The organism is Streptomyces sp. AK08-02, from assembly GCF_033795085.1.
In the GTDB taxonomy this organism is placed as follows: Bacteria; Actinomycetota; Actinomycetes; order Streptomycetales; family Streptomycetaceae; genus Streptomyces; species Streptomyces echiniscabiei.
Genome location: NZ_JARAZV010000004.1, coordinates 1 through 113556 on the forward strand (window position 1 = coordinate 1; position 113556 = coordinate 113556).

Sequence of the window (113556 nt, forward strand, 5' to 3'; positions counted from 1 at the left end):
CGGCCGCCGCGTGCAGGCGACCACCGAGGGCACGACCCGGCGCGGCGCCTTCTACCGGCAGGAACGAGCGCGCGCGGTCGCGGCCGGGCAGACGACGGCCGCGAACTTCCGGCTGCTGACGCCGCGCTTGATGCCCGAAGAGATCTACCGGCTCGCGGCGAGCCGGGACGAGGCGCTCGCCATGCTGCGGCGCTTCGGCTACCTGGCCTGACCGCCCCCTGATCGGCCCCGTGCGCGGGCGTCAAGACGACGAGTCGGCGTGATCCGGCAGCGCACACAGGCTCGGAGGGAGGCGTCTCTCCGGGCCCTCGCCCTGACCCCGGCGCAACGCCGACGGTCACCACCTCCTGCAACGGGAGCAGTAATGAGTACACCTCCGGACCCGACTGTCCCCCCGGCGGCGGGCAATCCGCCGCCGCCCGGGACCGGCCCGGGCGCACCCCCGTCTCCTGTCCCTCAGCCGCCGGCACCCGACCCGGTGCCGGCGGCGGGCGGTAAACCGGCCGACGATCCGGCCCTGGGCCCGGAGGGAGAGAAGGCACTCACCGAGTGGAAGAAGCGGGCCAAGGAAGCGGAGCAGCGGGAGAAGGACCAGGCGGCCCGCCTCAAAGAGTTCGAGGACCGCGACAAGACCGACGCGGAGAAGCAGGCGGAGGCACTGAAGGCGGCCACCGAGCGCGCCGACCAGGCCACCCGGCTCGCGGTCAGCTCTCAGGTCGAGGCCCTCGCCGCGGGCCGCTTCCAGGACCCGCAGGACGCGGTGACCGCCCTCCAGAGCGGCACCTTCGTCACGGCGGACGGCACGGTCGACCGGGCCGCCATCACGGCCGCGCTGGACAACCTCCTGACCCAGAAGCCGCATTGGGCGCCGTCCGGTCCGCTCACCCCGCGCCCGGACCCGTCGCAGGGACCGCGCCCGGGCGGCACCGCGGGCGGCGTCGAGGACCAGATCGCCGCGGCGAAAGCCAAGGGCGACTGGCGCACCGTGCTGTCCCTGGAAAACGCCAAGCTCGCCAACGTCAAGAACTGATCACCCGGGCAGGCAGTACGCCGCGCCCCGCACCCTAAGGAGCCCCCATGGCTGGGAGCATCACCGCCCTGGGCACGACGTACAACCTGCCCAACTACACCGGCGTCCTTCACCAGCTGACGCCGGACGACACGCCGTTCTTCTCCGCGATCGGCGGTCTGACCGGAGGCGGCCAGACCAACGCCAAGGAGTTCGAGTGGCAGACCTTCGACCTGCGTAACGCCGGGCAGAACACCGCCCTCGAGGGTGCGGACGCGCCCACGGACCAGGAGCGGGTACGCGGGTCGGTCGACAACATCACGCAGATCCACCACGAGACCGTCGGCGTCTCGTACACGAAGCTCGCCGCGGTCGGCGCGCACTCGGGTCTGAACATCGAGGCCACCAACCCGGTCCGCAACGAGCTGGACTGGCAGGTCGAACAGATGCTCAAGCAGATGGTGAGGGACGTCGAGTGGTCCTTCATCAACGGCGTCTACCAGAAGCCGTCCGACAACACGACGAACCGCAAGACCCGCGGCATGATCACGGCCATCAGCACCAATGTGCAGAGCTTCGGCTCGGCGCTCGGCTCCGCGGCGGGCGCGATCAGCACGGACGCGTTCACGCTCGCCGCTCACGGCCTGGTGGCTGGCGACCAGGTCACCCTGGACACCATCGTCACCCTGACCGGTGTCAGCGCGGACACCCCGTACTACGTGGTGACGGTGACCACGAACACCTTCAAGCTGGCGCTGACCAAGGGCGGCGCGGCCATCGACCTGGCGGGCGGCGACGGCACCGCCAACGTCACCAAGCTGGTCGCCGTCTCCAAGGCGGCCATCGACGGGATGCTCCAGCAGGTGTACGACAACGGCGGGATCATGGAGTCGGAGACCGCGACGCTGGTCGTGGGCTCGACCTCGAAGCGGGGCGTCACCGACGCCTACGCGAACGCCTACGGCAAGTACCAGGAGACCAGCCGTTCGGTCGGCGGCGTCAACCTCCAGACGATCCAGACCGACTTCGGCGTGCTGAACATCATGCTCGACCGGCACATGCCCAGGCACAAGATCATGGTCACGTCGCTGGAGGAGTGCGAGCCGGTCTACCTGGAGACCCCGGGCAAGGGCCACTTCTTCGCCGAGCCGCTCGCCAAGACCGGCGCCAAGGAGCGCACCCAGCTCTACGGCGAGGTCGGCCTGAAGTACGGCAACGAGCGCAAGCACGGCCTGGGCACCGGCTTCCTCGCCAGCCTGTAGAAGGGGAGACGGACGGTGGCACTGGCAACCCTCGCGGATCTGGTCGAGCGGCTCGGCCGTGACCTGACGGCAACGGAGGAGCGTCAGGCCACCGCCTGGCTGGCCGACGCCGAGGCGCTCATCCTGAAGCCGTTCCCGCAGTACGCGACCGCGCCCACGGCCATCTCCAAGAAGGTCTGCTGCGCCATGGTGCTGCGGAAGCTGGACAATCCGAACGGGAAGCGGCAGGAGTCGCTGGACGACTACTCGTACACGATCGACTCGTCCCGCTCGCGGGGCGAGGTGTACCTGTCCGACGACGAGAAGGAGGAGCTGAGACCGTCGAAGAAGGTGGCGTTCAGCATCGTCCCGGGCGCACCTGTCGAGGAGTCGTGAACGTCGACGGCGCCCTCGCCGCCGGCCGGGCGGCGGCCGAGTCCCGGATGCGGGACACCGTCCGCCTCTACACCCAGGCAGCCGACACCTTCAACCGGACCACCGGCACCACGGTGCCCGGGCCGAAGACGACGCTGTACTCGGGCAAGGCGCGGGTCAAGCCCATCGGGCAGAGCGGCGGCGAGGACACTTCCGCCGGCGAACGCGAGGTGCTGCTCCGTGAGTACGAGGTATCGCTGCCCTGGGCCACGGTCCTGCCCGGCGGCACCCGCGTACTGCCCGGTACGCGGATCGAGGTCCTGGCCTCGCCCGATGCCCGCATGACGGGTCTGGTTCTGTGGGTCGTCGCAGCCCAGTTCCATGACCAGGCGACGGCCTGGCGGATCAGTACGGAGGACAGGTCATGACGGCGGCACGCTTCGACATGCGCGACGTACGGCGCCTGGAACGCCACCTGGCCCGCAGCATCCCCCGCGTCCGCAAGGACGCCCGCGCGGTCACGATGCGCGGCGCCGTCAACGTCAAGAACAACTGGCGGGCCAACGCCCGGGCCACCAGCGGGAAGCACGCCAGGCACTACCCGCGCACGATCGGCTTCGACTTCGCTGCGTACGGTCGCGACCTGTTCATGGCCACGATCGGCCCGGACAAGGCGGGGGTGCAGGGCCCGCTGGGCGCGATCCTGGAGTACGGGTCGGTGCACAACCCGCCGCACAACGACGGCGGCCGGGCACTGGCCACCGAGATGCCCCAGTTCCTGGCTCAGATGGAACTGCTCGCCGCGCGCGGCCTGGCCTGGTGGTGAGCCGATGGTCACCGTCCCCGATGTTCTGCCGCACATGGACGCCGTCAAGGCCGCCCTGGAGACCGCCGAGCTGACGGTCTACGTGGGCGGCGCCCCCGCCAGCTCGGGCTGGACGCCGCCGGACAAGTTCTGCGTGCTGTACCCGGATGCGGGCATGGCGGTACGGGCGTCGCTCGCCGACGACCGCACGCACTTCGACTCGACGATGCAGGTCACCTGCGTGGGCAGCGACGTCGAACGCGCCCTGTGGGTCGCCTCCCGCGTCCGCCAGGCCCTCGCCGCGCCCCTCACGGTCGTCGGCCGGTCCTGCTGGCCGGCCGAGGACCTCGGCGGGCCGCCCGTCCAGCGGGATGACGACGTCACCCCGCCCGTTTTTTTCGTGCCGGTCCAGTACCGGATCTGCTCGACCCCCGCCTGATCCGACAGGAGAGTCCCTCATGGCGCTTCTCGCCCAGCAGGCCGTCGCACTGAGCGGCCTGACCCCGACCTACTCGGCTGCTGCCGCGTCCACCACGGTGACGTGCGGCGAACGCAGCTTCCTGCACGTCAAGAACACCAACGGTTCCAGCATGACCGTCACGCTCACCGCGACCGCGAAGGTCCGCGGCCAGGCCGCCGCCGACGTCGTCGTGACCGTTCCGGCGACGACCGGCGACAAGCTGATCGGCCCCATCACGGCGGACCTGTTCGCGTCGGCGGTCGACGGCGTGAGCGCGTCGGTCAGCTACTCGTCGACGACCAGCGTCACCGTCGCCAGCCTCGTCATCTGACCCCGCCCGGCCTGTCCCGTCCGCTTCGCCCGCCCCGCCTGCCCGGGGCTTTTTTCATGCCCTGAGGAGGGTCCATGTCCGACCTGATCAACGACGGAATGACCAAGGTGAGCTGGGTGGCCAGCATCGCCAACATCAACGCGCCGACCGCGGCCGAGCTGACGGCGGGCCAGGACTTCACGGCCCGCATCACCCCCGACGGCCTGAAGATCGACCCGTCCACGGCGGACGTCGACACGTCCAGCCTGGCGTCGACCTTCGACACCAAGACCGTGGGCCGCGTGGGCTTCGACACCGAGACGACGTTCAAGCGCGGCACCACCACGCCTGAGGACCTGCCCTACGCGACGCTCAAGTACGGCGTCAGCGGCTACCTCGCCATCCGCCGCGGCGTCGCCTACGCCACCGCCTGGACGGCCGGGCAGAAGGCCGAGATCTACCCGATCACCTGCGGCGAGCCGCAGAACAACGCCCCGGCCGCGAACGAGGTCATGAAGTTCACCTCGCCGATGAAGGTCACCAACCCGCCGGCGACCGCCGCGACGGTGGCCTGATGCCGAACATCGAGGACATCCTCAAGGCCGCCAAGCCCCGGGAGCGCACCGTCCGGGTGTGCGTCCGGGGGGACCTGGCCAGCGAGGCGGAACGGCTCGCGGCCGAGCTGGCGCAGGTGTCGCAGGAGTGGGAGCCCTCCAGCCTCGTGGACGAGCACCCGGGCCGCCGGATCGCCGCCGACCTGCGCACCGCGCAGACGGCGGCGAAGGCCGCCGAGGAGCCGTTCGTGCTGCGGTTCATCGGCGACCAGGCCTACAGCGATCTCCTGGCCGCGCACCCGTCGGACAACGAACGAGAGCTGTTCGACGACCGGACGTTCCCGACGGCGCTGATCGTCGCCTCGTGCGTCGACCCGAAGATGACCCCCGAGCAGGCCGCAGCCCTGTTCGAGATCGTCAACAAGGGCGAGCAGAAGCGCCTGTTCGACGCCGCGTGGGAGGTCAACAACGACGCGGCAGCCGACGCGTCCCCTTTCTCGCTGGCCGCCTCCGCACTCCTGGCGGGCCTTGGCGGCGAGAAGTAGAAGCCGCCCGCGCCTGGGGCGTGCCCCGCTCCGTGTTCATGGGGCGCGCCATCGGGCCGGGCGAGCCGTTGTGGCTGGCCGAGGACCGGGCATGGGCGTTCGCCCTGCTGGACGTCGAGGCGGACGCCTGCCCGGAGTGCAGACAGCCGTGGGGCGAGGCCACCGACGCGGCGAACGAGTTCAGCTACCGAGCTGAGCTGATCCGCTGCCACGCCTGCACGGCGTCAGCGACGGCCGTGAAGGCCTACCAGGACAAGGGCGGCAAGTCCGAGGGGCTGCACGTCCACATCGAACGGCGCCCGTAGCGCCCGATCCTGACGGGGGTGAGCTGTGACCACCCGTACCGTCAACGTCCGCCTGATCGCGGACATCAACCAGTACACCCGCAACATGCGCAACGCCGCCCGGCAGACGTCGCAGATGGCCAAAGCGGGCGCCATCGCCGGCACAGCGCTGGTCACGGCGTTCGCGGTCGCCGCCGCAGCAGCGGCCAAGTTCGACAAGGAGCTATCCAACGTCCGCGCGGTCACGGGCGCGTCGGCGAAGGAGATGGGCAAGCTCCGGGCCGCCGCACTGGAGGCCGGGAAGACCACCAGCTTCACGGCGACGGAGGCCGCCCGGGCCGAGGCCGAGCTCGCGCGCGCCGGCGTCACGACCGCCGACATCATCGGCGGCGCCCTGAAGGGGTCGCTGGCGCTGGCCGCCTCCGGGCAGGTCGACCTCACCGAGGCCGCCGTCGTCTCCGCGCAGGCGATGAACACCTTCGGCCTGGCGGGCAAGGACGTCACCCACATCGCGGACCTGCTCGCGGCCGGCGCCAACAAGTCGGCCGCGGACGTGCACGGCCTGGCCATGTCGCTCCGTATGGGCGGTCTGCTGGCCCACCAGACCGGCCTGTCCATCGAGGACACCGTCGGCACCCTGGCCGCGTTCGCTGACCACGCGCTGATCGGCTCGGACGCCGGTACCTCGCTCAAGGTCATGCTTCAGCGACTGGTGCCGCAGTCCAAAGAGGCCAAGGGCACGATGGACGCCATCGGCTTCAGCGCCTACGACGCGTCCGGCAAGTTCGTCGGCCTGTCCGAACTCGCGGGCCGCATGAAGACCAGCTTCAGCAAGCTGACGCCCGAGGCCCGCAACGCCGCCATGGCTACGATCTTCGGTGCGGACGCCGTCCGGTCAGCAACGATCTTGTATGAGCTCGGCTCGGAGGGCATCAACAAGTACGTCAAGTCCGTCAACGACCAGGGCGCCGCCGGTCGGATGGCCAGCATCCAGACCGACAACCTGATCGGTGACGTAGAGCGGCTGCGCGGCGCCATCGAGGTCGCGCTCATCGAGAGCGGCTCGGCGGCCAACGGCACGCTGCGCCAGATGACCAAGTGGATCACCAGCCTCATCAACGCCTACAACGGGCTGTCGCCAGAGCTTCAGCACGCCGTCACCCTGTTCACCGGGGTCGGCGGGGCCATGGCCCTGGCCGGTGCGGGCATCCTGCTGCTGCTGCCGCGGATCGCGGCGACGCGCGCCGCGATGACGGCCATGGGCATCACGGCCGCGCGCACCCGGATCGTGATGATGCGGCTGGGACAAGTCGGGGCTGTCGTCGCGGGCCTGGAGCTGATCTCGTTCGCCGCACAGAAGATCCACGACCAGTTCAAGGACGCGCCCGCGTCGGTGTCGAAGATGGCCAACAGCTTCGTTGACCTCGCCCAGAAGGGAAAGGCCGGCGGGGAAGCGGCACGCGTCTTCGGGGAGAACCTCGACGGGTTCGGCAAGGCCGTCCAGCGTGTGGCTCACCCGAGCGGGGAGAACCGTGCCACGGACATCGTCAACTCGCTGACTCTCGGGCTGACCGAGGGCCTCATGGAGTCGGACATCGCCCTCCAGGACGCCCGCGACCAGGTCAAGTCGGTCGACGAGGCCCTGAGCGGACTGGTGCAGGGCGGCGCAGCGGACACCGCTGCGGACGCGTTCACGAAGCTCGCCACCGAGGCCGCGGCGCAGGGAACGTCCACCGAGAAGCTGCTGACGCTGCTGCCCGGCTACTCGGACGCGCTGGCGTCCACGGACACCCAGTCCAAGCTCACCGCCGAGGCGCAGGCCAAGCTGGCGACGCAAGCCGGCATGACCGCCGACGAGCTGCAGGACCAGCGGACCGAAGCGGAGAAGCTCTCGGACGCGCTGAAAAACTTGAATGGCGGGGCCATCTCCGCGGCCGAGTCCGAGATCGCCTTCCGCCAGTCCCTGAAGTCGCTCTCGGACGCGGTGAAGGACAACGGCCACAGCCTCGACGTCACCACGGAGAAGGGGCAGGCCGTCAAGGGCGCGTTCCTGGACGCCGCGAAAGCGGCGATGGAGAACGCCAACGCGGTGGCCGAGCAGAAGGGCAGCCAGGAGGCTGGCCAGAAGGTCCTGACGAAGGACATCAGGCTGCTCAAGGAGCAGATGTCCGCGCTGGGGTTCTCGAAGGACGCGATCGACAGGCTGACGGGCGCTTACCTGCGGCTGCCGCCGGTGGTGCCCACGAAGGTCGAGGCGAAGACCGCGGCGGCCATGAGGGACCTGGAGGCGGTCAAGAGGAAGATCGCCTCGACCAAGGGCAGGTCCTTCACCATGTCCGCGCTGGACAAGGACGCACGGGCCACCCTCGAACGCCTCGGCTTCAAGATCAAGAACCTCAAGGGCAAGAAGGTCATGATCACCGTGCCCACCGGTGCCCAGAAGACAGCCGTCGATGCCCTGGCCGCCGCGATCCGTGCCCTGCAGGACAAGTCTGTGGCCGTGACCACGACGTTCTACACGAGGGGGACCAAGAGCAAGGTTGCTCCCGCGCACCGCGACTACGGGGCGCAGGCCGACGGCTCGATCCTGTCCTTCTACGCGGACGGCGGGGTGCGGGAGAACCACGTCGCGCAGATCGCACGCAAGGGCTCCTGGCGGGTGTGGGCGGAGGACGAGGCCGGGGATGAGGCCTACATTCCGCTCGCGGCCAACAAGCGCCCCCGGTCGAGGCAGATCGCCGCCGAGACGGTGAAGCGGCTCGGCGGCAGCGTGCAGTGGTTCGCCGGCGGCGGCATCCCCGGCTTCACGTACACGCCGACGGGCAGGCCAGTTCTCGGTGGTCCGTCGGACGCCAAGTCGCGCTACGACCAGGAGATCGAGGACCTCAAGAAGGCGTGGGCGGATCTCACCAAGGCGCTCGCCGACGCCCGGAAGAAGACCGACGCGCTCAAGGACGCCGAGCGCAACCTCGCGCGGGTGCGCCGGTCGAAGCCGACGAAGAAGCAGCTGGAGGCCGCGCAGGACCGGGTCGCGGACGCCCGCAAGGCGAAGGGCACGGCCGACGCCAGGGTCCGCCAGGAGCGGGCCGACGTCTACGCCGCCGATGCCGAACTCGGCCTGAAGAAGGGGGCGAAGGCACCGCGCGGGTTCAACCTGAAGGCCTACCAGACCCAGCTGAACGAGTCGGTGGCGGAGACCGAGAAGTGGCGCAAGAGCCTGTCGAGGATCGGGCAGCGGGGCGGCAAGGAGCTCCAGGCACTGCTGGAGGGCATGGGCGAGGACGGCTATGCCCTGGTCAACGCCCTCGCGGGGGCGAGCGACAAACAGTTCAAGGACATCGTCGCCAAGCTGGAGAAGACGGGCGACTTCGCCAAGGCGACGCTGAAGGACTTCACCAGCCAGCTCGGCTCCAGCACGAAGGAGTCGCAGAAGTTCGCGGCCGACCTGCAGAAGCTGGCGGCGGCCGGGTTCGGGGATCTCGCCCAGGCGCTCGCTGCCCAGGGCGACGCCTCCGCGATGACTCTCGCCTCCGAGGCGGTGGGCAACAGCAAGGCGGCTGCTGCGGCCAACGCGCAGGTCGGCAAGGCGCAGTCGACGCTCACCGGCGAGGACCTCGCCAACAGCCTGGTTCTGCTGTCGACTCTGCGGGGCGGACCGGGGCGCGGGTATGCCGACCTGATCGCGGCCGGGCTGGATACGGCGACGATCAAGGCCTTGGTCCCGAAGATGACCAAGCAGATCGGTTCGCTGCCCGCTCCGAACAAGGAGACGTTCGTGCGCCAGTGGGTCGCGCAGGGCGGCAAGGCGATGGCGGCCGGCGGCATCCTCAACCGGCCCGCCATGGTCCTGGGCGGCGAGGCCGGGGTGCGCGAGTCGTGGATCCCGTGGAACGGCAGCGCCCGGTCGCGGGCGCTGCTCGCCAAGACCGCCGCCGCCATGGGCTACCAGATGGTGCCCGCAGGCCGGTACGGAGGCGGTGGTGTCTCGACGGCGGCTGTCGCCCGGGAGGTGTCCCGGCAGATCACCGTGAACCTGTACGGCGCCCGGCAGTCGTCGGCGGAGCAGGCCCACGACATCGCCCGTGTCATCTCCTTCACCGGCTGAGAGAAAGGGGGTTCGGTATGCCGTACACGCCGGGCGCCGCCCTGGACGGCCTCAGGGCGAGCCTGGGCAGTGTGGACCTGGGTGCCGTCGACTCCGACGGCACCGCCTGGTTCCTCCAGAGCCTGGACGGCTGGGACAGCCCGGAGGTCCGCGCGGAGTACACCGACCGCGAGGCCGACCACGGCGCATGGGCGTCCCCCGTCTACCTCGGGTCACGGCCCGTCACCCTGGCCGGCACCATCGTCGCCGCGACGCAGGACCTCCTCGAAGCGTCGATGGAACGGCTCCGGGCGGCTGCCTCGCTCACCGACACCGTGCTGACGGTGTGGGAGACGGTGTCGAAGCAGGCCACGGTGCGACGCAGCGGGAAACCGCTCATGCAGTACGTCACGAACACCACGGCGACGTACTCGGTGATGGTGACCGCGCAGGACCCGCGCCGCTACAGCACCACCCTGGGTACCGGCACGACCGCGCTGCCGTCGACGACCGGTGGCCTGGCCTTCCCCTCATCGTTTCCCCTCACGTTCTCGGCGGCGACCGTCTCCGGGCAGATCACCGCGGCGAACGCGGGGACCGTCGACACCCGGCCGGTCCTCACCATCACCGGCCCGGTCGTCGCACCTGTCATCGCCGCTCTCTACCCGGACGGCACGGTGCGTCAGCTCATCTACTCCCTGGACCTGGTCACCGGGGACGTCCTGACCATCGACACCGACGCCCGGACCGTGCTGCTGAACGGCGGTGTGTCGAGGCGCCGGTTCATGACCGTTGCCGGGGGCTGGCCCGTCATCCCCGCCGGCTCGTCCGTCAGCTACCAGTTCCAGTCGGGCACCTACAACGCGACCGCGATGCTGACCGCCGCCTGGCGCTCGGCATGGATGTGAGGAGGCCGGTATGCCGGTAGACGTATGGGCCATCGACACCCTGACGTTCTCGGGCCTGGAGGCCCGCAACGCGGACGCCATGCTCGTCATGAACGACGGGACCGCCCTCGGCTCCCGGTCCGGTGTGCGCCCCGGCGACCCGGGCCTGACCGTCACCCTGGCCGGTACGACGATCAACTGCTCGGCCGGTGTCGCAGCGGTCGCCTACGCCGGGCAGGGCATCTACCGGGTGGCGTTCCCCTCGTCGGTGTCCCCGGGCGTCTACACCGCCGCGCATGCCACCCTCAACCGCATCGACCTCGTCTACCTGCGGGTGTGGGACAACTCGGTCGACGCGTCTGGCCTCAACAAAGGCGACGTCGTCTACCTGGCGGGGACCCCCGCCGGATCTCCCGTGGCACCGACGCCGGCGGGCACGCAGATCTACATGCCGCTCGCCACGATCACTGTGCTGTCCGTCTCGAACGGCGGCACCGCCTCGGTGTCCACCGCCGTGCGGCCGTACACCGTCGCCCCGGGCGGCATCCTGCCCGCCACCGCCGCACCCAGCAGCCCCTACACCGGCCAGTACTGGGACGACGGCAGCAACCTGCGCCGCTGGAACGGGAGTGCGTGGCGGACCGTGTCGCCGCTGGCCGTGTCGGCGTCCGACCAGATCAGCATGCCGGGCTCGTTCACGACCGGCAGTTTCGTCGACTTCACGGCCGGGCAGTGGCCGCCCGTGACGGTGACTGTGCCGCCCTCGGGGCAGGTGCGGGTGACGATCGGCGCGGCCGTCGCGAACACGGTCTCCGGCTCGGCGACGGCATGGGCGTCGTGGCGGGCCACCGGCGCATCCACCATGGGCGCCTCCGAGAAGAACAGCGTCACGACGATCGGGGCCCGCACCTACGCGAGCCGGGTGTACGTCCTGTCCGGCCTGACCGCTGGCGCGTCCCTCACGATCACGCCCGTCTACCAGGTGTCCGCGGCCGGCGCGATCGGCTCGGTAACCCGGGTGTCCGACGGACAGCTCATCGTCGAACCGCTGCCCGGATGAGCGCCGTCACCCTGGCCTGGTTCGGGTGCGACCTGCGCACCGGCGGCATCATCGAGGACCTGCCCGCGCTCACCCCGTCTGGGGCACTGTCCCGCCGCCTCGGCGACACCACCACCCTGCAGGCGACCCTCGCTCTGCCCGGCGCCCCGGCCGGTTGGGCGGAGGCCACCGCGCCGGGCGCCACGCTGCTGGTCGCCGTCGACACGGTCACCGACATCCCGCTGTGGGCGGGCGCCGTCGTCACGAGAGAGGGCGGTAGCGGGCAGAGTGTGCAGCTCGGCGCGGCCACCCTGGAAAGGTATTTGGACGGCCGCTACCCAGGCACCCAGACCCTCATCGCCACCGACCAGGCCGCGATCGTCACCGCCCTGGCCACACCAGCGCTCACCGACGGGCCGCCGCTCGTCATCGACGCCCCGGCCATCGGGACGAACCTCGACTACCTGACCCAGGACGGCGACGACAAAACGATCCTGTCCTGTCTCCAGGAACTGATGGGCATGGACGGCGGCCCCGAGTGGACCATCGACGTGACCTGGAACGGCGCCCATTCCGGGTTCCAGTTCCCGCTGCGGGTGCGCCCCTCGGTCGGCGTGCACACCGCGACCGCGGTCACGTTCGACTTCCCGGGCTGCGTCAACGCCTACACGCTCGGCGAGTCCTACGAGGCGGGCAAGGGTGCCACCGTCGTCACCGCACGCGGGGAGGGGGAGGGCATCTCGCGTCTCACCTCGGTGCCACATGTGGCGACCGTGCTGATCGCGAACGGCTGGCCGCGCTGGGAATACCGGTTCACGCCCGCGACCGGCGTGACGGACCCTGACCAGCTGGACGCGCACGCCGCCCGCTCGCTGTCGCTGATGGCGCAGGGAGCCCAGGTGTGGTCCGTGGAGGCGGTCGCCTCCCGGGCCCCGCGCCTGGGCCAGGACTGGGGGCTGGGCGACAGCATCCACCTCGCTGTCGAGACGTCGCCCCGGCACCCGGACGGCACGGACATGACGGCCCGCTGCTGGGCGTGGGAGCTGGACGCCGGCGCGGACCGGGTCCGGCCGGTACTCGTGGAGGAGGGCTGATGCCCCGACAGCTCGACCAGCTGCCCGCCGACGCCACCAGCCTCGCCCGCCGCCTCGTCGCGCTGGAGCGCCAGGTGACCGAGCTGCGGGCCGCCCGGCGGCTCGGTGCGGCGACCGCGAGCAACGTCCGCCTGTACTCGGCGGACGGAACGGTCCTGCTGGCCGAGCTGGCGCCCGACGGCAGCGGTGGCGGAGGCCTGTGGACGCGCGGCCTGCAGAGCCCCATCAATATCTCGTCCTACCTCGGCTCCGGTGAACTCGCGTTCCGGCCGGTCGAGGACGGCCTCGTTCAGGTACCGGGCCGCGCCTACTACGACAGCGACGCCTACCAGTACTCCGACCTCACCCTCTCCTCGGGCGCGGTCGGGGCAGCCGACCACCAGGCCTTGCTGATCCTGGAGTCCCTCTTCGCCGGCGCGACGCCGTACGTGTACGTGCAGGCCGAGGGTGGCGGCCAGTGCGGGTTCGACGTCTCCGGCGTCCTGACCGCGGGAAGTCTGGCCTGGGGACAGGTCTCCATCACGCCGTCCGCCGCGAACACCCCGACCTCGATCGCCGTGACCGGCTTGAGCGTCAAGGGCAGCACATTCCTCGGCTACGCCGTAGCCACCACGACCGCGCCCGGATCGCAGGTCACCGGCGCAAGCGCCACATCGGTGACCTCGTCGGGTCTGACCGTGTGGACCACCCGCACCAACACAACAGCGACCCTCGTGAACTGGATGGTGATCGGCCTGTGACCACGCCCGTCTTCGAGCCCGCGCTCTGGTACTCCGTCGTTGCCCGCGACGACAACGAGGCCTGCACCAACAGCGGCACGGAGTTCGAGGTGAACCCCTGCTACTCCAACGCCGGAACGGTCGTCGTCGAGTGCGGCCGGTGCCGGCAGCCCATGACGATCGTCTCCGCCGTACTCCTCGACCCACAGCCCGAAGTCTCCTGACCCGCCCACCCTCGACGCGAAGGAGCCTCGATGTCTGTCCCGTTCTCTGCGAGCTCTGGCGGCTACACCGCCTACCGCATCCCCGCCCTGACCGTGGCCCCCGACGGTTCACTGCTTGCTCTCGCGGAGGGCCGCAAGAACAGCGTCGGCGACTCCGGCGAGATCGACATCGTGCTGCGGCGGTCTGCCGACGCGGGCGCGACGTGGGGCCCGCAGGCGATCGTCACCAGCCACGGCGCCAACACCGCAGGCAACCCGTGCATCGTCACCGACCCTGCCTCCGGGGATCTCGTCCTCCTGTCCTGCGGCAACGCAGGCACGGCGATCGAGGCCGACATCCTGAAAGGCCTGGCCACCCGGCAGGTGTACGTCCAGCGCAGCACCAACTCCGGCGCCACATGGACGACCCCGGCAGACATCACCTCACAGGTCAAAGCGTCGTGGATGCGCTGGTACGGCACCGGCCCGGGCCGCGGAGTCGCCGTCACCCAGGGCCCGCACGCGGGCCGTCTCGTGATCCCCGCCAACCACTCCCGGGCGCCCGCGTTGGGCAGTAGCGACACCGGGGCGGAGCTGAGGTACCTCGGCGCGCACGCCATCGTCAGCGATGACGGCGGCCACACTTGGCAGATCTCGTTTACCTCCTCGAATCCCACGGGCTCCCTGAACGAGAACGAGACCGCAGTTGCCGAGCTCGGCGACGGCCGCTTGTACTTCAACTGCCGCGACCAGAACGGCACCACGCCCGGCACTCGGGCGGACGCCTGGTCGACGGATGGCGGCAGCACCTTGCAGACCGCGTACCGGGTTCAGGGCACGATCACCACGCCGGCGGTGCACGGCAGTCTCCTGCAAGTCCCCAACGGGCCGCTGCTGTATGCGGGGCCCGAGCACCCGGACGGCCGCATCGCGATGGCAGTCCGCCGGTCCGACGACGGCGGACGCACCTGGTGGACCTGCCGCAAAATCTCCGGATTGCATGCCGCGTACTCCTCGATGGCGCTGATCGACGACGCGACGCTCGGCCTGCTCTACGAGACCGGCGGCTGGACGCCCTACGACCAGATCGAGTTCACCACCGTGCCTGTGTCCGAACTCTGACCGGCGCGCCCTGCCCCGCCCAACTGCCCTGTGCCGTCTGGCCGGGGCCTTCGTCATTCCTGGAGGAACGCATGGCCCTACCGATGTCCGACACGGCGTTCCTCGCCGCACTGCGGGCCGAGGGCGCCGCAGTCGTCGAGGTCGGCGCCTGGCGCACCAACAACCGCAACCACAAGGGCCCCTGGGGACCCGTCCACGGCGTGATGATCCACCACACCGTGACCTCCGGCGCCGCCCGCACGGTCGCCATGTGCCGCGACGGGCACAGCGCGCTGCCCGGGCCGCTGTGCCACGGCGTCATCACCAAGGACGGCCGAGTGCACCTGGTCGGCTACGGGCGCGCCAACCACGCGGGCCTGGGTGACGAGGACGTCCTCCAGGCGGTCATCGCCGAGCGCGCCCTGCCCGTCGACGACGAGGCCACCGTCGACGGCAACCGGCACTTCTACGGCTTCGAGTGCGAGAACCTCGGCGACGGCGAAGACCCGTGGCCGCCCGCGCAGTTGCTCGCGATCGAGCAAGTCGCCGCGGCGATCTGCCGGCACCACGGATGGTCGGCGGCCTCGGTCATCCGGCACCTCGACTGGCAGCCCGGCAAAATCGACCCGCGCGGGCCCGGGCTGGACTGGCGGCTGATGCGGGCGCGGATCGCCGCCCGGCTGGACACCAAGGCGCCGACGCCGACTCCGGCCCCGGTGACGCCGACCGTCAGCCTCGCCCGGCTGGCCCGGGCGGCGCGTACGGACCCGACACGGCCGGGGACACCGGTGTCGTACGCCGGGGTGCGCACCGTCGAGACCGCGCTCATCGATGCCGGACTGCTCGCCAAGACCTACGGGGACAGCCATTTCGGCACGGCCACGGTCACCGCGTACGCCAAGTGGCAGCGCTCCGCGGCCGGGGGCAGTCACCGCGGCGACGCGGCCGACGGCATCCCCGGCCGTGACTCCCTGACCCGACTCGGCCTGACGGCCGGATTCAAGGTGGTGGACTGATGAGGGACAGCACGAAGAGGACCGCGCGCACCGTTCTCCAGACCGGGACCGGTATCGCCGTGGCACTGCCCGGCATCGTCGCCGCGTCCGGGATCCCCGAAACCCTCGGGTGGGTGGCCGCCGCCCTGGGCGTTGCGGGCGGATTCGCCCGGGTGATGGCCCTGCCCAGCGTGCAGCAGCTGCTGCCCAGCTGGCTCCGCACGGACGACGGGGGCCGTGAGTGACGCCCCCAGAGCCAGCGTCGGCCGCGCTCAACCTCGCCGAGAGCACCGGGGTGCCGCTGGTCGACGCCGCGGTGGTGTGGAGTGTCGCGGGCGCTGCGTTGGCCGGGATGATCATCCTGATCTGGCGTGGCGTGCGGGGGATACGCCGTGTGATCGAGCGGGTCGACACGTTCGCCGACGACTGGGCGGGCGTTCGCAGCCGCCCGGGCGTCCCTGAGCGGCCCGGCGTCATGGTCCGCCTGGACCGGATCGAGGAACAACTCCAGAGCGTGCAGCACGAGCTCCGGCCCAACTCCGGCCAGTCCCTCAGGGACGCGGTCGACCGAGTCGAGCGGACCCTCGCCGCCGACACCGACAGCCCATGACACTGCCCCCTGTACGGCCCACTACGGGCCGTACAGGGGGCGCTTCGACGTGCGTGAGCTCAGCCTCGGCGCATGGCCCCGTCTGGCCAGACGACGTCGACCGGCAGGCCTGCCTCCAGGGCCTCGATGACAGTGTCTGCAGTGCCACCGCCCTTTCCTGTCGGGGGTTCGCCATTCCATACGGCGATGAGCCTGTCGGCGCGATCCAGGAGCGTGCGGTTGGCGTCCTCGTAGGCCGCTCGATTGGCCGTCTCGTTGGGGAGCACGAGTACCTCATCTGCCCTCGCGCACAGCCGATCGAACGTCGCTTCGTGGTCCAACTTGACCTTGTTCTGGCGGTAGTCCTGAGAGGGGATGACCGCTACAAGACGCCCGCCGAGGTCCAATACGGCTTCAGCGAACAGAGAGTCTGCGCCCTTGGCGATGCACGACACCCCGATCAGGTCGGAGCCGACGTGCGGCTTCAGTGCCTCCCTCAAGGCATCGCGTACCAAGGGCACACTGGCGTCGGTGAGATCCATGTGCCCTGTCACAGCGATGGTGGTCACGTTGCTCCCTCAATTCGACAACAGGTCGCGGATCATAGTGCGTGCTTCACTCACAGGCCGCGATGATCCACGCCCCACGGTGTACGGGTAAAGCTGGCTCACCTGGGCGCGCACCCGGGCGGACTGTGTTTTCCCGGCGGCGTCGACGGCCAGGCGGGTGTGGTCCACGGCGCTGGTGACGTCGCCAAGCAAGAAGTGGCACTCGGCCAGACCGATCAGGTCGAGGGCGTGGCTTCGCCCGGCCTCGGGTCCTCGGGTGGCTAGTGCCCTCTGGATGGAACCAGCCGCGTCCTCTGCGTGCCTGTGCGGATCCTGACGTGCCAGGTCCAGCAGGCGTCCACCGGTGACACCGGCCAACTCGGCCTCGTCGAAGTACGCGATCCAATACGGTTCGTTGTCGTGACCTGCGTCAGCGAGGGCGTCCGCTGCTTCCCCTGTGGCCCGTCGGAAAGCTGAGCTGCGGCCCATGGCCGCGTACGCCCACGCCTCCCGGGTATGGAGTAGAGCGCGCACGCGTGGGTTAGCCGATTTTTGGGAGCCCTTTTGGGCCAGGTGCACGAGTTCCAGGGCGTCTTGGGGCCGGTTTCGGTAAAGCATCTGCCGGGCCATGCCAGCGATCACGTTGGCGCCGAAGGCGTCGTCCCCGCCTGCATGGGCTGCGCGCAGAGCGAGTTGGTAGTAGCTCTGTGCCTGTTTATGCATCCCGGAATCCCACGCCATGGTCGCGGCCGTGCCACCGAGGTAAGCCATGACCCGGAAGAGTCCCCGCTCGATGGCCGGAACTTGGTGCTCCTCCAGATGTGCGGCTACCTCGTTGAGTTGACCGACGACGGCCTTCCGACGCAGGCCTCCGCCGAACCTGTGGTCCCAGGCACGGAATGCGCGTGCCGTGAATTCGAGTTGTTCGACCTCGCGGTGGCCGAGACGGCCGCGACCACGTTTCTGCTCGGATGGCAGGGACATCTGCAGCCAGCCCTCCACGGAGTCGAGCAGGGCGGCTCCGGTGAGGGCGGCACCGGCTAGGGCCCGGGTTGCCGCACGACGGTCCATCACTAGGTCGCTCCTGGTCAGGTCTGTGGCCAGTTGCACGGTCGCAGTGGGGTGCCAGGGGGCGTCGTCAGATGACCGTGTGGCCGGGGATACGGGCGAGTCTGGGGCGGCGGGCTCTCTTTCCCAGGGACGGTCGGCCAAGCCGAGCATCCGGCCCGGGATACGCAGACCGTCGGAGATACGGCGGACGACGTCGAAGCTGGTGACCTGGTGCCGTCCACTGATGATCGTTGAGACCTTGCCGGGGGTTAGCTGGCAGGCCGAGGCGATCCGGTTCTGTGAGAGGCCGCCCCACTTCTTGAACAGGGCGAACGCCGCCGCGAAGTCGTGCTCTGCCAGGGCTCGTTTGACGTCCTCTCGGTCGAGGACATCGGAGGCGAGCGGGCCGGGGGTGGCGGCGTCCATGGGGCCAACTTCCGGAGTGATCGTATGCGCGGCGGGGCGCTGTTCCGAACAGACAACGAGTGTATTACCGCCTCGGTAACACCTGCTGGTCATCCCGGATTTGCACGGGGGTGACGAACCTCAATGTGTGAACGTCGCACCCCGGCAGACCTGAACGGCTTTGCTCGGGCAAGTTGAGGAAGCAGGTCGGCATGATGCAACAGACAACTCCGACGACATCCGAGACAGGAGGGCAGATCCAGCACGGCCGGTCTGGTGCACTCAAGCCTGTCGAGGCCGAGCCGGGCACCCTCGTGCACTCCAACGCCGATCGGCAGTTGGCCGTCGAACAATGGCTCTTGGCGACCCACCGGGCACCTGATCGGGCCCGCATGGAGTGGCAGGTGGCCAAGGTGGCGTTGCTGCCCCTGGGCACCCTCATGTCTGCCGTCCGGATCCCCGCGCACATGGTCGTGGCGGTCGCCGGCAGCGAGGAGCCCGAGGCCCTGGACGCGTTCCTCGACGAGGCACTCGACAGCGGCCCGGTCATCTGCGACCCGGGCGGGCGCCGGTACTACGCGCTGGTGCCCGGCACCATGCCCGAACGGTGGAGGGACGCGGCCGAGGAATGGCGGGCCCTCGGCGTGGACTGCCTGGGGCGGGACACGTACCTGGGAGTACCGACGGTCTGGGAAGTCGGGTTCGATCCCCAGACGATGGCCTCGTACTGGTCGGTCCCGATGCCCTCGGCCGGCGAACTGTGCGCGCCGCTCGCAGTGGCCAGGCTCATCGCCGCCGGGCAGGGTCGGCTCGCCGAGAGGGCGGAAGCGTGAGCAGCGTTCGCGGGGAGTATCAGGTCGAGGGCACCTTCGGGCACGTACAGCGCGTCGCCGCTGCCGGCGGGCATGCCGCGTATACGCGCTCACAGGCGGCGTACCGCACGTACATCAGCCACGGCACTGAATGCCTCGACTGCGGCGAGACCGCCCGGTGCACGGTGTCGGCCGAGCTGTGGCAGGCGTACAGCGAGGCGAAGAGAGAGGCCGACCAGGGATGAACGAGCGGCGCAAGATGATCCTGTACCTCGTCGCCCTGGCCGTGCTCGGCGTCGTCCTTATCGTGAGCATCGCCAACTGCGGTTGCCAGGGCAATCGCTGACGTGCACTCGAACTGAGCCCCGGTCACCCGTCCCACCTGGCGGGCTGCCGGGGCTCAGTTCGTCAATGGATGCCACTAGCAAGGTATCTGGTCGGAGATTCCGGAACTCTCGATGAGCAGGTAGTCGAAACGGCCCGCACGGGCCAGCTTCTCGACCTCCTCCAGGAGGTCGTCCCGGAGGGTGCAGCAGATGCAGCCGTTGGTCATCTCGACCAGCCGCTCCTCCGTACGAGAGAGGGCGCCGCCGTCCCGGACGAGGGACGCGTCGATGTTGATCTCGCTCATGTCGTTCACGATGACCGCGACCCGCAGGCCCTGACGGTTGCCGAGGACGTGGTTGAGCAGCGTCGTCTTTCCGGCGCCGAGGAAACCGGAGAGCACGGTCACGGGAAGACGGGAGTCACTGGAAGTGGTGGGCATGTCTGCGCACGCTAGCTTATTGGAAACCATTTTCACAAAATGTTTCCAGGGCTGCCTCCGAGGCGGCCGTCAGATCACCTTCAGCCGTACCAGCGCCCCCAGCGTCAGCGCCCCCGGCAGCAGCGGCACCCAGACGGTGATGATCCGGAACGCGAGCACCACGGCCGTGGCGACGGCCACCGGCCCGCCCACCGCGACCAGGGCCACGATCAGCGCCGCCTCGACCGAGCCGATACCGCCGGGCGTCGGGATCAGGGCGACGGCGACCGTCGCGGCGAGATACGCGAGCGCCATGTGCCAGGCCGGCACCGGCAGCCCCAGCGCCGTTCCCACCGCGGCCAGCCCGGCGGCCTGCAACGCCGGAAACGCCAGCGAGCCGCCCCACAGCGCCAGCGCCCTGGACGGCCGCATGTGCACCGAACGGGCCTCGCCGAGCGCCGTGCGCAGAAACGAGAGAACGGCGGTGCGCAGCCGCCGTACGGACACCAGCGCGCCGGCCGCCACCGACAGCACCACGCAGACGCCGATGAGCAGCGGGCCGAGCGCCGTGCCGGGAACGAGACTTCCGAGCCGCAGGGCGTGGGGGAACGCGATCAGCAGCGCGGCCAGCAGGCCCAGCCGGCCGACGATCTCCGCGAGCATGTACAGGGCGAGCGCCGCCGAGGACCGGGCCAGTGGCAGGCCGCACACCGTCATGAACCGCAGATTGACCGCCCCCGCGCCGAGCCCCGTCGGCAGCAGATGGTTGGCCGAGCCCGCCGCGAACTGGGTGGCGAGCAACCGCAGTCTGGGCAGCCGCTCCAGGACGGCTCCCTGCCGGCTGACGGCCGCGGCCACCCAGGTCAGACACGTCGCTCCGGCCGCCGCCAGCAGCCAGGGCCACTTGGCCGACGCCAGCTGGCCGAAGCCCTCCGCGAGCACCTGCCGGTGCCGCACCGCGACCACGGAGACGAGGAGGAGCGGGAGCAGGCAGAGAACCTGCCGTACCGGAAGGCGTCGGCGCCGGGCCGGGGGAGAGAAAACTGCTGTCACAACCGGAGAGGTTCTCCGTACCGCACCAACACCGGGTTGCGGACGCACGGCCACCGGCCGACGCGTCGGGCAACGGCGCGAGGACCTTCGCCCCAGGGTGCCGCGCTTGACCTCAAGGTTGCTTGAGGTCGTACGGTCACTGCATGAGTATGGAGACCACAGCCTGGATGCAGTTGCACAGCGTCATGAACGCCCAGCAGGACCGGCGCCCCTTCGCCCGCGCGACCCTGCGTCGCATCGCGGAGTTCGCCCGCCCGCACCGCCGCCGCATCATCCGCTTCGTCGTGCTGAGCGTTCTCACCGCGCTGCTCGCCGTGGCGACCCCCGTCCTCGCGGGCCGCGTCGTCGACACGATCGTGTCGGGCGGCGACGAGGGTACGGTCATCCGGCTCGCGCTGCTGATCGCGGTCATCGCGGTCGCCGAGGCGGTCCTCGGGATCCTCGGCCGCTGGCTCTCGTCCACGCTCGGGGAGGGACTCATCCTCGACCTGCGGACGGCCGTGTTCGATCATGTCCAGCGCATGCCGGTCGCGTTCTTCACCCGCACCCGCACCGGGGCACTGGTGTCCCGGCTCAACAACGACGTCATCGGCGCCCAGCGCGCGTTCAGCAACACCCTGTCCGGTGTGGTGAGCAACCTGGTCACCCTGGTGCTCACGCTCGCCGTGATGCTCACCCTGTCCTGGCAGATCACCCTGCTCGCCCTGGTGCTGCTGCCGGTGTTCGTCGTCCCCGCCCGGCGGATGGGCAGTCGGATGGCCAGGCTGCAGCGAGAGGCCGCCGACCTCAACGCGTCGATGGGGACCCGGATGACCGAGCGTTTCTCGGCCCCCGGCGCCACCCTCGTCAAGCTCTTCGGCCGGCCCGACGAGGAGTCCGCCCAGTTCGCGGCCCGCGCCCGCCGGGTACGCGACATCGGCGTACGGACGGCCCTGGCGCAGTCGGTCTTCATCACCGCCCTCACCCTGGTGTCGGCCCTCGCGCTCGCCCTGGTCTACGGGCTCGGCGGCTGGTTCGCACTGCGCGGCAGCCTGGAACCCGGCGCGGTCGTCTCGCTCGCCCTGCTCCTCACCCGTATGTACGCGCCGCTCACGTCGCTCGCAGGGGCGCGCGTCGAAGTGATGAGCGCCCTCGTGAGCTTCGAGCGCGTCTTCGAGGTGCTCGACCTGAAGCCCCTCATCGAGGAGAAGCCGGACGCCCGCGAGGCCCCCGAGGGTCCGGTCGCGGTGGAGTTCGACAACGTCCGCTTCGCCTACCCCGCCGCCGACCGCGTCTCCCTCGCCTCCCTGGAGGAGGTCGCCGCCCTGGACACCCGAGGCGGCACGGAGGTCCTGCACGGAGTCAGCTTCCGCGCCGAACCCGGCCAGACGATCGCCCTCGTGGGCACCTCCGGCGCCGGAAAGTCGACCATCGGACAACTCCTGCCCCGCCTGTACGACACCGACGAGGGTGCCGTACGCATCGGCGGCGTCGACGTCCGTGACCTGAGCGCCGCCTCCCTGCGCGCCACCCTCGGCATGGTCACCCAGGACGGCCACCTCTTCCACGACACCGTGCGCGCCAACCTGGTGCTGGCCCGCCCCACGGCGACGGACGACGAACTGTGGGAGGCGCTGACCCGCGCCCGCCTCGACGACCTGGTCCGTGCCCTGCCCGACGGCCTCGACACCGTGGTCGGTGAACGCGGCTACCGCCTCTCCGGCGGCGAACGCCAGCGCATGACCATCGCCCGGCTGCTGCTGGCCCGCCAGCGCGTCGTCATCCTCGACGAGGCGACGGCCCACCTCGACAACACCTCCGAGGCGGCGGTCCAGGAGGCCCTGACGGAGGCCCTGGCCGACCGCACGGCCGTGGTGATCGCCCACCGCCTCTCCACGATCCGCACGGCAGACCTGATCCTCGTGATCGAGTCCGGCCAGATCCTGGAACGCGGCACCCACGACGAACTGCTGGCCCTGGACGGACGGTACGCGGAGCTGTACCGGACACAGTTCACGCAGCGGCAAGGGGAGCCGGCGGAGGTGACGGGGGCCGTGTAGGGAGCGTTGTCAGTGGCGCATCAAGAAGGGTGTGCTTCCGGGCGCTTGCGTCGCGATCGCGATGGCGGTCCAATGCTGAAGGTGACGGCTTGTGGAGGGCGTGGTTCTGCTGGTGCCGGGTGCGGAGAGTCGATGAACCCTCTGGAGGAGCTCTCCCTCGAACAACTGCGTCGGCGCCGGAGCATGAAATGGCGTACGTATCCGGCCGACGTCCTGCCCCTGTGGGTGGCGGAGATGGACGTCCCGCTCGCGCCGGCCGTCGCGGACGCGCTGCACGAAGCTGTCGAGACCGGGGACACCGGGTACCCCGCCGGAACCGAGTTCGCCGAGTCGCTGGCCGAATTCGCCGCGCGGCGCTGGAAATGGCACGGGGTCGCCGTCGACCGGGTCGCCCTGATTCCGGACGTGATGATGGGCGCGGTCCAGGTACTGCGGCTGATCACCGAGCCCGGTGACCCGGTCGTCGTCAACTCCCCGGTGTACGCGCCCTTCTACGCCTTCGTCACCCACGACGACCGCCGGATCGTCGAAGCACCGCTCGGTCAGGACCGCCGGATCGACCTGGAAACGCTCGAAAGGACGTTCCGACATGCCCGGGAACAAGGGGGCAAAGGCGCGATCGCTTATCTCCTCAGCAATCCGCACAACCCGACCGGCACGGTCCACACCTATGAGGAACTCGCTGCCGTGGCCGCGCTGGCCCGCCGCTACGGAGTCCGTGTCGTCGCCGACGAGATCCACGCCCCGCTCGTACTGCCGGGCGCGGAGTTCACGCCCTACCTGAGCGTGCCCGGGGCCGAGGACGCCTTCTCGCTCATGTCGGCGACCAAGGGCTGGAACCTCGCCGGCATCAAGGCGGCGCTCGCCGTGGCCGGGACCGAGGCCGCCGCGGATCTGCGCCGGATGCCCGAGGAGGTGCACCACGGCGCCAGTTTCCTGGGCGTCATCGCCCACACGGCGGCCTTCCGGCACGGCGACGCGTGGCTCGACGCGCTGCTGGCCGGGCTCGACGCCAACCGCACCCTGCTGGGCCGGCTGATCGCCGAACACCTGCCCGGGGTCGGCTGCGCCGCACCGGAGGGAACCTATCTGGCGTGGCTCGACTGCCGGTCCCTCGCACTCACCCCGGACGAGGGAACCACGGACCTCGCGGTGGTCACCGACCTGACCGGGCCCGCGAGACTGTTCCTGGATCACGCCAGGGTGGCTCTCTCCTCCGGCCACATCTTCGGAACGGGAGGACCGGGGCACGTCCGCCTGAACTTCGCCACCTCCCGGTCCGTCCTCACCGAGGCGGTCACCCGCATGGGTCGCACCGCCGCTCTCCATTCGCGCCGACCGAATGGTCCCCGGTGAAGCTGCGACTACTCGGAGTACGAGGTCATCGGCACTTTCGGCCGGTGTTGACGCACTGGACCAGCTGGTTCATCAGGCTGTCGTCGAAGACGTTGATGAAGTCGCCGTGGTCCGTGATCGGCTTGTGCGTCTGCTCCGGGAAACCGTCCACCGCGTAGAACGGGCTTGTTTTTCCGTTGTCGCCCAGGCTGGGCGCCTTCACGTCGTAGACGAGGCGCTGGACCAGCTGTGGAATGGCCTTGAAACCGGTCGGACAGGCACCCGTCCGCCGGTCGGCGAACGCGACGTGCGTGCGGTGGTTGGCGCTGTCGATGTTCTGGCCGTCCCAGCAGCTCTGGAACGAGGACGTACGGACCAGGCTGCTGCCCCGGGGGCAGATCGGGTACCTGTCCGTCAGCTGCCGGTCCTCGAAGCCCGTACAGCTCCAGGCCGCGTTGGCGTTCGCGGTCCCGTTGGTGAACGCCTTGGCGTCACCGGTGATGATCCGCAGGAACTTGGGCATCGCCACCACCTTGCCGCGCGGGCTGCCGACGAAGTTCAGGGTGACCCGTGAGGCGGTCAGGATCCGGCCGGTGTTGCCCTCGGCGCCGCCGCCCAGCCGCTTGGCGTCGAACTCCCGGGTGCCGTCCTGCAGACGCAGCACGGGCCAGTAGTAGGTCGACTTGTCGCCCTGGTTGCGGCAACTCGTCGCGGCGGCGGCGAACTCCTCGTTGGTGGTGAACGCGTCGTTGTCCTGGTTGCCGACGTAGTCGTGCGTGTGGTGCGCGCCGTTTGTCACACCAGGGGCGACGATGATGTTGTCGGAGTTGTACAACTTGTTCGCGTTGACCCCGCACCGAGTGGTGAAGGTTCCCTTGGAAGCGCCGCGAGACGGGCGTGGGCTCCGTACGTTCGGCTGGACCTTGGTGATGTCCACGAAGTCGGCGGCCACCGGACCGTTGCCGGCATTTCCACCGTTGCCACCGTTTCCGTTCTGACCGGCGCCGTTGCCCTGCCCCTGTCCTTGCCCCTGGCCGGTGCCCTGCTGGTTGCCGGAGGTGCGCAGTGAACAGGCGGCGAGGGCTTCGAGGCCCTGCGGCCTTACGCCCGACCTGCCGATGGCGATCGCGATCCGGTCGATGGTCGCGGCCCGCTTGTTCCTGAGGGGTCCCATGATCGCGTTGTCGGCGAAGCCGCGGTCCTGCTGGATGGCACGGGCCGAGTTCCGCAGTCGTTGGTACGCCTCGGCCACCTGCTGGTCGAGGAGCGCGAGTTCCCTGTCGACCTGTTCTCGGGACCGGTCGGGGACCCCGGTCAGTTTCATGCGGACGTCCGGACAGCCGATGGTGGTGGCGCCGGCCGCCAGGACCTGGTTCGGCTGCCCCTGGGACGCGCGATACGACGAGCCCCCGTCGCCACCCTCGTGGGCGGACGCGTACACGTTGACCGCTATCAACCCTCCCGCCCCGAGAGCCAGTCCTGCCGCGGCGGCCACGGCCCGCCGCGTCGTCTTCGATCGCTTGCGCATATTGCGTCGCATGGAGTTCCTCTGCGGGTTTCGCATCAGGTGAGTGCGGGTGAATTCGGCTTGGTCCGTACGGACGCCGGACACGCCGTGGCAGGCAATTCGCTGTCAGGCATGAGGTGTTCGGCTGTGGCCATGGTTACGGGCGGGACGAGTGTGAGGGCGGGTCCGACGCGGCATGTCATGCCTCCGTAAGGACTTGGCGCTCCGCGGATCCGCTCAGGCGCCCGGCCGTTCCATTGCCCGAAGAGCCTGGTGCGCCGTCGAACGTCCCTGTTCCGTAAGGGTTCGATCGTTCCGAAACAGCCGTGCGCCGAGTGGGATGGAGGGCATGAAACCGAGTGTCTCTCCCCCTGAGTTCAGGGGCGGACTGCACGACGCCCGCACGGCGACCGTGATCGGTCGGTGGCTGGGGCCGGCATTCGTCCTGTGCTTCCTCACCGGCCTGGTCAGTCACCTCATGCAACACCCCCCTGGATGGCTGGCCGACAGCCTGCCGAGCCGCCCGTCGTGGGGCTATCGACTCACCCAGGGACTCCATGTCGCCTCGGGAACCGCGGCGGTGCCGCTGCTGCTGGCGAAGCTGTGGACGGTGTACCCGCGGTTGTTCGCCTGGCCGCCGTTGCGTTCGGCCCGGCATGCTCTGGAGCGGCTGTCGGTCGCCGTGCTCGTGGCAGGCGCCATATTCGAGCTGGCGACAGGGCTGCTCAACGCGGCCCAGTGGTATCCGTGGCCGTTCTCGTTCGTGCCCGTGCACTACGCGGTGGCATGGCTGGTCGTCGGGGCGCTGGTCCTGCACATCGCGGTCAAGGCGCCTGAGATCAAGGCGCATTGGAGCCGGCGGTCGCCCGGAACACTCGCACTGCCCACGCAGGACGGCCCGGACCGGCGTTCGCTGCTGGCCGCGGTGGGCGCGGCCGTCGGGGCCGTCACCCTCACCACCGTCGGACAGGCGTTCACCCCGTTGAAGGACTTCATCCTGTTCGCGCCCCGTGACCCGGACAAGGGGCCCCAGGGCCTGCCGGTAAACCGGACCGCCGCGGCGGCCGGGATCGGCCGCCTCTCCGACGAGGAGTACCGCCTGGTCGTGGCGGGTCCGCGCCCCTACACCCTCACCCTGGACGAGCTGCGTGCGCTGCCGCAGCACGAGGTGGAGTTGCCGATCGCCTGTGTGGAGGGCTGGAGCAAGTCGGCGCGCTGGACCGGCGTGCGTGTGGTGGACCTGCTGGAGCGCGCGGGGGCGCCGGAGCACGCGCGCGTGCGGGTGGTCTCGTTGCAGCTGCGCGGCGGCTACCGGGTGTCGGAGATGGGCCACGCGCACGCTCGTGACCCGCTCACCCTGCTCGCCCTGCGTCTGAACGGTGAGGAACTCGACCCCGACCACGGCTATCCGGTGCGGCTCATCGCCCCCAACCGGCCGGGTGTGCTGCAGACCAAGTGGGTCGGCCGACTGGAGGTGCCCGCATGAGGACGCTGCGGGTGGTGGCCGGAGCGGCGGGACTGGCGCTCATGGGGGTCGGCGTGTCCCTGCTGACGGACGTCCGCGACCTGCCCGGCGTACTGGTGTGGCTGGGCGGGGCGATCGTGCTGCACGACATGGTGATCGCCCCGGTGGTGCTGCTGATCGGGATGGCACTGGTGAGGGGCGGTGCACGCGGGCCCGTCCGCGCGGCGCTGCTGGTCGCGGGTGCGCTGACGGCGGTGGCGATGCCGGTACTGCTCAGGCCGGGCCGGAGGTCCAACTCGTCGGTGCTGCCGCTGGACTATCCGCGCAACTGGCTGGTCGCGCTGGTGGTCGTGGCGTCGGTGACGGCGGTGTGGCTGACCGTGCGGAAGGTCAGGGACAGTCGTGGCGGGCCCGTCGCATGAGCTTACGGGACATGAGCTTACGGAGTTCTTACGTGTGATGACCGGGGCCGTTCGAACAGCGGACGGCCGCCTAGCGTGACCCGATGCGATCCCTCCGTACCCTCCGTACCGTGCGCGTGACGGTTCTGGTCACCGCCGCTCCGCTCCTGCTGGCCGCCGCCGGTCTGATGCATCCCCGGCACCTGACGGCGGCGACGGCCGGCCACTGGGCCGGGCTGCACATCGTCCTGCTGCCCGTCTTCCCGCTCCTCGTCCTCGGACTGGTCGTCCCCCTGTGGGGCAGGCCGCGCCGAGACGCGGAGGGGGCCCTGACGGTTCTCTCGTGGGCCGGCTGCCTCTGGTTCGCCGCCTACTACTCCGGTCTTGACGCGGTGGCCGGCATCTCCGCCGGCACCGTGGTGGACCACGGCGTCCACGGCGCGGCCGGGCCCCTGTTCGCCGTCGGAGACGAACTGGGCAGGTCCGGTGTGTACGGGCTCGCCGTCGCCTCGTTCACCACCTGCGCGGTGCTGTGGCGACGGCACGGAGTGCGGGTGCTGCCGGGCGCCGCCGTGCTGTTCGCGGCCTGCTGGTCGTTCGTCGACAGCCACATCTTCTGGCCCAAGGGGGTGTTCACCATGCTCGGCTTCGCCGTGGCGTTCGCTCTCCTGACGCCGGCGGCGACCCGGCCCGCCGAGGACGCGCCGGTGCGGTGACCTCAGTTCTCCGGCGTTTGCTGGAGCGCGGCGAGGGTCAGCACGTTGCCGCCGAAGCCCCAGCCGCCGTCGGTGACCTCCTCGACCAGGACGAGGGTGGTGGCGCGGGCTCGTTCGCCGTAGACGTCGACGTAGAGCTCGGTCGCGCGGGTGATGATCTGCTCCTTCTGCTTCTCGGTGAGGGTGCCGGCGGGGACCTTGAAATTCGCGAACGGCATGACGGTTCTCTCTCTGCGTGGGGTTCTGTAAGGGAATTCGCGCGGGGCGTCGCGGGGGTGCTGCCGGCCGGTCGGCCGGGTCAGACGATGCCGCCGTTGGCACGGACGACCTGGCCGTTGATCCAGTGACCGGCGGGGGAGACCAGGAAGGCGACGGTCTCGGCGATGTCGGCCGGCGTCCCGAGCCGTTCCAACGGTGGCTGTGCGGCCAGCCGGGCCACCGCCTCCTCGTCCTTGCCGTCGAGGAACAGGTCGGTGGCGGTGGGGCCGGGCGCCACGGCGTTGACGGTCACGTCCCGGCCGCGCAGCTCGCGGGCCAGGATGAGCGTCGTCGCCTCCACCGCGCCCTTGCTCGCGCTGTAGGCGCCGTAACCGGGGAACGCCAGCCCCACCACGGACGTGGAGAACATGACGACCGCCCCTCCCCGGCGCACCGTGCGGGCGGCCTGCTGGGCGACGACGAAGGTGCCGCGGATGTTGGTGCGGTGCAGCGCGTCCAGTTCCGTCAGATCCAGGTCGGCGATGAGCGCCGTATGGGCTCGGCCGGCCGCGTGGACGACGACGTCGACACCGCCGTACTCCGACCTGGCGGTGGCGAACAGGGCGGCCACCGCCCGCTCGTCGGCGACGTCGGCGCGTACGGCGACGGCTCGGCCGCCCGCGGCGGTGACCTCTTCGACGGCGGCCTCGGCGAGGTCCTGGTTGCCCGCGTAGCCGACCACCACCGCGAATCCGTCGGCGGCCAGTCGGGCCACGGTTCGGCGCCCGATTCCCCGGGAGCCGCCGGTGACGACGGCGACGCGCGGACGATCGGGGTCGGGGGCGGAGTCGATCGAACCGGCGGCACCGACATCACCGGTGTCGCCGGCCGTGGGATGCGAACTGGGCATGAAAATCTCCGTTGTGCGCAGTGGATGTGGTGTGGGCTGCGGGCCCGAAGCCGTCGGCTCGGCCCGCCACGCACACCACAGTCGTCCGGGGCGGGCCGATCAGCCAGGGCTCTGTCCACCCTGGGGTCGGCGTCCCCTGGCTGCGCCCGGACCCGCGCGTGATGATGGGAAGGTGAACCTTCCAGAGCTCGCCGCGTTCCTGAGGTCCCGGCGCGACCGTGTACGGCCCTCCGACGTCGGACTGCCCACCGGGCCGCGCCGCCGGGTCCCCGGCCTGCGACGTGAGGAGGTCGCCCAGCTGGCCGGTCTGTCGGCGGACTACTACACCGAGCTCGAACGCGGAGGCGCCGTCCAGCCCTCGGCGCAGGTGCTGGCCGCGCTGGCACGGGCACTGCGGCTCGGCGGCGACGAACGCGACCACCTGTTCCACCTCGCCGACCGGCCCGTCCCCTCGACGGCCCACAGCCCGAACGCCCACGCCCAGCCGGCCCTCCTCGGTCTGCTCGACAGGCTCACCACGACGCCCGCTCAGATCATCACCGACCTGCACGAGACCCTCGTACAGAACGAGCTCGCCGCCGCACTGGTCGGCCGCGCTCCCGCGCGGCGCGGTGCGGCGGCGAGCTTCGTGCACCGGTGGTTCACCGACCCCGCGTCCCGCTCGGTCTACCCCGCCGAGGACCACCCGCAGCACTCCCGGGCCTTCGTCGCCGACCTCCAGGCCGTCGCGGCCCGGCGCGGCCGGGATCCGGAGGTCGCCGCAATGGTCGCCGAACTACGGCGCCGCAGCGAGGAGTTCGCCGCCCTGTGGGACACGCACGACGTGGCCCTGCGGCGGACCGACCACAAACGCATCGTCCACCCCACCCTGGGGGTCGTCGAACTCGACTGCCACACCCTGTTCAGCGAGGACGGACGCCAGCGCCTCCTGTGGTTCAGCTCCCCACCCGGCACGGAGGGCGCCGCCCAGCTGGAACTGCTCTCCGTCATCGGGACCCAGGACATGTCCAGCGACGAGAGCACCCTCCGGTAGGCGGAACCCGTCGGAAACTCCGTCGAGTTCCGTCCGGCCGGCGCCTACCCTGCTGCCATGTCCCGCGCGAAGACCTCGTACGTCTGCTTGCCCTGCCGGGCCTCGTACAAGCAGCCCTACGACCCGGACCGCCAGCGGAGCTGCCCCCGCTGCGCCCGGCCGCTGATCCACGTGGGCTCCGCCTTCGCCGCACCCCGCCGCCGGGACACCGCGGCCTGGCGGACGCTGTCCGTGCTGCTGCACGCGGGCGTCCGCTTCCACAAAAGCTGCTGTGGTGGGCCCGGTTACCGCCCCCGCACCCTCAGGGAGGTGCGCGAGCGGATGACGTACGCCCGACGCGTCGGCGAGCCCTTCGCGAGGTCGCTCGTACGGTACGCGCTGCCCTCTGCTCCGCGACGCGGCTGAGAGCTACGACCGCGTACGAGACCCCGGTCCCTGCGGAGGCGGACAGGCCTCAACTCCCTTAGTCACAGCCCGAGTCGACCGATCGACCGTCGGCTTCACCGGACGGTGTACCGCATCCCGCCGTCATGTTCCCTGCTGCGCGCCCAAGAAGGGCCGCCCCCAGTGTGGTGAGGGTGTGCAGGGCGCTGTTGGCGTTCCGGTGGGTGGTGATGAGGCCGGAGTCCCGCAAGGCCGTGGTGTGGTGGGTGGCGGTTCCGGTGGAGACGCCGGCCCGGCGTGCCGCCTCACCGGTGGTGACCCCGGTGGCGGCGGCTCGCAGGATGACGGCGCGGGTACGGCCGAGGAGGGCGTTCAGGGCGGCCTCGTTGTGGGGGCGGGCAGCCGTCAGCACATGGTGGACGGCGTAGACGAGCACCGGCGGAAGTCCCGGGTCCGCCAGGGCTATGGGTGACTTCCAGCAGAAGTAGGACGGGATGAGCAGCAGCCCGCGGCCGTTCAGATACACGTCGTTCTCGTCGGGGTAGTCCGGGACCTCCAGTACCGGGTGCCGCCAGCGGACCGCCGGTGAGAGGCCGGCCAGGAGTCCGTCCGTTCCCTCGGCCAGCAGGTTCCGGGCGTGACGGGCGCGCTCCGCCTGGAAGGTCTCCCGGATGTCCTCCTCCTGGGGAGCGATGACGGTCCGGTGATACGCGCGCAGCAGGTTCACCAGGTCGCCGCGCAGCGACTTCTCGGCGACGCGTGACGTCCAGGACGGCGCCCGGCTCGCCCGCGCGGCCATGGCCATCTCATGGTTCACCTGCCCCTCGGGCGTCGCGAGTATGGCCTCCAGCGCGGGCTCAAGACCGTCGACGCCTTCGAACGGCGTGAGAAAGTCGGCGAAATAGCGCGCGCGGGGGAAGAGCGGCAGCAACATCGTTCTCACCGGTTGCGCGAGACCGGTTTCCTCAAGATTCCCGCAGGCGCGTTCATACCAATCCGCGTAGTTCCATCTGCCACTTCGGGTCTGGAATCTGTGGAGGCTGCAGGCGATCTCCCACAACGGATGAGGCGAGGGTGCCACCCGTGTGCGCGCCAAGTCCTCGGCACTGAAATGGAAGCGGAGCATCCGCTGACTCCCCCCAGATGCACCTGCGAATCTTCACTGGAATCGAATGAGCATGACAGTTCGAGTCGGGCGTTGGGAACATGCCTTCAAGCCAGCCACAAAGGAAACACCGGGACGGTTCTGTAGCGACCGTAATTCGGCGACTGGAATTCGATCACCATTCTTCGAACGGAAAGGACAGATCATGGGTCGTATACGGGAGAGAGGGCTCCGTACACGTCGGCTGGGTATCCTGGCCGCGAGCACGCTGTTCCTCTCTTTTCTGGTGCCGGTCACCGCGTCGGCGAGCACCGCCGGGGCCGACCAGGCGGCGGTCACCTGTTACGGCGGATCGGTGGCGATCAATCTGCCGCCGAACGGCTACAGCGGCACCTACACGACGAGTTCGCGCTGCAACGACATCAACCTGCGGATCGACTCCGGCGGCAGCCAGTGGGTGGCCGTGTGCTGGGCCGCTCATGGCTACTGCCAGGACCACTGGACCCTGGTCACGGAGGACGCCGGCTACAAGGTGGTGGCCAGTGACGTGCTGAACAGCACCACGTTCTACTTCGTGACCACGAACGGCGGCGGCACCCGCAGCGGGCGTACGGCCTACTGAGGCCCGAAGCCCGCCGACCAGGAAGCCGCGACCCACACCGGACGGGCACGCATGCGGCGCACCACGTCGGACGTGGTGCGTCGCACGGGTCTGCGCCGTCCGCCGGACGTACGAACGGTCGGCATCGGGTCGGACGGATTCCGGCTTGCTGACCCGCACCGCGGCAGGATGCCTGCTGCCCCGCCCCGCGCCCTGCTCGGAAGGCTTGCTGCGTGGCTCGGCTCCCGCACGACATCTCCCGCACCCGGTCGCCGAGAACGCGCTCGCGCAGATCCGCCGGAGCATCCGCTCGACCGGGGCGAGCGAGTCGACCTCGGTCGGGCAGGCGTCCGCCCGTACCGGGTCGTCGACATCATCCGGCCCCTGGTGGCGGAGACCTGGCAGGTTGCCGGCCGTCCCACCCGGCGCACGGCACCGCCCGCCGCCGGGACCGGTTCGACGGCCGGCCCGGCGACGGGCAGTGCAGGAGGTGCGCCTCAGGTCAGTTGAGGGTCCACTGCTGGTTGGTCTGGCCGTTGCAGGTCCACAGGACCAGCTTGGTGCCGTTGGCGGTCGCGGCTGCCTCGGCGTCGAGGCACAGTCCCGACAGATTGTTGGTGATCGTGCCGTCGGAGTGGACGGTCCATTTCTGGTTGGTGCCGTCGTTGCAGTTCCAGATGATGACCTTGGTGCCGTTGGTGGTTCCGGCGGCGTTGGCGTCCAGGCACTTGTTGCCGTAGACGACGAGCTCGCCGCGCGAGGTCTGGGTGAAGGTCTCGTTCCGTCCGCCGAAGCAGTCCCACAGGAGGGCCTGGGAGCCGTCGGTGATGGTGTTCTTCTCCAGGCCGGCGCAGCGGTTCGAGGCGGCGCCGACGAGGGCGACGCCGTTGGTGCCGGGAATGTCCTGGACCCGGATCGCGTCGATGTCGGGCGCGGTGGCGCCGGAGACCGCGGCGAAGCGCACGGTGTTGGTGCCCTTGGCGAGGTGCGCCAGTACGGACACGGTCCGGTACGTGGAGGCAGAGCCTGTCGGTGGGAAGGAGACCACGGACGTGTACTGGCCGTTGACCTGGATGGTCGCCTTGCGGGCCGTGCTGCCGCTGTTGGCGTAGGTGATGTCCACCAGCTCGGTGCCGGCCGCGCCGGTCGTCACGGCACTGAAGGTGGGTGTGGTGGCCGTGCTGGTGTCCTCGTAGGTCGACCCGGACGCCTCGGTGCCGGTGACGGTGAGCAGGACGGCGTCGCCGGCCGGCACGGTCGCGGAGTAACTCGTGCCGTAGGAACCGGCGTTGGTACCGGTCCAGGCGTTGCGCACCGACGCCGAGGCGTTGGTCAGGCCGAGGTCGGCCCAGCGCACGGTCATGGACGCCGACGCGGACGTACGGTTGAGCAGCAGCACCGCGCGCTTGCCCGTGCCGGCGAGGACCTTGCCGTACACCTGCAGGTTGCGGCTGTCCTCGGCGACCTTGACGCCCTGCAGGCCGCGCGGGTCCTGGTCGACGGCGATGACCTCGGGGTTGGTGAGGATGTCGCGGGTGGCGGTGCTCATCGTGGCCAGGTTGTTGCCGGCCAGCAGCGGGGCGCCGGAGATCGCCCACAGGCCCATGTGCAGCCGGTTCTGGGCCGCGGTCAGGCCGTTCATGCCGACCATCAGCATGTCGGGGTCGTTGTAGTAGCCGGTGTGCTGGGCGGCCGGGTGCAGGCCCCGGTCGAAGTTGGTGAGCATCAGGGAGGTGGTCGGGGTCTGGCCCCACAGGATGACGTCGGTGCTGGTGCGCCACAGGTCGCCGTAGCCGGTGGCCCAGTTCCACGGCAGTCCGCTGCCCCACTCGCAGAAGGACAGCACGAGCCGGTGTCCGGTGACGGCGGTGGCGGCCTCGTTGGCGGCGGCGATCGCCTTGTACGTCGTCTCCGGGTCGAGGCCCTCCACCCGGCCGCCGCACCAGTCGATCTTGACGTAGTCGAAGCCCCAGCGCTGGAAGGTCTCCAGGTCCTGCTGGTAGTGGCCCTCCATGCCGGTGTTGGGCGCGGCGGGGCGGGTGGTGGGGTAGTAGTAGCCGCAGCCCTGCTTGCCGGCGTCCGTGTAGATGCCGGCCTTGAGCCCCTTGCTGTGGATGTAGTCGGCGACGGCCTGCATGCCGCTCGGCCACAGGTTCGCGTCGACGGCGATGGAGCCGTCGGCGTTGCGGGCGCCCTGCCACCAGCCGTCGTCGAGGTTGACGTACTGGTAGCCGGCCGTCGCCATGCCGGAGGAGACCAGGGCGTCCGTCTGCTGCTTGATGACGGTGGAGTCGATGCTGCTGGCGAAGCTGTTCCAGGACGCCCAGCCCATCGACGGCGGGGTGACGGCGGCCTGCGTGGTGCTGACCGCGGCCGGCTCGGCGGACAGCGGCGCCGACGGATCGTGGTGGGCCAGGACTGCCAGTCCGGCCAGGGTGAGAGCGAGAGCGAGGACGCGCGCCGTGATGCGCCTGGCCCAGCCCCGCGCGGGGGTGTGCGACATGAGGGTGCCTTCCATGGTCAGTAGCCGACGCGGAAGGTCGCGTCCTGCTTCTCGGTGGTGGTGGAGATCGGGTCGATGCGTAGGACGTAGTTGGAGTGCCGGATGTAGCGGGTGGGGTTGTTGTACGAGCGGAAGGAGGCCCAGCTCGCGTCCGCGAGACCCGCCGTGCGGTGGAAGGTCGCGTCGGCGGCGAAGGTCGAGGTGCCGTCGTCCGTGTCCAGTTGGAGGGCGTAGTCGTAGTGCCGCAGGTAGTGGTCGGGGTGGTTGACCGACCGGAAGGAGACTCCGGAGCTGTCGGCCAGGCCCGGGACGAGGGTCCACAGGGAGTCCTTGTACGGCTCGACGGGGTACTCGTCGATGCGGCCCGCGTAGTCGGAGTGGCGGACGTAACGCGCCGGGTAGTTGTAGGACTTGAGCCGGTTCCAGGCCGGTGCGCCCCACTTCGCGAGCAGGTTGTCGTACTCGGCCGTCGTGATCGTGGTGATGCCGCAGTGCTTGGAGTTGACCGGCTGGGTGTAGGTCTTCTGGTCCAGGGTGGTCCAGGCGCCGGAGGCCAGGCTGCTGGACCGCCAGGCGTAGAAGACGCCGATGACCGCGTACTGGCCCCGGCCCGCGTCCCAGAACGCCTCGGGCGCCCAGCTGTGGGTCGTCATGTCGTGCAGCTTCAGACGCCGGTAGCCGGTGAAGGTGCGCAGGTCGGCGGAGTCCCAGACATGGATGTACTGGCTGTTGTAGCTCCAGTCCGTGCCCTTGAGGTCGGTGGCGAGCACCACGAACGTGCCGTCCTGCCTGCGCGTCAGGAACGGGTCGCGCAGGCCGAGGGCGCCGGCGGTGGGGGTGACCAGCGGGTCGTTCTGGTTGAGCGGGGTCCAGTTGAGGCCGTCGGGGCTCACGGCCAGGTGGAGGCCGTAGTCGGTACCGTCGCCGAGGTTGGTCGACTCGGTGAAGTAGACCATCGCGTACGCCGAGTCGGCGGCCTGCGCGGTGCCCGCGCCGAGGGTCAGGGCGAGCGGCACGGCGGCCGTCATGCCCAGGAGGCCACGGCGGGACAGGTGGGGGTTTGAGCTCATCGTGCTCTCCAAGGTGGCGTGCGGGGGCACCTCGACTGACCGGGATTTCGAACGTGGTTCGGTAAATCGGTCAGAAGGTAGGGCCTGGCCATGGGCGCGTCAATCGTCCTGTCACTCTTGTGTGATTCCTTTGTGCTTGAGGTGCGGGGGAGTGCCCCGGGGTGGGCGGGGCGGCGCCGGGTGCAGCCGAAGTCGATCTTGAGAAGTGGTCACATGGTGGCACGTAGGTGACTGACCGTGACGAAATGGTAGCCGTCGGCGGTGAGGGTGCGCAGGATCCGCGGGACCGCCGCGACCGACGTCGGGTGGATGTCGTGCATGAGGACGACGTCGTTGCGCTTCACCTTGCCGATGACGCTCTGCGCGACCTTCGCGGCGTCGGGGTACTTCCAGTCCTCGGTGTCCAGGGTCCACAGCACCGGGGAGAGCGTGGTGGCGCCGCGGACGGTGCTGTTGACGGCGCCGTAGGGCGGGCGGAAGAGGACGGGCTCCTTGCCGGTCGCGGCCTTGATGGCTGCGCTGGTGCGGTTGAGCTGGTGGGCGACCTGTCCGGAGGTGAGTTTGGTGAGGTCGGGATGGCTCCAGGAGTGGTTGCCCGCCTCGTGGCCGGCGCGGGACTCCGCGCGGACCAGGTCGGGGTGGGCGGCGACGTTCTGGCCGACTGTGAAGAAGGTGGCCCGGGCCCGGTACCGTGCGAGATATGTCAGCAGGGTCGCGGTCTCCGGGGCTGCGGGGCCGTCGTCGAAGGTCAGGGCGACGCACACGACTTTCCCGCAGTCGGTGTCGTCGTCGCCGGAGGCCGTGTGGGTGGGGACGACGGGAGTGGGGGTGGCTGCCGCCCCGAGGTCGAGTGAGTCGGACGGCTGTTCGGTCTGCTGCTGGGCGCGCTTGCCGAAGGGGGACAGCCAGGGGGTGACCGTCGCCCTGGAGAGGGTCACCACGTAGGAGCCGGCAGGGGCGGCGCCGACCGAGCCCCGGGCGAAGGTCACCCGCAGTCCGCCGTCGGCGGTGAAGGTCATGTCGTTCAGGAGATCGACGAGGCCCGACCGGCCGGCGAACGCCCCGTCCACCGTGTCCGCGTCCGTGCCCTCCCGGCCCTTGAGCTGCTTCTTCAAAGCGGCGACGAGGGCGTCCTGCGAGCCGTCGGCGATGAGCGCGAGGGGCAGGCGGTATGCGCCCGCCTGTCCGTCGTACCAGTAGGTGCGTGTGTCCAGCCCGTTCCCTGCCGACGTGCCGTCCTGAGTGCTGAGCCGTACGCCGAGGACGTCCCCGGAGGCGACCAGGATGCCCAGCGCCGGCCGGGTTGTCGGCCCCGCCCTGTTTGTCAGCGTCACTCCGTCGGAGCGCAGGACGGTCATGACACTCTCTCCTCGTTCGTGCGTACTTCGTTTTCGTCGCTGAGCGCGGTGAAGACGACCTGGTCTTCCTCGGGCCCACGGCATGCCCTGCGGATCGAGAACTCCGAATGGATCTGCAAGAGAGTCGGACGCGCCCTGGCTAAGGCGTCGTTCGCGCCGCCGTCGGCCATCCGGCGTCGACGGCACCTGACCCGCTGTACCGGGACTGTCCGCGACCGCACAGTCCTGCCTCCGATCCGGCGCGTGTTCAACCAGGCGATCAAGGGCGCGGACCTCGGAGCGGACCACTTCCTCCAGCCAACCGGCCGGGCGCGCCGGAATCTGCGCCCGGTCGGCCCGCTCGACATGCCCAGCCATCACGTGGTCGTCGCCGCAGCGGAACGGGTTGAACTGCGGCTTCGGGGGATGGCCGAATCAGACTTCCTCGGCGGCGGAGGACTGACGAGGTGGGGGACGTGTTTCCATGTCCTCCACCCCGCCTTCAGTCCCGCGGGTCGTACTCGGCGCTCAGAAGCGGCCGAGGAAGTTGAACGACTGGTAGTGGTCGAACGTCGCGTAGACGTTGCCGGTGCTGGGGTTGCGTATGAGACGGCTCCCGCTGCGCGCCGCTCCCGGCCTCTGGTAGGCGTCCAAGTCGTACTCCACGTACGGCGCGGGGCTGCCGGGGTGGCTGGAGTGGGCACGCGATGACGATGCTCCCCGGTTCTGCTCCGCCCAGCTGAGGAGCCCGTCGCTGTCGTCGTAGCGCCCGCCGGTGTACACGAACTCGTTGGCGTGCTGACGGCTGTCCCAGTACCCGTACCACTGGTCACCCTGTGACGCGGGCGGCCAGCCGGAGCCGCCGTGGTAGATGAGGGTGGGGACGCTGCTGCTCGCGCCGGTCCGGATCATGTCGTGCCGGTCGGTCTGGTGGTTGGCCCAGAAGTCCGCGGCCCGGACGGCGTTGTCCCACTGATGCTCGGATACGCTGGGCGGCGGGGCCTGGTTGCAGACGGAGTTGCAGTTGCCCGGCGGCGTCTGCGCGGACGCGCTGCCGCCCCCGGCGACGAGGCCGCCGGTGAGGGCCACCAGCACGCTCGCAGCGATCATCACCCGGTGGCGCCCACGGGTACGGGGGCGTCTGCCGGGCGCCGCCTCCGGCGCGGGGGTTTGTGTGAGGGAGGAAGACAACTCGTGCTCCTTGGCTTGTCCGATGGTCCCGAATCTGTTCGCCCCGCTGTCGCGGGGGCGACCGGTCGGGAGGAACGCCGGTGCGTTCCGCGCTCCCCGCACCGCATGGCCGGGGGGGGGCTTGCACCAGCTTCGGCCGGGGGGCGCGCCGATTCATCGGTAGTCCTACGGAACAGCTACCTAGTAGGACTCCGTCAGGTCGTTCTGGATCTTGGATCCTGGCTGGTGGTGGATGTTCTGGGCAGGGGGCGGCGGTAGGTGGTGCGGGTGTCGGTCCAGCAGTTCAGCAGGTCCTGGAGGGCGTCGAGGGTCTGGTAGAGGGTGAGTCCGGCGTGGGCGGCGGTGACCAGGGTGACGCGGTGATGCCGGCCGTTCCAGGAGCGGCCCTCGAAGTGGTCCAGACCAAGGCCGTGGTTGAGTTCCCGGTAGTCGTGCTCGATGCGCCAGCGGATCTTGGCGTGAACACCTCGGGACGCTCCGCGGAACGGTCGGCCCGAAGCTGATCGGACGTATCCGGTCCCCAGCGGGTGTCCAGGGCCGGCACCGGAGCGGTCCTGCACGCCAAACCCGGTCCCAAATATCAGGTCTTTACAGCATTCATCTTTATATGTGGTACATAGATCAATGTGTCTATCCGTTCCTGTCATCTCGACGTCGGGGAACTCAACGCCGAGGTCCGGACGGACCACCGGTGTTCCGGTGACGATGGCGACGTCACGTTCTTGGCGCCGTCCTACGCCGACGCACCGCGTGGCGTGTGTCCGACCGCCGATGTTGATGCCGGCGACCGCTCCCTGGGTATTGACCACCAGCGACTGACGCAACCGCGGAAACGGCCAGGGCAGCCAGGACGACGACGCCGAACTGAAGCGGATGGTCGCGATCGGGGAGACGCTCGCCCGGGGGCCGTCGGGGTGGATTCCCACCGGGCCGGAGGCGAACGCCCGGGCGGTCGAGAGGGGCCGCCGGCGCTTGGAGGCAGGCGCCCGAGACGCCGGGGGCCGTCGCCCGCCACCGCCACGCATTCAGCGGAGGCGAGTCGTGCGTCAGTTCGGGGACTGCCAGGGATACGGGTCAAGCCTATGTCTCACGAGACGGTTCGGTCAGCACCGGTTCCCGGCTGTCGGTGTCCGAAGGTGGCCTGCGGAACATGACGGGCACGAGGAGAAGGGGGAACGGCCTGCCTGCTCCGCTCACGAGTTTCGTGGGACGAGGGCGGGAGGTTGCCGAGGTGCGGCGTCTGCTGGGGGCGGCGCGGCTGGTGACGCTGACCGGAGCGGGCGGGGTGGGCAAGACCCGGCTGGCCCGGGAGACGGCCGCAGCGTCGTCGAAGGCGTTCCCGGACGGGGTGTGGCTGGTCGGCCTGGCCTCTGTGCACGAACCGGCTGCCGTGCCGGGAGTGGCCGGAGCCGCGCTGGGTCTGTCCGACCAAGGTGTCCGGCCGGTCCGTGAGCAGCTCGCCGCCCATCTGTCCGGGCGCCGGGTGCTGCTGGTGCTGGACAACTGCGAGCATCTGCTCGACGCGTGCGCGGAACTGGCACAGGAACTGCTGGAGGCGGCGCCCGGGTTGCGGGTCCTGGCCACCAGCCGGGAGCCCTTGGCGCTGACGGGTGAGCACGTCTTTCCGGTTCCGGCGCTCGACGGGCCGGAAGCGGCAGAGCTGTTGCGGGACCGGACCTCGGCAGTGCGACCGGGCTTCCAGGTCACCGACGAGAACAGGAAAACAGTCAGTCGCTTGTGCGCGGATCTGGACGGGTTGCCGCTTGCGATCGAGCTGGCCGCCTCCCGGCTGCGCACCCTGTCGGTGGAACAGGTGGCGGAACGGCTGGAGGACCGGTTCGCACTGCTCACGGCCGGCAGTCGAACGGCGCGACCCCATCAGCGAACGCTGCGCGCGGCCATCGACTGGAGCTGGGATCTGTGCACCCCCGCGGAACAGGTGCTGTGGGCCCGGTTGTCGGTGTTCGCCGGGAGTTTCACGCTGGACGCCGTCGAGGACGTGTGCACGGGCGGGGCAGTCGAGCGGAGTGATGTCGTGGACCTGCTGGACAGGCTGGTCAATCAGTCGCTGGTGGAGTGCGCCCATCACGGAGGAGCGCCCCGTTACCGGCTGCTGGAGACCATTCGCCAGTACGGGTGCGAGCGTTTGACCGACGACGCCCGCGAGGACCAGCGGGTGCGGCGATGGCACCGTGACTTCTATCTCGCCCTGGCCAAGAGCCTCCACGAGAACTGGTGCAACCCGCGGCCGCGTCAGCCGGAGATCCTGGCACGGCTACGGGCCGAGCACGGCAATCTGCTGACAGCCTTGGCGTACCGGAACGTGCCGTCGACGCTGAACTCGGCGATGCCGCGCGACGCGTCCTGTTGCGATGACCCGCAGGCCACGCTGGCATTGGCCGACGCCCTCCTCTATTACTGGGTCGCGGGTGGATTCCGCAGCGAGGGACGGCGGCAGCTGGAGAGAGCTCTCACGGAGGCGCCAGACCCCACTCCGGCGCGGGCTCACGCATTGGTGGCGGCCGCGCACATGGCGCTGTTGCAGTCCGACCTGTCGGCAGCGGACGGGTGGCTGACGGAGGCCGGCGCACTTGCCGAGCGGCTGGGCGAACCAGCCCTCTCCGCCCGTGTGCGCGGCTACTGGGGCGTGTCGACGCTGTTCCAGGGCCGGGTAGCGGAAGCGTTCTCCCATGTGGAGCAGGCAGTGGCTGACCACACCGCACTCGGTGACCGGTTCGGCACGGTGACCTGGCTGTGCACACTGGCCATCGTCAGCAACGCGGCCGAGAACCCGCGCGCGCCCCAGATCGCGCGGGAAGCCCTCGCGGCCGCTGAGACCCACGGTGAGCAATGGGCCCGTGCTCATCTGCTCATGGCCATGGGCCGTCGTGCCTGGACACTGGGCGAACTGTCGGAGGCCGACACCTTGGCGCGGTCCGCACTGGAGGCGTTGCGGGGCTTCGACGACACCTTCGGCATCGCCAAGATGGTGGAGCAGCTGGCCTGGATCACCGCTTCAGGCGGTGACCATCGGCGGGCCGGCCGCCTCCTGGGTCTGGCGCGGTCGCTACGCCACGACATCGACGTCACCATCGCCATGGGCGAGCCGCAGGACACGGAGTTCCATGACCGCTGCTCGACCGAGGTGCGCCAGGCTCTGGGCCATGACGGGTACGAACAGGCGCTGCAGGACGGCGCCGCGCTCGACGGCGCTGCCGCAGCCATCGACTACGCCCTGGAGAGCCAGACCGAGACCGGTGCCCGTACGACCCGTCCGGACGCGGCTACGGCATCCGAGAGCCCACTGACCCGCAGGGAGGAGCAGGTAGCCGCACTGGTGGCCCTGGGCATGACCAACCGGCGGATCGCCGCCGAACTCGTGCTGTCGCCACGCACCATCGACAGTCACGTCGACCGAATCCTGACCAAACTCAGTTTCTCCTCCCGGGCCCAGATCGCCGCGTGGTGGGCGGCACAATCGGTAGCCGGTCCGTAGAACCGTCAGGACCCGGACTTCTCGACCCCCTACAACCGGACTCTCCCCAAAGCCTCGTTCAGCAACGTGACCAACTCGTTGATGATGGGGAGGCGGGTGCCTGGTCTGCTCACGGCGAGGATCTCGCGGTGGAGGGTCGTGGCTCCGGGTGGAAGGACAACCCGTTCGACTCCGGACCTGTCCTTCTCTCCGCTGATGAGAGTCGCTGGGATCAGTCCCACCGCCAAACCGGATCTGATCATGGCAAGCATGCTGTGCAGGTCCTCGGTTTCCAGCGTGACGTCGGGAGAGATCCCCAGTTCTCCGGCCCAGCGATGCAGCAGACGCCGATCGGGACTGTGTGTGTGGCCCGACGTCCATTCCATCTCAAGGCATTCCGCCAGGTCCATCGGGCGACGTTCCTGCCGGGTGCCCGTGACAAGGACCAGCGGTTCGTGCCCCACAGAAGTGATGGTCCACTCACCGGAGGCGGTCGGTGGGTCCTCGGGCAGGTACCGGTAGGCGATGAGTAGGTCGAGGTCACCCGATTTGACCTTGGGCAACCCTTTGTCCGTCTCCACGATGATGAGGCGGATGCGGGGGCTGAAGCCACGAGGCTTGAGAACGGACAGGATCCCGGGGAGCAGGTGACTCATCGCGCTGGGATAGGCACCGACGCGCAGTTCGGCGATTTCACGGTTCGAGATGCCGTTGGCAGTGTCCTGGAATCGGGCGGTCGCGTCGAAGAGCGTCTCGGCCGCTTGCGCGAGGGAGCGGCCGGCCGCTGTGAGGATCAGCCGGCTGCCCGGGCGGCGGAGGACCAGCTCGATGCCCATGTCACGCTCCAGCGCGGCGATGTGCTGGGACACCGCGGAGGGTACGTAGCCGAGAGCTGCCGCAGCTTCGGCCATGGAGCCACGGTCCACCACGGCCATGAACGTGGACAAAAGCTTCAGATCCGGCTGAGACTTCACGACTCGTGAACTTTCCCTTCTCGATCCATCGCTTTACGTGTTCTTCCACCGGTGCCAGAGTCTAGGCAACGGGCCGGAAGGGCGCGCCCCACCCGCACTGTCGTCCTCGCTGTCGCCGGCAGTCGGCAGCCGTTCGCAGGATCGGTCCCCACTTCTGCAGAAAGCCGAGGCCATGGCCATCGACCTGACCGCTCTCCGGGCCCACTTCCCCTCCCTCGACCACGGCCTCGTCTTCTTCGACGGCCCGGGCGGGACCCAGACCCCCCGCCCCGTCGCCGACGCCATCACCGCGACGCTGACCGGCCCCCTCTCCAACCGGGGTGTTGTCAGCCCGTCCGAGCTGAACGCCGAGCGCGCCGTCACGGAGTTCCGCGCCGCCTACGCCGACCTGCTCAGCATGCCTGCCGATGGCATCGTCCACGGGCGCAGCGCCACCCAGCTCACGTACGACTTCTCCCGTCACCTGGCCAAGGGCTGGAAGGCGGGCGACGAGATCGTCCTCAGCCGCCTGGACCACGACTGCAACGTCCGCCCCTGGGTCCAGGCGGCCGAGCGCGCGGGAGTGACGGTCCGCTGGATCGAGATCGACGCCGGGACGACGGAGCTGGACCTCGATTCGTTCGAGCGGGCGCTGTCGCCCCGGACCCGGCTGGTCGCGGTCACAGCGGCCTCGAACGTGCTGGGCACCAAGCCGCCGGTACGCCGGATCGCCGACCGGGCCCACGAGGTCGGCGCCCTGGTGTACGTGGACGGGGTGCACTACGCCGCCCATCACTTGGTGGACGTGCCCGCGATGGGTGCGGACCTGTTCGTCTGCTCGCCGTACAAGCTCCTCGGACCGCACTGCGGCGTGCTCGCAGGAGCGCCCGGCCTCCTCGAAACCCTCCAGCCGGACAAGCTCCTGCCGTCCCCCGACACCGTGCCGGAGCGCTTCGAGTTCGGCACGCTGCCCTACGAGATCCTGGCGGGAGCCACGGCCTCCGTGGAGTTCCTCGCCGCGATCGACCCGGGTGCAGGAGCCACGCGCAGGGAGCGGCTCGCACATTCTCTGGGCTCTCTGCACGAGCACGAGCAGACGCTGCGTACGACGCTGCACGACGGTCTGCGCGCTCTGGGTGATCTCGTCACCGTGCACTCGAAGGCGGCCGACCGTACCCCGACCCTCCTGATGACTCTCGAAGGCCGCGATGCCCGCGAGGCCCAGGCGCGCCTGGCCGCACGCGGCATCCTGGCCCCCGCCGGGTCGTTCTACGCGTACGAGCCCTTCGCCGCCTTGAAGCTGCAGGACCCCGCCCTGCGGGTGGGCCTGGCACCGTACAACACTGCCGACGACGTGGACAGACTCCTCGACGGTCTCTCCTCCCTTCTCTGAAGCCTGACCCGAATGCGGTCGTCGCGAGCACAGCCGCACGAACAAGGACGGCTCTGCCCAGGTGTCCTGCCCGGAGGACGCGAGCCGCCACGGCAGAGAAGTCGACGGCCCATCACCGCTGACTTCACAGCAACCCCTGAGCACTGACCGCGTTTTCGGTTCATGGTCGGCGCTTCCGTGTACCGGAGGGTGGCGAGTCGGGATGTGTCCGGGCGACTGGAATCCACTGTTCGCCAGGGCGAGGGTGCGCCGGTCCGCCGTCCGAGATGGCTCGACGGACAGCTGTGACCAGCCCTTTCGTTCGCTCCCGAGCCTGTCGTGTAATGGTTGTAGTGCCCCGCACGGTTACATCAGTCTGTCCGTATGCCTGCTTCGATACTCGGTGCCCCGGGGCGTCTGCCTCCGCGGCACAGAATGCCCTTGCCCTCCGGCCATGCGCGGCTGTCCCTCCCCCATGGGAGGGATACGCGGTGACCGGTCGCCCGGGGACGCCTGCCGGATCGCCCATCCTCGAGATGGCCCGCCGCGCGGCCGAGCATCGCGCGCAGGGCCGTCACATCGTCGACCTCACGCTCGGTGAGCCCGATTTCGCCCCGCCCGGCCACGTCATCGCCGCGGCCCAGTGCGCGGCCGGCCGCGCACTGGGCTACAGCCCCGCAGCCGGCCTGCCCGAACTGCGCCGGGCCGTGCGGCACGCGGTGGAACGGGATCGCGGACTGGAGTACGCGGACGCCCAGGTAGCGGTGGGGTGCGGGGCGAAACAGGTCATCTTCAACGCGTTCTTCGCCACCCTGCGCCCGGGGGACGAGGTGATCGTCCCGGCGCCGTACTGGCCGAGCTACCCCGCCATGATCCGCCTGTGCGGCGGGCTGCCGGTGGTCGTCGACTGCCCCGCCGAGTCGGGCTTCAGGCTTACCCCGGAAGCTCTGCGGGAGGCCATCACCGAACGGACGCGCTGGGTCGTGCTGAACGCTCCCGGCAATCCTTCCGGCGCCACCTGCAGCCATGACGAACTGGCGGCCCTCGCGGAGGTGCTGCGGCCCCACCCCAACGTCACGGTCCTGTCCGACGAGATCTACGCCCACATCCGCTACGACGACCGGGAGCATGTCGGCCTCGCGCAGGTCGCACCGGATCTGCGGGAGCGGATCCTGCTCGTCGACGGCGTATCCAAGGCGTACGCGATGACCGGCTGGCGCGTCGGCTGGGGTCTGGGCCCGCCCGGCCTCGTGCGCGCCGTCACCGCCGTACAGACGCAGAACTGCACTCAGACGGCGGCCGTGAGCCAGTTGGCGGCCGTCGCCGCCCTGGACGGGCCCCAGGAAATCCTGGCGGAGCGGCGGGCGGTCTACCACCGCCGCCGGGACGCCGCGCTGGCGATCCTGCGCCGGAGCCCACACCTGGAAACGACGGCTCCCGACGGCGCGTTCTACCTCTTCCCGCGCCATGCGACCGGTGACGATCTCGCGGTGGCGGACGCACTCCTGGACGCGGGATGCGCAACGGTGCCGGGCAGCGCCTTCGGCGCGCCGGGCCATCTGCGGCTCTCCTTCGCCACCGACATCACCACGCTGGAAGCGGGCTGCCGCACCGTGGTCGATGTCCTGGACGGCCTGGACGTCCTCGACGAGGTCGCCTCATGATCACACTCACGCTCAAGGCCCTGATACCGGTCGTCCTGCTGACCGGGCTCGGCTTCGCCGTCAAGCGGTCGATGATCCGGGGCGAGAGCTTCTGGTCCGGGGCCGAGAGCCTCGGTTACCGAGTGCTGTTGCCGGCGTTGTTCCTGCACAGTCTCGCGACGGCCGACACCCATGACCTTCCGGTGGGAGCCCTGACAGCCGTCCTGGTCGCTTCCACCGTGGTGGTCGCCGCGCTGGTCATCGCCCTGAGGCCCCTGATGCGGCTGCCCGGCGACGGTTTCACCTCGGTCTTCCAGGGCAGCATCCGGTTCAACAACTACATCGGCGTGACCATCGCCTCCGGCCTGTACGGCACACAGGGTGTGGCCATGGCCGCTGTCTGCAACGCGGCGATCGTGCCCACGGCCAACGTGCTGTGCGTGCTGGTCTTCGCCCGGTTCGGCGGCGCCCGCCTGAGTCTCACGGGCATCGCCCGGCAACTGGCGACCAACCCGCTCATCCTCGCCTGCGTGGCAGGCGGCCTCCTCCGGACCCTGAACCTGGGTCTGCCACCGGGCATCGAACCCGCCCTGCAGTCGCTCGGAGCCGCTTCGATGCCGCTGGGACTGCTGTGCATCGGCGCCGCGCTGCGCTTCGGCCGGGCGCGCGCATGGACGGGCCCGATCCTCACGTCCTCGGCCATGAAGTTCGTCCTCATGCCGACCGTGACCTACCTGCTGGCCCGGCCTCTCGGCCTCGGGGCGTCGGCACTGCTCGTCGCCGTGCTCTTCCAGGCACTGCCCACGGCATCGTCGTCGTACATCATGGCCCGACAGCTCGGCGGCGACGCACCGATGATGGCCGGCATCACCGCGGCACAGACCGTCATGGGCATCGCCGCCGTCCCGCTCGTCGCGGCCCTCATCCCCACCTGACCACCAGGCCCGCGGCCGTCAGCCCTGCTTCGTACGATGGCGGCGGACCGCGTCCGTGTTGGCACAGCGAGCACTGCAGTAGGCGCGGCGACCATTGCGGCTGGTGTCGGCGAAAGCCGTCCGGCATGAATCCAACGCGCACACCCCCAGCCGCCGGCCCTCCGCCTCCAGGGCGAAGATGGCCAGCCCGCCCGCGGTCACGGCCCGCACACGGCTCTGCACGTCCTTGCCGTCCGGCGCGAAGTGCAGATGTGGCCGCAACCCGTCGTGCGTGGTCAGAAAGACCCTTCCGGCACCGTCGGCGAGCAGGGCGTTGACCGTCTCGCACCGTGCGTCCTGCGAGGCAGCCTCGAAAACGGGCCGCAACCGCCGCGACCACACCCGGATCTCCTCGCCGGCCGAACCGGTCACCCGGGCACGCCGAATCGCATGACGCTCAAGCACCTGCTCCAACGCTTCGGCCCGCCACGAACCATCCGCCTCAAGATTCACCAGCGCCACAGCCAGGCGGACACCGGCCATGTTGTCATGCTCAAACTTCACTCACCCATTGCAGCACATACCCGCCCCCGCAACGCCCCTCGGCGGGTCGGCACCCGCCCGGGCCACCTGTTCGCCACGGAGGCCACTGAGGACGTCCTGGTAGCGATGGCCTCCGCCGACGACGGGACGGTCGCGGCCCATATGAACGGGGTCGGCGAGGTCCTCGACGCCCTCGCCCAGACCTCCCCTGGGCACGCGGGCACCGAACTGCGCGACGCCGTACGGTATTTCGAGCGCGCCACCCGCTCCCACGTCCAGGCTCGAGACCCGCAGACGCGGGCCCTGCGCCGCGCGGCCCGTCAGATCATTCATCCCCCCGCAGTCGACGGCGGCACGGACGGGACCACCACCGCCGTGGTCATGGACGTTCTGCTCCTGGCCGCCATCGCCGCCGCCCGCCGGCACGCCGCCCGCAGTCATGACCAGCAGGACGAAGCCACCCAACTCACCGCAGAACACCTCCGCGCCGCCTACGATGCCGCGGCCCAGGCGCCGATGGCGGTCATGCACGCGAACGGACAACGCCTCCCCGCTCCCCTGGAGCACAGGCACACGCAGACCGTCCTGGCCGTGCTGCCGTCGGACACCCGCCCTGGCCGCCGGCCTCCACGAGGCGGAACAGGTTGGCCGCAACGCCGCCGCGCTCCTGAGGCAGCCGGTGGACGCGCGTGATCTGTCCACAGCGGATTCCATCAGCGACGTCCTCGTCCGGCGACTCGCTGACCTCCCTGCCCCGATCGCCGCGCCAGCCCGACCAGCGTCCTGCCCCCGCTTCGGCACCGATGATTCCGCTGCCGAGTCAGGCATCAGCACGTCGGTGGTAGTCACTCCCGGGCTGCGGGTACAGGGGGGCAAGCAACGCCAGGGCCTCCCCCGGTGGCGCGCGGCCTGGGAGACCAGCTCCTCGGACCCGATGGAAGCCAACACCCAGAGAGCACTGCGGTGGTCGAGGCTGCTGTGCAGTCGGTGCAGGTTGTACCAGCCTTCGATGAAGTCGAAGATCTCGGTGCGGCGTTCGTTGAGGTGCGGCTGCGGTTCCATGGGCAAGGAGGGCTCCTTGAGGCTGGCCGGGGCTGATCGCTGCGGTGGGCCGCGTTCTGCTCTGGCTGGGTTTCGAAGATTCTTGGCACCCGCCCCGTGTCTCCGAAGGGGCGCCGGTCGGGCCGTGGCCATGGCCATGAGAATCGTCGGCTTTGACGACCCGCGATTCGCTGCTAGGTTGCCGCGCTGCGTCGAGCTCCCCGCGGCGCCCAGGAGAACCTTCCGCGTGGTCATGGGCGGCTATGGAACCCCTGTCAGCTCGTCGGGGTGATGGCGATCGCGGATACCCGAGGGGGCGCTGCGTGGGCTTGGGAAGTCGTCGCGATGGGGCCCGGGAGGGCGAGCGGAATCCTCCCGCCACAACCTGATGATGCGTCAGGAAAGTCGGCAAGTGGTCAGCATGAGTCCTGAGAAACCTGGGGAATGCTGCCCGGACATGCGACTCGTTGTAGGGTGAGGAAACGGACCTTGACCTGCAAAAACGCAGGCAGGGAGCCTATCTCACAGGAGTGCCTCGATGATGCGTACGATATTCAAGTCCAAGATCCACCGCGCCACCGTCACCCAGGCCGACCTGTACTACGTCGGCTCCGTGACCATTGACGCCGACCTCCTCGACGCCGCCGACCTGCTGCCCGGTGAGCTCGTGCACATCGTCGACATCACCAACGGCGCCCGGCTGGAGACGTACGTCATCGAGGGTGAACGGGGGTCCGGTGTCGTCGGGATCAACGGGGCGGCGGCCCACCTTGTCCATCCCGGAGATCTGGTGATCATCATCAGTTACGCTCAGGTGACCGACGCCGAGGCGCGGGCGCTGCGGCCCAAGGTGGTCCATGTGGACCAGGGCAACCGCGTCGTGGCGTTGGGCGCCGACCCGGCCGAGCCGGTGCCGGGCTCGGACCAGGAACGCAGCCCGCAGGCGGTCACGGTCTGACCGTGCGGCGATCCGGTGCGTCCGGCGCGGCGACGATGCGACGATCCGACCAGGAGTGCACATGAGTGACATCGAGATCCGCGACGACCGGCCGGCGGGCCGCCTCGAGGCCGTGGCGGCGGGGGAAGTCGTGGGCCGTATCGAGTACTTCGTGCTCGCCGCGCGCGGACGCGCGCTGGTCCCGGTCCACACGATCGTCGAGCCGGCGCACGAGGGGAAGGGCATCGCGGGTTCCCTGGCCCGCGAGCTCTACCTCATGGCCGCCCGCGAGGGAATCGTCGTGGCCCCGCTCTGCCCGTACGTCGTGAAGTGGGCCGAGCGTCACCCCGACGAGGCCCCGGCGGCGGACCCCGACCTGCTCCGCGCCGCCAAGGAGTGGCTCGCGGCACACCCCGACCGTTTCTGATCCGACTCGCTCGGAGCTGATCCGACGTCGACCGGCGAAGGGACTCCTCGCACCGTGCTCGCCCTTCTGCACACCTCGCCCCTGCACGTCCCGGTGTTCGACGCCCTGTGCGACGAGGACCACCCGGGCCTGGAACTCGTCCACTTCGTCCACGAGGATCTGCTGATCAGGGCGCGGGCCGACGGGCCCCACGCCGTGGCCGGTGCTGTCCGGGCCGTCCTAGTGCAGGCCGTCGCCGGGGGCGCTGCCGCTGTGCTCTGTACCTGCTCGTCCATCGGCGGTGTCGCGGAGGCCGCCGCCGAGGAGGTCGGGGTGCCGGTGCTACGGGTCGACCGTCCGATGGCCGCCGCGGCGGTGGCCTTCGGTCCGAGGGTGGTCGTCGTCGCGACCTCGGAGAGCACGTTCGGGCCCACGGTGGCCCTCGTCGAGGAGGAAGCGCGTCGTGCCGGGCTTCCCGCCGACGTGCTGACCCTGTTCGTGGACGGCGCCTGGGCCCTCTTCCAGGCGGGCGACACGGAGGGCTACGTCCGTTCGGTGGCCGACGCGGTGGACTCCGTCCCCGGCGACAGCGCCGACGCGATCATCCTCGCCCAGGCCTCCATGGCCCCGGCGCAGCCGCTGACGACCACCGCGGTGCCGGTGCTGTCCAGCCCCCGGCCGGGTCTGGCGGCGGGCGCGGCGGTGTCACGGGCCACCGACGCCGGGTGAGTAGCGCGCCGAGTGAGTGGGGGCACGTGCGCCGGGTACGCGGGGGAGAAGTCCAGAGCCGACGTACCCACTGGCTGGAGCACACAGTGACGCAACCGGACCCGTATCCCCGCCCTGTCCCGCCGAGCCCCACCCCCGGCCCCTACCCGGACCCGACTCCGGGCCCCCAACCCCCGGGACCGACTCCCGTACCGTCCCCGGACCCGTCGCCGATCCCGCAGCCTCCGGGCCCCGAGCCGGTACCCGACCCCGAACCGGGCCCGCCGCTGTACTGAAGCGGCTCCGGGACGCAAACACCAGGTGGGCGGCCGGGAAACCCGACCGCCCACCCTCACGCGCCCCTCAGGGGGCGCGGGGAACTGCGCGAACAGCCCCCACGGGCCCGCGGCAAACAACGGCCCATCCCGCGGAGCAACCCTCACGAGCCTTCAAGGGGCGCGGGGAACTGCGCGAACAACCCCCACAGGCCCGCGGCCAATCATCCGCCCAACCCGCGGAGCGACCCTCAGCCAGTGACCTCGGACCGGTCACCGCCCCACAGGGTGTGGAACGCCCCCTCGCGGTCCGTGCGCCGGTACGTGTGTGCGCCGAAGAAGTCACGCTGCCCCTGCGTAAGCGCAGCAGGCAACCGCTCCGCGCGCAGGGCGTCGTAGTACGCGAGGGCCGCCGCGAAGCCAGGCGTCGGGACACCCTGGCGGGTCGCCGCGACCAGCACCTCGCGCCAGTCGTCCTGCGCCCCCGCGATCTCCCGCGCGAACGTGTCGTCGGACAGCAGGCTCGGCAGGTCCGCCCGCGCGTCGTACGCGGCGCGGATACGGTCCAGGAAGGCCGCCCGGATGATGCAGCCACCGCGCCAGAGGGCGGAGACCGCACCGAGGTCGATGTCCCAGTCGTACTCCGCGCCGCCCGCCGCGATCTCGTGGAAGCCCTGCGTGTACGACACGATCTTCGACGCGTACAGCGCCTGCTCGACGCGGTCGGCGAAGGCCGCCGCCTCCGACTCGCCCAGCGGGGTCGCCTTCGGGCCGGCCAGACCGCGCGAGGCCTCGCGCAGCGCCGCGTGGCCGGAGAGGGAGCGGGCGAAGACGGCCTCGGCGATGCCCGACACCGGCACACCCAGGTCGAGGGCGATCTGCACGGTCCAGCGGCCGGTGCCCTTCTGCTCGGCCTGGTCCACCACCACGTCCACGAACGGCTTGCCCGTCGCCGCGTCCACGTGCGACAGCACCTCGGCGGTGATCTCGATCAGGTAGGAGTCGAGGCGGCCCGTGTTCCAGGTGCGGAAGATGTCGGCGATCTGCGCGGGGGAGTACCCGGCGACATCGCGCAGCAGCTGGTACGCCTCGCCGATCAGCTGCATGTCGGCGTACTCGATGCCGTTGTGGACCATCTTCACGAAGTGGCCGGCGCCGTCGGGACCCACGTGCGAGACGCAGGGGGTGCCGTCCTCGGCCTTCGCGGAGATCTTCTCCAGCATCGGTCCGAGGGAGTCGTACGACTCGACCGGGCCGCCGGGCATGATGCTCGGGCCGAGCAGCGCGCCCTCCTCGCCGCCCGAGACGCCCATGCCGACGAAGTGGATGCCCTGCTCGCGCAGGTCGCGCTCCCGGCGCCGGGTGTCCGCGAAGTGCGCGTTGCCGCCGTCGATGATCATGTCACCGGGCTCCAGGAGCGGGGCGAACTCCTGGATCACCGCGTCGGTCGGCTCACCGGCCTTCACCATGACGACCAGACGGCGCGGCCGTTCCAGCGCGGCCACGAACTCCTTGGCGGTGTCGGCCGCGATGAAGTCGCCCTCGGTCCCGAACTCCTCGACCAGGGCGTGCGTGCGTGCCGCCGTCCGGTTGTGCAGCGCGACCGTGTAGCCGTTGCGCGCGAAGTTGCGGGCGAGGTTGCGGCCCATCACCGCGAGTCCCGTGACGCCGATCTGGGCTGAGTTGCTCATGCGGATGACTCCTAGTGGGTCCTGGAAAACGGTGGTGCCGGTGGGTCCTGGAATCGGTGGTGCCGTTCGTGTCGTGCTCGTCAGTATTGCCCTTGCGGACCATCCTGACGTGCCGGTACGCCGACCGCACATCCGGGTTGGCCGTTCCTGCGTACGCAGATACGCACCAGAACCCCCAACTGCCTCAGCACTCACGCAACCGACGCGTATTCCCGGCCACTTCGGCCTCGCCGCAGACGTACTTCGGCCGCACAGAGGCTGGTTTGCCGCTTGTGTGGCCTGTTCGCAGCGTTTACTTTTGCGGCTCCTGGCACAGGTGAGGGGGCTCTTCCATGGCCGTACGCGGCAAGCACCGCCGGTACCAACCGAACAGGATCAACCGCGCCTCTCTCACCGTCACCGCAGGTGGCGCCGGTATAGCGCTCCCGCTCGTCGGCGCCGGAGTGGCGGACGCGGCGGACATGGCGACCTGGAACAAGGTCGCCGCCTGCGAGTCGACGAACAACTGGAGCATCAACACCGGCAACGGGTACTACGGCGGACTCCAGTTCAGCCAGTCCACCTGGGAGGCGTACGGCGGCACCGCCTACGCGGGACGCGCGGATCTGGCCACCCGGGACCAGCAGATCGCCGTGGCCGAGAAGGTGCTCAAGGCGCAGGGCCCCGGCGCCTGGCCCGCCTGCTCGGTGCGCGCCGGGCTCACCCGGGGCGGCGACACCCCCGACATCCATCCCACGGGCGGCCCGCGCGACTCGGCCGGAGTGGAACGGACGTCCCAGCGGACCGTCCGTGACGTGAAACCGCAGACCACACCCCAGTCCCAGGCGGGCACCGCCGAGATGTACACGGTCGTGCACGGCGACACCCTCTCCGGCATCGCGGACGACCGCGCCGTCCGGGGCGGCTGGCAGCGCCTGTACGCCGGCAACCGCAAGACGATCGGCGCCGACCCGGACCTCATCGTCCCCGGCCAGCGACTGAACCTCCGTACGAAGGCCGCACCCGGCGCCCCCGCCACCGCCGAGCCCGTCCGCAAGTCCCGGACGGAGAAGGCCCCTTCGCGCACCGCCGAGAAGCCCGCGGCGACCCAGGCTCCCAGGGAGACGACCACCAGCACGCTGATGTCGCCCGTGAGCGCCGCGACCGGGACGCCCTACCACAAGGCGGGTTCCTCCTGGTCGAAGGGCTACCACACGGGCGTCGACTTCCCGGTGCCCACCGGAACCTCGGTACGGGCGGTCGGGGTGGGCGAGGTCGTCGACGCGGGCTGGGGCGGGTCCTTCGGCTACCAGGTGGTGATCCGGCACGCCGACGGGCGCTACTCGCAGTACGCGCACCTGTCCGCGATCTCCGTGCGGGCCGGACAGTCGGTGTCGGCCGGGCAGCGCATCGGCCGGTCCGGTTCCACGGGCAACAGCACGGGCCCGCATCTGCACTTCGAGGTGCGGACGGGGCCCGGCTTCGGCAGCGACATCGACCCGGTGGCCTATCTCCGGGCCGGAGGCGTCAGGATCTGACCCGCATACGGTGCCGGTCCCGGGCGGGTATCGGGATCGGCACGTAGGGGATGCCGTAGAAAGCCGCGTAAGGGAGGGGCTCCTCGTCGGAGGTGTCCTGCGAGGGTGCGGCCAGCACCGCCGAGACCGCGGCGGCCGGAATCGGCCGGGTGGGCTCCTCGGTCACCGCCGCCGTCTCCTCGTGGCCGAGCCCTGTCTGCTCCGGTACCGGTGCCGCGAGTACCGAAGCAGCGGAAGCAGGGGCAGGAAAGGCGGAGGGCAGCGGGTGGGCGTCGGCGTGGGCGCCGTGCTGCAGTCGCTCCGTGGTGAGCAGGATCAGCCCGCCGGCCGCGACCACACCGCAGCTCAGCGCGAGGATGGTGCCCGTGGTGCCGTAGCGGAAGGTTTCGCCGAACATCGTGATGCCGACCGCGGCCGCCACCACCGGGTTCACGACCGTCAGCGTCGCGAGCGGGGCCGTGAGGCCGCCACCCCGGTAGGCGGCCTGCGACAGCAGCAGACCGGAGGCACCGAGCACGCCGATCAGGGCCAGCGAGGGCAGATCCGCGGCCGTGAGGCCACCGGACCAGTCCACGGCGACCACCTTGGTGAACACCGACGACATACCGAAGGCGATACCGGACGCGATCGCGAGCAGAGTGCTGCGCACCGCCGGGTGCCGGTGCGCGGCGCGGGCCGCCACCATCAGCGTCACCACCGCGGCGCCGGTGAAGACGGCCAGCAGCACGCGTTCGGTGGTGCCCAGGGACTGCGCCTCGGACGTGCCGACGAGGGACAGCAGACCCGCGAGTCCGAGCGTCGCCATGATCGCGCCCCGCCAGGCGGCGGCCCCGGCCTTGCGGCGCACGAACAGGGCCGCCATCGGCAGGGCGAACACGATGGTCAGCGCGCCCATCGGCTGGACGACGCTCAGCGGGCCGAAGGCCAGCGCCACCACGTGCAGCACTCCACCGAACCCGTTCAGCGCCACGGCGGCCCACCACACCGGCCTGCGCATGGCGGCGTAGGAGCGGGCGTGTTCGGAATCCGCGACACGTTCCTGCAGGATCGCCCCGCCCGCGTAGGCGACAGCGGAGACGAGCGACAGCAGAATGGACAACGCGAGGGCGCTCATGAGCAACTCCTCTGCGTGCAGCGAGGGCGCGGGGCCCGGCGCGGCGAACGGTCGGCTTCCATGGTCAATACGATCCCCCCTCGCGGGCACCCTGTCGTCGTACCAGAGCACTCATTGGGTCCTACTGCCGATGGAGTACGCCGCTTTCCACGTCCTCCCCAGGGTGGGTGACGCGGGGGCGGAACGGCTGCGCACGGTTCCCGGCCGACCTGGTACTACTGCCTTTCGTGGACCTCGACCCCGATCTCGCGGCGCTCCGACCGCTCGGCGGCTTCTTCGTACTACGCACGGCCGGAGCCCCCGCCGATCCGCCGCCGACACTCGCGCAGGCGTACGCACATCGCGGAGGGGATGTTTACGCGGATTCCATAACTTTTCGTGTCCAAACAGTCGCCGAGCGTCTCCAAGTCTCTGAGCTGCGGATTTCCGCGTCGATCGCCCAACAGGCGCTCGCGGCCCGGTTGTGGTCCGTCGCCCTCGGCTGCGCCGTCCTGTACGGCGGCGTCCCCGACCTCGATCCGCGTCTGCTCCGCTGGGACGCCGCCGCGTCCGCCCCCGACGACCTGTGGCTGTCCTCGGTGCGCCCCCGTGCGGCCGACGCGGCGACGATCGCGGACCTTGTCGTACGAGGACACCTGGAGCCCCTCACGGCCGCCCTGCACGCCCGGTACCGCGTCGCCGAGGGCCTGCTGTGGGGCAACGCGGGCTCGGCGCTGGCCGGCGCGGTCCGCGAACTCGACCGCTGGGCGCGCGGGACGGGCGGAGCAGGCACGGACGCCGGCACCCGGGCCCGCGCCCTGGCCGCCGAACTGTTCACCCACCCCCGCCTCGCCGCGACCGGAACCCTCACCGGTACCGCCTTCCGGCGGCGCAGCTGCTGCCTCTACTACCGGGTGCCCGGCGGCGGGATCTGCGGCGACTGCTGCTTCACCAGGACACCATGGTCTTCCCCGGACGCCGCATCTGGGTGACCATGTGGGAACGAATCGCCGAGGCAGGGAGTTTTGGGTGCGTGTGGGCCTGCTGACCCGGGAGTACCCGCCGGATGTGTACGGCGGCGCGGGCGTCCATGTCGAATTCCTCGCCCGGGAGCTGGGCGCCCTCACCGACCTGGAGGTGCACTGCTGGGGCGAGGGCCGCGGCGTCGGCGTCGTCCGGCACCGGTCCTGGCCCGCGCTCGACGGGAGCAACGACGCGCTGCGCACCTTCTCCACGGACCTGTCCATCGCCGCCGCTCTCGAAGGCCGCGAACTCGTCCATTCCCACACCTGGTACGCCAATCTCGCCGGCCACTTCGCCAAGCTGCTGTACGGCGTGCCGCATGTGATGACCGCGCACTCCCTGGAGCCCCTGCGCCCCTGGAAGGCCGAGCAGCTCGGCGGCGGATACGCCCTGTCGAGCTGGGCCGAGCGCACCGCCATCGAGGCCGCCGACGCCGTGATCGCCGTGTCCGGGGCGATGCGCGAGGACATCCTCGCCTGCTACCCGGCCCTCGACCCGGCCACCGTCCATGTCGTGCACAACGGCATCGACACCAGCCTCTACCAGCCCGACCACGGCACGGACGCCCTCACCCGGATCGGCGTCGACCCCGACCGCCCGTACGTCCTGTTCGTCGGCCGCATCACCCGCCAGAAGGGCGTGCCCCATCTGCTGCGCGCGGTACGGGACATCGACCCGGCGGCCCAGGTCGTGCTGTGCGCCGGCGCTCCCGACACGCCGGAGATCGACCGGGAGTTCCGCGAACTCTTCCAGGAACTGAGCGCCGTACGCGAGGGAGTCTTCTGGATCCCGCAGATGCTGCCGCGCCCGGACGTCATCCAGCTCCTCACACACGCCACCGTGTTCGTCTGCCCCTCGGTGTACGAGCCCCTGGGCATCGTCAACCTTGAGGCGATGGCCTGCGGGACTCCCGTCGTCGCCTCGCGGGTCGGGGGCATCCCCGAGGTGGTGGCGGACGGGGAAACCGGGGTACTGGTGTCCCTGGACGACGACTCGGGAGTCTTCGAGGCGGACCTCGCGCGTGCCCTGGACTCCGTGATCGGTGATCCGGAGGCCGCGCGGCGCATGGGGGACGCCGGACGGGAGCGGGCGGTGGAGGAGTTCGGCTGGGACGCGGTGGCCCGGCGGACGGTGGGGCTCTATGAGGAGATCCTCAAACAAGGTCAACAGGCTTAGCCCGACCGGCGTACGGGCAAGCATCGTGCACAACCACGGTGAGGGGAGCGGCGATGCGTCGTGGTGGGCCTTCTGTGCTCGGGATCGTGCTGGCGGGCGGCGAGGGCAAACGCCTGATGCCCTTGACCGCGGACCGCGCGAAACCAGCGGTGACGTTCGGCGGAACGTATCGCCTGGTCGACTTCGTCCTGTCCAACCTCGTCAACGGCGACATCATGCGCATCTGCGTGCTCACGCAGTACAAGTCGCACTCGCTGGACCGGCACATCACCACCACGTGGCGGATGTCCAGTCTGCTCGGCAACTACGTCACCCCGGTCCCCGCCCAGCAGCGCCTGGGCCCGCGCTGGTATCTGGGCAGTGCCGACGCCATCCTCCAGTCCCTGAACCTGGTGCACGACGAACAGCCCGACTACGTCGCGGTGTTCGGCGCCGACCACGTCTACCGCATGGACCCCCGCCAGATGCTCAACCAGCACATCGAGAGCGGCGCGGGGGTCACGGTCGCCGGCATTCGGGTGCCGCGCGCGGAGTCGTCGTCCTTCGGCGTGATCACTCCCGGCTCGGACGGCCAGAGCGTGCGGGGCTTCCTGGAGAAGCCCGTGGACCCGCCCGGTCTGTCCGACGACCCCGGGTGCGTGTTCGCCTCGATGGGCAACTACATCTTCACCACCAAGGCGCTGATCGAGGCCCTGCAGCGGGACGCCGAGGACGGTGACTCCGTACACGACATGGGCGGTTCGATACTGCCCTCGCTCACCGACCGGGGCGAGGCCCAGCTGTACGACTTCAGCGGGAACCACGTTCCCGGTGAGACCACCCGTGACCAGGGCTACTGGCGGGACGTGGGCACGCTCGACGCGTACTACGACGCCCACATGGACCTGATCGCCGAGCGGCCCGCCTTCAACCTCTACAACCGTGACTGGCCCATCTACACCCACTCGGGCCAGCTCTCGCCCGCGCGCTTCAACGCCGGCGGCATCGCCAGCGAGTCGATCATCAGCGCGGGGTGCCTGATCCGGGGCCAGGTCTCGCGCTCGGTCCTCTCGCCCGGGGTGCGCGTCGATCCGGGTGCCGTGGTGCAGGGGTCGATCCTGCACGACAACGTGCGCATCGGGCGGGGCGCGATCGTGCGCGGGGCCGTCCTGGACAAGAACGTCGAGGTCCCGCCGGGCGCCACGATCGGCGTCAACCCGGAGCGGGACGCCGACCTGTACACCGTCTCCAAGGGCGGCGTGATCGGCCTCGGGAAGGGCCAGCACGTGTCGTAGCCCCGGATACGCCCCCGCCCGTGCCGTCGGCCCCGGTGAGCCCGTGCTCACCGGGGCCGACGGCGTGTCCGGGGTTCGGCGCGGTGGGCCGAACGGGCTGTTGCCGTACGGCCCCGAGGTGACCGTGCGCGGTGCGGCGTGGATCGGGGCGGCCGACGAGGAACGGATCCGGGACACGGTCCCGGGTGCCCCCGTGGGCACGCCCCGGCATCCGACCCGACCCCACGGAGGTCTTTCCTGTGAGATGGATGCTGCGCACCGCCGGGGCGGTGACGGCCACCGCCCTGTTCGCGGGCGTGCTCGCCGCCCCGGCCGCCCAAGCCCGTGACGAGCGGCTCACCGACCTCGTCAACCCGTTCATCGGCACGGAGAACGAGGGCAACACCTTCCCCGGCGCGACCGTGCCCTTCGGGATGGTGCAGCTCTCGCCGGACACCGGGCACAAGACCGGCTACCGCTACTCCCAGACCCGTATCCGGGGCTTCTCCCTCGTCCACCTCTCCGGTGTCGGCTGCCGGATCGGCGGCGACCTGCCCGTCCTGCCCACCACCGGCGACATCACGAGCACCGACTACGCGACCTACGCCACCGAGTACACCCACGACGGCGAGTCGGCGAGCCCCGGCTACTACCGGGTCGGCCTGAAGTCGGGCATCGACGCCGAGCTGACGGCGACCGCCCGCACCGGCGTCCAGCGCTACACCTTCCCGGCGACCACGCGGGCCAACGTGCTGCTCAACGCGGGCCAGTCGCTGCACACGAAGGTGGCGAACCGGGTCGAGATCCTCGACGACAGGACCGTGCGCACGACGATCACCGGCTCCGGTTTCTGCCGGGGCACCAAGCCGTACACCGTCCACACGGTCACTCGCTTCGACCGGCCCTTCACCGCGTACGGCACCTGGGACGGCACCACGGTCTCCGACGGCTCCCGGACCGGGGGCGACGGCGCCTACGTCCGCTTCGACACGACGGACGGGGACCGCACCGTCGAGGCGACCACCGCCCTGTCGTACGTCGACGCGGAGGGCGCGGCCGGCAACCTGCGCGCCGAGGGCGGACGCCCGTTCGACGAGGTGCGGGAAGCGGCCCGGGACGCCTGGGAGGCACGCCTCGACGACGTGGGTGTGACCGGCGGCTCGGACACGCTGCGCCGGACCTTCTACTCGTCCCTCTACCGCAGCTTCCTCGCCCCCAACACCGGCAGCGACGCCGACGGCCGCTACACCGGCTGGGACCTGAAGACCCACCGCGCCCGGGACTTCACGTACTACCAGAACTGGTCCCTGTGGGACACCTACCGCACCCAGGCCCAGCTCCTGTCGCTGCTCGCGCCGCGCGAGGCCCGGGACATGGCGCTCTCGGTGCTGAAGATCGACGAGGAGGGCGGCTGGCTGCCCAAGTGGGGTTACGGCACGGTCGAGACGAACATCATGACCGGCGACCCGGTCACCCCTTTCCTCACCCACGCCTACCAGCAGGGGCTGCTGCACGGCCACGAGGAGCGGGCCTACCGTGCCCTGCGGAAGAACGCCGACGGCGTGCCGCCCGCCGCCCTGCCCATGCTCGGGCGTGAGGCGAACCAGGAGTACGTCGAGAACGGCTTCGCGCCCTATCTCAAAGGGCGCCCGCGTACCAAGCTCGGCGACTCGGACTACCACTGGGGCGCGTCCGTCACCCTCGAATACGCCCTGTCCGACGCGATGCTGGCGCGGATGGCACGCGAGCTGGGCCACGAGGCCGACGCCGACCGCTACGCGGCCCGGGCGCAGAGCTACCGTCACGTCTTCGACACCTCGACGGGCTTCTTCCGGCCCCGGGACGGCTCGGGCGCCTTCGCGGGCGACCCCGATCCGGCGAAGGGCGAGGGGTTCCACGAGGGCACGGCGTGGCAGTACCAGTGGCTGGTTCCGCAGGACCTGCCGGGCCTGGTGGACCTGCTCGGCGGCAGACAGGCGGCCAACGAGCGGCTCGACGCCTTCTTCGCCTACGACCGGCTGACGGCGGACCCGGCCGGGACGGCCCGCGAGGTGTGGGTGAACGGCCCGTACGCCTACTACAACGCGGACAAGTACAACCCGCAGAACGAGGTCGACCTCACCGCCCCGTACACCTACCTCTCCACCGGCCAGCCCTGGAAGACGACCGAGGTCGTGCACGCGGCGCTGACCCTCTACACGGACGGCCCGACCGGGATGACCGGCAACGACGACATGGGCACGATGTCCGCCTGGCACGTCCTGTCCGCGATCGGGATCTTCCCGGTGCAGCCCGGCTACGACACCTGGGGCCTGTCCACTCCCGTCTTCGACCGGGTCGACCTCACCCTCGACCCCGCCTACTACCCGCTCGGCGCCCTCACGGTGACAGCTCCGGGTACGTCGGACAGCCGACGGTACGTCCAGTCGGTGGCCGTCGACGGCTCCTCGTACAGCCGTACGTATGTGACGAGCGGGATCCTGAAGGGCGCCCGCTCGCTCGACTTCACGGTCGGCCCGAAGCCGTCCGGGTGGGGTACCGGCGCGGATGCGGCGCCGCCGGCCCTGGAGCAGCCGCCCCCGCTGCCCCTGAGAACCCCGTGAGTCACCCGTGTCCCGCCGCTTCCGTGGCGGCGGGACGTAACGCGTTGTTAACTGAGCGTAGCTTGATCGTACTTGACCGTAATCGCCCGCAAGAGATTGACTGGCGGTTGACTGCTGACTCACCCGTCGTCGACGCGAGAGCGATCCCTTGACCTCTGAGACCTCGGACCTGCTCGCCCCCCTCGACCTGGCGTTCTGGAACATCGACTCCGATCTGCACCCCATGCACCTGGGCGCCCTCGGTGTCTTCTCGGCCCACTCACCCACCGCCGGGGCCCACGCGGCCGATCTGCTCGCCGCCCGCGCCGTCGCCGTACCCGGACTGCGTATGCGCATCCGGGACGTCTGGCGGCCCCTGCTCCCGCTGGCCTTCGGGGGCGCCACCCGCGAGACGGCGCCGGACTTCGACCCGCTAGACCACGTCCGGCTGCACGCCCCGACGTCCGACTTCCACGCCGAGTCCGGACGCCTCATGGAACGCTCGCTCGAACGCGGCCGACCGCCCTGGGAAGCCCATGTGCTGCCCGCCGAGGACGGTGAGTCCTTCGCCGTGCTGTTCAAGTTCCACCACGCCCTGGCCGACGGTCTGCGCGCCCTGACCCTCGCCGCCGGCGTCATGGATCCCCTCGACCTGCCGGGGCCCCGACCGCGCCCCGAACAGCCCGCCGCCGGCCTCTTCCCGGACGTGCGGAAACTGCCCGGCCTGGTGCGCGGCGCCTTCTCCGACGTGGGCCGCGCCCTGGACATCGGCGCCTCCGTCGCCCGCTCCGGCCTGGGCACCCTGAACACCCGCTCGTCCGCCGCGCTCGTCGCCGAACCGACCGGCACCCGCCGCACCGCCGGAGTCGCCGTCGACCTCGACGACGTCCACCGGGTGCGCAAGACCGTCGGCGGCACCGTGAACGACGTACTCATCGCCGTCGTCGCGGGAGCCCTGCGCCGCTGGCTCGACGAGCGCGGCGACGGGAGCGAGGGAGTCGCCCCGCGCGCGCTCATCCCCGTCTCCAAACGGCGTCCACGCACCGCCCACCCGCAGGGCAACCGTCTCTCCGGGTACCTGATGCGGCTGCCCGTCGACGATCCGGACCCGCTGGGGCGCCTCGACTCCGTACGCCGGGCCATGGACCGGAACAAGGACGCCGGCCCCGGGCGGGGAGCAGGCGCGGTCGCCCTGCTCGCCGACCATGTGCCGCCGCTCGGCCACCGGCTCGGCGGACCGCTGGTCAAGCAGGCCGCCCGGCTCTGGTTCGACATCCTCGTCACCAGCGTGCCGCTGCCCAGCCTCGGCCTCAGGCTCGGCGGCAATCCGCTCACCGAGGTCTACCCCTTCGCCCCGCTCGCCCAGGGCCAGTCACTGGCGGTCGCCATCTCCACCTACCGGGGACAGGTCCACTTCGGGCTCGTCGCGGACGCGGAAGCCGTCCCGGACCTCGACCGGCTCACCGCCGCGCTGGCCGCCGAGGTGGAGACACTGGTCGCCGCCTGCACCCTGTGACCCGCATCATGATCGTCGCGGGTTTGGTGACTGGGCCCGGGCTTCCGTAAAATCGCCTGTTCGAGAGTCGGCGCGTCCGAGCGCCGCGAGGGTGACCCAGGGAACGGCAGCGCGATGACGGTGACAGAGGACGGCCCGACGGCCGTGGACGGCATGGGCGACGTGGCCGGCGTGGTCGACGTCTCCCACGGTCCCGGCATCGACCCCGAGCGGATGGCCGTCTGCCTCAGCGTGCTCGAGGAACTCGACAAGCTGGACGTCGACCACCCCGACGCCATCGCCGTGCGCCGCGCCACCGCCGGTGTCTACCGCACGGTCAAGCAGCGCCGCCGCCAGGAGCGCCGGGCCTCCAAGACCGCCCACGACAAGGCGGTCACCGAGTCCACGGCGACCGGCTCCGCCCAGCGCATCGACGACGAGACCGAGGGCATCCTGCCGTCGTCCGTGACCGTTGAGGGGCAGATCGCGGGGATACTCCAGCGCCCCCGTTCCTGCTACACCTGCAAGACCCGCTACGTCGAGGTCGACTACTTCTACCACCAGCTCTGCCAGAACTGCGCCGCCGAGAACCGCTCCCGCCGCGACGCCCGCACCGACCTCACCGGCAAGCGCGCGCTGCTCACCGGCGGCCGGGCCAAGATCGGTATGTACATCGCGCTGCGGCTGCTGCGTGACGGTGCGCACACCACGATCACCACGCGCTTCCCCAAGGACGCCATCCGACGCTTCAAGGCCATGGACGACTCCGCGGACTGGCTGCACCGCCTGGAGGTCGTCGGCACCGACCTGCGTGACCCCGCGCAGGTCGTGGCCCTGGCCGACCGGATCGCCGAACAGGGCCCGCTCGACATCCTCATCAACAACGCGACCCAGACGGTACGCCGGCTGCCCTCCGCGTACGCCGCGCTGGTCGAGGCGGAGAGCGCTCCGCTGCCCGCCGGTGAACTGCCCGCCCACCACGTCATCGGCGCCTTCAACTCCGGCGCGGTCGACGGACTGACCGCGCTCCCCGTCGGCATCAGCGGCCTCGACGCGCAGAAGGTCGCCGATCTCGCCCTGGTCGCGGGCAACGCCAGCGTCGCCCGGCACCTCGACGGCACGGCCATCGACGCGGGCGGTCTCGTGCCCGACGTCGTCGACACCAACACCTGGGTGCAGACCATCGAGCAGATCTCCCCGGTGGAACTCCTCGAAACCCAGCTGTGCAACTACACGGCGCCGTTCATCCTGATCAGCAAGCTGCGGCCGGCGATGTCCGGGGCGGCGCGCGCGGCGGTCAGCAAGCGCTCGTACGTCGTCAACGTGTCCGCGATGGAGGGCGTGTTCGGCCGCGGCTACAAGGGCGCGGGCCATCCGAACACGAACGCCGCGAAGGCCGCCATGAACATGGTGACGCGGACCAGTGCGCAGGAGATGTTCGAGGCGGACGGGATCCTGATGACCTCGGTCGACACGGGGTGGATCACCGACGAGCGTCCGCACTACGACAAGCTGCGCCTGGCCGACGAGGGGTTTCATGCGCCGCTCGACCTGGTGGACGGGGCGGCGCGGGTATACGACCCGATCGTGCGGGGTGAGGCGGGGGAGGATCTGTACGGGGTCTTCATGAAGGACTACGCGCCCGGTAAGTGGTAGGCGGGCGTTATCAGTGCGCCTGCCGGTCGGTGGGGGCTGGTCGCGCCCGCGCGGCGGAGCCGGATATCGACACAGCCCCGCGCCCCTTAGGTGGGTCTGTGTAGTCGTAGGTTTTCATGAACCCTGTATGGCGTTGCCGGTTGTGCTGGGCTTACCCGCGTTCCGCCGTCCACCAGTAGGTCTGTTCCCGTTATCCATTCCGCGGCGTCCGATGCCAGCCAGAGGACCGCTCGGGCGATGTCCTCGGGTTCGCCGATTCGGCCCAGGGGGAGGGCGGCGGCGATGGTGTTCTCGTCGTGCTCCCACACGAAGCGGGCCATCTCCGTGCGGACGAGGCCGGGGGAGACCGAGTTGACCCGTACCTTCGGGGCCAGTTCGCCCGCCAGCTGCTGGGTGAGGTGCAGAAGTGCTGCCTTGCTGGTGCCGTACGCGCCGATGTTGGGGCCGACATGCGTGGCGCCCTCCGTGCAGATGTTGACGACCGTGCCGCCGTGTTCGCGCATCCACGCCCGCCACGCGCACTGCGTCAGCCGCAGGGGGGCCTCGACGTTGACCGTGAACGCCGCACGCCAGGTGTCGGGGTCGGCGTCCATGAGCGGGCCGTAGGGCTGGTTGGTCGCCGCGTTGTTCACGACGATGTCGAGCCGCCCGAACGCGTCGAGTGTGAACTCGGTCAACGCCGACAGGTGTGCCGGGTCGGCGACACTGCCCGCCAGCCCGACCCCGCCGAGTTCCTCGGCGGCCCGCCGCACCCCGTCCGCGTCACGGGCCGTCACACACACCCGCACCCCCGCCCGCGTCAGCGCCTCGGCGACGGCCAGCCCGATCCCGCGCGTGCCCCCGGTGACCAGGGCGACCCGCCCTTCGAGTCCGTACGGCGACGTCATCCGCGTACCGTCTCATGACGAGCCGTCAGCCAACAGCCCCTGGACCCCAGGGGGTTCAGTCGACGGCGCCCAGCCGGGAGTGCTGCTCCGCGACCAGCTCCAGCAGTGTGCGCCAGTCCTCCAGGACGCCCGCGTCGAAGCCCGGGACCCGGCCGGCCTCGTCCGCCTGGCGCAGGGCGAGCGTGTCGGCTTCCGTGCGCGGGTCCAGGTCCGAGGCGTGCGGGCTGTCGTGTACGAGGCGGGCTACCCGTTCGCCGAGCAGGTGCCGGACGGCGTCGGCCGCGAACCGGGCGTGCCGGGTGGGGGCGCCGGGTACGAGGAGCCGGCCGATGACATGGACCAGGCCCGCCACCTGAAGTTCCTTGTCAGCGGGGCGACTTCGGCGCAACAGGGCAGCCGTCTGGAGGGCGTGCTGGTGCAGGTCGACCGGACCGGCGGTGCCGCCGTCGTGCTCCGGGGTGCCCCGGCAGGCGTGCAGCAGATCCATCAGTTCCTCGACGCCGCGCAGCTCCATACGTCAGTCCTCCCGAGTTCCGTCGCGGGACCAGCCGTTGCCGTCGGCAGCAGACCATGGCCGACTTGCGCGCGGGCCAACGGGAGCTGAACTGCCGGACCTGGCGCGGCAAGGGCCTGCCCGGATGCGTCCACTGGGCCGTACGGGTGATGCGCAAAACGCTCCCAACGTTACAAACAACCGCAGATTATGGCTGAATGAACACTGAGCGACTTGAGTTCTTTACTCCTTGTTTTCACCCCATCGAGCGGGCGCCCGCTCATTTGGTTAATACTGGAGCGGACGGGCAGCACGACTGGGTTCCACCCACACCCACGGTCCGTTACCGGCGCCACCGCGTCCTGACTGCTTTTGAACCAGACCCGAGTGGATGTGGAGCGGCCGGCATCAGACTGGTCCCGAAGTCCCGAGGGTGACCCGACACATAAGGAGTGCGCGGTGACACCGGAGAAGACGAATCTCGAACAAGGCCCTGAGGAACGCACGGCGGCCCCCGAGGACCGGAGCGACCGGCTCGGCAGCCTCGACGTGTGGGCCAGGTCGGCCCCGATCCGCCTGGCGGGCTACGAGGACGACCTCGCCGAGCCCCACATCCTGCCCAGCGTCGACTGACGCCCCGACAGGACCTGCAGAGATCGCCGTCAGCATGGGCGTGCCAGACTCGCGCCCATGCTGAGCACTGAGATCAGGCGGGCCACGGCCGACGACTGGCCACGGATCTGGCCGTTCTGGCACCGCGTCGTCGCCGCCGCCGAGACCTACACCTGGGACCCGGACACCTCCGAGGAAACGGCCCGCGCTCTGTGGACGAGCCCGGCCAAGCAGGTGTACGTCGCCGAGGACGGTGCCGGAGCCGTCGTGGGATCCGCGTTCCTCACCCCCAACTACGCCGGCCCCGCCGCCCACATCGCCAACGCCGGCTTCATGGTCGACCCCGACTGCGGCGGCCGTGGCGTCGGCCGCGCCCTCGCCGAACACGTCCTGAGCGAGGCCGAGGCTCACGGCTACCGGGGCATGGTCTTCAACGCCGTCGTGGAGACCAACCCCGCGGTCAAGCTGTGGACCTCGCTCGGTTTCACGATCCTGGGCACCGTGCCGGACGCGTTCGACCATCCCCGCCACGGTCCGGTGGGCCTGCACATCATGTACAAGGCCCTCGGCGACTGAGCGGCTCCAACGCCACGAGGCGGCCTTCCCGCGGTTTCTAGGCGAGCGGCGCCGTCCGCCGCCAGGGGTGCAGCTCCTCCAACTGCTGGGCCACGTCGAGGAGTACGGCCTCCGAGCCCGGGCGGCCCACCAGCTGTACGGAGCAGGGCGCGCCCGAGGGCAGGGTGCCGAACGGTACGGCCATCGCCGGCCAGCCCGTCAGGTTCCACGGGGGCGTCATCGGAGAGTAGTTGGTGTTGGCGAGGACGTTGCGCAGCCAGCCCCGCTCGTGCCAGGCCGACGCGGTGGGCGAGCGCCGGGCGAGTGCCGGGGTGAGCAGCACGTCGTGCTCGGCGAAGAACGGCTCCAGGCGCCGACGGAGCTGTTCCTTGTGCTGCCCCCGCTCGACGTATCCGACGAACCGGCGCCCGATGGCCGCGTGGACCCGGGTGCGCCGGCTCAGTCCGCTCCGGTCGAAGCCCTCCGCGTCCCGTGCCGTGCCCGCCGTCCAGTGGGTGAACGAGGTCACGCCGATGGACAGCGGGTAGGGCGGGTCGGCGGGCCGCACCTCGTGACCGGCGCTGTCCAGCAGCGCGGCGGCCTCACGCGCGGCCGACGTGAACGGCCTGCCGATGGTGACACCGGCGATGGGGCTGCGGACGGAAAGGGCGATCCTGCGGCCGGCGTGCGCGTCCGACCGTACGAACTCCGTGTCCGCGAGGACCGACAGCATCAGGCGGGCGTCCTCGACCGTCGTCGCCAGCGGGCCGTTCTCCGACATGCCGAACCAGTCGCCGTTGCCGATGCCCGCCGGGACGACCCCGAGGCCCGGCTTGATGGTGACGGCACCGCAGTTGGCGGCGGGGATCCGCAGCGAGCCCATACCGTCGTTGCCCAGGGCGATCGGCACCATCCCGGCCCCGACCGCCGCGGCGCTGCCGCCCGAGGAACCCCCCGCCGTGCGGGTGGTGTCCCAGGGGTTGCGGGCCGTGCCGAGCGGGCCCTCCGTGGTGCCCCAGATGCACAGCTCGGGCACGTTGGTGACACCGACGACGATCGCGCCCGCCGCGCGGAGCCGGGCCACGGTGATGTGGTCCTGGTCGGCGGGGGTGTCCGGCGTCGCAGGGGAGCCGTGCCGCGTCGACTCGCCACGCACGCCCAGGTTGTCCTTCACCGCGATGGGCACGCCCGCGAGCGGGAGGTCCGCCAGGTCCGCGCGGCCCGCCACCTCGTCCGCCTCGGCGAGTGCCTCCTGGGCCCGCAGTCGGCGGAACGCACCGACACGGGCATCCAGCAGTTCGATGCGCGCGAGATGCTCGGCCACGACTTCGCGCGGTGAGACGCGCTTCTCGCGTACGGCGGCGGCGATCTCGACGGCGGTACGGCCGACCCAGCTGGTCACGGGGGCTCCTCGGGGTGGATACGACACATCGTGCTACGCGTGCGGCGATGAGGCTACTCGTGAGTACAGGGGGCGTCGAGTGTCGTCGAGCTTGGACATTCGGTCCGGGTCTCTTGGACTTTTCTGGCGTGGGGGCCGTCGGCTTCCGTCATGGAGCCGCTGGTCATCCGATCACTCGCCCAACTGTCATGGCTTCGGGTCCCATTGACAGCCTTTGGGGTGCGCTCAATCATCACACCTCCGATGAATGGGAGCTTCCAGATGAGTAGGTATCCAAGAGGTCGGCTTCTGGGTGTGCTGGTGGCCCTCCTGCTGATGGCCGCCCCGGTCCCGGCCGTCGCGCGCACCGGGACGGCGAGCGTCCCCGTCACCGTGCCGGCCCTCGCGAACTGGACGCCGGAGCAGGGGAGTTACGAATACGTCGCTGCTGCCCGACTGGTCGCCAACACCGCCCCCGAACGAAGGATCGCCGACACCCTCGCCGACGATCTGCGGGCGGCGGGCCACGGCACCGTACCCGTGGTGAGCGGCGGTGCGCGTACCGGTGACATCGTTATCGACGTGGCCCCGGGGCGGACCGCGCTGGGCGCCGAGGGATACGAACTCCGGGCGGGTGCACGGCTGTCGGTGACCGGCGCGACCGAGAGCGGCGCCTTCTACGGCACCCGCACCCTGCTCCAGCTCCTCGCCCAGGGCGACCGGATCCCCGCCGGACGCACGGTCGACGTGCCCCGGTACGCCGAACGGGGCGTCGGCGTGTGCGCCTGCTACATCCACATCTCGACGGGGTGGCTGGAGAACCTCGTACGCGACATGGCGTACCACAAGCTCGACCAGCTGCTCCTGGAACTCAAGGTGAAGAGCGACACCCACCCCGAGGCCAACACCTGGGGCTACTACACCAAGGACGAGATACGGCGACTCGTCGCCCTCGGCGACAAGTACCACGTGGAGATCATTCCGGAGATCAACTCCCCGGGTCACATGGACCCCTGGATCGAGAACCGCCCCGATCTCCAGCTCACCGACTCCGACGGCGACAAACAGACCAGCAGGCTCGACATCACCCAGCCGGCCGCCTTCGACTACTACACGAGCCTGATCGACGAGTACGCCCAGGTGTTCACCGGTGGCTCCTGGCACATGGGCGCCGACGAGTACATGCTCGGCTCCGACTTCGCCAAGTACCCGCAGATGCTGCGCTACGCCCGGGAGAGGTTCGGGGCCGATGCCACGCCCCAGGACGCCTTCATCGACTTCGTCAACCGTGTCCGGGCCCACCTGGCCGCCAAGGGCAGGAAGCTGCGTATCTGGAACGACGGGCTCACCGGCGCCAACACCGTGCCGGTGACCGCCGGCACCACGGTCGAGCACTGGCTGGACGTGGCCGTGAAACCGAGCCGACTCCGCGCCCAGGGCTACCCGTTGATGAACGCGGCCTACGCCCTGTATCTCGTCCGGGGTGGCTTCCACAGTGACACCAAGGGCCTGTACGACCAGAGTTGGGACCCGCGCAGCTTCGAGGGCGAGAAGCTCGCCACCAGCGAGGGCATCACCGGCGCGAAGATCAGCCTCTGGCCGGACAACGGACGCGGCGAGACCGAGAACGAGGTCGCCGTCGACACCGGCCCGGCGCTGCGGCAACTCGCGCAGGCCACCTGGGGCGATCCGCATCCCGACGCCACGTACGCCCGGTTCACCGCGCGGGGGACGGCCGTCGGGCACGCACCCGGTTGGCGGGACCTGACCCGGGTGCCGGTCACGGACGGGACGTACTCGTTGACATCGGCAGGTGCCGCGCCCCTCACCGTGGACGTGCGGCGCACAACAGACGGATACGTCACCCTGCGCACCGGCGACGGCTGCCTGGAGGTTCGCGGCGGAAAGCTCACCCTCAACACCCCGCTCCAGCCCGGCGTCGAGCTCACCGCGCAGACCTGCGATGCCGGAAACACCCTGCAGCGCTGGGAGTTGGAGCCGTCCGCAGGGGGCTACCGGCTCGTCAACGCGATCACACGTATGGCGGCGCACGTGACCGACGACGCTCGCCTCGTGCAGTACCCGCCGGACCAACGCCCGCCCGCTGTCTGGTACTTGACCACCGTTCGCTGATCCGAGGAGTCCGTTCCCCATGACAGTCTCCAGACGTCTCTTCGTCACGGCAGCCGCCGCGATCGTCGCCTCCCAGGGCACCTCACCCGCCCTGGCAGCCCCACGCCGGGCCCCGGCTCCCTTCGCGGAGGAACCGGCCTTCCGTATCCCCGTCGGCCCCACCGACTCCGCCGAGGTCCTTGTCCGCAAGGCATCCCAAGTGCGGCCCACCGCGCGGCAGATCGCCTGGCAGCGGCTGGAGCGGACCGCGTTCCTGCACTTCGGCGTCAACACCTTCACCGGCCTCGAATGGGGCACGGGCGACGAGGACCCGGACGTCTTCCAGCCGACCGGCCTCGACACCGACCAGTGGGCCCGGGCCCTGCGCGACGGCGGCTTCAAGCTCGCCATCCTCACCGTCAAGCACCACGACGGCTTCGTCCTCTACCCATCCCGGTACACCAACCACTCGGTGGCATCGAGCAGTTGGAGTGGCGGCCGGGGCGACGTACTGCGCTCGTTCGCCGACTCCATGCGGCGGTACGGGCTGAAGGTCGGTGTGTACATCTCCCCGGCCGACGAGAACCAGTATCTGCACGGCGTCTACGCCAACGGCAGTGCGCGCACCGAGCACACCATTCCGACGCCGGTCGGGAACGACGACCGCCCGGACGGCCCGGTGTTCACCCTCCCCGCCACCGACTACGGCGCCCATATGCTCGACCAGCTCTACGAGGTCCTCACCGAGTACGGGCCCGTCGACGAGGTCTGGTTCGACGGCGCCCAGGGGCGCATCCCGCCGGACAAGGTCGAGAGGTACGACTGGGACAGCTGGTACAGCCTCGTCCGCGCCCTCGCCCCGGACGCCACGATCGCCGTCTCCGGCCCCGATGTCCGCTGGGTCGGCAACGAGGGCGGGCTGGCCCGCGAGAACGAGTGGAGCGTCGTACCGGTCACCGAGAAGGACTACGGCAAGACCGACTTCGCCCTCTCCTACGACGCGGCGGACATGGGCGGCCGGGAGGCGCTCGTCGCGGCTCGTGGGGTGGCCGACCACGTCCAGTGGTGGCCCGCCGAGTGCGATGTGTCGATCCGGGACGGCTGGTTCTATCACGCCGACCAACAGCCCAAGTCGGTCGACCAGTTGACCGAGATCTACTTCGGATCGGTCGGCCGCAACGCCGTACTTCTCCTCAACGTCCCGCCGGACACGGACGGCCGCCTCGCCGCCTCCGACGTCACCCGGCTGAGGGAGTTCCGGGAGCGTGTCGACCGGGAACTGCCGGCCGACCTGACGCTCGGGGCCCAGGTGACACGGAGTCCGGGGACCGTCACCGTCGACCTCGGCAGGGAGCGGGAGGTGGACCGGGTTCGGCTCGCGGAGGACATCCGGCATGGACAGCAGGTCGAGGACTTCGTCGTCGAGGCGTTCGCCGGGGGCCGCTGGACCCGGGTGGCGGGAGCGGGCACCGTCGGCGCGAGCCGGATCCTGCCGCTGACGGCACCGGTCCGGGCCCGGCGGTGGCGGGTTCGGGTGACCCGGTCACGCGCGGAGGTGTGGATCGCGGAGTTCGGGCTGTACAGGTCCGCGACGGGCTGACGCTCGTGGCGGGGCGCCCCACGCCCCCTGCGAGGGGCGCGGGCCGTATCGATCTGCGGCTCCGCCGAGGGGCGCGAGCAGCCCCCGCCGGGCCCGCGGACGAATCACGGCCTCCCCAGCGGAACGTCAGGCTGGCCCCGCAGCCACTGCTCCACCTCGCCCACGTGCGCCGCCGCTGCCGCTCGGGCCGCCTCCGGGTCGCGGGCGACGAGCGCACGGTGGATCGCCGCGTGCTCACGCCGCGTGCGTGTGAACGCGCCCTCCTCCTGGTAGGCGCGCCAGACACGGGCCCGGAAGGTACGGGAGGAGAGGCCCTCCAGGATCGCCGCCATGCTTTCGTTGCCTGCCGCGGCGGTGATGGCGCGATGGAAGGCCAGGTCGTGGGCGAGGATCTCCTCCGGATCGTCGGTGGCGTTCATCGCCGTGAGGTGTTTCTCCACCTCCGTGAGCTGGTCCGGGGTGATCCGTGCGGCGGCCAGCGCGGTCGCCGTCGACTCCAGGATGCGCCGGACCTCCAGCAGCTCGGCCAGCCGCGGGCCCCGTGAGAGATCCGCGACCACGCCGAAGGTCTCCAGCAGATCGCCGGCCTCCAGCTGGGTCACGTAGATGCCCGAGCCGTGCCGGGCCTCCAGGACGCCCATCACCGTGAGCGCCCGGATCGCCTCCCGCATCGAGCTGCGCGAGATGCCCAGCCGGACGGCGAGATCACGCTCGGTGGGCAGCCGCTCGCCGGGCTCCAGGCGGCCCTCGCCGATCATCGCCTTTATCTGCTCGATGGCGCGCTGCGTCACGGAGCCCTTCTGCGGGGCGGCCTCTGTGCTGACGGCCGGGATCTGGTCCACGCCGTGTCCTCCTGTCGCCGGGTGCCGCCGCAGTCTAACCAGCAGGTTGGTCGGACCACTACTGGCCGAATCGAGGAAAATTTGGCCCTGTGGGGTGTTCTAACCTGGAAGTGGTCTGATAAATATGCGGCATCCGCTCGATCACGCTCAACGAGGAGCTGTCAGATGTTCGACAGAACAGTGGGTAATCCGAAGAGGCGACGCACGACGCGAGGCGTCGGCGCGGTGGCCGTGGCCGCCTGCGCCGGTCTGGTGCTCAGCGCCTGCGGCAGCACCAAGGACAGCGTCGCCTCGGGCGGCGACAGCGGTGACGGGACCGGCAAGGTCGGGGTGATCCTGCCGCTGCTGACGTCGCCGTTCTGGCAGGCGTACAACGACTACGTGCCGAAGATGGCCAAGGCCGAGGGCGTCGACACGCTGAAGACCGTCAACTCCAACAGCGACCCCGCGCAGCAGATCACCGACATCAACAACCAGCTCAACCAGGGTGTGAAGGGCCTGGTGGTCGCGCCTCTCGACAGCGCCGCCATCGAGGCGGGGCTCGACCAGGCCGAACGCAAGGGCGTGCCCGTCGTGGCCGTCGACGTGGCGCCCGAGAAGGGCAAGGTCGCCATGGTCGTACGCGCCAACAACGTCGTGTACGGCGAGCAGGCCTGCGAGTACCTCGGCAAGCACATCACCTCGGGCAAGGTCGTCCAGATCATGGGCGATCTCGCGTCGGTCAACGGCCGTGACCGGTCGGAGGCGTTCCGGGCCTGCGTGAAGGCGAAGTTCCCGAAGCTCAAGGTGCTGGAGATCCCGGCCAAGTGGGAGTCGGACACGGCCGCCTCCAAGCTCGACACACTGCTCAACGCCAACCCGGACCTCAAGGGCATCTACATGCAGGCCGGCGGTGTCTATCTGGCGCCCACGCTCCAGACCCTGAAGTCCAAGGGGATGCTGAAGAAGACGGGCCAGGCGGGGCATATCGCGATCGTGTCGAACGACGGCATCCCGCAGGAGTTCGACGCCATCCGCAAGGGTGAGATCGACGCGACCGTCTCGCAGCCCGCGGACCTCTACGCCAAGTACGGCATGTTCTACATCAAGGCCGCGATGGAGGGAAAGACCTTCGAGCCGGGCCCGACCGACCACGGTTCCACGATCGTCAAGCTGCCCAGCGGCATCCTGGAGGACCAGCTGCCCGCGCCCCTGGTCACCAAGGACAACGTCGACGACACCGCGCTCTGGGGCAACACGGTCGGATGAACAGCCAGCCACGGGGCAACCCGGACACCAGCGCCGTACCGCTCGTCGAGGCGCGCGACATCACCAAGCGGTACGGCCCCACCACCGCACTCCAGGACGGCCGGCTGACCGTCCTGCCGGGTGAGTCGCACGCCCTCGTCGGCCGCAACGGTGCCGGAAAGTCCACCCTGGTCACCATCCTCACCGGCCTCCAGGCGCCCGACGAGGGCACGGTCAGCTTCGACGGCCGGCCCGCGCCCCCGCTCGCCGACCGCGACGCCTGGCGCTCCAAGGTGGCCTGCGTCTACCAGAAGCCCACTGTCGTACCCGAGTTGACGGTCGCCGAGAACCTCTTCATCAACCGTCAGCCCACCGGTCGTGGCGGAGCCATCAGCTGGCGGCGACTGCGTACCGAGGCCGCAGAAATCCTCGACACCTGGGACGTCCACGTCGACCCGGAGGCCCGCACCGCCGACCTCAAGGTCGAGGACCGTCAAATGGTGGAGATCGCGCGGGCGTTGAGCATCGGCGCCCGGTTCATCGTCCTCGACGAACCGACCGCCCAGCTCGACAGCCGGGAGATCGACCGGCTCTTCACCCGGATGCGAGCACTCCAGGACTCCGGCATCACCTTCCTGTTCATCTCGCACCACCTCCAGGAGGTGTACGAGGTGTGCCAGACGGTGACCGTCCTGCGCGACGCCCGCTGGATCACCACCGCACCCGTCGCCGACCTTCCGCGCCGGGCCCTGGTGGAGGCCATGGCCGGCGAGTCGATCGCCGAACAGGCCTTCACCCCGCAGGGGGTCGAGCCCGGGGCGCCGGTGCTGCTGGCAGCCGAGGGGCTCACCTCACCGGCGTACGAGAACATCGACCTGACCGTGCGCCGAGGTGAGGTCGTCGGGCTCGCCGGCTCCAGCGCCAGCGGCAAGATCGAGCTGGCCGAGTCGTTCGCCGGACTGCGCACACCCACCAGTGGCAGCGCCCGACTCGACGGCGGACTCCTGCCGTTCGGCGATGTGCAGGCCGCGCTGACGGCGGGCGTCGCCTGTGTGCCGCGTGACCGGCACGAACAGGGACTGGTCTCCGGCATGACCGTCGGCGACAACGCCACCATGAGCGTCCTGCGCCGCCTGGGCCGGTACGGCTTCGTCTCCGAGGCCCGCAAACGCGGATTCTCCGCCGCCCTCATCGACCGACTCGACATCCACACCGAAGGCCCCGACCAGCCGGTGTCCGACCTGTCCGGCGGCAACGCGCAGAAGGTCGTCATGGCCCGCGCGCTCGCCTCCGACCCCAAGCTGCTCGTCCTGATCAACCCCACCGCGGGCGTCGACGTGAAGTCCAAGGAGTCCCTCCTCGCCCGCATGGACAGCGCCAGCGAGGACGGCACCGCGGTCCTGGTCGTCTCCGACGAACTCGACGACCTGCGCCGCTGCGACCGCGTCCTCGTCCTCTTCCACGGCCGCGTCGTCGCCGAACATCAGGCGGGCTGGCGCGACCACGAGCTGATCGCCTCCATCGAAGGAGTGGACCATGGCTGACACGAAGGCCCCGCCGGTGAAGTCGGCGTATGTGCCCGACGTGCGGTCGGCAAGAGCCGTGCTGTTGCGAAGGGCACGCGAACTCGCCCTGGTTCCGGCGCTGTTGCTGCTGCTGGTGCTCGGCGCCGTACTCAACGACTCCTTCTTCACCGAAGCCACCCTGATCTCCATCCTGGCCTCGTCCGCCGCGCTGGCCATGGTGGTGCTGGCCGAGTCACTGGTGCTCATCACCGGCAAGTTCGACCTGTCGCTCGAATCGATGGTCGGCATCGCGCCGGCGGTGGCGGCGCTCCTGGTGCTGCCGCCGGCCCAGTCCGGCTGGGGCACCGAACTCCCTGCGGGAGTAGCCCTGTTGGCCATCCCTCTGGTGGGCGCGGTCATCGGTGCCTTCAACGGATTCCTCGTGGTGAAGGTGAAACTCAACGCCTTCATCGTCACCCTCGCCATGCTGATCGTCCTGCGCGGACTCCTCGTCGGGGCCACCAAGGGCAAGACGCTGTTCGGCATGCCGGACGCGTTCTTCTCGCTGGCCACCACCACTTTCCTGCACATCCCGCTGTCGGTGTGGCTCGCCGCCGCGGCGTTCGCCGTCGCCGGGCTGGTGCTCAAGTACCACCGGGTCGGCCGGTCGCTGTACGCGATCGGCGGCAACCTGGAGGCGGCGCGCGCCGCGGGCATCCGGGTGGACCGGGTCCGGCTGGGGGTCTACGTCGTCGCCGGTGTCCTCGCCTCGGTCGGTGGACTCATGTACACCGGCTACGTCGGCGCGATCGGCGCCAACCAGGGCGAGAACATGATCTTCACCGTGTTCGCCGCCGCCGTTATCGGAGGCATCAGCCTCGACGGCGGCCGGGGCACCATGTTCGGGGCCCTGACCGGCGTTCTCCTGCTGGGCGTGGTCAAGACGCTGCTCACCATGGCCCAGGTGCCCTCCTTCTGGATCGACGCCATCTACGGCGGAATCATCCTGCTCGCGCTCGTGATCGCCCGTCTCACCACCGGCCGCGCGCAGGACTGACCTCCTGCCCCCAACCGAAAGGCACTCCGTGTCCCCGACCCTCGCCCGCGTCACCGCGGTCGACACCTACGACATCCGGTTCCCCACCTCGCGGGAGCTCGACGGCTCCGACGCGATGAACCCGGACCCCGACTACTCGGCGGCCTACGTCGTGCTGCGTACCGACGACGCCGACGGGCACGAGGGGCACGGGTTCACCTTCACCATCGGGCGGGGCAACGAGGTCCAGGTCGCCGCGATCGACGCACTGCGCGGTCATGTGATCGGCCGGTCCGTCGACGAGCTGTGCGCGGACCCGGGCACCCTGAACCGCGACCTGATCGGCGACAGCCAGCTGCGCTGGCTCGGACCCGAGAAGGGCGTGATGCACATGGCGATCGGCGCCGTCGTCAACGCCGTGTGGGATCTCGCCGCGAAACGGGCCGGCCGGCCCCTGTGGCGGCTGCTCGCCGAGGCCGAACCCGAGTGGCTCGTCCGGCAGATCGACTTCCGCTACCTCACCGACGCGCTCACCCCCGAGGAAGCCCTCGACCTGCTGCGCCGGGGCCGGGAGGGCGCCGCCGAACGCACGGCCGAGCTGCTGGCGACGGGATTCCCCGCCTACACCACCTCCGCCGGCTGGCTCGGCTACGACGACGAGAAGCTCACCCGGCTCGCCGCCGAGGCCGTCGCCGACGGCTTCACGCAGATCAAGCTCAAGGTCGGATCGGACCTTGAGGACGACATGCGCCGCTGCCGGGTCGCCCGCGGCGTCATCGGCCCCGACATCCGCATGGCGATCGACGCCAACCAGCGCTGGGACGTCGACGAGGCGATCCGCTGGACGAAGGCGCTCGCCGAGTTCGACCCCTACTGGATCGAGGAGCCCACCAGCCCCGACGACATCCTCGGCCACGCCACGATCCGCCGGGCCGTCGCACCCGTCAAGGTCGCCACCGGCGAACACGTCCAGAACCGCGTCGTCTTCAAGCAGCTCCTCCAGGCCGACGCCCTCGACATCGTGCAGATCGACGCGGCCCGCGTCGGCGGCGTCAACGAGAACCTCGCCATCCTGCTGCTCGCCGCCAAGTTCGGCGTCCCCGTCTGCCCGCACGCGGGCGGCGTCGGCCTGTGCGAACTCGTTCAGCACCTGTCGATGTTCGACTACGTCGCCCTCGCCGGCACGACCGAGAACCGGGTCATCGAGTACGTCGATCATCTGCACGGCCACTTCCTCGACCCCGTGGTGATCAGGCAAGGTCATTACCTGGCACCGTCCGCGCCCGGCTTCTCCGCGACCATGCGGCCCGAGTCCGTCGCGGAGTACACGTTCCCCGGCGGCAGCTTCTGGGCCGCCGACCTGGCGAAGGAGAAGGGGCAGGCCGCATGACCGACTTCGAGGGTCTCAAGGCGCTGGTCACGGGCGGCGCGTCCGGCATCGGCCGGGCCACCGCGGAGCTGCTGGCGGCGCGCGGCGCCCAGGTCGCCGTCCTCGACCTGGACCCGTCGTCGGTCGAGGAACCGCTGCTGGGACACAAGGCGGACGTCACCGACGACACGTCGGTGCGGGAGGCGGTCGCCGCGGCCGTGGCCGGTCTCGGCGGCCTCGACATCGTCGTCAACAACGCCGGCATCGGCGCCCAGGGCACCGTCGAGGACAACGACGACGAGGAATGGCACCACGTCTTCGACGTCAACGTGCTCGGCATGGTCCGTGTCGCCCGCGCCGCGCTGCCGCACCTGCGGAACTCGGCGCACGCCGCCATAGTGAACACCTGCTCGATCGCGGCCACGGCCGGCCTGCCGCAGCGCGCCCTGTACAGCGCCACCAAGGGCGCTGTGTACTCGCTGACTTTGGCCATGGCCGCCGATCACGTGCGTGAGGGGGTGCGCGTGAACTGCGTCAACCCCGGGACGGTCGACACTCCTTGGGTCGGCCGCCTCCTCGACGCGGCCCCCGACTCCGCCGCCGAACGCGCCGCGCTGGAGGCCCGTCAGCCCACCGGCCGCCTGGTCTCGGCAGCCGAAGTCGCGGGCGCCATCGCCTACCTGGCAAGCCCCCTGTCCGGCGCCACCACCGGGACGGCAATCGCCGTCGACGGCGGTATGCAGGGCCTGCGGCTGCGCCCGGCGGGCCGGTGACCGCATGTCCCGGGGGACAACTCCCGTACCCCCGACAGAACTTCCGGTCAGCGGGAGCGACCGGCGAGGACAACATGAGGGAATCCGAGTGAACACGCCGAACAGCACGTCAGGGAGCGCCCCCGGGGCCGCACCCGCGCCCATGCCGGTGCGCACGCTCGGCCGCAGCGGCGTCGAGGTCACCGGCCTGGCCTTCGGCGCCGCCGCCATCGGCAACCTCTTCACCGAGGTCACCGAGGAACAGGCGCACGACGCCGTGTCCGCCGCCTGGGACGCGGGCATCCGCTACTTCGACACCGCGCCGCACTACGGCATCGGCCTCTCCGAACGCCGCCTCGGCGCGGCCCTGCGCGAGCACCCGCGCTCGGCGTACACCCTCTCCACCAAGGTCGGCCGACGTCTGGAGCCCGCCGGGACCCCGGCCGGCGACGACCTCGCCAACGGCTTCGCGGTCCCCGCCACCCACACCCGGGTCTGGGACTTCAGCGCCGACGGCGTGCGCCGCACCCTGGAGGCGAGTCTGGAGCGGCTGGGCGTCGACCACGTCGACGTCGTCTACCTCCACGACCCCGACGACCACGCCGAGGAGGCCTTCCGCGAGGCCTATCCGGCGCTGGAGAAACTCCGCTCGGAAGGCGTCGTGCGCGCCATCGGCGCGGGCATGAACCAGACCGAGATGCTCACCCGCTTCGTCCGGGACACGGACGTCGACGTGGTCCTGTGCGCCGGCCGCTACACGCTCCTCGACCGGAGCGCGCTCACCGAACTCCTGCCCGCCGCGGTCGAGCGCGGTAGGTCCGTGGTGATCGGCGGCGCCTTCAACTCCGGTCTGCTGGCGGACCCCAGGCCCGGGGCGACCTACAACTACGAGACAGTGTCAGGTGAGTTGCTGGACCGTGCCCTGCGCATGAAGGCCGTCGCCGACCGCCACGGCATCACCCTGCGCGCCGCCGCGCTCGCCTTCTGCGCGGCCCACCCGGCCGTCGCCGGTGTCCTCGTCGGCACCCGTTCCGCCGCCGAAGTCCGCGACTGCGCCGAGCAGTTCACCGTGTCCGTGCCCCAGGCCTTCTGGCAGGAGCTCAACGACACCGGCCTGCTGTCCGCCGCCGAGCCGTCCCAGGAGCCGTCATGAGAGTCGCCCTGCACACCAGGGTCCGTGCCGACCGCGTCACCGAGTACGACGCCGCCCACCGTGAGGTGCCGGTCGAGCTGACCGACGCCATCCGCGCCGCCGGTGCCTCCTCCTGGACGATCTGGCGCAGCGGCACCGACCTCTTCCACGTCCTGGAGTGCGAGGACTACGGCCGCCTCCTCGCCGAGTTGGAGAAACTGCCGGTCAACGTGGCCTGGCAGGCACGGATGGCCGAACTCCTCGACGTGGTGCACGACTACTCCACCGAGGGCGCGGAGTCGGGACTGCCGGTCGTCTGGGAGCTGCCGTGACCCTTGTCGACGCGCACCACCATGTGTGGGATCTGTCGGTCCGGGACCAGGACTGGATCGCCGCGGACAGCTCACTGCGTCGGGACTTCACCATGGAGGACCTCGTGCCGCGGGCCCGCGTGGCCGGAGTCGGCCGTACGATCCTCGTCCAGACGGTCACCGTGCCCGAGGAGACCCCGGAGTTCCTGACACTCGCGGCGCGGTACGAGCCGATCGCGGGCGTCGTCGGCTGGACCGACCTGACGCGCGTCGACATCGCCGATGAGCTGGCCAGGCTGCGTGAACTCCCCGGCGGCGAGTACCTGAAGGGGATCCGCCACCAGGTTCAGGGCGAGCCGGATCCGGAGTGGCTGCTGCGCCCCGACGTACGCCGGGGTCTCGTCGCCGTCGCCGAGGCGGACCTGGTGTATGACCTGATCGTTCTCCCGCACCAGTTGCCCGCATGCGTCGAGGCGGTCAGGTCGCTACCGCAACTCACCTTCGTCCTGGACCACTTGGGGAAGCCGCCGATCGCCTCCGGCGCGCTCGAACCCTGGGCCTCGGTCGTCCGCTCCCTGGCCGCCCTGCCCAACGCGGTGGGGAAACTCTCCGGCCTGGTCACCGAGGCGGATCACGCCTCCTGGACGACCGAGGACGTGCGGCCGTACGCCGACACGGCTCTGGAGGCGTTCGGCCCCGGCCGGCTGATGTTCGGCTCGGACTGGCCGGTGTGCACGCTCGCCGCTTCCTACGACCAAGTGCTGTCCCTGGCCGAGGAGTTGACCGCCTCCCTCGACACGGACGAACGCGAGCAGGTCTTCGCGGGCACCGCGACCCGCGTCTACGGCCTCTGAACCGGCCCGGCCAGCCGCGTCGGCGGCATGAACTCCCGTACGTACACCCGCTCCCAGTACGCACCCGTCGCCCGCCGCTCCCGCCCGGTCGTGAACCGGTACCGGAAGAGGCGGGCGCGGACATGGCGCGGGGGCGCGTCCGGGAACGGGGAGCGGCGCAGCAGCCGGAGCGTGTCGGGGTCGTTCTCCAGGAGCCGCTCGACCAACGCGCCGAACCATGAACCGGCGTACGCGGGCGACAGCGCGGCGAACCACATCATCCAGTCGAGCCGCAGATGGTAGGGCGCGAACTGGCGTGGCCGTCGCCCTGGTTCACCCGGCTTGCCCTTGAACTCGTATTCCAGCCAGCCGGAGTCCTCGCGCGGGACGTCGTCGGCCGTGCCCTCGACGATCACCTCGTACCGGATGCGGCTGACGCTGCCGAAGGCGCCGTAACTGTTGACCAGATGGAACGGGTCGAAGGAGCGGTTCATGACCTGCCGGCGCGACAGCATGTTGCGGACCGGACGCCCGCTGAGGGACACCAGTGCCGTCGCGACGGCCAGGACCACGATCTCGTACCAGAGCGGCGTGTCCGGAACGGGCGCCGGCGCCGTGGCCGGGAGACGCACCGCCGACAGCGCCAGCACGATCGTGAGCCAGTTCAGCCAGGCGAAATTGCCCGACAGGACCAGCCACAACTGGGTGACAGCCATCAGGGACGCGGCGGCCGTCGCCACCGGCTGCGGGGTGAACAGCAGCACCGGGACGACGAGTTGGGTGAGATGGTTGGCGGCCGTCTCGACCCGGTGCAGCGGCCTCGGAAGACGGTGGAAGTACCGGCTCAGCGGCCCCGGCATGGGCTGTGTCTCATGGTGGAAGTCGAGGCAGGTCAGTTTCCGCCAGCACGCGTCGCCGCGCATCTTGATCAGACCGGCGCCGAACTCGACGCGGAACAGGATCCAGCGCAGCAGGAACAGCACGACGACCGGCGGCGCGACCTCGTCGTTGCCCAGGAAGACGGCGACGAAGCCGGTCTCCAGGAGCAGTGACTCCCAGCCGAAGCCGTACCAGGTCTGACCGACGTTGACGATCGACAGGTACATCGCCCATGGCAGCAGCCACAGCAACATCCCGCCCCACAGGGGAAGTCGCCCGTCCAGTCCCGCGAGCAGCGCGACCGACAGCGCGCAGCCCGTCCAGGACCAGCAGGCGAAGAAGCGGTCGGAGTAGTGGAGTTGGAACACGCTCGGTGCCTGTCCGAAAGGCAGGCGGGCGACCAGCCGGGGGACCGGCAGCATGCCCCGCTCGCCGATGAGCGCCCGGAACTGGAGAGCCGCGCCCAGGAACGCGACGAGGTAGACGCAGGCCAGGCCGCGCTGGAACAGCAGACGGCTCAGCCAGTAGTCGGGTGCGGTGAACCACTCCATGCTCCAGTCCGCCTCTCCCTCTCTCTCCCTTTCTCCTTCTCCATTGTGACGCCGGGTGACCTTCTCGGCTTGCGTGCGCCGAGTGGGCGACGCAGACAATGAGGGATGCACCGAACCCTTGTCACGGCCTGTGCACTCTCCGCGGCTCTGCTCGCCGGCGGCTGGGACGGCGACCCGCCGGGAGCGGAGGTCCTGTCCCCGGACGACCTCGGTGTCGGTACGGCCCAGGACTCCTGCGACGACATCGGCCCCGACACCGTCCCGGAGATCCCCGACCTGCCCGACGGCGGCGGCCTGATTCCCGACGAGAACCCCACCGCGTACGGCTCCTATGTCCCCTACGACCCCTGCGAGGGCTTCGGCGAGTGAGAGTCGCCCAGCGAAAGACGTCGGACAAGTCGAAGAATCAGCCAAAAACTGGCAGGGTGGGCGCATGGCTGATCGGGGAGCGAGCGCCCTGTCACTCCCGGACGACTGGCCCGCCCACCCGGACCCCGTTCTGGCGCTCAATCGCATGGGGACGTTCGACTGGGACCTGGACGCAGGCCTGTTCCACATGGACGCCCTGGCACACGAGATCTTCGATCTGCGCCCCGACGAATACGACGGCCACCCCGAGAGCCTGGCCGTGCGGGTACCCCGGATGGAGGGCCTGAGACTCGACTCGGTCGTCGCCGAGGCCATGAAGGACGGCAGCGAGAACTACGGTGCCTACTTCCGCGTCCGCCGCCGTGACGGCACCCTGCGCTGGACGCACACCCAGGGCTACATCCGTCGTGACGGGACGGGCCGCCCGCGCCGGATCATCGGCCTTGTCCGCGACGCCACACAGGAGCTGCGGGACAGCCAGGCCCGTACCGAACAGGCCGCCCAGGACGAGGCCAGGCGCCGCCAGACCAACGTCGTGCAGGTCATCACGGCGGCCCTCGCGCACGCCCGCACCGTCGAGGACGTCATCGACGTCCTCACCGAATCCCACGGCGTCCCCCACCTCGGGGCGGCCAGCCTGGTCATGGGCCTGGTCGAGGCCGGCCGTATCCGGCTGGTCGCCGAGGGCCCGGCGGGCGCCTCCGTCCCCGGCACCCGGATCACCCGTATCGACGAGCCCTACCCGATGGGTGACGTCGTACGGACCCTCAGCCCGCGTTTCATCGAGTCGCCGGAGGAGTTCGCGGCCGGGTACCCGATCCTGTGGCCGCACCTCACCGACCTGAAGATCACCTCGGCCGCCTATCTGCCGCTCATCGCACAGGCCCGGCCGATCGGCGCGATGGGCCTGCTCTACAACGACCGGTACGGCTTCTCGGCGGAGGACCGGGCCGTGCTCGTCGCGCTCGGCACCAGCATCGCGCAGAGCCTGCAGCGGGCCATGCTCTACGAGCAGGAGAAGGACCTCGCGCAGAGTCTCCAGCAGGCCATGCTGCCGCGTTCCATCCCCACCGTGCCCGGCGCCGACATCGCCGTCCGCTACCGTGCCGCCTCCTCCGGCGGCCAGCTGGGCCGGGACATCGGCGGCGACTGGTACGACGTGATCCCGCTGCCGGGTGGCCGGGTCGGCGCGGTCATCGGGGACGTCCAGGGCCACGACACACACGCCGCGGCCGTCATGGGCCAGCTGCGGATCGTCCTGAAGGCCTACGCGACCGAGGGGCACCCGCCCGCCACGGTGATGGCCCGTGCCTCCGTCTTCCTGCACGAACTCGACACGGACCGCTTCGCGACCTGCCTGTACGCGGAGGCGGACCTGTCCACCGGCGTGGTCCAGGCGGTCCGGGCCGGTCACCTCGACCCGCTGGTGCGGCGCGCCGACGGCACCTGCCGACGCGTCCCGGTCGACGGCGGGCTCCCGCTCGGCCTCTCCGCCGAGTTCGGGCGCCTCGCCTACCCCGTGGCCACCCTCGAACTGGACCCCGGCGAGACCCTGGTGCTGTGCACCGACGGACTCATCGAGCAGCCCGGCGCAGATCTGGAGGACGGGCTGCGGACCCTCATGGCACTCATCACGGCGGGCCCGGACAGCGTCTGGAAGATGGCCGACTGCCTCATCGAGGTGGCCGACGAGCGAAGCGGCGACGACGACGTGGCCCTGCTTCTCCTGCGCCGCCAGGGTCTGGCCGCCGTACAGTCCGGCGGACGGCTCCAGCAGCACGTCGCACCCGCCGACCCCGACGCGCTGAGCCAGGCCAGGCACATGGTCGGGGCGGCGGTCCGGGCCTGGGGCGCCCAGGAGCGGGCCGACGAGGTCGAACTGGTGGCGGACGAACTGATCACCAACACCCTGATGCACACCGAGGGCGCGGCGGTCGTCACGCTGCGTGTGCTGAGCGGCGCGGAACGTCGTCTGCGGGTCGAGGTCGAGGACTCCTCCAGCGCGCTGCCGCGGCGCCGGGAGGCGGGGGAGTCCGGGGTCTCCGGGCGCGGCCTGCTCCTGGTCGACCTCCTCGGCGACGACTGGGGCGTCGAGGCGCGGGGCGGCGGCAAGGTCGTGTGGTGCGAGTTCGTGGTGCCGTCCACGAGCTGAGCGGTCCGGCCCGCGGTGGCACTCTGGACGTATGCCCGAACTTCCCGAGGTCGAAGCGCTCAGGGACTTCCTGACCGAACGGCTGGTGGGCCACGAGGTGGTCCGCGTGCTGCCCGTCGCGATCAGCGTCCTGAAGACCTACGACCCACCGGTCACCGCCTTCGAGGGCCGCGAGGTCACCGCCGTGCACCGGCACGGCAAGTTCCTCGACCTGACAGTGGACGGCGGCCCGCACTTCGTGACCCACCTGGCCCGCGCGGGCTGGCTGCACTGGCGCGACCGCCTCCCCGACGGCCCGCCGAAACCCGGGAAGGGCCCGCTCGCACTGCGTGTCGCCCTGGAGACGGGCGAGGGCTTCGACCTCACCGAGGCCGGCACCCAGAAGCGGCTGGCGGTGTACGTCGTACACGATCCGCAGGAGGTGCCCGGTGTGGCCCGCCTCGGTCCGGACCCGCTCGCCGACGACTTCGACGAGGCACGGCTCGCCGGTCTGCTGGCGGGGGAGCGGCGCCGGCTGAAGGGGGCGCTGCGTGACCAGAGCCTGATCGCGGGGGTGGGGAACGCCTACAGCGACGAGATCCTGCACGCCGCGCGGATGTCACCGTTCAAGCTGGCCTCCTCACTCACACCGGAGGAGAACCGGCGGCTGTACGAGGCACTTCGCACGACGCTCACCGAGGCGGTCGAGCGCTCCAGGGGCCTCGCGGCCGGACGCCTGAAGGCGGAGAAGAAGAGTGGCCTGCGGGTGCACGGCCGGACCGGCGAGCCCTGCCCGGTGTGCGGGGACACCGTCCGCGAGGTCTCCTTCAGCGACTCCTCGCTCCAGTACTGCCCCACCTGCCAGACCGGCGGCAAACCGCTGGCCGACCGCCGTATGTCCCGCCTGCTCAAGTAGCTCACGCTCACCGGACGGGCGGGCGGCCCGGCTCAGGGGGCGTCGAGAGTCACCAGACGCAGGCCGTCGTTGGCGCGCAGCTCGTACCTGTCGATCTGGTCGGGGTGGAGGGTCGAGGCGCCCATCATCGTGCTCTCCCGGGCGTCGTGCTTGGGCACGTTCCAGTTGGTCAGCGTCTCTTCCGTGCCGTCGTCCGCGATGGCGACGAGGTGGCAGGCGCGGGGGCCGGCGCCGTCCTTGACCTTCAGTTCGATCTGGCTGCCCCAGACCGTGTTCTCGCTGGTGACCTGTGCCCAGACGCCCGAACGTTCGTCGGTCGCGGCGACCTGCTGCGTCCGGTCCGCGTCGCCGCTCGCCATGATCGCGATACCGGGGCCGGCCACGGCGAGGACCACCGCCGCGGCGACCGCGTACAGCCAGCGCCGACGTCCGGCGCGCCGCCGGCTCGCCACTTCGCCGAGCAGCCGGTCCAGCAGGCTGGGACCGGGTTGGGCCATGGGGTGCACGGAGCGCGGCGTGGCCCGACGGTACAGCAGCAACTGCCGTGTGGCGGGACCGAATTCAGTCACATGGGCCGCGCACTGGGGGCACTCCATGAGGTGGTCCTCGAAGCGGAAGGCGTCCGCCTCGTCGAGCACGCCGAGCGCGTATGCGCCGACGTCGCGATGCCGTTCCAGGGACCTCATGCAGAATCCTCGTGCCGATGGTACGGGTGGGGTGTTGTTGCTACCACCGGTACGCACCGGACTACGGAATCACTCAAGCCCCATACCGAATCGAGACCAAAGATGTTCGGAGCGGAGGGGGCCGCGGATTGGTCGGATTCTAAAAAAGATGGATCGCCAGATGCCCGAGAGGCAGTCCCAGCCGCCAGGCGGGGGTCCATACCTTCGGTCCGTCGTCCTCACCGAGCACGGGCCCGCCACCCGGTACGGCGTCCAGATCCGGGGCGAGCAGCTCGGTCTCCTCCAGCCAGCGCCAGGCGGCGGCGGCCAGATCCAAGTCCGGGGCCGGTGCTCTCGAGTCGAGTGCGTCGGCCGCCAACCTGGAAATACGTGTCCGGACCCAGTCCTGCCAGGGCTGGTCGTACGCCGTGAGCGAAAGCCACTTCTCCAGCTGAGTGATGACCCTGATTCCCGAGAGCTCACCGCTGGTGTCGGACAGGAAGATGGTGAGGGCGAGCGCGTCTCTGCCCGCACGGAACTCGAAGGACGTGGGCGGCATCAGGTCGCCCGTCCGCAACAGCTCGTCGGCGATGTACTCGGCGTACAACCAGGCCATGGGGACGGTGAGTTCGCCCCCGCCGGTGCCGTCCGTGCTCTCTTGACCTCTGTGCAGCATCCCTTCCTGCCTTCCTCCGGTGCGTGCGCGTCGCCCGACCCGGGCTCCGGGACCGTCACCCGGTCCGGACACCGATGAAGACAGCTGATTGCTCAACCATGGTCCTCAGCAAGGCACTTTGCCGAGGCTTGACCTGACCGTCGGTTTCACCGCAGGTCGGCCGCATAACCCGGTAGGACCCGGCGCAGGGCGCGCAGCGCGTAGTACGCGCGAGACTTCACCGTACCGGGCGGGATTCCGAGTGCCTTCGCGGCCTCCGCCACACTCGCCCCTTGGAAATACACCAGCACCAGGACTTCACGATGCTCGGGAGTGAGAGTCTTCACAGCCTCCCGCACGTCCAGCGTCGCCGCCGACCGTTCCGCGTGATCGGCGCACACCCGCGCGCTCTCCAGGATCGCGTCCCCGACCTCGGCGGGCCGCGCCTGCCGGGCCCGCCGCGCGTCGATGGCGAGCCGTCGCCCGACGGTCAGCAGCCACGGCCGTACGGACTCGAAGGCGTCGGCGCGCAGCGCCTCGGGGTGCTGCCAGGCCCGTACGAGGGTCTCCTGCACCAGATCCTCGGCGCGCTGCCGGTCGCCGTCGCACAGGCGCAGCAGCAGGGCGAAGAGCGGTCGGCCGTGCTCGCGCTGCAGCGCGGCCAGCTCGTGCTCGGCGGTCGTCGTCCCGTGGGTGATGGTGGTTCCGGCCGTCATGGCCGTATGGCATCGCAAGGCCCCGATTCGGGACAGACCGCGGACCGGAGTGTGCGGCGGACGGTCGGACCCGTCGACGAACGGTGCGACGAACGGTCTGAACGGCGGGTTCCTCATCCGACGGGCCGCCTCGCCGCTCAACGACGCGGTCCCGGGCCGGGGTTGGGCCAGGATGGTATCCAGGACGGTCCGACGACACCGAGGCGGGCCCGGACGTCGTCGTCGGGGCTACGGCACGACCGTGACCGGCCAGCGGCCCGCCTTCACCAGCCGGACCGCGACCGAACCGATGATCCGGTGGCCCGCCTGCTCGGACGCGCCGACGACCACCGCGTCCGCCTTGAGATCGTCGGCGGCCTTCACCAGGCCCGTGTACGGGTCCCCGCGAAAGGTGTGGAACTCCCAACGGATGTCGAATATCCCCTTGACCTGCTCGGTCGACTCCCGGATCTGCGCGATGAGATCCTCCGCGATGCTGTCCGTCGTCTCCGCCACGGGCGCCCCGAACGCGGCGCCCGCCGCCATCACCGGCTGGACGTACACCAGGGCGAGCAGCGCGTGCTGGCGCCGGGCCAGCCCCGCGGCGTAGGCGGCGGCCCGGAACGACGGGTCGGAGCCGTCGACGCCGACCACGATGACCTTCGGGCCGTCCGTGCCCCGCTCGAACTGGTGCCCGTCCTGGGGTGAGTGCTGCTGTTCCGTCACGCTGCGAGGTTATCGGGAGCCGGGCGCGGACCGGACGCGTGGGGAGGGGGTGACCGGGGCCTACTGGTCCCAACGGGTGTTTTCCTGCCGCCGCACCGGTGTCGATGCGGGGCGCCGGGACCGGCGCGGGCGACTGATGAGTCATGACGAAGGATCAGTTGCTCACACGGCGCCGGGCGTTGATGATCGGCGGAGCCGCCGCCGTGGGAGCGGCCGGTACGGCCGCGCTGCTCACCACCGGCCAGGACACGACCCCGGCCGCCCGGCCCGCCGCCCCCGCCGCGGGCCCCCCGGCCCACCAGGCGCTCAAGCCCTCCGCGTACCGCCTCGAACCCCTCACCGGCTACGGCCCGCCGCGCGCCGTCGCCCACGGACGCACCCTGGTCCGCCACGAGCCGCTGCTGCGCGTGTCGGGACGTGGCCGCACCATGGTGCTGACCTTCGACGACGGCCCTGACCCCCGCTACACCCCGGACATCCTCCGCACTCTGCGCGAGCACGACGTCCGCGCGATGTTCTTCGTGTGCGGGGAGATGGCGGTCGACAACAAGGACCTGCTCGCCGAGATGACCGACGACGGGCACGTCGTCGGCAACCACACCTGGTCCCACCCGCTGCTGACGCGCCTCACCCGCTCCGAGATCCGTTCCCAGATGGAACGCACGAGCGAGGTCATCGAGGACGCCTGCGGCGAGGCGCCCGCCTGGTTCCGCGCCCCCTACGGCGCCTGGAACCGGGCCGCCTTCCAACTCGGCGCCGAACTCGGCATGGACCCGCTCGCCTGGACCGTCGACACCCTCGACTGGATGGCCCCGGGGGCCCGCACCATCGTCGACCGGGTCGAGCGCGGCGCCGCCCCGGGTGTCGTGGTGCTCTCGCACGACGCGGGCGGCAACCGCTCACAGAGTGTCCAGGCGCTGCGCGACTATCTGCCGGACCTGCTCGATTCCGGGTACCACATCACCGTACCGACACGGCACTACACATAACCGGGTCACCGCCCACGGGCTTTCGCCCGCCCGGCCCAGGAACGCTCAGCGAACCTCGACCAGGCGGGCGAACACCACGACGTTCCCGGCGTAGCCGTTCTGCTTGGAGAAACCGCCCCCGCAGGTGATGACCCGCAGTTCGGGGGTGTTCTTGCTGCCGTAGACACGGTCGCCGGGGAAGTTGTTCTTCTCGAAGACCTCGATGCCGTAGATCTCGAAAACGGCCACCTTTCCGTCCTGGCGCTGGACCTCGACGCGATGTCCCTTCTTGAGGGCCCCGAGTCCGTAGAAGACGGCGGGGCCCTGTTTGTTGTCGACGTGGCCGACGATCACGGCGGTGCCCTTCTCACCCGGTGACACCGCGCCGGTGAACCAGCCGGCCAGATTGGGGTCCTCCGGCGGCGGGGCCTCCACCCACCCGGCCGCGTCCAGACCCACCGGCAGGAGGGGGGCGTCGACCTGGATGGCCGGGATCCGCACCCGGTCGACCAGGGAGTAGGGCAGTGCGGCCGGGACAGCGGAGAAGGTGCCGCCCGGGAGGTGGCTGTCCGCTGCCGCCGCCGACGCGGGCTGCGGCGGACCGACGTCGAACTCTCCGGAACCGTTTCGAATGAGCGCGAGGCCGGTCAGCAGAACAAGCGCTATCACGCCCCAAGGAGCGCGCCTCTTCTGCTGCTGCTCCACTTCCGCCAGCTCGGACGCAGACATTCGTCATCCCCTCTCGACCCGGCCGTCGCCCGGTCAATCGCGCATACGAGAAAGCTAAGTGCCCGGCGGGAAACCGGCGACGGGGCAGCGGCGAACGGGTGGTGGGCCTGCCATCGGTGAGCCATCCGAGTCGGCGGCGAAAGTATTTTTCTGACGGTCCGTGACCTGCGGCAATATCTGATTGTCCGGTCTTCCGTCGGCGTGTCCTCTCACCAGGACGGACCATTCCCGAAATGCGGCTGCGCGCACGGCATCTGAGGGTTCGTCTGGGAGGCGTTTTCTCGCCGATCGACCGGGGACGGGTCCCGGGGCGCCTTCCGCGGAGGTTCACATGCGTACAACTCGTGCCCTGGTGGTGGCTGCCGCCACGGCTGCCGCGGTGGGGCTCGCCGCCCCGGCGGCCTCGGCCTGGGACCAGCCGTCCAGCGTCACGGCCGCGCCGAGCGTCATCGCGCCGGGCGGTCAGCTGGTGCTCACGGTCAACGGTTCGGCCTGTACTCGTGGCGGCAGCATCAGCTCAAACGTCTTTTCGAGCGCCTCGCTCTCCCCCCGGGGGACCAACGCGGCGACGGCGACGGTGACCGTCAACTCGAACGCCGCCCCGGGCTCCTACGGCGTCATCACTCGCTGTGAGAACCAGAACAGGAGCTTCACCAGCGTGTTCACGGTCATCGGCGGTGTCCAGGGCGGTCTCGGTGGCAGCAGCTCCGCCGGGGCCACGCCGGCCGACATGGCGATCGGAGGCGGGCTGGTGGCCGCCGCGCTCGTCGGTGGCGGGGTGTTCTGGATGCGCCGCCGGTCCGAGACCCGGATCTGACGCTCGCCCTTCTCAGCCCTTCGCCCCGGAACCCGTCAGGGTCCGGGGCGAAGGGCTGTGCCCGTACCGCGTGGTCAGGTCTTGTCGTCGCCCGTGCGGCGGCGCGAGAAGTGGTACGCCACCGTCAGCGCCCCCGCGATGAGCGCGGCGCCGAGGCCGATCTCCTTGAGGTCGAAGCCGGCGACGCTGCCGCCCTCACCCGCGTGCACACCCCGCTGCACCGGCAGGGGGTACTGCGTCGGCTCGCTGGGGTGCCCGATCGCGATGGTGAGGTCGGTGTGGCCGCTCTCGCCGCCACAGTTGAACGTCACCCGGTAAGCGGCCCCCGGCTTGGCGTCCCAGTCGACCTTCGCCCGCGCCGACGAGTGCCCCTTGGGGATGGTGACCGGATCGAAGACTCCGGAGGACACCCGGGTGTCGTCGTTGCAGCCGTCCACGCGAAGGGTGACCTGTCCGCCCGCCGCGATGGTCGAGGGCACGACACTGAAGCCGAACGACGTGACGTCGTTGCTCGTGACGGTGGCCTGGGCGGCGGGTGCGACGAAGGCGAGGGCGGTGACGCCCAGCAGTGCGGCCGAGGCGACGCGTATCGCGTGCATATGGGTCCTCCGGGTCCCCGAGGAGCAGCTGCGGACGTCTTCCGCTCGCGCCGTACCGGTCGCGCCAGAATGCACCTCGATGACCGAAACGCTAGGAACGCGTGTGCGTATGCGCGATCGGTGTCGTGCGAATGGGGCACGGATGTGGGCCGCTCAGGGGACCTCGTTGAGCGAAGCGGGGGACACGCGCGCGTGGCGCGTGTCCCCCGGAGTGCGTGCGGTGAGGAACCGTCAGTCCATCGGTGCCGGTACTCGGACTGTCAGCGGCCCGCGCCCGGGAAGAGCGCCAGGAACGGATCCGCCGTGGCCGTGATGCCGCGACTGTAGGGCGCGTCGAAGTCCCAGATCAGGAAGAGCAGGAAGGCGATCAGGGTGGAGAAGAGCCCGGCCAGGATCAGTTCGCGGGGTGTGCGGCGGATCTGGAGGGCGAAGATCATGCCGACCGTGATCACGGCGCCCGCGATCAGGCCGAACCAGACGACGCCGGGCATGGTCGGCCCGGTCGAGTCGGCACGGGCCGCGCGTGCCTGGTCCGCGGTGGTCACCTGGTCGAGGAGCGGCTGGTAGGCCTGGGCCTGGAAGTCCGTCGTCGGCTCGTAGTCGGTGACGTCGACGCGGACGCGCTGCAGCAGCTGGTCGCCGCGCTTGGTGACCTGGCCGTTGTCCGCCATCTCCTGCCACTCGGTCTTGACGACGTGTCCGACATAGGCGTTGACGTCGTCCCGAATACGGTCACGGACGTCGGGCGGGTAGACGCGGACCCGCTCGGAGATCTCGTGCAGTGCGTGCGCCTCCGTCGAGACGTGGTCCTGGGCGACACCGCGCGCCTCCCAGACACCGGCGATGGCCAGACCCAGCACGATGGCGTACACCACGCCGATCCACATCGTCATGTACTCGATCACGTCCGGGGTGTCGGACGGATCCTCGTCCTCCGGGGCCCTGCGGTCCCGTACGAAGGTGATGAGGATGACGACCGCGCACGCGGCCGCGATCGCGAGGGCGAGAACAAGCCATTCCGACAAGGGGATGCCTCCAAGGGGTCAGCGCGGACGCAGCGCGGCGACGGCGATCACGGCTGGCAGGGTGATGAGCAGGGTGAACGAGACCAGCGAGGGGCCGCCGCGGACGGTCCGTTTGTGGGCGGACACGCGGTACGGGGGATACGACACGGCGGTCGGTGACGCGGTCGGGCTCGGGCTCGGCTCCGGAGTGCGCGTCGGTGTGCGCGCGGGTGCGGGTGCCGGAGCGGGGGGCGGCGGCGGACTCGGGGTCGGCCGGGGGGCGGGGGCGGGCGGCGCGGCCGGTGGCTTCGGCTCTGGCGCCGGCGTCGGCTTCCGCGGGGGAGTGGGCTTCGGAGTCGGTGTGGGTGTGGGTGTGGGCCTCGGTTTCGGGGGTGGCGGAGGTTCCGGCGTGGGCGTGGGCGTGGGCGTCGGTGGGGGAGTCGGCGTCGGAGTCGGTGTGGGGCAGGGCGGTGTCGGTGTCGGGGTCGGGCACCAGGAGCCGGTGCCGACGGCGACCGCCGTACCGTTCCCTGAGACGGCCGCTGCACCATTGCCCGCGCTGACCGACCAGCCGTCTCCGGTGGCGACCGGGACACCGGTGCCGACCGTGACCGTGGCACCGTTCCCGGTGAGCGTCACCGAGGTGTCGCTGCCGGCGTCGGTGGAGACGGAGACGCATGTCGTCGCCTCGGCCGTCCCGACGGGCATGCCGACGAGCAGCCAGGTCAGGCCCAGCAGCGCCAATACCCGTATGGCGGGGGCGAATCGGGTCCGTGTGGGTCCATACACGACGAAGATCATGTGTGCTGGGCGCTCCCGCGTGCGCGGGAGCGCGAGGAGATTGCCCCGAACGAGTGACATATGTCGTGCCGCGGTTTGGATCACCCGTTCTAGGCGCGGCCGGTGATCGTCCTCGTGTGCGAGCTGTGACAGGTGTGGCCACAGCTTTCGGAAAGAATTTTGTGCCGTGGTTGAACGGAGTGACCATCGCCGCCCGTACCTAGGACCGTGCGGCGGCCCAGCAGGGCGTCGCAACACCCTAACGATTACGGGGAGTACGTAATGAAGACCTCCTGGCGGAGCGCCTCACTCGTAGCGTCAGCTGCGGCCGTGCTGGTGCTGACGACGGCGTGCGGTCAGGACAAGGGCACGGACACGAGCAGCCAGAACGTCGGCGCCGCGGCACCGGCCGCCGGTGGCTACGGCTCCGTGGCCGGTACCGGCACCGCCGGAACAGGTACGGGTACGGACACGGGCACCGACACCGGTACGGACACCGGCGCGGGGGCCAACGGAGAGCAGGCCGCCGCGGGCAACTCGGCGTCGGCCGGCCAGTTGAACGTGGTCGCCAGCGCTGAGGTCGGCAAGGTGCTGGCCAGCAGCAGTGGCCGTACGCTCTACCGCTTCGACGCGGACACGGCCGAACCGCCGAAGTCCAACTGTGACGGCGACTGCGCCACCGCCTGGCCGCCGGTTCCCGCGGACGACGTCTCGGCCGGAGCCGGTGTCGATGCCGCGCTCCTGGGCGAGGTGACCCGTTCCGACGGCACCAAGCAGCTCACCGTCGGCGGCTGGGCCGCCTACTACTACGCCAAGGACACCTCGCCCGGCGACATCAAGGGCCAGGGTGTGGGCGGCAAGTGGTACGGCCTCGCTCCCGACGGCAAGAAGGCGACGCTCGCCGCGCTGCCCGGCCTGTCCACCCGCAACGACCCCAAGCTCGGCACGATCGTCGTCGACAAGAACGGCATGACGGTCTACCGCTTCCTGAAGGACAAGGCGTGGCCGAAGCCGGTCTCCGCCTGTGTCGGTGCCTGCCTGGACAAGTGGCCGGTCGTCTCGCCGGTCGCCTTCAAGTCCACCAAGGGCATCCCGGAGAAGGGCTACATGAACTTCACCCGGCCCGACAACGGTGCCCAGCAGCAGACCCTCAACTGCTCGCCCATCTACACCTTCATCAACGACAAGGAGCCCGGCGACACCAACGGGCAGGGCGTCGGCGGCACCTGGTACGCGGTGGCACCCGACGGCAAGCTGGTCGGAGCGCCCAACCAGTAACAGGGCGAACGGACTTCTCCGGGCCTGTGCCCTTCGTCTCGCGCACTCCGCGCGGGACGAAGGGCACAGGCCTCTTCGGCATGTCCGCAACTCGCCGGTAAGCAAGGCGATTCGTCGGCGAATCGTCCCCGACTCGCCGTATTTCGGGGGGAGTCGGCAGCAACACTTCGTGACCCTTGAGAACTCTTTGGAATGCTCCGGATACATTTCGTGGAGAGTTCGCGGTACGTGAATTCGGCACGTGCCGCGGGCAGTGACCGGGAACGGATGGTCAATTTCCGTTTCCGCTCGCTCCTTTGGCAGGCGATCAGTAACCTCAGCTCGAACACTGGTCCGCCAACGCCTGCCAACTCCTGGGAGAGAGACAGATGGAGCGTCCCGCCTGGGCCCCCCGGGGCATCGACATCTCGGTGCCGAGCGTTTCCCGGATCTACGACTTCTACCTGGGCGGATCACACAACTTCGAGGTCGACCGGGAAGCCGCCCGCCGGGCCATGGAGTTCATGCCGGGACTTCCGAAGATCATGCAGGCGAACCGCGCGTTCATGCGCCGGGCCGTCCGCTACGCGGCCGCCGAGGGCATCACCCAGTTCCTCGACATCGGCTCGGGCATTCCCACCTTCGGCAGCGTCCACGAAGTGGCCCGGGAGGTGAACCCCGAGGCGCGGGTGATGTACGTCGACCACGACCCGGTCGCCGTCGCCCACAGCCGGGCGGTACTGGACGGAGACGAGCACGCGGACGTCCTCGCCGCCGATCTGCGCAAGCCCCGGGAGATCCTGGACAGCCCCCAGGTGCAGGGTCTGATCGACCGGAACCGGCCAGTGGCCCTGCTTCTCGTTGCCATACTGCACTTCGTGGAAGACATGGACGACCCGTACGCGGCGGTCGCCGAGCTGCGCGACGCGCTCGCGCCCGGCAGTCTGCTCGTCCTGACGCATGCCTCGTACGAGGGAATCCCGTTGCCGCCGGAGCGGGCCGAGAGCGCGGTCGACGTGTACAAGGGCATTCGCAATCCGCTGGTCATGCGTTCGCGCGATGCGATCGCGCGGTTCTTCGAGGGGTACGACATGGTGGAACCGGGACTGGTACCGATGCCGCGCTGGCGGCCGGAGACGGCACCGGAGGACGAGGACGCGTACTCCTTCTCCGGATTCGCCGGCGTGGGGCGCAAGGCGTGACCGCCGAGCCGGACGGCCCTCAGGACAGACTCCGCAGGTTCGCGACCATCTGGAGCCGGTCGGTCTACCAGGTGACCTCCACGTCACTCACGCGGGTGGAGTTCGAGGAGCAACTCCTGCCGCTCGCCGGGCGGTTGAGCGAGGCGCTGCGGGCCAGGACGTTCGACGCCGAGGAGGGCCGGGCGGTCGGCGCCGCGCTGGTCGCCGCGCACTGCACCGACCCCGAGACGCTCAGCCGCTCGCTCGACTGCGTGGACGCCTACCTGGTGCTCTACTGCGGTGAGGACGGCCCGCAGGAGGACCTGCGCGCCCGTTCGTCGAGGCTCCAGCACGCCATGGCCGCCGGCTACGCCGTCGCCCTGCGCGACCGGACCCTGGCCGAGCAGGAGGCCATCGCCTGGGCCGCGCAGAGTGCGCGCAGCGCGGTCGCCGAGGCGCTGCACGACAGCGAGGCCCGTTTCCGTGCCGTATTCGAGGGCGCGGCCATAGGCATCGGCATCGCCGACCTGGACGGCAACATCCTGCAGATCAACGGCGCGCTGCAACGTATGTTCGGCGGCTCGGAGCAGACCGTACGGGGCCGCAGGGTCCCGGAGTGGACCCACCCGGACGACGCCCCGCAGGTCTGGCGACTCTACGAGGAACTCGTCCGCGGCGAACGCGAGCACTACCACGTCGAGAAGGCGTTCTACCGCCCCGACGGAACGGTCCTGTGGACCAACCTCACGGTCTCCCTCCTGCGCGACGCCGACGGCCGTCCGCAGTACCAGCTGGCTCTGATGGAGGACACCACCGAGCGTCGGCTCCTCAATCTCAGGCTGCGGTACGAGGCCACGCACGACGCGCTCACCGGGCTGCCCAACCGCACCCTGTTCTTCGAACGCCTGGAGAAGGCGGTCTCGGCGGGCGAGGGCCAGCGCTTCGGCCTGTGCTACCTCGACCTCGACGGCTTCAAGACCATCAACGACAGCCTCGGTCACGCGGCCGGCGACCGACTGCTCGTCGAGGTCGCCGACCGGCTGCAGTCCTGTGCGACCGCGCCGGGCGAGATGGTGGCCCGGCTGGGCGGCGACGAGTTCGTGGCGCTGACCACCGGCCCGGACACCGAACGCGAGGTCGACGAACTCGCCTCCCGCATCATGAACGCGATGATCGCGCCGGTCAGCGTCGACGGCCGGGAGCTGACCGTGCGCGGCAGCATCGGCATCGTCGAGGGGCCGGCGGGGGAGCGCGGCCCGGCCGAGGTACTTCGCAGCGCCGACATCACCATGTACCGGGCCAAGTCGGCGGGCGGCAACCGCTTCGAACTGGCCGACCCCGAGGCCGACTTGAGGGCGATCACCCGCCACGGGCTCACCACCGCGCTGCCGGCCGCCCTGGACCGAGGCGAGTTCTTCATCGAGTACCAGCCGCTCGTCCACCTCGGCGACGGCAGCGTGCGAGGCGCCGAGGCCCTGGTGCGCTGGCTGCATCCGCAGCACGGCGTTCTCGGCCCGGACAAGTTCATCCCGCTCGCCGAACACACCGGCCTGATCGTCCCGCTCGGCCGCTGGGTCCTGGAGCAGTCGGTGCGTCAGGCCCGCGACTGGCAGGAGAAGTACGGGGGACACCCGGCCGGTGGACCACTGCGCATCAACGTCAACCTGTCCCCGTGCCAGCTCACCCACCCCGGGCTGGTGCAGGACACCGTCGACATCCTGGAACGCGCGGGTCTGGAACCCGAGGCGCTGTGCCTGGAGGTGACGGAGTCGGCGTTGATCGGCGCCGACGACGACCTCCTCAAACCCCTGCGCCGCCTCGCCGAGATGGGCGTCGACATCGCCTTGGACGACTTCGGCACCGGCTACTCCAACCTGGCGAACCTGCGCCGCCTGCCCGTGAGCATCCTCAAGCTCGACCGCTCCTTCACCCAGGGGATGCAGCAGTTCCCGGCGGACCCCGTCGACCTCAAGATCGTCGAGGGGATCGTCTCCCTCGCCCACAGCCTGAACCTCACCGTCACGGTCGAGGGAGTGGAGACGGGCGCCCAGGCGGAGCAGCTGCGCATACTGGGCTGCGACACGGCCCAGGGCTGGTACTACGCCCGCCCGGGCCCGCCCGAGCGGCTGCACGACCTGGCACTGGTGGACGCCACAGGATGAGCGCCCCACAGGGGCGCGGGGCTGTGACATTTGCGGCTCCGCCGCGGGGCGCGACCAGCCACAGCCCACATGAGCTGTGGCAACAGACCTCAGCGCCCCTCACCAGCGCGGCGCACGTCAACGTTCCAACAACATCCGCTGCAACTCCCGAGCCGCCCGAGGCGGAGCCACATCACTCCGGTGCGCCAGGGCGATCGCCCGGAACAACCCCGGCCGAGCCAACGGAGTGACCCGTAGCCCGCGCCCCGACCGGCCGGCCACCATGCGCGGCACGACGGCCACGCCCAGCCCCGCCCGCACGAACCCCAGCACCGCGTCCATCTCCCCGCCCTCCACCGCGAACTCCGGCTCGAACCCGGCGGAGCGACACGCCGCCACGGTCAGCTCACGCAGGTCGTAGCCGTGCCGGAACATCACCAGGCGCTCGCCCTCCAGGTCGGCGACACGGACGGTCCGCCGCCCCCGGCCGGGTGCGGGCGCATCCGGCGACGACACCACCACCAGGTCCTCGCGCAGGAGCTCCACCGTGGTCAGCGCCGGGGACGGTGTCGGCAGCGGGAGGACGACCAGGGCCAGGTCCAGCGCGCCGCGCGCCAGCTCCCGTACGAGATCGTGCGAGCCGCCCTCCTCGATCAGCAGCCGGATGCCGGGATAGCGGTCGTGGAAGGCGCGCAGCACGTCCGGCAGCAGACCCGTGCACAGGCTCGGCGTCGCTCCCAGCCGGATCCGGCCCGACCGCAGCTGCACCAGTTCCTGCACCTCGTGCCGGGCCGTGTCCGCGTCGGCCAGGATGCGCCGGGCCAGTGGGAGGAGCGCCTCGCCGGCGTCCGTGAGGGTGATGTTGCCGCGCGCCCGCAGGAACAGCTCGGCCCCCAACTCCCTTTCCAGCGACTTGATCTGCTGGGACAGCGACGGCTGCGCGACATGGACGAGATCCGCGGCGCGGGTGAAGTGCCGGGTCTCGGCGACCGCCACGAAGTACTGGAGCTGCTGGAACTGCATACGCCCAGGATACGACCCGCATAGGCTGTGGCTATCGAAACGAGCTGTTCCATGTCTTGGACCGATCGGGGCCGTGCGGCCTAGCGTCTGACCCATGGCTCTGGCAACGCGGACGGACCGACGGCCGTCCATGGCACGCAGCGTGTGGGACAGCTCCGTCGGCAAGAAGACCGTGATGGCCGTGAGCGGCCTGATCATGCTGCTGTATCTCGTCGTCCACATGATCGGCAACCTGAAGATCTTCTTCGGGCCCGGCGAGTTCAACCACTACGCACACTGGCTGCGCACGGTCGGCGAGCCCTTCATGCACTACGAGTGGACGCTCTGGCTCGTGCGCGTCGCGCTCGTCGTGGCGGTCGTCGCCCACGCCACCTCCGCCTACCAGCTCAGCCGCCGCGAACTGAGGGCCCGGCCCAGCAAGTACGTGCACAGGAAAGCGCGGGCGAGCTACGCGACACGCACCATGCGCTGGGGCGGGATCATCCTCGGCCTGTTCATCGTCTGGCACGTCCTCGACCTGACCACCGGCACCGTCCACTCCGGTGGCTTCCAGCCGGGCCACCCCTACCAGAACGTCGTCGACACCTTCTCCACCTGGTACGGCGACGTCATCTACATCGTGGCGATGCTCGCCCTCGGCCTGCACATCCGGCACGGCTTCTGGAGCGCCGCCCAGACCCTCGGCGTCGGCAGCCGCAGCCGCGACCGCGCCCTCAAAACCGTCGCCAACGTTCTCGCACTGCTGCTCACAGCCGGCTTCCTCGCCGTACCCGTGGGCGTCATGACCGGAGTGGTGAGCTGAACATGACTTCCTACGTGGACTACGCGACCGGTGAACCCGTCGTCGAAACCAAGGCCCCGACCGGGCCGGTCAACGACCGCTGGGACACCCGCCGTTTCGAGGCCAAGCTGGTCAACCCGGCCAACCGCCGCAAGCACACCGTGATCGTGGTCGGTACCGGTCTCGCGGGTGGTTCCGCGGGCGCCACGCTCGCCGAACAGGGCTACCACGTCGTCCAGTTCTGCTACCAGGACTCCCCGCGCCGTGCCCACTCCATCGCCGCGCAGGGCGGCATCAACGCGGCCAAGAACTACCGCAATGACGGCGACTCCATCCACCGGCTCTTCTACGACACCGTCAAGGGCGGCGACTTCAGGGCGCGGGAGTCCAACGTCCACCGCCTGGCGCAGATCTCGGTCGAGATCATCGACCAGTGCGTGGCGCAGGGCGTGCCGTTCGCCCGGGAGTACGGCGGCCTGCTCGACACCCGGTCGTTCGGCGGTGTGCAGGTGTCCCGGACCTTCTACGCCCGCGGCCAGACGGGTCAGCAGCTGCTGCTGGGCGCCTATCAGGCGCTGAGCCGGCAGATCGCCGCCGGGAACATCGAGATGCACCCGCGCACCGAGATGCTCGACCTGATCGTCATCGACGGGAAGGCCCGCGGGATTGTCGCCCGTGACCTGATCACCGGGAAGATCGACACCTACTTCGCCGACGCCGTCGTCCTCGCGAGCGGCGGTTACGGCAACGTCTTCTATCTGTCGACGAACGCCATGAACTCCAACGCCACCGCCGTCTGGCGGGCCCACCGGCGCGGCGCCCACTTCGCCAACCCCTGCTTCACCCAGATCCATCCGACCTGTATCCCGCGCACCGGCGACCACCAGTCCAAGCTCACCCTGATGAGCGAGTCGCTGCGCAACGACGGCCGGATCTGGGTGCCGAAGGCCAAGGGTGACCGGCGGCCGGCGAACGAGATCCCCGAGGACGAACGCGACTACTACCTGGAGCGGATCTACCCCTCCTTCGGCAACCTGGTACCGCGTGACATCGCCTCCCGTGCCGCCAAGAACGTGTGCGACGAGGGACGGGGTGTCGGACCCGGCGGCCAGGGCGTCTACCTCGACTTCGCCGACGCCGTCCGGCGGATGGGGCGCGGAGCGGTCGAGGAGAAGTACGGCAACCTCTTCGACATGTACGCGCGGATCACCGCGGAGGACCCCTACACGGTCCCCATGCGGATCTACCCCGCCGTGCACTACACGATGGGCGGACTCTGGGTCGACTACGACCTCCAGACCACCGTCCCCGGCCTGTTCGCGATCGGCGAGGCCAACTTCTCCGACCACGGCGCGAACCGGCTCGGCGCCTCCGCACTGATGCAGGGACTCGCGGACGGCTACTTCGTCCTCCCGGCCACCATCAACGACTATCTGGCCCGCAACCCCGGCCAGGACCTCGTCGACGCCGAACACCCCGTCGTACAGGAGGTGCTGGCCGAGACGGAGGACCGACTGAACCTCCTCCTGGCCGTCGACGGAGACCGGACCCCCGACTCCTTCCACCGTGAACTCGGCGAGCTGATGTGGGAGTTCTGCGGAATGGCCCGCAGCGAGAGCGGGCTGCGCAAGGCCCTGGGCCGAATCCCGCAGATCCGCGAGGAGTTCTGGCGGCGCATCAAGGTCCCGGGTACCGGCACGGAGTTCAACCAGTCGCTGGAGAAGGCCAACCGCGTCGTCGACTACCTGGAACTCGCCGAGCTGATGTGCCTCGACGCCCTGCACCGCGCCGAGTCCTGCGGCGGCCACTTCCGCGAGGAGTCCCAGACCCCGGACGGCGAGGCGGCCCGCGACGACGACAGGTTCGCCTACGCGGCGGCCTGGGAGTTCACGAGTGCGGGCGCCGCTCCCGTCCTCCACAAGGAAGACCTCGTCTTTGAGTACGTCCACCCCACCCAGCGGAGCTACGCATGAAGCTCACCCTGCGCGTCTGGCGCCAGCGCGCCGCCGACGCCGACGGCGCCATGTCCACGTACGAGGTGGACGGCATCTCCCCCGACATGTCCTTCCTGGAGATGCTCGACACGCTCAACGAGGAACTCATCCTCAAGGGCGACGACCCGGTCGCCTTCGACCACGACTGCCGCGAGGGCATCTGCGGCGCCTGCTCCCTCGTCATCAACGGCGACGCGCACGGACCCGAGCGCACCACCACCTGCCAGCTCCACATGCGGTCCTTCGCGGACGGCGACACCATCGACGTCGAACCGTGGCGCGCCGCCGCCTTCCCGGTGGTGAAGGATCTCGTCGTGGACCGGTCCGCCTTCGACCGGATCATCCAGGCCGGCGGCTACGTCACCGCCCCGACCGGCGCCGCCCCCGAGGCCCACGCCACCCCCGTACCGAAACCGGACGCCGACTTCGCCTTCGAACACGCCGAGTGCATCGGCTGCGGAGCCTGCGTGGCCGCCTGCCCGAACGGCGCGGCCATGCTCTTCACCTCCGCCAAGGTCAACCACCTGAACGTGCTGCCGCAGGGGGCGCCCGAGCGGGAGACCCGGGTCCTCGACATGGTCGCCCAGATGGACGAGGAGGGCTTCGGCGGCTGCACCCTCGCCGGGGAGTGCGCCACCGCCTGCCCGAAGGGCATCCCCCTCTTCTCCATCACCGGGATGAACAAGGAGTGGCTGCGAGCCGCTCGGAGAGAGGCGAAGCGATAGGGCCGTTGTCGGGTGCGCGTCCCGTCGTGGCTGGTCGCGCCCACCCGGCGGAGCCGTAAATGTCTCAGCCCCGCGCCCCTGTCAGGGCGCTCCAGTGACCGTTCGCCGACAAGGGTGCGGACGGGTGGGACCGGCAGTGGTGCTCATTGCCGGTCCCGCCAGGCACCCCTGGCATTCAGCAAGCCCACACCCGCTCTCCCTTCGAGAGTCACGCGCAGGACAGCCGAGGTCGGAAGAACTGATACGGCCGGACGTAACGGGACCGGCCAGCTCACCCCTCGCCGTCCCCGGCCCGTGACCAGGAGAGAGCCATGACCGGCGTTTCCACCATCGAACGTCCCCCGCTCCCCGCCACACCCACCCGCTACACCGTCACCCTCGCCCGCGACGAGGACGACGTGCGAGCCGCACAGCGGCTGCGCCACGACGTCTTCGCCGGTGAGCTCGGCGCCCTGCTGTCCTCCCCGCAGCCCGGCCTCGACATCGACCCCTTCGACGCCTACTGCGACCACCTGCTCGTCCGCGACACCCTCACCGGCCAGGTCGTCGGCACCTACCGGCTGCTGCCCCCGGAACGGGCGGCGGTCGCCGGACGCCTGTACTCCGAGGGCGAGTTCGACCTCTCACCGCTCGACGCGATCCGCCCCGGGCTCGTCGAGGTCGGCCGCTCCTGCGTCCACCCGGACCACCGCGACGGCGCGGTCATCGGCCTCATCTGGGCCGGAATCGCCCGCTACATGGTCGACCGGGGCCACGACTGGCTGGCGGGCTGCTGCTCCATCCCGCTCTCCGACGGCGGCACCGTCGCCGCCGGCACCTGGGACCGCGTCCAGGCCAGGAACCTGGCTCCGGAGGAGTTCCGGGTGCGGCCGCTGCTGCCCTGGTCCGCCGACGGCGTGGCCCGTCCCGCAGGCCGCACCGAACTTCCTCCGCTGCTGCGCGGCTACGTCCGCCTGGGCGCCTGGGTGTGCGGGGAGCCCGCCCACGACCCGGACTTCGGGGTCGCCGACCTGTACGTCCTGCTGTCGATGCGCCGGATCAACCAGCGCTATCTGCGGCACTTCCTCTCCCTCGTCCCGGCCTGATGAGCGTCTGGCTGCCCAGCGCGCCCTGCACCCCGAGGACGTGCGTGGAGACGGAGGGTTCCACGACGGCCACACCCCTGGCCGTCCTGCGACTGGTGACCGTCCTGGTCGTCCTCCTCGCGGGGATCGTGCTGTGCCCGCTCGGCAGGCTGATCCCCGCCGGGTGGGTACGGCGCTGGGCCCGCGCCATCGTGCGGGCCGCGGGCGTCCGGCTCCGGGTGACCGGCCCCACCGCGCCCACCGGGGGCGTGCTGCTGGTCGCCAACCACATCTCATGGCTGGACATCCCGCTGCTGGCCGCCGTACGGCCGGCCAGGATGCTCGCCAAGGCCGAGATCAGGCAGTGGCCGGTGGCGGGCGCGCTGACCGCCGCCGGCGGAGCGCTGTTCATCGAGCGCGACCGGCTGCGGGCGCTGCCGCAGACCGTCATGAGGATCGCCGACGCGCTGCGCGAGGGCACGGCGGTCGTCGCCTTCCCCGAGGGCAGCACCTGGTGCGGGAAGGCTCAGGGGCACTTCCGGCGGGCGGTGTTCCAGGCCGCCCTGGACGCGGGGGTGCCAGTTCAGCCGGTGCATCTGCATTATCGGCTCGCCGGGGGAGCGGCGAGTACGGCGCCGGCCTTTGTCGGGGAGGACTCGTTGTTGACTTCGGTGTGGCGGGTGGTGTCGGCGCGGGGGCTGGTGGCGGAGGTGGAGGTTCGGGACGCCATAGCGCCGGGAAGCCACCCGGACCGGCGATCCCTTGCGAGGGCGGCGCAGCCGACGCGGGTCGGGTTGCATCTGCCGATGTGAAGTGGGTGGGTGCGGGTGCGCTGTGGCTGGTCGCGCAGTTCCCCGCGCCCCTGAAAGAAGGGCGGCTGTGCCGCCTCTTCTTTCAGGCCCGGAACAGGTTGGCCAGCCTGCGGTAGGAGTCCAGCAGGGCGTCCCTGTCGTACGTGCTGGTCGTGACCAGGACCTCCTGGGCCGCCGTCTCCTTCAGTACCCTCTCCAACTCGCGGGCCACCTCGTCCGGCGTTCCTGCGATCTGGCCCGCGAGTCCGGACTCGTAGAAGCCGCGCTCCTTCGTCGTCATCGTGCGGGACTCGGCCTCGTCCGCGGGCGGCAGGGGCGGGAACGTGCCGTGTGTGCGGGAGTACGCCATCGACCAGGCCTCGGGGATCAGGAGCCGTCGGGCCTCCTCCTGCGTGGCGGCCACCGCTACCGTCCCCGAGATCACCACGTACGGCTCGCTCGCCCAGGGTGAGGGGCGGAAAGCGGCGCGGTACGTGTCGATGCCGCGCAGCATCCGCTCACGGGAACGCAGGTCGCCGATGACCATGGGCAGGCCCGCCCGGGCGGCGATCGTGGCGCCCTCGCCCATCGCGAGCACGAAGGGCGGGACGGCGAGGCCCTCGGCGGGGCGGGCGCGCACCCCCGTCGGTGAGGTGCCGCCGAACCAGGCGAGCAGCTCGTCGAGCTGTGCCGAGAAGTCCTCGGCCACCTCCTTGTCACGGCCCAGCGCCCGGCGCACCCCGTCGGTGAAGCCCACCGAGCGGCCGAGCCCCATGTCGATCCGGCCCGGGAACAGGGACTCCAGGACCCCGAACTGCTCGGCCACGACCAGGGGTTGGTGATTGGGCAGCATGACGCCGCCGGTGCCGACCCGGATCGTACGGGTCGCCGCCGCCACGGCCGCCGCCAGCACAGTGGGCGCGGAACCGGCGACCCCGGGCACACCGTGGTGCTCGGAGACCCAGAACCGGTGGAAGCCGAGCCGTTCCACCTCCCGGGCCATCGCGACCGTGTCCCGAAGGGCCTCGGCGTCCGGGTGCCCTTCCCGGGTGCGGGACCGGTCGAGCACGGAGAACCGGGTCGCGGACAGCACCGACCCCGACTCCGGCCCCGGGCGTTGTGATCGCACCGGTTGATCTGCTGGGTTCGGCATGGCTGCTCCGGACGTCCTCGGCTGTGTACGTGTCAGCGATCTTCCGGACGCCCGTATTCCTCGCGGCTCCCCGGGCACCTGTGGAAGGGTGCGGAACATGTCGACTACACCGGACGGCCGTCCCATACCTCCCGCGAACGCCGACGAACGCGCCATGCTGAGCGCCTGGCTGGACTTCCACCGCGCCACGCTCGCCCTCAAGTGCGAGGGCCTCGACGACCGGCAGTCGCGCCTGGCCTCGGCGGCGCCCTCGGAGATGACACTGCTCGGGCTCGTCCAGCACCTGGCCGAGGTCGAACGGAACTGGTTCCAGCGGGTGTTCGCGGGCCAGGACGTGCCCGCCGTCTACGAGGAGGGCAAGGGCGACGGTTTCACCCTCGTCCCCGGGCGCGGGCTCGACGAGGCGCTGACCGTCTGGCGGGCGGAGGTCGCGCGCGGCCGGCAGTTGGTCGCCGCCGCGCACTCACTGGACGAGACCGGGCAGCTGTCGGAGGCGGAGGCGGCCCTGGCCGGTGCCCAGGGGCTCTCGCTGCGCTGGATCATGGTGCACATGATCGAGGAGTACGCCCGCCACAACGGCCACGCCGACCTTCTGCGCGAACTCGTCGACGGGGCCACCGGGGCCTGAGCCCCACAGAGGTCAACACCACCGATCAGCAAGGGGATTCAACGTGTCAGCGCCACGCCTTCGGGCGACTCCACTGCCGGGCATCGGGGTCCGGTACGACCTCGTCACGCGTGAGCAACGTCATCTGTCGGTGGTCGCCCACCGCGACGGCGGCCGTACCGTGAGCCTTTACCGGGACGACGATCCGGACTCGTGCGCCCAGTCGCTGCGGCTGACCGCGCCCGAGGCCGCCTCCCTGATCGACGCGCTGAGCCCCTCGCACCACAGTTCCAGTCTGCTGTCCACCACGCCGCTGGGGCTGGTGGCGGAACGGGTGGAGGTGGCCGGTGGCTCGCGCTGGAACGGGCGGGTGCTCGGGGAGACGCGGATGCGGACGGAGACCGGGGCGTCCGTCGTCGCCGTACTGCGGCGCGCCGAGGCGATCCCCTCGCCGACGCCCGACTTCCGGCTGGCAGGCGGGGACGTCATCATCGTGATCGGTACCCGCGAGGGCGTCGACGCCGCCGCGGCGATACTCGGACGGGAGTGACGTCACCGTGCACTCCCAGGTCCTGCTGATCGAGTTCGGCGCCGTCATCCTCGCCCTCGGGCTGCTCGGCCGGATGGCCGCCCGGCTCAGCTTCTCCCCGATACCCCTCTATCTGCTCGCCGGTCTCGCCTTCGGCAAAGGGGGGCTGCTGCCGCTCGGCGCGAGCGAGGAGTTCATCGCCACCGGCGCCGAGATCGGCGTCATCCTGCTGCTGCTGATGCTCGGCCTCGAATACACGGCCAGCGATCTCGTCTCCAACCTCAAGTCCCACTACCCGTCCGGTCTGGTGGACTTCACCCTGAACGCGCTGCCGGGCGCCGCCGCCGCGCTGCTGCTCGGCTGGGGCCCGGTCGCCGCCGTCGTACTCGCCGGGGTCACCTGGATCTCCTCCTCCGGCGTCATCGCCAAGGTGCTGGGCGACCTGGGCCGGGTCGGCAACCGTGAGACACCCGTGATCCTCAGCATCCTGGTCCTGGAAGACCTGGCGATGGCGGTCTATCTGCCCATCGTCACCGCGCTGGTGGCCGGTGTCTCGCTCGCCGCCGGCAGTGTGACCCTGGCGATCGCCCTCGGGGCGGCCGGCCTGGTGCTGTTCGTGGCCGTCCGGTTCGGCCGGGTCATCTCCCGCTTCGTCTCCAGCGACGACCCCGAGAAACTCCTGCTGGTCGTCCTCGGCCTGACCATCCTGGTCGCGGGCATCGCCCAGGAGCTCCAGGTGTCCGCCGCGGTAGGGGCCTTCCTCGTCGGTATCGCCCTGTCGGGAGAGGTCGCGGAGGGCGCACACACCCTGCTCAGCCCGCTCAGGGACCTGTTCGCGGCCATCTTCTTCGTCTTCTTCGGGCTGCACACCGACCCGGCGAGCATCCCGCCCGTGCTGCTGCCGGCCCTCGCCCTGGCCGTCGTCACGGCGGGCACGAAGATCGCCACCGGCTACTGGGCGGCCCGCCGCGCCGGCATCTCGGTCAAGGGCCGCTGGCGGGCGGGCGGTGCGCTGGTGGCCCGCGGTGAGTTCTCCATCGTCATCGCGGGCCTCGCGGTCACCGCCGGCGTCGAGTCCGACCTCGGCCCGCTGGCGACGGCGTACGTCCTGATCCTGGTCGTCCTCGGCCCGCTCACCGCCCGCTGGACCGAGCCCCTGGCGGCTCGGGCCCGTGTGTGGCGAGCCGGGCGGCCCCGCCCCGAGACCGCGGCCACAGCGCCGACGGACGAGACGGTGCGGCCCACGACGGTCGGCGACTGACGAGCAGGATCAGGACGTCTGCGGCGGGCGGGCCCGCACCAGCCCCGACTGGTAGGCGATGACGACCAGTTGGGCCCGGTCGCGGGCGCCCAGCTTCGTCATCGCGCGGTGCACATGGGTGCGGACGGTCAGCGGACTGACGTACAGCTTCTCCGCGATCTCGTCGTTCGACCCGCCCTCGGCCGCCAGGCACATCACCTCCCGTTCCCGGGTGGTGAGCGCCGAGAGCGCCTCCGGGGTCGCCAACCGGGTCCCCGGCGCGGGGGAGTTGAGGAAGGTGGTGATGAGGGTACGGGTGGCGTTGGGGGAGAGGAGGGACTCGCCGGAGGCCACCGTGCGGATGCCGGAGAGCAGCGCGTCGGCGGTGACGTCCTTGCCGAGGAACCCGCTGGCGCCCGCCCGAAGGGCCTGAGCCACGTACTCGTCCGTCTCGAACGTCGTGAGGATCAGCACCCGCGTCGCCGACAGTTCCGGGTCGGCGCAGATCGCGGTGGTGGCGGCCAGACCGTCGGTGCCCGGCATGCGGATGTCCATGAGGACCACGTCGGGAAGGTGGGTGCGGGTCAGCTCCACCGCCTCCCGGCCGTCGGTGGCCTCGCCCAGCACCGTCATGTCGGCCTCGGAGTCGATCAGGATCCGGAACGTCGCCCTCAGCAGGGCCTGGTCGTCGGCGAGCAGGACGCGAATGGTCATGAGGTGCGCTCTTCTTCTTCCGCTGGCTGGGGATAGAGGGGCAGTGCCGTGGAGACCTCGAAACCGCCCTCCGGACGGTGTCCTGCCGCCAGGTCGCCGCCGACGGAATGGGCGCGCTCCCGCATCCCGATGAGACCGAAACCGGGCGCCGCCTCGGACCCGGCAGGACCGGCGGGGCCCGTGCGGGTGATGTTGTTGGTGACCGTGATCGTCAGCCGGTCCACCGAGTACGCGAGCCGTACGCACGCCGATGCTCCGACGGCATGCTTGGTGATGTTGGTGAGCGCCTCCTGCACGATCCGGTACGCCGTCAGGTCCACTCCGGGTGACAGCGGGCGGTCCCTGCCCGTGGTGGTGAGGGTGACCTCGATCCCGGCCGACCGGACCGTGTCGATCAGCTCGGGGAGCCGGAAGAGCCCGGGGGCCGGTTCCAGCGGGGCGTCGACGTCGTCGGCGTGGCGCAGCAGACCGACGGTGGCTTTGAGTTCGCGCAACGCCGAGGAGGTGGTGCCGGTGAGGTCGTTGAGCATCCGGCGGGTCTGCTCGGGGTTGCTGTGGGCGAGATGCGCGGCGGTGGTCGCCTGGGCGTTGGCCAGCGCCAGATGGTGGGCGACGACGTCGTGCAGCTCCCGGGCGATACGCATCCGTTCCTCGGTGACCCGGTGGCGGGCCTCCTCCTCCCGGGTCCGCTCGGCGTGCTCGGCGCGGGCGTGCACGGCGTCGAGATAGGCGCGGCGGATGCGTCGGGCGCTGCCGGTGGCGACCGGGACGAGTACGTAGGCGACGGGGGCGATGGTCTTGAGGACGAGCGGGTGGTCCATCGGGTCGAGGAACGTGGCCGTGGTCACCAGCACGACGATCATGCCGATGCAGTAGACGCGGGTCGTCCGCCGGTCGGTGAGGATGGCCAGCCAGTAGATCGCGACCATGGCCGGCGCCAGGATCAGAGCGGTGAGCAGATAGCCCACCGCGCTCGCGGTCATGGCACAGACCGTGGTCACCATGACGGCCGTACGCGGACGGCTGCGGCTCAGCAGTACGCCCGCGCACGCGCTGACGGCGAGGAGAGCGGCGGGCCACAGCTCCTCCCGCTGGTCGGCGCCTGGCAGGGTGACCCGGGCGCCGACCATGAAGAGAACGAACAGCGCCACGACGGTCACCGTGTCGGCGGCACGGGGATGACGCGCGATGTAAAGCTCGACGCTGGTGCTCATCGGTTCTCTCCGGTCAGAGGGTGTGGACCCATCGTCCACGACGGCGGGTCACGACGTCCGGCGAGGGCCGCCCGTGTGTCCAGCACGGGCGGCCCTCAGGGCGTACGGCCGAAAGTCAGACCTGGACCGCCTCCCGGTCTGCCGTTCCGTCCGCCCCGTCCTCGGGTACGGCCGCCCGGTGGGCGAGTGCCTCGCCCTCCACGTCGACCTTGGGAAGCACCTTGTCCAGCCAGGCGGGCATCCACCAGGCGGCCCTGCCGAGCAGGGCCAGTACGGCGGGGACGAGCGCCATCCGGACGACGAAGGCGTCGAACAGCACGGCCACCGCCAGTCCGAAGCCGATCATCTTGATCATGGACTCGCCGGCCCCGATGAACCCGGAGAAGACGGCGATCATGATCAGCGCGGCGGCGACCACGACCCGCGCGCTGTACCGGAACCCGGTGACGACCGCCTGCGCGGGCCCGTCCCCGTGGACGTACGCCTCCCGCATCCGGGCGACCAGGAACACCTCGTAGTCCATCGCGAGGCCGAAGACGATGCCCACCAGGAAGATCGGCATCATGCTCATGATCGGACCGGTGGTCTCCACCCCCAGCAGCTCCGCACCCCAGCCCCACTGGAACACCGCGATCACGGAACCGAGCGCCGCCAGCACCGAAAGGAGGAACCCGAGGGCAGCCTTGACCGGTACCAGGATCGACCGGAAGACCAGCAGCAGTAGTACGACGGCCAGTCCCACGACCACGATCAGGTACGGGACGAGCGCGTCCCGCATCTTCTGGGCCACGTCGATGTTCGCCGCCGTGCTGCCGGTGACGCTGAACTCCGCTTCCGTGCCGGCCACCGTGGCCGGCCGTTCGGACCGGATGCTCTTCACGAGGTCCTGCGTCTTCGTGCTGGTCGGCGCGTCGGCCGGGACCGCGGAGAAGATCGCCGTGTCGCCGGCGGGGTTGAAGCGGGCCGGGGAGACGGACACGATCCCCTTCGTGGCGGCGATCTTCTCGGAGATCGTCGCCACCGCGCCCTTGGCGTCGGCAGCGCCCCTGGCGTCCACGACGATCGTCAGGGGGCCGTTGAAGCCGGGACCGAAGGCGGTCGCGAGGTCGTCGTAGGCACGGCGCTCGGTGGTGGAGGTCGGCTTGGCCTCGTCGCCGGACGTGCCCAGCTGGAGGTCCATCACGGGTATGGCGAGGGCGCCGAGACCGGCCACCGAGGCGATCAGCACCGGGACCGGACGGCGCAGCACGAACCGGGCCCAGCGGGTGCCGCCGTTGTGCTCGGCGGCTGCCTTGACCTGCCCCGACCTCCGGGCGGAGCGCGAGAGGAGGGCGTTCGGCCAGAACCCCACCAGGGCCGGGACCAGCGTCAGCGCGACCAGGACACCGATGGCGACCGCGCCGGCCGCCGCGAGCCCCATCTTGGTCAGCATCGGCACACCCACCACCATGAGCCCGGCCAGCGCGATGACCACGGTGAGACCGGCGAAGACGACCGCCGAACCGGCGGTGCCGGTCGCGAGCGCCGCAGCCTCCTGCGGGCCGTGCCCCTTGCCGCGCTCCTCCCGGTACCGGGAGACGATGAACACCGCGTAGTCGATTCCGCAGGCCAGGCCCAGCATGCTGGCGAGCGTCCCGGTCGTCGAGGACAGCCCGAGCGCGTTGCTCAGCGCCAGGATCGACGCCATGCTGACGCCCACCCCGATCACCGCGGTCAGCAGGGGCAGCCCGGCGGCGGCCAGCGAACCGAAGGTGACGATCAGGACGAGGGCCGCGATGGCGATACCGATCGCCTCGGCCGCGCCGCCCGCCGAGGGCGTGGTCGCCAGCGCCGTACCGCCGACCTCCACGGTCAGCCCCGAGCTCTGCGCCTCCTTGACTGCGTCCCTCAGGTGGTCCTTGGTGGCGTCGGTCAGGTCGTTGGCCTTGGCCTGGTAGTTGACGGTGGCGTACGCCGTCGAGGCGTCCTCGCTGACCGCCTTCGCCTGGAAGGGATCGGCGGCGGACGCGACCTGGGTGCCGTCGGCCACCTCGCCCACGAACTTCTCGATCGCCGCCCTGTTCGCGGTGGCGGTGACCTTCTCGCCGCCCGGCGCCACGAACACCACCCGGGCGTTCGCGCCGTGCGCGTTGGAGCCGGGGAACCGCTGGTCCATCAGGTCGAACGCCTTCTGGGACTCGATGCCGGGCATCGAGTTGTCCGCGTCGGGAGCGGCGGGCGCCGTCGCGGCACCGGCACCGACGGCGGCGAGCACCGCCACCCACATCAGGGCGACGTACCAGCGCCGCCGGAAGGCCAGACGGCCCAGCTTGTACAGGAAGGTGGCCACGAGGGGGAGGTCTCCACATCATCGGATCTCGGGTACCCACCCAGGCTCCCGGGACCGACCCCCTCCCGTCGTCGTGCGCCTGCCGACAATCGCGACTACTGAGAACGCAGTACGGGGCCCCTCGGCGGTCGTCCGGACGCAGGACGGGCGGTACCCCTCAGGTAGGGGTACCGCCGGCCGCGATCCGATGGCGTACGAGGATCAGGACACGTACGACGCGCCCTGCGCCGTGCTCACCACCGTGTCGGCCGCCGCCTGTGTGAGCAGCCCCGCCGACACCCAGGACGCCGTCGTCGACCGCACCCGCGTCACCAGCGCCGCCTTGGTCGCGAAGGGCGCCCCCGCCCAGATCTCGTCGAGCAGCGTGGTGCCGTCGGCCTTCGCCGGGTTGGCGATCCCGGAGGAGACGGTTCCGAACACCACCGTCGGCTCGGCCCGCCGTACATAGGCGTGCGTCGGGTCCTCGGTCCCCTCGGAGAAGGGAGCGAACTCGGTGCCGTTCAGCGTGTAGTGCAGCGGCTTGCCGCTCACCGGGGTGAGGGAGGGCAGCAGATCGCCCGAGAGCGCCGCGTTGCGGTACAGCCCGACGGACAGATAGCTGGTGCTCGAACTGCGCGCGACCAGGTTCACCGGGCCGTAGAACAGGGTCTGCAGCGACGGGTCGTCGAGCGCCTTCTCGACCCGCAGCCGGAACGGCACGCTGATCCGTACGACGTCCCCGCTCTGCCAGGTCCGCGACACCGCGAAGTAGCTCCCGGCGACCGGAGTCCCGCTCACCGCCTGCCCGTTGACGGTCACCTGGAATCCGGCCGTCGCCCAGGCCGGCACCCGCAGCCGCAGCGCGAAGGCCGCGCTGCCGCCCCCGATCGTGAGCGTCGTGCCCTGCTCCTGCGGATAGTCGGTGGTCTGGGTGACCGTGACGCCCTTCTCGGCCCATGTCAGGGTGGAGGGGCTGTACAGGTTGACGTACAGGGAGGCACCGTCGGCAGCCTTGAAGTACACCGAGTCCTGGTACTTCGTGGCGCTCTCCATGCCGGTGCCCTCGCAGCAGGTGGTGCCCTGCTTGGGCGTGTAGTCGCGCACATGGCCGGGGTTGAGCCCGATGAAGTACGTGACGAGCGGCTTCTCGGCGTCGGCCTTGTCCTGCTTGGAGCCGAGCACCTGGTTGTACAGCGCCCGCTCGTAGTAGTCCATGTACTTCGGGTCCTGCTCGTGGAAGAACAGCGT

At 70.4% G+C, this 113556-nt stretch carries 107 protein-coding genes and 3 pseudogenes (1 of these 110 only partly in view); 74 read left to right on the forward strand and 36 right to left on the reverse strand.

The genetic code is table 11. The features are described 5' to 3' along the window. From PV734_RS08830 to PV734_RS08930, 21 genes and pseudogenes are all read left to right on the forward strand, one after another. A pseudogene (locus tag PV734_RS08830) lies at nt 1-211 on the forward strand (hypothetical protein); the annotation flags it as partial. Between the two features lie 153 nt (nt 212-364). After that, the gene (locus PV734_RS08835; protein ID WP_319289187.1) at nt 365-1030 is read left to right on the forward strand and encodes a hypothetical protein; all 666 of its coding nucleotides are present in this window, start codon (nt 365-367) and stop codon (nt 1028-1030) included. Between the two features lie 47 nt (nt 1031-1077). Beyond that, on the forward strand, nt 1078-2271 hold the full coding sequence (locus PV734_RS08840; protein ID WP_319289188.1) for an SU10 major capsid protein: 1194 nt from the start codon (nt 1078-1080) through the stop codon (nt 2269-2271). Between the two features lie 15 nt (nt 2272-2286). Continuing rightward, nucleotides 2287-2646 carry a hypothetical protein gene (locus tag PV734_RS08845; RefSeq protein WP_319289189.1) on the forward strand — a complete coding sequence of 120 codons (360 nt, stop codon included), beginning with the start codon at nt 2287-2289 and terminating at the stop codon, nt 2644-2646. Then, a complete protein-coding gene (locus PV734_RS08850) occupies nt 2643-3053 on the forward strand; it encodes a DUF6093 family protein (RefSeq protein ID WP_319289190.1) in 411 nt (136 codons plus the stop codon). Before PV734_RS08845 ends, PV734_RS08850 begins: the two co-directional genes overlap by 4 nt. Next, a complete protein-coding gene (locus PV734_RS08855; RefSeq protein ID WP_319289191.1) occupies nt 3050-3451 on the forward strand; it encodes a hypothetical protein in 402 nt (133 codons plus the stop codon). Before PV734_RS08850 ends, PV734_RS08855 begins: the two co-directional genes overlap by 4 nt. A 4-nt stretch (nt 3452-3455) precedes the next feature. Next, nucleotides 3456-3869 (forward strand): hypothetical protein, encoded by a 414-nt coding sequence (locus PV734_RS08860; protein ID WP_319289192.1) that lies wholly within the window; start codon nt 3456-3458, stop codon nt 3867-3869. A 19-nt stretch (nt 3870-3888) separates the two neighbouring features. Then, nucleotides 3889-4221 carry a hypothetical protein gene (locus PV734_RS08865; RefSeq protein WP_319289193.1) on the forward strand — a complete coding sequence of 111 codons (333 nt, stop codon included), beginning with the start codon at nt 3889-3891 and terminating at the stop codon, nt 4219-4221. 74 nt (nt 4222-4295) lie between these two features. After that, a complete protein-coding gene (locus PV734_RS08870) occupies nt 4296-4775 on the forward strand; it encodes a hypothetical protein (RefSeq protein ID WP_319289194.1) in 480 nt (159 codons plus the stop codon). Continuing rightward, nucleotides 4775-5299 carry a hypothetical protein gene (locus tag PV734_RS08875; RefSeq protein ID WP_319289195.1) on the forward strand — a complete coding sequence of 175 codons (525 nt, stop codon included), beginning with the start codon at nt 4775-4777 and terminating at the stop codon, nt 5297-5299. Before PV734_RS08870 ends, PV734_RS08875 begins: the two co-directional genes overlap by 1 nt. A 38-nt stretch (nt 5300-5337) precedes the next feature. After that, nucleotides 5338-5604: a hypothetical protein gene (locus PV734_RS08880; protein ID WP_319289196.1), complete on the forward strand. Its 267-nt coding sequence runs from the start codon at nt 5338-5340 to the stop codon at nt 5602-5604. A gap of 25 nt (nt 5605-5629) precedes the next feature. Then, nucleotides 5630-9688 carry a phage tail tape measure protein gene (locus tag PV734_RS08885; RefSeq protein ID WP_319289197.1) on the forward strand — a complete coding sequence of 1353 codons (4059 nt, stop codon included), beginning with the start codon at nt 5630-5632 and terminating at the stop codon, nt 9686-9688. Nucleotides 9689-9705: 17 nt separating this feature from the next. Then, a complete protein-coding gene (locus PV734_RS08890) occupies nt 9706-10575 on the forward strand; it encodes a phage distal tail protein (RefSeq protein WP_319289198.1) in 870 nt (289 codons plus the stop codon). Nucleotides 10576-10585: 10 nt separating this feature from the next. Further along, a complete protein-coding gene (locus PV734_RS08895; RefSeq protein WP_319289199.1) occupies nt 10586-11614 on the forward strand; it encodes a hypothetical protein in 1029 nt (342 codons plus the stop codon). Continuing rightward, complete coding sequence (locus tag PV734_RS08900) at nt 11611-12687, forward strand: hypothetical protein (protein WP_319289200.1); 1077 nt, start codon at nt 11611-11613, stop codon at nt 12685-12687. Before PV734_RS08895 ends, PV734_RS08900 begins: the two co-directional genes overlap by 4 nt. Beyond that, nucleotides 12687-13427, forward strand: coding sequence for a hypothetical protein (locus PV734_RS08905; RefSeq protein WP_319289201.1), 741 nt, complete (start codon nt 12687-12689; stop codon nt 13425-13427). The genes PV734_RS08900 and PV734_RS08905 overlap by 1 nt, the downstream gene beginning before the upstream one ends. Continuing rightward, nucleotides 13424-13630, forward strand: a complete 207-nt coding sequence (locus PV734_RS08910) for a hypothetical protein (RefSeq protein ID WP_319289202.1) — start codon at nt 13424-13426, stop codon at nt 13628-13630. Before PV734_RS08905 ends, PV734_RS08910 begins: the two co-directional genes overlap by 4 nt. A gap of 30 nt (nt 13631-13660) precedes the next feature. Continuing rightward, the gene (locus PV734_RS08915) at nt 13661-14731 is read left to right on the forward strand and encodes a sialidase family protein (RefSeq protein WP_319289203.1); all 1071 of its coding nucleotides are present in this window, start codon (nt 13661-13663) and stop codon (nt 14729-14731) included. 71 nt (nt 14732-14802) lie between these two features. After that, complete coding sequence (locus tag PV734_RS08920; protein WP_319289204.1) at nt 14803-15726, forward strand: N-acetylmuramoyl-L-alanine amidase; 924 nt, start codon at nt 14803-14805, stop codon at nt 15724-15726. Further along, a complete protein-coding gene (locus PV734_RS08925) occupies nt 15726-15950 on the forward strand; it encodes a hypothetical protein (RefSeq protein WP_319289205.1) in 225 nt (74 codons plus the stop codon). Before PV734_RS08920 ends, PV734_RS08925 begins: the two co-directional genes overlap by 1 nt. Next, on the forward strand, nt 15947-16315 hold the full coding sequence (locus tag PV734_RS08930; protein ID WP_319289206.1) for a hypothetical protein: 369 nt from the start codon (nt 15947-15949) through the stop codon (nt 16313-16315). Before PV734_RS08925 ends, PV734_RS08930 begins: the two co-directional genes overlap by 4 nt. Nucleotides 16316-16374: 59 nt before the next feature. On the opposite strand, the gene PV734_RS08935 is transcribed toward PV734_RS08930, so the two are convergent. After that, a complete protein-coding gene (locus PV734_RS08935; protein WP_319289207.1) occupies nt 16375-16863 on the reverse strand; it encodes a hypothetical protein in 489 nt (162 codons plus the stop codon). Between the two features lie 9 nt (nt 16864-16872). After that, nucleotides 16873-18318 carry a helix-turn-helix transcriptional regulator gene (locus PV734_RS08940; protein ID WP_319289208.1) on the reverse strand — a complete coding sequence of 482 codons (1446 nt, stop codon included), beginning with the start codon at nt 18316-18318 and terminating at the stop codon, nt 16873-16875. Nucleotides 18319-18509: 191 nt separating this feature from the next. Here PV734_RS08940 and PV734_RS08945 point away from each other — a divergent pair, with 191 nt between their 5' ends. Then, on the forward strand, nt 18510-19130 hold the full coding sequence (locus tag PV734_RS08945; RefSeq protein ID WP_319289209.1) for a hypothetical protein: 621 nt from the start codon (nt 18510-18512) through the stop codon (nt 19128-19130). Next, nucleotides 19127-19354 (forward strand): hypothetical protein, encoded by a 228-nt coding sequence (locus PV734_RS08950; protein WP_319289210.1) that lies wholly within the window; start codon nt 19127-19129, stop codon nt 19352-19354. Before PV734_RS08945 ends, PV734_RS08950 begins: the two co-directional genes overlap by 4 nt. 182 nt (nt 19355-19536) lie before the next feature. On the opposite strand, the pseudogene PV734_RS08955 reads toward PV734_RS08950, so the two are convergent. Further along, nucleotides 19537-19875, reverse strand: a pseudogene (locus PV734_RS08955) (GTP-binding protein); the annotation flags it as partial. A gap of 69 nt (nt 19876-19944) precedes the next feature. Continuing rightward, a complete protein-coding gene (locus tag PV734_RS08960; protein ID WP_319289211.1) occupies nt 19945-20907 on the reverse strand; it encodes a lysylphosphatidylglycerol synthase transmembrane domain-containing protein in 963 nt (320 codons plus the stop codon). Nucleotides 20908-21056: 149 nt separating this feature from the next. Between PV734_RS08960 and PV734_RS08965 the strand changes: the two genes are divergently transcribed. Beyond that, entirely contained in the window at nt 21057-22946 is a 1890-nt protein-coding gene (locus PV734_RS08965) for an ABC transporter ATP-binding protein (RefSeq protein WP_319289357.1), read from the forward strand. Nucleotides 22947-23078: 132 nt separating this feature from the next. Beyond that, nucleotides 23079-24302: a MalY/PatB family protein gene (locus tag PV734_RS08970; protein ID WP_319091082.1), complete on the forward strand. Its 1224-nt coding sequence runs from the start codon at nt 23079-23081 to the stop codon at nt 24300-24302. A gap of 25 nt (nt 24303-24327) precedes the next feature. Here the strand turns inward: PV734_RS08970 and PV734_RS08975 are convergent, their stop codons facing one another. Next, nucleotides 24328-25821 carry a DUF1996 domain-containing protein gene (locus PV734_RS08975; protein WP_319091081.1) on the reverse strand — a complete coding sequence of 498 codons (1494 nt, stop codon included), beginning with the start codon at nt 25819-25821 and terminating at the stop codon, nt 24328-24330. A gap of 307 nt (nt 25822-26128) precedes the next feature. Here PV734_RS08975 and PV734_RS08980 point away from each other — a divergent pair, with 307 nt between their 5' ends. The 3 genes from PV734_RS08980 to PV734_RS08990 all read left to right on the forward strand — a co-directional run bounded on the left by PV734_RS08980 (nt 26129) and on the right by PV734_RS08990 (nt 28370). Further along, complete coding sequence (locus PV734_RS08980) at nt 26129-27274, forward strand: molybdopterin-dependent oxidoreductase (protein ID WP_319289212.1); 1146 nt, start codon at nt 26129-26131, stop codon at nt 27272-27274. Beyond that, a complete protein-coding gene (locus tag PV734_RS08985) occupies nt 27271-27675 on the forward strand; it encodes a hypothetical protein (protein ID WP_319289213.1) in 405 nt (134 codons plus the stop codon). The genes PV734_RS08980 and PV734_RS08985 overlap by 4 nt, the downstream gene beginning before the upstream one ends. Before the next feature lie 110 nt (nt 27676-27785). Then, on the forward strand, nt 27786-28370 hold the full coding sequence (locus PV734_RS08990; protein ID WP_319289214.1) for a hypothetical protein: 585 nt from the start codon (nt 27786-27788) through the stop codon (nt 28368-28370). Nucleotides 28371-28372: 2 nt separating this feature from the next. Here PV734_RS08990 and PV734_RS08995 read toward each other — a convergent pair whose 3' ends face one another. Together PV734_RS08995 and PV734_RS09000 are read right to left on the reverse strand one after the other, a co-directional pair. Then, nucleotides 28373-28588 (reverse strand): tautomerase family protein, encoded by a 216-nt coding sequence (locus PV734_RS08995; protein ID WP_319289215.1) that lies wholly within the window; start codon nt 28586-28588, stop codon nt 28373-28375. An 80-nt stretch (nt 28589-28668) separates the two neighbouring features. Next, entirely contained in the window at nt 28669-29478 is an 810-nt protein-coding gene (locus PV734_RS09000; RefSeq protein ID WP_319091076.1) for an SDR family oxidoreductase, read from the reverse strand. A 172-nt stretch (nt 29479-29650) separates the two neighbouring features. On the opposite strand from PV734_RS09000, the gene PV734_RS09005 reads away from it, so the two are divergent. Together PV734_RS09005 and PV734_RS09010 are read left to right on the forward strand one after the other, a co-directional pair. Then, a complete protein-coding gene (locus tag PV734_RS09005) occupies nt 29651-30511 on the forward strand; it encodes a helix-turn-helix transcriptional regulator (protein WP_319091075.1) in 861 nt (286 codons plus the stop codon). Nucleotides 30512-30568: 57 nt separating this feature from the next. Then, complete coding sequence (locus tag PV734_RS09010; RefSeq protein ID WP_319091074.1) at nt 30569-30916, forward strand: deoxyxylulose-5-phosphate synthase; 348 nt, start codon at nt 30569-30571, stop codon at nt 30914-30916. Nucleotides 30917-30974: 58 nt separating this feature from the next. On the opposite strand, the gene PV734_RS09015 is transcribed toward PV734_RS09010, so the two are convergent. After that, nucleotides 30975-31829: a DUF5937 family protein gene (locus PV734_RS09015; RefSeq protein ID WP_319091073.1), complete on the reverse strand. Its 855-nt coding sequence runs from the start codon at nt 31827-31829 to the stop codon at nt 30975-30977. Between the two features lie 376 nt (nt 31830-32205). Between PV734_RS09015 and PV734_RS09020 the strand changes: the two genes are divergently transcribed. Then, entirely contained in the window at nt 32206-32622 is a 417-nt protein-coding gene (locus PV734_RS09020) for a hypothetical protein (RefSeq protein WP_319091072.1), read from the forward strand. A gap of 481 nt (nt 32623-33103) precedes the next feature. Here PV734_RS09020 and PV734_RS09025 read toward each other — a convergent pair whose 3' ends face one another. From PV734_RS09025 to PV734_RS09045, 5 genes and pseudogenes are all read right to left on the reverse strand, one after another. Beyond that, nucleotides 33104-35104, reverse strand: a complete 2001-nt coding sequence (locus tag PV734_RS09025; RefSeq protein ID WP_319289358.1) for an RICIN domain-containing protein — start codon at nt 35102-35104, stop codon at nt 33104-33106. A 17-nt stretch (nt 35105-35121) separates the two neighbouring features. After that, nucleotides 35122-36174: an AbfB domain-containing protein gene (locus tag PV734_RS09030; RefSeq protein ID WP_319289216.1), complete on the reverse strand. Its 1053-nt coding sequence runs from the start codon at nt 36172-36174 to the stop codon at nt 35122-35124. Nucleotides 36175-36383: 209 nt separating this feature from the next. Then, nucleotides 36384-37532: a polysaccharide deacetylase family protein gene (locus PV734_RS09035; RefSeq protein ID WP_319289217.1), complete on the reverse strand. Its 1149-nt coding sequence runs from the start codon at nt 37530-37532 to the stop codon at nt 36384-36386. 507 nt (nt 37533-38039) lie between these two features. Continuing rightward, entirely contained in the window at nt 38040-38702 is a 663-nt protein-coding gene (locus tag PV734_RS09040; RefSeq protein ID WP_319091069.1) for a hypothetical protein, read from the reverse strand. A 283-nt stretch (nt 38703-38985) separates the two neighbouring features. Next, nucleotides 38986-39160, reverse strand: a pseudogene (locus tag PV734_RS09045) (transposase); the annotation flags it as partial. Nucleotides 39161-39933: 773 nt separating this feature from the next. Between PV734_RS09045 and PV734_RS09050 the strand changes: the two are divergent. Next, entirely contained in the window at nt 39934-42198 is a 2265-nt protein-coding gene (locus PV734_RS09050; RefSeq protein ID WP_319289218.1) for an ATP-binding protein, read from the forward strand. A 29-nt stretch (nt 42199-42227) separates the two neighbouring features. On the opposite strand, the gene PV734_RS09055 is transcribed toward PV734_RS09050, so the two are convergent. Further along, nucleotides 42228-43151, reverse strand: a complete 924-nt coding sequence (locus PV734_RS09055; protein WP_319091067.1) for a LysR family transcriptional regulator — start codon at nt 43149-43151, stop codon at nt 42228-42230. A gap of 172 nt (nt 43152-43323) precedes the next feature. Here PV734_RS09055 and PV734_RS09060 point away from each other — a divergent pair, with 172 nt between their 5' ends. The 3 genes from PV734_RS09060 (at nt 43324) to PV734_RS09070 (ending at nt 47080) form a co-directional block, all read left to right on the forward strand. Further along, nucleotides 43324-44523, forward strand: a complete 1200-nt coding sequence (locus tag PV734_RS09060; protein WP_319289219.1) for a cysteine desulfurase-like protein — start codon at nt 43324-43326, stop codon at nt 44521-44523. 515 nt (nt 44524-45038) lie between these two features. Next, nucleotides 45039-46166, forward strand: coding sequence for a pyridoxal phosphate-dependent aminotransferase (locus tag PV734_RS09065; protein ID WP_319091065.1), 1128 nt, complete (start codon nt 45039-45041; stop codon nt 46164-46166). Further along, entirely contained in the window at nt 46163-47080 is a 918-nt protein-coding gene (locus PV734_RS09070; RefSeq protein ID WP_319091064.1) for an AEC family transporter, read from the forward strand. The genes PV734_RS09065 and PV734_RS09070 overlap by 4 nt, the downstream gene beginning before the upstream one ends. Nucleotides 47081-47098: 18 nt before the next feature. Here the strand turns inward: PV734_RS09070 and PV734_RS09075 are convergent, their stop codons facing one another. Further along, nucleotides 47099-47623: a CGNR zinc finger domain-containing protein gene (locus PV734_RS09075; RefSeq protein WP_319091063.1), complete on the reverse strand. Its 525-nt coding sequence runs from the start codon at nt 47621-47623 to the stop codon at nt 47099-47101. Between the two features lie 105 nt (nt 47624-47728). On the opposite strand from PV734_RS09075, the gene PV734_RS09080 reads away from it, so the two are divergent. From PV734_RS09080 to PV734_RS09095, 4 genes are all read left to right on the forward strand, one after another. Further along, nucleotides 47729-48295 (forward strand): hypothetical protein, encoded by a 567-nt coding sequence (locus tag PV734_RS09080; protein ID WP_319091062.1) that lies wholly within the window; start codon nt 47729-47731, stop codon nt 48293-48295. A gap of 886 nt (nt 48296-49181) precedes the next feature. Beyond that, on the forward strand, nt 49182-49601 hold the full coding sequence (gene panD, locus PV734_RS09085) for an aspartate 1-decarboxylase (RefSeq protein ID WP_319289220.1): 420 nt from the start codon (nt 49182-49184) through the stop codon (nt 49599-49601). 61 nt (nt 49602-49662) lie between these two features. Beyond that, complete coding sequence (locus PV734_RS09090) at nt 49663-50007, forward strand: GNAT family N-acetyltransferase (protein WP_319091060.1); 345 nt, start codon at nt 49663-49665, stop codon at nt 50005-50007. A gap of 54 nt (nt 50008-50061) precedes the next feature. Further along, on the forward strand, nt 50062-50715 hold the full coding sequence (locus PV734_RS09095) for an aspartate/glutamate racemase family protein (RefSeq protein WP_319289221.1): 654 nt from the start codon (nt 50062-50064) through the stop codon (nt 50713-50715). 505 nt (nt 50716-51220) lie between these two features. Here PV734_RS09095 and gndA read toward each other — a convergent pair. Continuing rightward, nucleotides 51221-52660, reverse strand: a complete 1440-nt coding sequence (gndA, locus tag PV734_RS09100; protein WP_319289222.1) for an NADP-dependent phosphogluconate dehydrogenase — start codon at nt 52658-52660, stop codon at nt 51221-51223. Between the two features lie 332 nt (nt 52661-52992). Here gndA and PV734_RS09105 point away from each other — a divergent pair, with 332 nt between their 5' ends. Beyond that, nucleotides 52993-54177: a transglycosylase family protein gene (locus PV734_RS09105; protein ID WP_319091057.1), complete on the forward strand. Its 1185-nt coding sequence runs from the start codon at nt 52993-52995 to the stop codon at nt 54175-54177. On the opposite strand, the gene PV734_RS09110 is transcribed toward PV734_RS09105, so the two are convergent. Continuing rightward, on the reverse strand, nt 54167-55291 hold the full coding sequence (locus PV734_RS09110) for a DMT family transporter (RefSeq protein WP_319091056.1): 1125 nt from the start codon (nt 55289-55291) through the stop codon (nt 54167-54169). The genes PV734_RS09105 and PV734_RS09110 overlap by 11 nt on opposite strands. Before the next feature lie 227 nt (nt 55292-55518). Between PV734_RS09110 and PV734_RS09115 the strand changes: the two genes are divergently transcribed. The 6 genes from PV734_RS09115 to PV734_RS09140 all read left to right on the forward strand — a co-directional run bounded on the left by PV734_RS09115 (nt 55519) and on the right by PV734_RS09140 (nt 64455). After that, on the forward strand, nt 55519-56262 hold the full coding sequence (locus tag PV734_RS09115) for a (2Fe-2S)-binding protein (RefSeq protein ID WP_319091055.1): 744 nt from the start codon (nt 55519-55521) through the stop codon (nt 56260-56262). 37 nt (nt 56263-56299) lie between these two features. Further along, entirely contained in the window at nt 56300-57469 is a 1170-nt protein-coding gene (glgA, locus tag PV734_RS09120; RefSeq protein WP_319091054.1) for a glycogen synthase, read from the forward strand. Between the two features lie 53 nt (nt 57470-57522). After that, entirely contained in the window at nt 57523-58743 is a 1221-nt protein-coding gene (gene glgC / locus PV734_RS09125) for a glucose-1-phosphate adenylyltransferase (protein ID WP_319091053.1), read from the forward strand. A 248-nt stretch (nt 58744-58991) separates the two neighbouring features. Beyond that, entirely contained in the window at nt 58992-61325 is a 2334-nt protein-coding gene (locus tag PV734_RS09130) for a GH92 family glycosyl hydrolase (protein ID WP_319289223.1), read from the forward strand. Between the two features lie 148 nt (nt 61326-61473). Next, the gene (locus PV734_RS09135; protein ID WP_319091051.1) at nt 61474-62820 is read left to right on the forward strand and encodes a wax ester/triacylglycerol synthase family O-acyltransferase; all 1347 of its coding nucleotides are present in this window, start codon (nt 61474-61476) and stop codon (nt 62818-62820) included. A 114-nt stretch (nt 62821-62934) separates the two neighbouring features. Beyond that, entirely contained in the window at nt 62935-64455 is a 1521-nt protein-coding gene (locus tag PV734_RS09140) for an SDR family NAD(P)-dependent oxidoreductase (protein WP_319091050.1), read from the forward strand. 86 nt (nt 64456-64541) lie between these two features. Here the strand turns inward: PV734_RS09140 and PV734_RS09145 are convergent, their stop codons facing one another. Continuing rightward, nucleotides 64542-65342, reverse strand: coding sequence for an SDR family oxidoreductase (locus tag PV734_RS09145; RefSeq protein WP_319091049.1), 801 nt, complete (start codon nt 65340-65342; stop codon nt 64542-64544). A 55-nt stretch (nt 65343-65397) separates the two neighbouring features. Continuing rightward, nucleotides 65398-65856: a hypothetical protein gene (locus PV734_RS09150; protein ID WP_319091048.1), complete on the reverse strand. Its 459-nt coding sequence runs from the start codon at nt 65854-65856 to the stop codon at nt 65398-65400. Nucleotides 65857-66294: 438 nt separating this feature from the next. Here PV734_RS09150 and PV734_RS09155 point away from each other — a divergent pair, with 438 nt between their 5' ends. Next, a complete protein-coding gene (locus PV734_RS09155) occupies nt 66295-66468 on the forward strand; it encodes a hypothetical protein (protein ID WP_319091046.1) in 174 nt (57 codons plus the stop codon). 57 nt (nt 66469-66525) lie between these two features. Continuing rightward, entirely contained in the window at nt 66526-67023 is a 498-nt protein-coding gene (locus tag PV734_RS09160) for an N-acetyltransferase (protein WP_319289224.1), read from the forward strand. A 37-nt stretch (nt 67024-67060) separates the two neighbouring features. Here PV734_RS09160 and PV734_RS09165 read toward each other — a convergent pair whose 3' ends face one another. Next, entirely contained in the window at nt 67061-68404 is a 1344-nt protein-coding gene (locus PV734_RS09165) for an amidase (protein ID WP_319091044.1), read from the reverse strand. Nucleotides 68405-68665: 261 nt separating this feature from the next. Between PV734_RS09165 and PV734_RS09170 the strand changes: the two genes are divergently transcribed. Then, nucleotides 68666-70516, forward strand: coding sequence for a family 20 glycosylhydrolase (locus PV734_RS09170; protein ID WP_319289225.1), 1851 nt, complete (start codon nt 68666-68668; stop codon nt 70514-70516). Nucleotides 70517-70535: 19 nt separating this feature from the next. Next, nucleotides 70536-72095: an alpha-L-fucosidase gene (locus PV734_RS09175; protein WP_319289226.1), complete on the forward strand. Its 1560-nt coding sequence runs from the start codon at nt 70536-70538 to the stop codon at nt 72093-72095. Nucleotides 72096-72199: 104 nt separating this feature from the next. Here the strand turns inward: PV734_RS09175 and PV734_RS09180 are convergent, their stop codons facing one another. Next, nucleotides 72200-72937, reverse strand: coding sequence for a FadR/GntR family transcriptional regulator (locus PV734_RS09180; RefSeq protein WP_319091041.1), 738 nt, complete (start codon nt 72935-72937; stop codon nt 72200-72202). A gap of 165 nt (nt 72938-73102) precedes the next feature. Between PV734_RS09180 and PV734_RS09185 the strand changes: the two genes are divergently transcribed. From PV734_RS09185 to PV734_RS09220, 8 genes are all read left to right on the forward strand, one after another. Continuing rightward, nucleotides 73103-74185 (forward strand): sugar ABC transporter substrate-binding protein, encoded by a 1083-nt coding sequence (locus PV734_RS09185; protein ID WP_319289227.1) that lies wholly within the window; start codon nt 73103-73105, stop codon nt 74183-74185. Next, entirely contained in the window at nt 74182-75708 is a 1527-nt protein-coding gene (locus PV734_RS09190; RefSeq protein ID WP_319091039.1) for a sugar ABC transporter ATP-binding protein, read from the forward strand. Before PV734_RS09185 ends, PV734_RS09190 begins: the two co-directional genes overlap by 4 nt. Continuing rightward, entirely contained in the window at nt 75701-76726 is a 1026-nt protein-coding gene (locus PV734_RS09195; RefSeq protein ID WP_319091038.1) for an ABC transporter permease, read from the forward strand. Before PV734_RS09190 ends, PV734_RS09195 begins: the two co-directional genes overlap by 8 nt. Before the next feature lie 28 nt (nt 76727-76754). Next, nucleotides 76755-78095: an L-fuconate dehydratase gene (locus PV734_RS09200; protein ID WP_319289228.1), complete on the forward strand. Its 1341-nt coding sequence runs from the start codon at nt 76755-76757 to the stop codon at nt 78093-78095. Beyond that, nucleotides 78092-78847 (forward strand): SDR family oxidoreductase, encoded by a 756-nt coding sequence (locus tag PV734_RS09205; RefSeq protein WP_319091036.1) that lies wholly within the window; start codon nt 78092-78094, stop codon nt 78845-78847. The genes PV734_RS09200 and PV734_RS09205 overlap by 4 nt, the downstream gene beginning before the upstream one ends. A gap of 148 nt (nt 78848-78995) precedes the next feature. Continuing rightward, nucleotides 78996-79979, forward strand: a complete 984-nt coding sequence (locus PV734_RS09210; RefSeq protein ID WP_319091327.1) for an aldo/keto reductase — start codon at nt 78996-78998, stop codon at nt 79977-79979. Next, entirely contained in the window at nt 79976-80290 is a 315-nt protein-coding gene (locus PV734_RS09215; protein ID WP_319091035.1) for an L-rhamnose mutarotase, read from the forward strand. Before PV734_RS09210 ends, PV734_RS09215 begins: the two co-directional genes overlap by 4 nt. After that, complete coding sequence (locus PV734_RS09220; protein WP_319289229.1) at nt 80287-81123, forward strand: amidohydrolase family protein; 837 nt, start codon at nt 80287-80289, stop codon at nt 81121-81123. Before PV734_RS09215 ends, PV734_RS09220 begins: the two co-directional genes overlap by 4 nt. Here PV734_RS09220 and PV734_RS09225 read toward each other — a convergent pair. Beyond that, entirely contained in the window at nt 81111-82532 is a 1422-nt protein-coding gene (locus tag PV734_RS09225) for a lipase maturation factor family protein (protein ID WP_319289230.1), read from the reverse strand. The two genes, PV734_RS09220 and PV734_RS09225, sit on opposite strands and share 13 nt — an antisense overlap. 105 nt (nt 82533-82637) lie before the next feature. On the opposite strand from PV734_RS09225, the gene PV734_RS09230 reads away from it, so the two are divergent. The 3 genes from PV734_RS09230 to PV734_RS09240 all read left to right on the forward strand — a co-directional run bounded on the left by PV734_RS09230 (nt 82638) and on the right by PV734_RS09240 (nt 85948). Beyond that, the gene (locus tag PV734_RS09230; RefSeq protein WP_319091032.1) at nt 82638-82901 is read left to right on the forward strand and encodes a hypothetical protein; all 264 of its coding nucleotides are present in this window, start codon (nt 82638-82640) and stop codon (nt 82899-82901) included. A gap of 64 nt (nt 82902-82965) precedes the next feature. Then, on the forward strand, nt 82966-85053 hold the full coding sequence (locus PV734_RS09235; protein WP_319091031.1) for a SpoIIE family protein phosphatase: 2088 nt from the start codon (nt 82966-82968) through the stop codon (nt 85051-85053). Nucleotides 85054-85084: 31 nt separating this feature from the next. Further along, nucleotides 85085-85948 (forward strand): Fpg/Nei family DNA glycosylase, encoded by an 864-nt coding sequence (locus PV734_RS09240; protein WP_319091030.1) that lies wholly within the window; start codon nt 85085-85087, stop codon nt 85946-85948. 32 nt (nt 85949-85980) lie between these two features. Here the strand turns inward: PV734_RS09240 and PV734_RS09245 are convergent, their stop codons facing one another. The 4 genes from PV734_RS09245 to PV734_RS09260 all read right to left on the reverse strand — a co-directional run bounded on the left by PV734_RS09245 (nt 85981) and on the right by PV734_RS09260 (nt 88689). Continuing rightward, complete coding sequence (locus tag PV734_RS09245) at nt 85981-86634, reverse strand: zf-HC2 domain-containing protein (protein WP_319091029.1); 654 nt, start codon at nt 86632-86634, stop codon at nt 85981-85983. 139 nt (nt 86635-86773) lie between these two features. After that, entirely contained in the window at nt 86774-87289 is a 516-nt protein-coding gene (locus PV734_RS09250; RefSeq protein ID WP_319091028.1) for a hypothetical protein, read from the reverse strand. A gap of 146 nt (nt 87290-87435) precedes the next feature. Next, entirely contained in the window at nt 87436-87984 is a 549-nt protein-coding gene (locus PV734_RS09255) for a sigma-70 family RNA polymerase sigma factor (RefSeq protein ID WP_319091027.1), read from the reverse strand. Nucleotides 87985-88212: 228 nt separating this feature from the next. Further along, nucleotides 88213-88689, reverse strand: a complete 477-nt coding sequence (locus PV734_RS09260; protein ID WP_319289231.1) for a universal stress protein — start codon at nt 88687-88689, stop codon at nt 88213-88215. Nucleotides 88690-88832: 143 nt separating this feature from the next. Between PV734_RS09260 and PV734_RS09265 the strand changes: the two genes are divergently transcribed. Then, complete coding sequence (locus PV734_RS09265) at nt 88833-89678, forward strand: polysaccharide deacetylase family protein (protein WP_319289232.1); 846 nt, start codon at nt 88833-88835, stop codon at nt 89676-89678. Between the two features lie 45 nt (nt 89679-89723). Here PV734_RS09265 and PV734_RS09270 read toward each other — a convergent pair whose 3' ends face one another. After that, the gene (locus tag PV734_RS09270; RefSeq protein ID WP_319091024.1) at nt 89724-90386 is read right to left on the reverse strand and encodes a class F sortase; all 663 of its coding nucleotides are present in this window, start codon (nt 90384-90386) and stop codon (nt 89724-89726) included. Nucleotides 90387-90717: 331 nt separating this feature from the next. On the opposite strand from PV734_RS09270, the gene PV734_RS09275 reads away from it, so the two are divergent. Further along, complete coding sequence (locus PV734_RS09275) at nt 90718-91203, forward strand: hypothetical protein (protein WP_319289233.1); 486 nt, start codon at nt 90718-90720, stop codon at nt 91201-91203. Nucleotides 91204-91277: 74 nt separating this feature from the next. Here the strand turns inward: PV734_RS09275 and PV734_RS09280 are convergent, their stop codons facing one another. The 3 genes from PV734_RS09280 to PV734_RS09290 all read right to left on the reverse strand — a co-directional run bounded on the left by PV734_RS09280 (nt 91278) and on the right by PV734_RS09290 (nt 93595). Next, a complete protein-coding gene (locus PV734_RS09280; protein WP_319091022.1) occupies nt 91278-91802 on the reverse strand; it encodes a hypothetical protein in 525 nt (174 codons plus the stop codon). A gap of 260 nt (nt 91803-92062) precedes the next feature. Then, nucleotides 92063-92827, reverse strand: a complete 765-nt coding sequence (locus PV734_RS09285) for a hypothetical protein (protein WP_319091021.1) — start codon at nt 92825-92827, stop codon at nt 92063-92065. Between the two features lie 18 nt (nt 92828-92845). Beyond that, nucleotides 92846-93595 (reverse strand): hypothetical protein, encoded by a 750-nt coding sequence (locus PV734_RS09290; protein ID WP_319289234.1) that lies wholly within the window; start codon nt 93593-93595, stop codon nt 92846-92848. 273 nt (nt 93596-93868) lie between these two features. Between PV734_RS09290 and PV734_RS09295 the strand changes: the two genes are divergently transcribed. The 3 genes from PV734_RS09295 to PV734_RS09305 all read left to right on the forward strand — a co-directional run bounded on the left by PV734_RS09295 (nt 93869) and on the right by PV734_RS09305 (nt 98186). Continuing rightward, the gene (locus PV734_RS09295) at nt 93869-94864 is read left to right on the forward strand and encodes an SCO0930 family lipoprotein (RefSeq protein WP_319091019.1); all 996 of its coding nucleotides are present in this window, start codon (nt 93869-93871) and stop codon (nt 94862-94864) included. A 368-nt stretch (nt 94865-95232) separates the two neighbouring features. Then, entirely contained in the window at nt 95233-96045 is an 813-nt protein-coding gene (locus PV734_RS09300) for an SAM-dependent methyltransferase (protein ID WP_319091018.1), read from the forward strand. Beyond that, complete coding sequence (locus tag PV734_RS09305; protein WP_319091017.1) at nt 96042-98186, forward strand: putative bifunctional diguanylate cyclase/phosphodiesterase; 2145 nt, start codon at nt 96042-96044, stop codon at nt 98184-98186. Before PV734_RS09300 ends, PV734_RS09305 begins: the two co-directional genes overlap by 4 nt. Before the next feature lie 117 nt (nt 98187-98303). Here PV734_RS09305 and PV734_RS09310 read toward each other — a convergent pair whose 3' ends face one another. Continuing rightward, complete coding sequence (locus PV734_RS09310) at nt 98304-99188, reverse strand: LysR family transcriptional regulator (RefSeq protein ID WP_319091016.1); 885 nt, start codon at nt 99186-99188, stop codon at nt 98304-98306. Between the two features lie 130 nt (nt 99189-99318). Between PV734_RS09310 and PV734_RS09315 the strand changes: the two genes are divergently transcribed. The 5 genes from PV734_RS09315 (at nt 99319) to PV734_RS09335 (ending at nt 104564) form a co-directional block, all read left to right on the forward strand. Next, entirely contained in the window at nt 99319-99990 is a 672-nt protein-coding gene (locus PV734_RS09315; RefSeq protein ID WP_319289359.1) for a succinate dehydrogenase, read from the forward strand. A gap of 2 nt (nt 99991-99992) precedes the next feature. After that, nucleotides 99993-101942 (forward strand): fumarate reductase/succinate dehydrogenase flavoprotein subunit, encoded by a 1950-nt coding sequence (locus tag PV734_RS09320; protein ID WP_319091015.1) that lies wholly within the window; start codon nt 99993-99995, stop codon nt 101940-101942. Beyond that, nucleotides 101939-102688, forward strand: coding sequence for a succinate dehydrogenase/fumarate reductase iron-sulfur subunit (locus tag PV734_RS09325; protein WP_319091014.1), 750 nt, complete (start codon nt 101939-101941; stop codon nt 102686-102688). Before PV734_RS09320 ends, PV734_RS09325 begins: the two co-directional genes overlap by 4 nt. A 311-nt stretch (nt 102689-102999) precedes the next feature. Continuing rightward, a complete protein-coding gene (locus PV734_RS09330; protein WP_319091013.1) occupies nt 103000-103773 on the forward strand; it encodes a GNAT family N-acetyltransferase in 774 nt (257 codons plus the stop codon). After that, on the forward strand, nt 103773-104564 hold the full coding sequence (locus PV734_RS09335; RefSeq protein ID WP_319091012.1) for a lysophospholipid acyltransferase family protein: 792 nt from the start codon (nt 103773-103775) through the stop codon (nt 104562-104564). Before PV734_RS09330 ends, PV734_RS09335 begins: the two co-directional genes overlap by 1 nt. A gap of 82 nt (nt 104565-104646) precedes the next feature. On the opposite strand, the gene PV734_RS09340 is transcribed toward PV734_RS09335, so the two are convergent. Then, the gene (locus tag PV734_RS09340) at nt 104647-105696 is read right to left on the reverse strand and encodes an LLM class flavin-dependent oxidoreductase (protein WP_319091011.1); all 1050 of its coding nucleotides are present in this window, start codon (nt 105694-105696) and stop codon (nt 104647-104649) included. Nucleotides 105697-105793: 97 nt separating this feature from the next. Between PV734_RS09340 and PV734_RS09345 the strand changes: the two genes are divergently transcribed. The 3 genes from PV734_RS09345 to PV734_RS09355 are packed head-to-tail and all read left to right on the forward strand — an operon-like array spanning nt 105794 to nt 108093. Then, the gene (locus tag PV734_RS09345; protein ID WP_319091010.1) at nt 105794-106324 is read left to right on the forward strand and encodes a DinB family protein; all 531 of its coding nucleotides are present in this window, start codon (nt 105794-105796) and stop codon (nt 106322-106324) included. 43 nt (nt 106325-106367) lie between these two features. Then, entirely contained in the window at nt 106368-106853 is a 486-nt protein-coding gene (locus PV734_RS09350; RefSeq protein WP_319091009.1) for a cation:proton antiporter regulatory subunit, read from the forward strand. A gap of 7 nt (nt 106854-106860) precedes the next feature. After that, complete coding sequence (locus PV734_RS09355) at nt 106861-108093, forward strand: cation:proton antiporter (RefSeq protein WP_319091008.1); 1233 nt, start codon at nt 106861-106863, stop codon at nt 108091-108093. Nucleotides 108094-108102: 9 nt separating this feature from the next. Here the strand turns inward: PV734_RS09355 and PV734_RS09360 are convergent, their stop codons facing one another. From PV734_RS09360 to PV734_RS09375, 4 genes are all read right to left on the reverse strand, one after another. Then, nucleotides 108103-108786: a response regulator transcription factor gene (locus PV734_RS09360; RefSeq protein WP_319091007.1), complete on the reverse strand. Its 684-nt coding sequence runs from the start codon at nt 108784-108786 to the stop codon at nt 108103-108105. After that, nucleotides 108783-110000, reverse strand: a complete 1218-nt coding sequence (locus tag PV734_RS09365) for a sensor histidine kinase (RefSeq protein ID WP_319091006.1) — start codon at nt 109998-110000, stop codon at nt 108783-108785. Before PV734_RS09365 ends, PV734_RS09360 begins: the two co-directional genes overlap by 4 nt. 115 nt (nt 110001-110115) lie before the next feature. Further along, complete coding sequence (locus PV734_RS09370; RefSeq protein WP_319091005.1) at nt 110116-112329, reverse strand: MMPL family transporter; 2214 nt, start codon at nt 112327-112329, stop codon at nt 110116-110118. Nucleotides 112330-112530: 201 nt separating this feature from the next. Further along, nucleotides 112531-113556, reverse strand: partial view of a beta-L-arabinofuranosidase domain-containing protein gene (locus PV734_RS09375; RefSeq protein WP_319091004.1) — the 3' portion only. Its footprint extends 1779 nt past the window's final position; the window shows 1026 of its 2805 coding nt (coding positions 1780-2805); its start codon lies off the right edge, out of view; its stop codon occupies nt 112531-112533.

Excerpts from the sequence above, each read along its gene's own strand:
- PV734_RS08900 (WP_319289200.1), top strand. The coding sequence starts at position 11,611 with ATGAGCGCCGTCACCCTGGCCTGGTTCGGGTGCGACCTGCGCACCGGC.
- PV734_RS08940 (WP_319289208.1), bottom strand. The coding sequence starts at position 18,318 with ATGGACGCCGCCACCCCCGGCCCGCTCGCCTCCGATGTCCTCGACCGA.
- PV734_RS08875 (WP_319289195.1), top strand. The coding sequence starts at position 4,775 with ATGCCGAACATCGAGGACATCCTCAAGGCCGCCAAGCCCCGGGAGCGC.
- PV734_RS09160 (WP_319289224.1), top strand. The coding sequence starts at position 66,526 with ATGCTGAGCACTGAGATCAGGCGGGCCACGGCCGACGACTGGCCACGG.
- PV734_RS09205 (WP_319091036.1), top strand. The coding sequence starts at position 78,092 with ATGACCGACTTCGAGGGTCTCAAGGCGCTGGTCACGGGCGGCGCGTCC.
- PV734_RS09310 (WP_319091016.1), bottom strand. The coding sequence starts at position 99,188 with ATGCAGTTCCAGCAGCTCCAGTACTTCGTGGCGGTCGCCGAGACCCGG.
- PV734_RS09110 (WP_319091056.1), bottom strand. The coding sequence starts at position 55,291 with ATGAGCGCCCTCGCGTTGTCCATTCTGCTGTCGCTCGTCTCCGCTGTC.
- PV734_RS08840 (WP_319289188.1), top strand. The coding sequence starts at position 1,078 with ATGGCTGGGAGCATCACCGCCCTGGGCACGACGTACAACCTGCCCAAC.
- PV734_RS09130 (WP_319289223.1), top strand. The coding sequence starts at position 58,992 with ATGCTGCGCACCGCCGGGGCGGTGACGGCCACCGCCCTGTTCGCGGGC.
- PV734_RS09090 (WP_319091060.1), top strand. The coding sequence starts at position 49,663 with ATGAGTGACATCGAGATCCGCGACGACCGGCCGGCGGGCCGCCTCGAG.
- PV734_RS09035 (WP_319289217.1), bottom strand. The coding sequence starts at position 37,532 with ATGACCGTCCTGCGCTCCGACGGAGTGACGCTGACAAACAGGGCGGGG.
- PV734_RS08890 (WP_319289198.1), top strand. The coding sequence starts at position 9,706 with ATGCCGTACACGCCGGGCGCCGCCCTGGACGGCCTCAGGGCGAGCCTG.
- PV734_RS08965 (WP_319289357.1), top strand. The coding sequence starts at position 21,057 with ATGGAGACCACAGCCTGGATGCAGTTGCACAGCGTCATGAACGCCCAG.
- PV734_RS09170 (WP_319289225.1), top strand. The coding sequence starts at position 68,666 with ATGAGTAGGTATCCAAGAGGTCGGCTTCTGGGTGTGCTGGTGGCCCTC.
- PV734_RS09250 (WP_319091028.1), bottom strand. The coding sequence starts at position 87,289 with ATGCTGCACAGAGGTCAAGAGAGCACGGACGGCACCGGCGGGGGCGAA.
- PV734_RS08855 (WP_319289191.1), top strand. The coding sequence starts at position 3,050 with ATGACGGCGGCACGCTTCGACATGCGCGACGTACGGCGCCTGGAACGC.
- PV734_RS09325 (WP_319091014.1), top strand. The coding sequence starts at position 101,939 with ATGAAGCTCACCCTGCGCGTCTGGCGCCAGCGCGCCGCCGACGCCGAC.
- PV734_RS09190 (WP_319091039.1), top strand. The coding sequence starts at position 74,182 with ATGAACAGCCAGCCACGGGGCAACCCGGACACCAGCGCCGTACCGCTC.
- PV734_RS09320 (WP_319091015.1), top strand. The coding sequence starts at position 99,993 with ATGACTTCCTACGTGGACTACGCGACCGGTGAACCCGTCGTCGAAACC.
- PV734_RS09270 (WP_319091024.1), bottom strand. The coding sequence starts at position 90,386 with ATGTCTGCGTCCGAGCTGGCGGAAGTGGAGCAGCAGCAGAAGAGGCGC.
- PV734_RS09225 (WP_319289230.1), bottom strand. The coding sequence starts at position 82,532 with ATGGAGTGGTTCACCGCACCCGACTACTGGCTGAGCCGTCTGCTGTTC.
- PV734_RS09150 (WP_319091048.1), bottom strand. The coding sequence starts at position 65,856 with ATGGAGCTGCGCGGCGTCGAGGAACTGATGGATCTGCTGCACGCCTGC.
- PV734_RS09340 (WP_319091011.1), bottom strand. The coding sequence starts at position 105,696 with ATGCCGAACCCAGCAGATCAACCGGTGCGATCACAACGCCCGGGGCCG.
- PV734_RS08945 (WP_319289209.1), top strand. The coding sequence starts at position 18,510 with ATGATGCAACAGACAACTCCGACGACATCCGAGACAGGAGGGCAGATC.
- PV734_RS09175 (WP_319289226.1), top strand. The coding sequence starts at position 70,536 with ATGACAGTCTCCAGACGTCTCTTCGTCACGGCAGCCGCCGCGATCGTC.
- PV734_RS09245 (WP_319091029.1), bottom strand. The coding sequence starts at position 86,634 with ATGAGGTCCCTGGAACGGCATCGCGACGTCGGCGCATACGCGCTCGGC.
- PV734_RS09080 (WP_319091062.1), top strand. The coding sequence starts at position 47,729 with ATGGCCTCCGCCGACGACGGGACGGTCGCGGCCCATATGAACGGGGTC.
- PV734_RS09335 (WP_319091012.1), top strand. The coding sequence starts at position 103,773 with ATGAGCGTCTGGCTGCCCAGCGCGCCCTGCACCCCGAGGACGTGCGTG.
- PV734_RS09295 (WP_319091019.1), top strand. The coding sequence starts at position 93,869 with ATGAAGACCTCCTGGCGGAGCGCCTCACTCGTAGCGTCAGCTGCGGCC.
- PV734_RS08980 (WP_319289212.1), top strand. The coding sequence starts at position 26,129 with ATGGAGGGCATGAAACCGAGTGTCTCTCCCCCTGAGTTCAGGGGCGGA.
- PV734_RS09015 (WP_319091073.1), bottom strand. The coding sequence starts at position 31,829 with ATGTTGCTGCCGCTCTTCCCCCGCGCGCGCTATTTCGCCGACTTTCTC.
- PV734_RS08975 (WP_319091081.1), bottom strand. The coding sequence starts at position 25,821 with ATGCGACGCAATATGCGCAAGCGATCGAAGACGACGCGGCGGGCCGTG.
- PV734_RS09000 (WP_319091076.1), bottom strand. The coding sequence starts at position 29,478 with ATGCCCAGTTCGCATCCCACGGCCGGCGACACCGGTGATGTCGGTGCC.
- PV734_RS09025 (WP_319289358.1), bottom strand. The coding sequence starts at position 35,104 with ATGTCGCACACCCCCGCGCGGGGCTGGGCCAGGCGCATCACGGCGCGC.
- PV734_RS09230 (WP_319091032.1), top strand. The coding sequence starts at position 82,638 with ATGCACCGAACCCTTGTCACGGCCTGTGCACTCTCCGCGGCTCTGCTC.
- PV734_RS09330 (WP_319091013.1), top strand. The coding sequence starts at position 103,000 with ATGACCGGCGTTTCCACCATCGAACGTCCCCCGCTCCCCGCCACACCC.
- PV734_RS09030 (WP_319289216.1), bottom strand. The coding sequence starts at position 36,174 with ATGAGCTCAAACCCCCACCTGTCCCGCCGTGGCCTCCTGGGCATGACG.
- PV734_RS08915 (WP_319289203.1), top strand. The coding sequence starts at position 13,661 with ATGTCTGTCCCGTTCTCTGCGAGCTCTGGCGGCTACACCGCCTACCGC.
- panD (WP_319289220.1), top strand. The coding sequence starts at position 49,182 with ATGATGCGTACGATATTCAAGTCCAAGATCCACCGCGCCACCGTCACC.
- PV734_RS09010 (WP_319091074.1), top strand. The coding sequence starts at position 30,569 with ATGTCCCGCGCGAAGACCTCGTACGTCTGCTTGCCCTGCCGGGCCTCG.
- PV734_RS09240 (WP_319091030.1), top strand. The coding sequence starts at position 85,085 with ATGCCCGAACTTCCCGAGGTCGAAGCGCTCAGGGACTTCCTGACCGAA.
- PV734_RS08925 (WP_319289205.1), top strand. The coding sequence starts at position 15,726 with ATGAGGGACAGCACGAAGAGGACCGCGCGCACCGTTCTCCAGACCGGG.
- gndA (WP_319289222.1), bottom strand. The coding sequence starts at position 52,660 with ATGAGCAACTCAGCCCAGATCGGCGTCACGGGACTCGCGGTGATGGGC.
- PV734_RS08970 (WP_319091082.1), top strand. The coding sequence starts at position 23,079 with ATGAACCCTCTGGAGGAGCTCTCCCTCGAACAACTGCGTCGGCGCCGG.
- PV734_RS09065 (WP_319091065.1), top strand. The coding sequence starts at position 45,039 with ATGGCCCGCCGCGCGGCCGAGCATCGCGCGCAGGGCCGTCACATCGTC.
- PV734_RS09235 (WP_319091031.1), top strand. The coding sequence starts at position 82,966 with ATGGCTGATCGGGGAGCGAGCGCCCTGTCACTCCCGGACGACTGGCCC.
- PV734_RS09360 (WP_319091007.1), bottom strand. The coding sequence starts at position 108,786 with ATGACCATTCGCGTCCTGCTCGCCGACGACCAGGCCCTGCTGAGGGCG.
- PV734_RS09060 (WP_319289219.1), top strand. The coding sequence starts at position 43,324 with ATGGCCATCGACCTGACCGCTCTCCGGGCCCACTTCCCCTCCCTCGAC.
- PV734_RS09020 (WP_319091072.1), top strand. The coding sequence starts at position 32,206 with ATGGGTCGTATACGGGAGAGAGGGCTCCGTACACGTCGGCTGGGTATC.
- PV734_RS08985 (WP_319289213.1), top strand. The coding sequence starts at position 27,271 with ATGAGGACGCTGCGGGTGGTGGCCGGAGCGGCGGGACTGGCGCTCATG.
- PV734_RS08835 (WP_319289187.1), top strand. The coding sequence starts at position 365 with ATGAGTACACCTCCGGACCCGACTGTCCCCCCGGCGGCGGGCAATCCG.
- PV734_RS09215 (WP_319091035.1), top strand. The coding sequence starts at position 79,976 with ATGAGAGTCGCCCTGCACACCAGGGTCCGTGCCGACCGCGTCACCGAG.
- PV734_RS09140 (WP_319091050.1), top strand. The coding sequence starts at position 62,935 with ATGACGGTGACAGAGGACGGCCCGACGGCCGTGGACGGCATGGGCGAC.
- PV734_RS09345 (WP_319091010.1), top strand. The coding sequence starts at position 105,794 with ATGTCGACTACACCGGACGGCCGTCCCATACCTCCCGCGAACGCCGAC.
- PV734_RS08860 (WP_319289192.1), top strand. The coding sequence starts at position 3,456 with ATGGTCACCGTCCCCGATGTTCTGCCGCACATGGACGCCGTCAAGGCC.
- PV734_RS08895 (WP_319289199.1), top strand. The coding sequence starts at position 10,586 with ATGCCGGTAGACGTATGGGCCATCGACACCCTGACGTTCTCGGGCCTG.
- PV734_RS08905 (WP_319289201.1), top strand. The coding sequence starts at position 12,687 with ATGCCCCGACAGCTCGACCAGCTGCCCGCCGACGCCACCAGCCTCGCC.
- PV734_RS08920 (WP_319289204.1), top strand. The coding sequence starts at position 14,803 with ATGGCCCTACCGATGTCCGACACGGCGTTCCTCGCCGCACTGCGGGCC.
- PV734_RS08995 (WP_319289215.1), bottom strand. The coding sequence starts at position 28,588 with ATGCCGTTCGCGAATTTCAAGGTCCCCGCCGGCACCCTCACCGAGAAG.
- PV734_RS09315 (WP_319289359.1), top strand. The coding sequence starts at position 99,319 with ATGGCACGCAGCGTGTGGGACAGCTCCGTCGGCAAGAAGACCGTGATG.
- PV734_RS09280 (WP_319091022.1), bottom strand. The coding sequence starts at position 91,802 with ATGCACGCGATACGCGTCGCCTCGGCCGCACTGCTGGGCGTCACCGCC.
- PV734_RS09070 (WP_319091064.1), top strand. The coding sequence starts at position 46,163 with ATGATCACACTCACGCTCAAGGCCCTGATACCGGTCGTCCTGCTGACC.
- PV734_RS08870 (WP_319289194.1), top strand. The coding sequence starts at position 4,296 with ATGTCCGACCTGATCAACGACGGAATGACCAAGGTGAGCTGGGTGGCC.
- PV734_RS09145 (WP_319091049.1), bottom strand. The coding sequence starts at position 65,342 with ATGACGTCGCCGTACGGACTCGAAGGGCGGGTCGCCCTGGTCACCGGG.
- PV734_RS09265 (WP_319289232.1), top strand. The coding sequence starts at position 88,833 with ATGACGAAGGATCAGTTGCTCACACGGCGCCGGGCGTTGATGATCGGC.
- PV734_RS08865 (WP_319289193.1), top strand. The coding sequence starts at position 3,889 with ATGGCGCTTCTCGCCCAGCAGGCCGTCGCACTGAGCGGCCTGACCCCG.
- glgC (WP_319091053.1), top strand. The coding sequence starts at position 57,523 with ATGCGTCGTGGTGGGCCTTCTGTGCTCGGGATCGTGCTGGCGGGCGGC.
- PV734_RS09105 (WP_319091057.1), top strand. The coding sequence starts at position 52,993 with ATGGCCGTACGCGGCAAGCACCGCCGGTACCAACCGAACAGGATCAAC.
- PV734_RS08880 (WP_319289196.1), top strand. The coding sequence starts at position 5,338 with ATGGGGCGCGCCATCGGGCCGGGCGAGCCGTTGTGGCTGGCCGAGGAC.
- PV734_RS09365 (WP_319091006.1), bottom strand. The coding sequence starts at position 110,000 with ATGAGCACCAGCGTCGAGCTTTACATCGCGCGTCATCCCCGTGCCGCC.
- PV734_RS09300 (WP_319091018.1), top strand. The coding sequence starts at position 95,233 with ATGGAGCGTCCCGCCTGGGCCCCCCGGGGCATCGACATCTCGGTGCCG.
- PV734_RS09255 (WP_319091027.1), bottom strand. The coding sequence starts at position 87,984 with ATGACGGCCGGAACCACCATCACCCACGGGACGACGACCGCCGAGCAC.
- PV734_RS09195 (WP_319091038.1), top strand. The coding sequence starts at position 75,701 with ATGGCTGACACGAAGGCCCCGCCGGTGAAGTCGGCGTATGTGCCCGAC.
- PV734_RS09185 (WP_319289227.1), top strand. The coding sequence starts at position 73,103 with ATGTTCGACAGAACAGTGGGTAATCCGAAGAGGCGACGCACGACGCGA.
- PV734_RS09275 (WP_319289233.1), top strand. The coding sequence starts at position 90,718 with ATGCGTACAACTCGTGCCCTGGTGGTGGCTGCCGCCACGGCTGCCGCG.